Origin of the sequence: Sodalis ligni, from assembly GCF_016865525.2 — a bacterium.
Classification (GTDB): Bacteria; Pseudomonadota; Gammaproteobacteria; order Enterobacterales; family Enterobacteriaceae; genus Acerihabitans; species Acerihabitans ligni.
Genome location: NZ_CP075169.1, coordinates 3,459,570 through 3,574,912 on the forward strand (window position 1 = coordinate 3,459,570; position 115,343 = coordinate 3,574,912).

The following is a 115,343-nucleotide window of genomic DNA, read 5'->3' on the forward strand; positions in this document are numbered from 1 at the left end:
GGGCTGGATATATTCCCGCAGCACGGTGGTCCCGCCACCATAGCCTTGCGCCTTGATTTCCTGGAAAATCACTTGCGCGTTCCAGACATGTTCACTCAGGCGCATATCGATAAAAGCCATGTAAGGTTCAAGTTTGCTCATACGCCGTCGTGAAGACGTCCGGCGAGGACGTTCAGGCTCGGACAGGTGCCGCCTGACCGTGCGTTCTGAGCAGCCAATCTGACGGGCAATGTCGATAATATAAGCGCCATGAATGCGCATTTGTTTTATCATTAGGTGGTCCTCTCTGCTTAACATGGCGCTTCCTCTTTCGGTGTCGGAACCTTAAAGAAAGACCATGTTGGGTGGAGTGGACAACTTTTCCGATGAATTACGACCTTATATCAGCGATGCCGACACAATAGCGTTCATTAATGCGGTTTATGTCCGCGCGCACATTCTTCTGCCATAGCCTGCGCAGCCACTATGAGCCTGTCATGGGCGGCATTCGCTGTTTGCTTAAATCCCCGCGCTCAGCAGATAAGAGACGCTGCGTCGAGGCTGACGAGGTACGCTTCCGACAGCGCAGCGACATGAAATCGTAAGATTTTCTTCAAGTAATGTAACCATATGAAATAAATGAACTAATCCGTAATCATTTAGTACTATTCGCATTGCGTATTACTTCTTGAGATGAATAATCAACATGACTTAATAAGGAGTAAATATGCGACGATTATTGATGATGTTAAGTATCATAATGCTCAGTGTGGCCCTAAGCGGCTGTATTTGGTGGCCAGGGCCGGATGGTGGAGACGGTGGTGGTCCTGGTGGCGGCCAAATGGGTGGGCCTGGTGGTGGAGGCGGTGGCGGACCGGGTGGTGGTGGCCCTGGCGGCCATGGTTAATTCATCACTCCATGCAAATACCAAATCACGTTGGTAAATTACTGTCAGAGCCCATCAGGAAAAGGTAATGGGCTCTTGCAGTGATTAAATGGTCGGCTGTAATGGCAGAATGTCGGTAGAATAATCCCTCTGACTTCCTCTTATATTCGGATGTTCGCTGCGGCGGCCGGGCCTGCTGACAGCGGATGGCCTAACACAGGCTTTTTCAGATGTCGGGGCTGCGAGCGGGACCCAGTTCAGCGCAAACCCACCTTCATTTCACGAAATGAGGAGTCTGGCCGGGCGACTTTATGAGATCGAATATGGGGCGGAATTTGCGCAAAAGTTGCTCGGACATATAAGAACATGTCGATGACACAAAAGTATCTGGAAAACCGTGGTTCGGAGTACGTTTTAATTTAGGCCGAATACAAGTTTGCGGGAATATTTCGGAAGTAACCAAAAAATATCATTATAAATCAACAATAAAAAAAAGACCGAATACTATTCACTTTGATAAAAGTACAATAAATACAATAAGTTAAATAGATTATATCAAAAAGTGTCTACAAAATGGCTACCGTAAATCATGACGGTGGCCGCCTTGCCTACACTCAACGGCAAATCAGCAAATAGGCGGTCAAATATCGCGGTTAACAGTAGAGGAGTGGATGAGCTAATCCGGTGGCACCGCCAATATTTTAGGCTCAGCTGGTTAACACCGCTTAGGCTGAGCTTTGGGTACACGGCGGTCATCCCCTTTATAAGGGCTATGGCAACGTATAATTTAATTATCTTATTGATAAATATAAAATTATTAATGATATGAAATTATGTTCCTGTACCCTACCCCATAGCCGCATTTTCACTTGATAGGCTGTATGCTATCATTGCGATATACGATAAAGGAGGTGCCTATGAAATCAATATCCTATGAAGAATTTCAGCAAAACCTTCCCTACTGGCTGGCCTATTTACGCGATGGCGGAGAATTATCCGTCAAGCAGGCAGCGCAAAAGCTGTTAAACCTTCTGCTAATGATGCTACCTCTGACCGAGGCAAAGACATAGCTATTTCATCTACGTCAGTTGGAGTGATGCATAGTAGAAAATTATCGTTTAAGGATGCGCTTGAGACCACAAGAACCCGGCATGCTAATACCATAAAGATTCTGGGTGATAAATAATGGATTTTGATTTTCTGACGCAAGAACAAGTGATTGAAATCCAATTTTGACGCTGCCGCAATCAGGCCAACCGGATATCAATAAACTTGCCGGGGCGTTAAACCGCGTCGAGACTTTACATTATTATGAAAATTGCGATGACGTATTTAAATTGGCAGCAATGTATCTGATCGGCATTGCTAAAGCGCATGCCTTTAATGATGCTAATTAAAGAACTGCGTTCCAGGCGACATCCGTATTTCTGTTGATGAATGGCATCGAATTAAATGAATCACTTTATCTGGTGAAGTTGACTCTTTTCGCCGCTATGGATCATGCTAATATAGAAAACTACCTTCGCTTTACGTTTGCTGTCTAATTATATGAATGAATTATTGGAAGAGAATATCGAGGAGAATATCGATTACTATGCCGAGTAGTTTTTCTTTGGTGCTATAGTTGATCATATAGTTCAGATAAAAAAGCACTGCGGGTGTAAATTCATTTTGTTAACAAATGACCGAATACTAAACATGATGTTTAAAATCAATAGCTTACAATAGATAGTGCCTAAAAATGGCTACCCTACTTTCTTTCTCACAGTGTTGATATTGTGGGTTGGTCTTTTCAATACATTATTCAGGATACCACGGTGGCTCAAGCCGATGAGATGAACTATTATCAATAATACCTTTTCCCCAAATAAGTTTGCCAAGTCGAGTAACTCCCATAACATGCTCAGTACGTGATGATTCGTAATAGCCTAATGCCAAATGTCTTACATACATGCGGCGAGCTCCTATTATCGCCCATGATTTCCAAAATCATCAGCCCTAACAGCCAGATTTACAGCGCCATATTGCTTTGCACTAGGATATGCAATCGCGGAGTTTTTCCTGTCTTTTCAAAATCGATTTAGCTACGAATGACGAGATCTGATATTGATCATCATCTTTTATCATGCATTCAAATAAAATGCATCTGTGATAAGAAGCGATTGAGCGTCTTCTCGCCTGCAAGAATTCAACATATTATTTATCGCAAACGACAGATCTCCAGTTAATGTTCCTCGACCCGTACGCTGTATTCTGAGAAATTCACCAATAGGCACAATCCTGCACTTAGTGCCCTCTCGAATTTGCAGTTCGGTCAGCAAAACGAAATGACCATCAATATGTATCTCGCCAAATGCTGTATCTTGTCTATCAGCTATATACAACACTGGGAATCCTTCTGGATTTGCCCTACCAGTCCGAGCAACACCTTCCACCCTCCAAAGCAAATCCTGTACCAGTTCAGGGTAGTCTTCTTCATTAATCATCCGTGCCCGCTTAAATACAGAGCCTTTAGAAAAATCTACGCCAATAGTGGGATGAACTCCAATTAAATCAGTAAGTAATTCATATTTTTTCCAAAGATGCAGTTTCAAATCGTTTTATACGAGTAATTAATTCGTCAAGTGGCAATGGTGGGAATTTAGTTGTAATCGTTTGCATAATTTTCCTTATTTTATTTTTAAATATCTGATTTAAATGATGTTTTTAAGACAAATTGTTAACATGAAAGTTAGAATATGGCGACATTACATCGCCATAGTACATCGATGATTAAATCGAGGCATACCTTTCACTACGCATCAGGGATTTCTCCGGTCTCAAGCATTAGGCCGAATTCATCTTCATTAAGGATGATAACGCCCTGCATTCGGGCTGCTGTGACTTTGGTCGGCCCAGCATTATACCCACAACATAAAAATTGCAGATTTTGCGTTACCGAGCTTCTCACCAATAATTTGTTTTCTTCCGCCAATATAATTAGCCGCTCTTTATCACCTTTCTTGAAACCGGTAAAACAAACTTCAAGGAGGGATGGTTTCTTATTTGATGCGCTAACCAAATGATTATAAATCGATTTATCGAGGGTTTCATAACGCGATAACGCATCATCAAGGGAATTGAATTCCTCGATAATGCGATCTTTTCGGAAGGTTTTCAACGTGTTCGATTGACTGCATATTCCCTGAATGTGTAATTCCGAGTCGCTGACCTGCAACAAAGAAAAACATTCACATTCCGCTTAGCATTGATATAAATAAAATTTCTACTGGCCATAAACATCCTTATAAAAGTTGCTTTATGCAACTGGCCACTACCCCTTGCTTTAACCTCATCAACGGAACATTCGAACTCACTATCTTTACCCGAAACGCGTAGGCGATTTCCCCACCTCGAAACACTGTACACATCTAGCGTCCCATCAATATCCAGCAACCATGTCCCATTTGATAGCTCAAAGCTATCAAAACTGATTAACCACGCCCTAATCCCAGAATAAATATAACGTAACGAATCCTGGCTTATGTCTTTAGGTAAAATCGATTATCGACAATGCACTGCCCTTGCGGCTCAAGTTTGCCAGCGACCAATTGCAAACACTCCAACGTTATCGCCCCTGGGACTGAATTCTTTACACCTGCTGGCAGATCTTGCATGGCGCCTGAACCAGTCGAGAGCCATTCCAGGGATACACCGGTATCAAGAGCGCAAGCGATAACCACATCACCGGGGAAAAAATTGCGTCTTACCCAGGTACTGATTGTACCGGATGAAATGTTTAATAAATCGCCAAGCTCTTTTTGAGTATCGAATCCGTAGGCATCGAGAATACGGCGCAGCACGGCTTTGCCGCCAGATGCCAGGATCTTGTCGTAGAGCGGTTTACCTTTTAGCGCCCTACTCGGCTGACTGGAGTTTGCTTTTGCAAGCTCACCCGTTACCAACCACCTTGCGTCCGCACCAGTATCAACAGAGCATTTCAGAATGACATTGCTCGGTACGCTATTACGCTGGACCCAATTGCTGACAGTGTTTGTCGGAATGTCGGTGGCCTCATTAAGCGCCTTTTGAGTGGCGACGCCATAGCTTGACATGTTCCATTCCAATACCAACGAAGCATTCCCGTCAAAATTATTAATATCCAATAAATACACTCCATGAGTATTTAAAACACACACAGAGTAATCTATAGTGACTACACACCACATGTAACACCATAGAACACAAACCACATACGGGAGATATTGCTTTATGGATTCAGAGAATGCAATGCCAAAACAAAGTTCAAGGCAAGTTGAAGCACGAAGAATCACCGCCGAGTTTTCATGAAATCAGAAGCCTTGCATCGCGGCTTTATGCTGCGGAATATGGTATGGAGTTTGCCCAGAAATTACTTGGACATAAGTCAATGAAGATGACCAGTTTGTATTTGGATTCACGCGGAAGGGAGTGGGTGGAGATTTAGGCCGGATATCAGATTTCGGGCCGATTTCGGGCATTTTCGGGCTAACTCTAAAAATATTCTTTAAAATCAATGATTAAAAAGACCGAATACGATTCCTATATTCGGTCCAGGAAATGGCTCTTGGATAGAGCCGTGCGCTAAAAGTTGGCATTAATGTAAGCTGTTTAATCTTACGTAACTGAGTATAGAAGTTTACGGGGTTTTCCATCGACAGCGTCGCATTAAGCGCCTACTTCATTCACAAAATCATAACTTTGTGATATCACGCACGATTATAATTATTAACACTGTCAATTGTTATCATAGTAATCACGTAGGGTATTACTCTTACTTATCGCAGAGCTGCTCAGCGCGGGCAGTGAAGGGGCAATGCTCATCTTCCGGCCGGGTATTGCCGGGTCGTCCAAAGAATGGTTTCGACGGGTACGGCTTTAACCTGACCGGATTGCATTTCGCTGTTGGCTTTTTCATTAAGGGGATACTGCATCAGCGTGCTCATGTTCAGGGCGAATACGGAGCGATCCGCCCGACACAGAAGCTGCAGCTCTTCCTTGTCAAAAGCCCATTGTTTGCCGTATTGAAACTTGCTGATAGTCACTATTTGCGCCGCCCCTGCCGTTTGGGCAATCAGCGCAACTAAAACGAAGAGAGACTGGATTTTCATCATCAAACCTATTCTTGGTTGAAAGCCAAACGCCGGAACGGTTATCTAGGGTTCCAGTGTGGCAAATATACTCACTAAAATCAGTACCGCATTCCCCAGCACCACTTCCGCCAGTGTCAGCATCGTCAGATAATGAATACTCCTCGGATGGTGGCGCGCCATCATGGGTACGATCCGATAGCGGTTGGTCACCGCCAACAGGACCATTATGGCCACCACGGCAATTTTAATCATCAACATGCGCTGATAAAGGACGGAAAGATCCAGGGGCCATTGCCCGACGATCAGGCAGCTATTGGCAATACCGGTCAATATGACCAGCGCTACCGCCCCATGGGCGCTCTGGGAAAAATGGATCAGCGCCCGCATCGCTTCCGGCCGTGTGGCCTGGCGTAGCTGCGGCAGGCACCAAAGCAGAGGCGCCAGACAGCCCAGCCACCAGGCGGCGGAAAACAGATGAATAACCTGATTGGCTCTCTGCAGCAGACCGCGCAGACCCTGGCTCATGGCGGTATGGCCGGTAAGCGCCAGGGTGACCAGCAACGCGCTCGCCGCCGCCAGCAGTAACCGCTGGCGCCAGGGACCTAAACCGGAACGCCCGATAATCAGTACGGTGGCGAGGGTGATGAATAGATGCCAAATCCACACCATGCCGAATTCGGTGTGGATGACCGCCAGCCAGATGCTTGGGCGCAGCGTATCCGGCCACCCCTGCCCCATTTGTCCGCTCTGCAGCGCCAGGATGGCCGCCGCGGTCAGCAGGCAGAGCCACCCCAGCACGTGTACCGTACGGGTGAAAGCGCAGCGCAGGCGCTGCCGAAGTCCCGGCGGCGCAAGATACTCGCTAAACAGGGCGATACCGAACAGTTGCATCACCGCAGCAACGTGAATAAAACGACTGGCCGAAAAACAGGCTTCCAGGATTAGCATTTATTTGACGTTAAAACGCGATCAGCAGCGCGAAGAAAGGCAGGACAATACGTTTCATTGGCATCTACGGCTGTTCCTTATACTGAATATTAGCAATGTCGGATCAACCGACACTGTGCCGTCCAACGCGCCGTTACCGGTTTTCCTTCAGTATGCCAGAAACAAAAAAGCCCCGGCAATGTGACTCCGCTAAGCTGGACGCCAGCAGATAATAACGATTGCAAGGACTTAAGTCGAGCATACTCTAATACTGCCGGCCATCTTCACCTGATAGAATCCCAACCGGCTTTAGCCGGCCGGATCGCCACCGGCGGGGCGATCATTCAGCTTTAGACCGGCGCGCCGGTGCTCTCGCCGCCGTTCATTTTTTCAAATCCTGATCGATAAAGAACAGGCCGCTGCTACTGGTATTCACCAGGGACAATTTGTCCAGGATGGACTTGAACAGTTTTCTTCTTCATGCTGTTCGGCAACATACCATTGCAGGAAGTTGAAGGTGGAATAATCCTGCTGAGTCATGGCGGCATGAGCCAGTTCGTTGATCTTGAGCGTGATCATCTGTTCGTGTTCATAGGTACGCTTGAACAATTCCGCCAGGAGGCAAAATCGGTGGGCGGCGCTTCAATGGCGCCCAGGACCGGCATGGATCCGGTGTCGTTGAGATAATCGAACAACCGCCGCATATGATCCATCTCTTCCAGGGACTGGGTCTTCAAAAAGCGGAAGCGCCTTCGTAACCTTTATCGCTGCACCAGGCGCTCATCTGCAAATAGAGATTGGCGGAAAAGAATTCCAGATTTAATTGTTCATTCAGTTTTTGCCATTTCTTGTTTTAGCATGGGCGAAATTCCTGTGATTCGTTAAAAGAAAATATACTCAATCATTATGCCTACATGGTAACAATTTTAAACCTTTAACTAACCTGTCATAAAAATAATAAAATACCTAATTTTATCAATATATTGAAATTATCCCTTTTGTGAAATGTTCTTTTATGTATAAAATTCTAACTGAGATTGATTAGTATTATGATTAAGAGCAAACTGTATTGAAAAATAACAGCATGCGAATTAAATCTTATTCTCATTATATCAGCTAATACAAACGATTATTATTTGTATTGTGAGGCAGTAAGTCTCCTTGCGTTTTTGCCGAGTACTTTATTTTTAGCAGCGACCCCATAAGCGCTTGCGGAGAAGTGATGGCGTATAATCTGGCTAAACTTGACAGCGAAACGATGGACAAGATCAACGTTGATTTGGCCGCTTCCGGGTGGCCTTTAAAGAGCGTTATAACATGCCGGTGGTAGCCGAGCAGATTGAACGGGAGCAGCCGGAGCATTTGCGTGCTTACTTTCGTGAACGGATGGGGAGTATCGTAAAGCCTCGCTGGGGTTTTCACGCTTGCCTTACGAACCGAAAAATGATGCCGGATCGCTGGTTCCCTCTCGCCTCGGCGGGACGGTGGTACAGGAGCGCCGTATTGTTCGCCAACCCTTGCCACGCGGTGCCTCGTTGAAAAACGGATGTCAGTGAACGACGTTTTTGAAGGTATCAAATAGCACGATTTGACTTGATTATCGAAGCCAACAGGCAGTTAATCATTCCTACATTTCCGATTCTTTTACAGAGAGGTAAATCATGAGTAAGGGAATGGATCGTAAGAAAGACGCAAAAAAGAAACCGCAGAAGTCACCTGAAGAAAAGCGTGCCGAAAAGCGCAACAAAAAGGTCCAGCCGGATATCGTATAAGGCAACCGAAATTAAGCCCGCATCTGATGCGGGTTTTTTGTTTTTGCCGATGGGGTCATAATAGGACTTTGACTCTCGACACAGGAAAGGCCATGACATTTCGTGTCATCGATACAGAAACCTGCGGCCTCGACGGCGGCGTGGTGGAAATCGCCTCGGTGGACGTCATCGACGGAAAACTCGCCAACGCAATGAGCGACCTGGTCAATCCCGGACGGCCGATTGGCTATGAGGCCATGGCTATCCATCATATCACCGAAGATATGATTGAGGATAAGCCCCGGATCGCCAAGGTCATAGGCCGTTATCACGGCAGTCCCTATTACGTCGCCCACAATGCCGCTTTCGATCGCCGTATGCTGCCCGAAATGCACGGGCAGTGGATTTGCACGGTGAAACTGGCGCGCAAGCTCTATCCCGGATTGAAATACAGCAACCAATACCTGCGCTACGCCCTCAATTTGTCGGTTACCGTGCCTGACGGGCTCTATCCCCACCGCGCTTTGTATGACTGTTACGTCACCGCGGCGCTGCTGATGAAAATCATCAATGATTCCGGCTGGAGCGCGGAGCAAATGGCGGCAATGAGCAATGAGGTTACGCTCTTGACCACGCTGAAGTTCGGTAAATACCGGGGGCAGTCCATGGAGCGCATCGCCCGGGAAGATCCGGGCTATCTTGACTGGATGTTGAAAAACCTGAAGGACCTGTCGGCAGATATGCGCTACAGCATTAATCATTTTCTTAGCGCGGCGTCGCAGGACCGGAGCATTTGACGGCAACGGCCCTGTAACGGCAGGGTTTACTCCACCAGGGAAAGAATAAAGGTGTATTCCATCGATACGCCCTCATAGCCCTTAAAGCGACCCGATTTACCGCCATGGCCCGAGTCCATGTCGGTACAGAGCAGCAGCAGATGGTCATCGGTTTTATTGGCCCTGAGCCTGGCGACCCACTTGGCCGGTTCCCAATACTGCACCTGGGAATCATGCAGGCCGGTGGTCACCAGCAAATGCGGGTAAGCCTGGGGCTTGACCTGGTCATAGGGGCTGTATTGCTTCATGTAGTCGTAATAGGCCTTCTCTTCCGGATTGCCCCATTCATCGTATTCGCCGGTCGTGAGGGGGATGGATTCATCCAGCATGGTGGTGATGACATCAACGAACGGCACCTGCGCCACGACGCCTTTGAACAGATCAGGCGCCATGTTGATAACTGCCCCCATCAACAGCCCGCCGGCGCTGCCGCCCATGGCGAAGGCTTGTTTGGTATCGCCGTAGCCTTGCGCAAGCAGCGCGCGGCTGACATCGATAAAGTCATAAAAGGTATTCATTTTGTTGAACAACTTGCCGTCGTCATACCACTGCTGGCCGAGTTCGCCGCCGCCGCGAATGTGCGCCAGGGCAAAGACAAAGCCGCGATCCAGCAGGCTAAGACGACTGGCGCTGAAATCGGGATCCATGCTGCTGCCGTAAGATCCGTAACCATAGACCAGTAAGGGATTATGGCCGGGTTTGAACAGATCCTTGCGATAGACCAGCGATACCGGAACATCAGTACCGTCCCGGGCGGCGATCCACAGCCGTTCGCTGCGATAATTTTCCGCGTCGAAATTCTTGACCTGGGATTGTTTGAGTAATTTTCGCTCGCCGGTATCCATATTCAATTCAAAGAGTGTGGTGGGCGTGGTCATGGAAGAGTAGCCATAACGCAGCCATGACGTTTGCGGGTCGGGATTGTACGCCAGCCAGGTTACGTAGGTGGGATCGTCGAATGCTATGCCCTTTTCCTCGCCGCTTTGCCAATGGATTTGGCGCAGGCTGGTGAGGCCTTGGTGGCGCTCTTCGAGGACCAGCCAGTCGCGAAACAGCGTGAAGCTCTCCAGCACCACGTCGTCCCGGGCCGGGATCAAAGTTTCCCAAAAGGATTCATCCGCGGTTTCGCTGCGATAGAGGGCGAAGTTTTTCCCCTCCCGGTTGGAGCGCAGGTAAAAATGGCCGCCGAAATGATCCAGCGAATATTCATGGTCGTGGCGGCGCGGCAGGAAGAGCTGCGGCCGGGCATGTGGGGAGTCAGCGTCCAGCAACAGGATTTCCCCGGAGGTGGTGCTGCCCAGGGCAATGATAATGTAGCGTTCAGACGTGGTTTTATGGACGCTGACGTAAAAGGAGTCGTCTTTTTCCTCATAGATCAGTTCGTCCTGCTCGGTTGCGGTTCCCACCTTGTGGCGGTAAACCTGGTAGGGCAGCAGCGTTTTTTTGTTTTTACGCACGTAGTAGAGATATTGGGAATCGTTGGTCCATTCAAAGCCTGACGACGCGTTTTCAATGACTTCCGGATACCAGGAATCCCGCGCCAGGTTTTTGAAGCGGATACCGTAAAGCCGCCGCGACAGAAAATCTTCGGCGGCGGCGACAATGGAATTGTCCGGGCTGACATCCAGCGAACCCATGGTGTAAAACTCGCTTTGCGCCGCCCGTTTGTTGCCGTCGAGCAATACCTCCCACTCGTCCTGCTGTTCGTCCAGATCCACGGACTGGCGGGTGTAGATGGCATATTCATTGCCCTCTTCATAACGGCTCTGGTAACGATAGCCGCGCCGGACATAGGGTACGGATCGATCCTGTTGCGGAATACGCTCCACCATTTCGGTAAACAGCTTATGGCGCAATTCTTCATGGCCGGTCATCATGGCCTCGCCATAGGTATTTTCTTTGGCCAGGTAATCGAGCACCGCCGGGTCTTCGCGCTTATCATCTCGCAGCCAGTAATAATCATCCTCGCGGTTATCACCGTGCATGGTGAGGCGGGTCGGTACTTTATTGGCTCTTTGTTGGAAAATCAGACACGCCCCCACTTAAATTCCTCAAGAGAAACAGAGTGGCACGCATATTCCAGGATTCCAAGTCGTTCCGGGCCCCAAGGGATGCGTTGGGGAAAACAATGACCGGGGAGCCTGCGGATGCACCTCAATGAAACAGGCATCCGGCGGTATTCAGTTTATACCCCCATAATTCGAGTTGCAGGCGCGTTAGCGTTCCTGCAACTCGAATTATTTAGGGTATATTGAGACAATTATGGGGAAAAATATTAACTCATTTACTCAAGGTATAGCTGATTACGCCTTTCTGGCAGTCAAGGGTAACCCCGTAGCTGCGATCGGCGGTTTGTCCGCGGATTTTCAACGGCGCCTGCCAACTGTCGCCGGTGCCCGTCACCTCTTCCGGATTGATCCAGGCCACCATGGTGTCTCCTAAAGCCTGTTTATCATCGGCAAAACGTGGGAACCGGTTTTGGGTGTAATCCTGCTGGATTAATTCCGCTACTTGCGTCGCATTCAAATCCGGGCAAGGCGCTACGGCGAAGGTTTGCACCGGCGGATTCTTGGCAGCTGTTTTGGCCTGTTCCGCTGCGGTGGTTTTGGCCGCGTTGGATTTATCGCCGGTAGCCTTTTTCACCGGAGCCGGTTTGGCGGGCGCGGGTTTGGCCGGTGCGGGAGAATTATTGGCCGGCGCCGGCGGTTGGGCGGGTACGGCATTAGCCGGTGCGGAAGGCTGAGCCGGCGCAGTATCGGTCGGGGCCGGCGGCGGTACCGGCGAGGTATTATCGGCCGGCGCTGGAACGGCGTTGGCCGGGGGCGATGGCTGCGCGGGAGCGGCGGTGGACGGCGTCTTGGGTGTCGCGGCCGCAGGGGCGCTGTTTTGCCCCGTCGCCGGCGGCTGGGGGGGGTGTTATCGGTAGCGTTCGGCGTCGCCTGGGATTGGGCGGAGGGTGATTGCGCCGCAGAGCCGGCGTCGGACGATGACTGGGCGGCGGGTTCCGCCGTACCTGACTGAGTCTGATCGGCCGCCGTCGCCAGAGGGGACAAGATCAGTCCCAGCACCAATGCCCCCAACAGACCGGGTCCCGTTTTATGCATAGATCCTCCACATGTACTGTTTATCCGTATTTCAGGGTATTAGATGATAATAGCCTGTTAAAATTCGCTTGAGAAAGGGATTTATAGTTACCGAAGCAAAAGATAACACTTTAACCGTTTGGCTTAACCATTGATACAAAGGGATTTACCGGCATGCTACCTGGTCCTGCTGCATAGGCAAACGATTTCGTTTATACTGCGCGCAATTTTTATCAGATCAGGGGAAAAAAATGGTAACTATCGGAACGGCTTTACGTCCCGGCGCAACCAAAGTCATGCTGTTGGGTTCCGGCGAGCTTGGCAAGGAAGTGGCCATTGAGTGTCAGCGGCTGGGAGTAGAGGTGATTGCCGTCGATCGGTATGCCGATGCGCCTGCGATGCATGTGGCCCATCGTTCCCATGTCATCAATATGCTGGACGGTGACGCGCTTCGCGCGCTCATCGAGCGGGAACAGCCGGATTTTATCGTGCCGGAAATCGAAGCCATCGCCACCGATATGCTGGTAACCCTTGAACAGCTCGGTCATCATGTCGTCCCCTGCGCCCGCGCCACCCGGCTGACCATGAACCGCGAAGGCATACGCCGCCTGGCGGCGGAAACGCTGGCATTGCCCACTTCGCCCTATTGTTTTGCCCAGGATCCCGCGGAGCTTTTACAGGCGGTGGCGACTATCGGCTTTCCGCTTATTATCAAGCCGGTAATGAGCTCATCCGGCAAGGGACAAAGCCTGGTACGGGATGCCGATACCTTGGACGCCGCCTGGAATTATGCCCAGCTCGGCGGTCGGGCCGGCGGAGGCAAGGTGATTGTGGAGGGGCTGGTGCAGTTCGATTTTGAAATTACCGTGCTGACCATCAGCGCCGTGGACGGCATTCACTTTTGCGAACCCATCGGCCACCGTCAAGAGGACGGGGATTATCGGGAATCCTGGCAGCCGCAGGCCATGAGTCCATTGGCCTGGCAGCGGGCGCGGGATATCGCGCAAAAAGTGGTGACGTCCCTCGGCGGCTTTGGCCTGTTCGGCGTTGAGCTGTTTGTGCGCGGCGACGAGGTGATTTTCAGCGAAGTCTCACCCCGACCGCACGATACCGGCATGGTCACCCTGATATCACAGGATTTATCCGAGTTCGCCCTGCATGTACGGGCTTTTCTGGGATTGCCGGTGGGCGGCGTTAGGCAATACGGTCCGGCGGCCTCGGCGGTGATTCTGCCTGAGCTGGAGAGTGATAACCTGACGTTCAGCGGCCTGGAGCAGGCGCTGTCGGCCGGAGTACAAATCAGGCTGTTCGCCAAGCCCGCCATCAGCGGCAAACGCCGTCTGGGCGTGACTCTGGCCATGGCGGATACGGTAGAAGACGCCGTGAGCGCGGCTAAAGCAGCGGCGGCGGCTATTAACGTGCAGGGGTAGTGAAACAAGGCCCCATTGCAGGGGCCTTTGAGCTTGTTGACAAGGTGCCCGGTCGAGACAGGCTAGCAGATCGTAAACACGCCGTGAACCCGTTCCTGGGGGCTCGATCTGCGCCATCCCTGGCGCGGACGGTTTACTCTTCCGGCAGCCTGTCCCTCCTTACTATCGCCGAGTACGTTTGTCAGCAGTCTGAAAGTCTTCCTTGAAGGAGCCTTTGTTATTACGCTTTAGCGCCGGCGACCGCTTCTTTCGCCAGTTCGGTGATGCGCGCGTAGTCGCCCGCTTCCAGCGCGTCGTTGGGCACCAGCCAGGAGCCGCCGATGCACAGCACGCTTTTCAGCGCCAGGTAATCACGGTAGTTCTTGGGTGAAATCCCGCCGGTGGGGCAGAAACGGATCTGGGAGAAGGGTCCGGCGATGGCTTGCAGCGCTTTCACGCCGCCGTTGGCTTCAGCCGGGAAGAACTTGAACTCCCGTAAACCATATTCCATACCCAGCATCAGTTCGGACACGGTGGCGATCCCCGGAATCAGCGGGATGTTGCCTTCAGTGGCGGCTTTCAGCAGCGGCTCGGTTACCCCGGGGCTGATGATAAACTGCGCGCCGGCGGCGGTCACTTCGGCCAATTGCTGAACATTGGTAACGGTGCCGGCGCCGACGATGGCTTCCGGCACTTCTTTGGCAATGGCGCGAATGGCATCGATGGCGCACGGGGTGCGCAGGGTCACTTCCAGCACCCGAACGCCGCCGGCCACCAGCGCTTTCGCCAACGGTACCGCCTGTTCCAGCTTATTGATAACAATAACCGGCACAACCGGACCCGCTGTCAGGATGCTTTCCGCGCTTGTTTTCCAATTCTTCATTACTTGGTGTCTCCAGTCTTGCCTGTTAGGCAAAGGGTATAAGTTAACTTATTCGAATTCATTCCAGGAGCGGCCGTCACGGGTTATCATGGCCACCGAGGCCACCGGCCCCCAAGTGCCCGCCTGATAAGGTTTCGGCGCGTCATTGTCCGACTCCCAGGCTTCCATGATGGAGTCCACCCATGTCCACGCCGCCTCAACCTCATCGCGGCGAACAAACAGCGCCTGGATGCCGCGCATGGTTTCCAGCAGCAGCCGCTCATAGGCGTCCGCCAGATGCTCCTGGTTGAAGGTTTCCGTAAAGCTCAAATCCAGTTTGGTGGTTTGCAGGCGATGCTTGTGATCAAGACCAGGGACTTTATTAAGGATCTGAATATCCATCCCTTCGTCCGGCTGTAGACGGATGGTCAGCTTGTTTTGCGGCAGCTGTTGATAGGAGTCGCGGAACAGATTGAGCGCCGGATTCTTAAAGTAGATCACCACTTCGGAACATTTGGTGGGCAGGCGTTTACCGGTGCGCAGGTAAAAAGGAACCCCCGCCCAGCGCCAGTTGTCGATATCCACTCGGATTGAAACAAAGGTTTCGGTATGGCTGGCCTTGTTGGCGCCCTCTTCTTCCAGGTAACCCGGTACTTTCTTACCCTGGACAAACCCGGCGGTATATTGTCCCCGTACGGTGGTGTCGCGCACATTGGTATGATCAATGGGCCGCAGGGAGCGCAGTACCTTCACTTTTTCGTCGCGGATGCGATCGGTGGTTAAATCCGACGGCGGCGACATGGCAATCATGGTCAGAATCTGCAGCAAATGGCTTTGAATCATGTCGCGCATCTGGCCGGCTTTATCAAAATATCCCCAGCGCCCTTCAATGCCCACTTCTTCGGCCACGGTTATCTGCACATGATCAATGGTGCGATTATCCCAGTTGCTGGCGAACAAGGAGTTGGCGAAACGCAGCGCCAACAGATTCAACACGGTTTCTTTACCGAGATAATGGTCGATGCGATAGACCTGGCACTCTTTGAAATACTTCGCCACCTGATCGTTAATGACCTGAGAAGAGGCTAAATCGGTACCCAGGGGTTTTTCCATGACGACCCGACTCGGCTCTTTGTTCAGCCCGGCTTCTCCCAAACCCTGGCAAATGGCGCCGAATGTATTGGGCGGCATGGCAAAGTAGTTGATGGTAACACGGTTTTCCTGGTCGAGCTTTTCCCCCAGGCGGGTGAAATGTTTGGTTTCGTTTACATCGAGATTACAAAAATCCAGGCGCGCGCTGAGCGTCTTCCAGAGCTTTTCGTCGATAGTCTCTTTCATGAAGGTTTCCAGCGCTTCGCGTACCACCTTGGTATAAGCTTTCACGTCCCAATCGGCACGGCCTACCCCGATGATACGGGTATCGGGGTTTATGGATCCGGCTTTCTCCAACTGATACAACGAAGGCAGCAGTTTTCTCCGGGCCAAATCGCCCTTTGTGCCGAAAATCACCAGATCGCATGCCTGGGCAATGGATGTTAACGCCATGTTCCTCTCCTCGTGCAGGATGTTTGTAATTTTATTACATTTAAAAGGTTTTTGACGCCAACCAGTAAATCACCAGAAAAATCCCCAATAAATCACATTTTTCAGCATGCCACATCTTACTTACCGCAAACAAAATGTAATTTACAAACAATAATGTCAATATATTACACTTTTGAAAGTTAGACACGGGTCATAGTCTGGTAAAAAACTCGTTGTGTTCGCCGGATTAGCTGCCTTTGCCTTCCGGCTCGTAGTATATTTCATCAAATCGGTAATGATTTCTCCTTTGTGTGAAATCGGTTAAAACCATGAGCAATTCACTTATGAACATGCTGGAAAAGATTAATAGCCATATGGAGTTGCTGAGTAAGTCTGAACGTAAAGTGGCGGAAGTCATCCTCGCCACGCCCCAGACCGCTATCCATTCCAGTATCGCCATTCTGGCCCGGATGGCCGAAGTCAGTGAGCCCACAGTCAACCGTTTTTGTCGTCGTTTGGATACTAAGGGTTATCCTGATTTTAAATTACAGCTTGCTCAGAGTTTGGCTAATGGTACACCTTATGTAAACCGTAATGTGGATGAAGACGACAGCGTCGATTCCTATACGCTGAAAATTTTCGAATCCACCATGGCCAGTTTGGAGCAGGTAAAAACCCGGTTGGATATCGCCGCCATCAACCGGGCGGTGGATTTGCTCACCCAGGCCAAAAAAATCTCCTTCTTCGGCTTGGGGGCTTCCGCCGCGGTGGCGCATGATGCGATGAACAAATTTTTCCGCTTCAATATCCCCATTGTCTATTCCGAGGATATTGTTATGCAGCGCATGAGTTGCATGAATTCCAGCGAAGGGGATGTGGTGGTGCTGATATCCCATACCGGCAGAACCAAAATGCTGGTGGACCTGGCGCAGCTGGCGCGCGAGAATGATGCAACCGTTATCGCGGTAACCTCGCCTTATTCGCCGCTGGCTCGTGAAGCTTCTTTGACGCTGGCCCTGGATGTGCCCGAGGATACCGATGTCTTCATGCCCATGATATCGCGTATCGCGCAATTAACGCTGATAGACGTTCTGGCCACCGGCTTTACCTTGCGCCGCGGGGCCAAATTCAGGGATAACCTGAAGCGGGTCAAGGAGGCCCTTAAGGAATCACGCTTTGATAAGGTAGACTCAGCAGCATATAAATTTGATTGATACGGTATTATATGAAAAATAACCTCTCACTGGGGTACGAAAAAGCTACGGAAAGAGCTTTGTATGCCACTAAGACGAGGAATGCTTTAACACAGCCGAATCAGTTTCATCCGCAGTCGAGAACAAACCATGACCGCGATGAAATGATGATACGACGTTTTTGCTACACCAATAATGTCCAAGTCAACGGAGTTATCTATGTCCAGACGGCTCAGAAGAACCAAAATTGTAACCACGCTGGGGCCAGCCACCGATCGTGACAATAATCTTGAAAAAGTTATTGCTGCCGGCGCCAATGTGGTTCGCCTTAATTTTTCCCACGGGACTGCTGAAGATCACCTGATCCGGGCCAATAAGGTACGCGAGATTGCGGCAAAACTGGGACGGCATGTGGCGATCCTGGGTGATTTACAGGGGCCAAAAATCCGCGTATCTACCTTCCGGGAAGGCAAAGTGTTCTTGAGCCTGGGGGACAAGTTCATACTTGACGCCAATCTGGGCAAGGGTGAAGGCGATAGGGAAAGAGTCGGTATCGATTATAAGGGGCTGCCCGCCGATGTGGTGCCCGGCGACGTTCTGCTGCTTGATGACGGGCGGGTACAGCTGAAAGTGCTGGAAGTCATCGGTACGCAGGTGTTTACCGAGGTCACCGTGGGCGGCCCGTTGTCCAATAACAAGGGCATCAATAAGATGGGCGGCGGGTTGTCGGCCCCGGCCCTGACTGAAAAAGACAAACTCGATATTCTTACCGCCGCGAAAATCGGCGTGGATTATCTGGCGGTTTCCTTTCCGCGTACCGGTGAAGACTTGAACTACGCTCGCCGCCTGGCCCGCGATGCCGGCTGTAACGCCAAGATTGTCTCCAAGGTGGAACGCGCCGAAGCGGTGGCCAGCGACGAAGCCATGGACGATATTATCCTGGCTTCCGATGTGGTCATGGTGGCGCGCGGCGATCTGGGGGTGGAAATCGGCGATCCGGAACTGGTAGGTATCCAGAAAAATTGATCCGCCGCGCCCGTAAACTGAATCGCGCGGTGATAACCGCCACTCAGATGATGGAATCGATGATTACCAACCCGATGCCCACGCGCGCTGAGGTGATGGATGTGGCGAACGCGGTGCTGGACGGGACCGATGCGGTGATGTTATCCGCCGAGACCGCCGCCGGCCAGTACCCGGCGGAAACCGTGGCCGCCATGGCCCGGGTATGCCTTGGCGCCGAAAAAATCCCCAGCATCAATGTGTCGAAGCACCGCCTGGACGTACAGTTCGACAACATCGAAGAAGCTATTGCCATGTCCAGCATGTATGCCGCCAATCACCTGAAAGGGGTGAGCGCCATTATTACGCTGACGGAATCCGGCCGCACACCGCTGATGATGTCCCGTATCAGCTCAGGTTTGCCGATCTTCGCTCTGTCCCGTCATGAACATACGCTGAACCTCACGGCGCTGTACCGCGGGGTAACGCCGGTCTATTTCAACAGCGACGGCGAAGGGGTGTTCGCGGCCACCGAGGCGGCTAATTTGCTGCGGGATAAGGGCTTTTTGATGTCGGGGGACTTGGTGATTGTTACCCAAGGGGATGTCATGAGTACCGTTGGCACCACTAATACCAGCCGGATCCTGCGGGTGGAGTAACCCGCCCAGGCGACCGTTGCGTCAATACAGGAAAAGCCGGCCATCAGCCGGCGAGCTTGTTGACAAAGTGCTCGGTCGGGGCAAACTACCAGATCGTAAACACGCCGTAAATACCTCCTTGTAGGCTCGATCCGCGCGATTACGGCTACCCTCCCTGGTAGCCGCCCTTCGGGCCAACGCCTGACGGCATTGTTCCAAAACGCTCCGGGCGTTTTGGTCCATGGCGCGGACGGTTTACTCTTCTGGCAGCCTGCCCCTCCTTATTGACTCCGAGTATGTTTGTCAGCAATCTGAACCGACCATCAGCCGGCTTTATTTTGCCCCATTGCCGCGGCGGCGGGACTAGCGCTTATAGGGATCCGGGTCGCCGGGTTTGCGGGTTTTGAGTAATTTCAGGATCCAGGCGTACTGTTCCGGGTTCGGCCGAACCAGCATTTCAACTTCTTCATTCATGCGGCGGGCGATATCATGATCGCTAGCATCGGCGATATCGTCCATCGGCGGTCGAATGTGGATATGCAGCTCTCCGGTCTTGCTGTTGTATACCGGAAAGAGCGGAATCACCGCCGCCCGGCATATCTTCATCATGCGGCCGATGGCCGGCAGCGTGGCTTTATAGGTGGCGAAAAAATCCACAAATTCGCTGTGTTCGGCGCCATGATCCTGATCGGGCAGATAATAGCCCCAATAGCCATGGCGTATGGAGAAGATGAACGGTTTTATACCGTCGTTACGGGCGTGCATGCGACCGCCGAAACGGCGGCGTACCCGGTTCCACATATAGTCCACCAGTTCGTTGCGCTGATTGTGGAACATCGCCGAGACCTTTTGGCCGGTTGAGGACATGAGAATGGCCGGGACATCCACCGCCCAGCCGTGCGGCACCAGAAAGATGATATTGCGCTGCTGCGCCTGTGCTGCCTCGATGACGTCCCTACCGTGCCAAATGACTTTTTTTTGCAGCCGTTCCGGGCTGCGGCAGGCCAGCTCGGCCAGCAGCACCGTGGATTGCGGCACCAGGGCGAACATGTCGTCGATGATGGTTTCCCGCCGGTCATCGGTAAGTTCCGGCAGGCAGTAGCGCAGGTTAACCCGCGCGCGATGGCGGGCGCCCTTGGAGAACCGCCCTACCAGGCGTCCCATGGCGCCCAACATCGGATCCCGCAAGCGGGCCGGGACAAATGCCGCGCCGGTAATCAAGGCGATGACGCACCAGACGCCCCAGTAACGGGGCAAGAAAAATTCCCTCTTGAACTCGGGGACAAATTCCACCACGTTGGTTTTATTATTCTTTTCCATGCAAATCTCAACTGTCTTTTGTCTACTGTCGATTGCCTGAGGGTGCCAGCCTCTTCTTCCCATTTACGCCGCTCGGTTAATAAACATCATAAGGCAACCAATGACTTGTCGGTTGCCCTAAGATACCATATCAATCGAATTGCAGCTGCGGCATTGCTTCCCTGACCTGCGCCAGATAGTCGAGCCGATCCTTGCCGGTCAACCCTTCGGTGCGGGGCAGCTTGGCCGTTAACGGATTCACAGCCTGCTGGTTTATCCAGATTTCATAGTGCAGGTGAGGACCGGTGGAACGGCCGGTATTGCCGGACAAGGCGATGCGATCGCCGCGTTTCACCTGTTGCCCCGGCTTCACCAACAGTTTTTTCAAATGCATATAGCGGGTCATGTATTGCCGGCCATGGCGGATGGTCACATAGTTGCCCGCCCCGCTGCCGTTTTTACTCTCAACCACTTCGCCGTCGCCCACCGCCAACACCGGCGTGCCCACCGGCATGGCGAAATCCACGCCGCGATGGGGGGCGATATGACCGGTAACCGGATTCAGGCGCCGGGGACTGAAATTGGACGATACCCGGAATTGCTTGACGGTGGGAAAACGCATAAAGCCCTGCGCCAGCCCGGCGCCGACCCGGTTGTAAAACTCTCCGTCGCTGGCGCGGAACGCATAAACATCCTTGTCGCCGGTGCGCAGGCGCACCCCGATCAATTCGCTCTGTTCGCTGCGGCCGTTAAGCATTTCCCTCGATGTCAGCACCGCGAACCGATCGCCCTGCTGTAGCTTACGGAAATCAAGCTGCCACTGCAGCGCTTTGATAACCGAATTGATTTCCGGGCCGGACAGGCCGGCGGCGCGCGCGCTGGTGACGAAGCTGCCGTCCACGGTGCCGGTCAGCATGGCATTGCTCCATTCGCCGGCCTGATTGGCCACGCTCTCCTTGAAACCGCCGTCGAGGCGATCGTAGGTATGGGTTTCCCGGCGCGACATCTCCCAGCTCAGGCGCTGCAGCTCGCCGCCGCCATCCAGCGTCCAGGAGATTTTCTGGCCTATCTTCAGATTGCGCAACTGGGGAAACCGCTGGGCCAGCAGCGAAACATCCGACATATCGATGCCGTATTGGGTCAATATGCTGCCCAAGGTATCGCCGGTGGAAACGACATATTCATGCACCCCGGTTTCGCCGGCGACTTTTTCGTCAAGATCGTCGGCAAGGGGAACATCGTCGTCGTTATCGGCGGGGGACTGATCAATGGGTTCGCTGGCTTCCGGCGCCAGGTCACGCGCGGGCTGTGCTCCCGCCGGCACGGTGCGGCTGGTGGAGGGTCCCATAACGGGAGAGTAGACATAAGGCCGCCATACGGCCACGGCCAGAGTGATGACGGTTAATGACCCCAACATCACGCGATGGGGTCTTGGCAGATTGTTATACGCCAGCGTAATAGAACGAACGAACTGCTGCACCGATTCCTATCCTCATGATTTTTTATTCAGGCAGCTCATATATTGGTTCGCCAATTGAAACAAGAAATGGCTATAACTGTCCTTGCCCAAAGCGATACCGCTTCCCAGGGGATCCAGCGTGCCCATGCGCACATCGGTCCCTCTGGCCACGGCATTGATGACGGCCGGCCTGAATTGTGGCTCAGCAAAAATGCACAAGGCTTTATGCTCAACCAACTGAGTTCGAATGTTATGTAGTGCCTGGGCGCCGGGCTGTATCTCGGGATTGATGGTGAAATAACCCAAGGAGGTTAAACCGTAGTGTTTTTCAAAATAACCATAGGCATCGTGAAACACGAAATACCCCTTCCCGCTCGCTGGCGATAGCATTGTAGCGATTATTTTGTCATTTTTTGTCAAGGATGTGGTGAAAAATAGCAGATTTTCGTCTATTTGGGCTTTCTTATCCGGCCACAGCAGCACTAAACGATCGTGGATGGCAATGGCGATTTGCGCGGCTATTTCCGGCGACAGCCAGATATGCATATTGTATTCGCCATGATGGTTGTCGGCATCATCCGCCGGATCATGGGCGCCGGGGGCATCGTCGTCATGGTCGCCGCCTTTCATCAGCAGCGGTTTAATCGCCGGGATCGCGGACAATGTCAGCGCCTTGGCCGCGGGCAGCGCCGTCACCGGCCTGGCCATAAACGCTTCCAATTCCGGCCCGACCCAGACCACCAGGGAGGCATCCCGGATGCGCCCGATATCGGAGGGACGCAGGGCGTAGTCATGAGGCGATGCGCCGTCCGGCAGCAGCACATCTGTCCCGGTAACGCCTTCACCGATGGCCGAGGCGATAAACCCCAACGGACGAATGGAGACCAGTATATTCGCCCGTGCCTGGCCGCCGATGGCGCACAGGAGTAAAATGCCGGCCAGCCACAGCCGGGACCCTTTTTTATGGCGGGGATTCATAATGATAATTCTCTTCGGCAACTCTTGGGCGTGTGATATTATAACATTCTTGCCGTTTCGCAACCGTAATTAACATGTCAACTCTGGTCACACTCAACCATATATCCGTCAGTTTCGGCGCCAGGCGCGTCCTCAGCGATATCTCGTTTTCCCTGCGTGCCGGACGGATCCTGACGCTGGTGGGGCCCAACGGCGCCGGCAAGTCCACGCTGGTTAGGGTGGTGCTCGGCCTGATACCCGCTGACGCGGGTACGCTGGTGCGGGACCCCAGGCTGCGTATCGGTTATGTTCCGCAAAAAATTTATCTGGACACCACCCTGCCGCTGACGGTAGAGCGTTTCATGCGCCTGCGTCCGGGCGTGGAAAAGCAGGAATTGCCCGAGGCGCTGGCGCGGGTGCATGCGGCCCATTTGCTGGCGCAGCCGATGCAGAAACTGTCCGGCGGCGAAATGCAGCGGGTGCTGCTGGCCCGCGCCCTGCTCAATCGGCCGCAGCTGCTGGTGCTGGATGAACCGACCCAGGGCGTTGATATCGCCGGCCAGGCGGCGCTTTATGAGCTTATCCAGCAAATCCGCCATACCCTGGGCTGCGGCGTACTGATGGTTTCCCATGACCTGCATCTGGTCATGGCCCAAACCGATGAAGTACTGTGCCTTAATCAGCATATCTGCTGCTCGGGCACGCCGGAAGTCGTCTTAGCCCATCCCGATTATATCGCGATGTTCGGTTATCAGGGCGCTGATGCGCTAGCTGTCTACCGTCACCACCACAACCATGGCCACGACCTGAGCGGAGAGACGGTGGCGGAACGGGAGAGCTGCCGGTCATGCTAGCGCTGCTATTGCCGGGCTGGCTGGCCGGCATCCTGCTGGCCATGGCGGCGGGTCCGTTGGGATCTTTCGTGGTCTGGCGCAAGATGTCCTATTTCGGCGATACGCTGGCCCATGCGTCGCTGCTGGGAGTGGCTTTCGGATTGCTGCTGAATGTCAATCCGTTTTACGCGGTGATCGCGGTGACGCTGGTATTGGCGTTGGGCCTGGTGTGGCTGGAACGCTTCCCGCAGCTGGCCATTGACACCGTGCTGGGGATTATGGCGCACAGCGCGCTTTCACTGGGACTGGTGGTGGTAAGCCTGATGTCTAACGTGCGGGTGGATCTGATGGCCTACCTGTTCGGCGATTTGCTGTCGGTGACCCTGGACGATATCGTGCTGATCGCCTGCGGCGTGGCGGTGGTGCTCGCGTTGCTGGCCTGGCAGTGGCGGGCGCTGCTCTCGGTAACCATCAGCCCGGAGCTGGCCCATGTGGACGGTATCCGCCTGCCGCGGGTCAAGCTGCTGCTGATGCTGCTGACCGCGCTCACCATCGGACTGGCGATGAAGTTTGTCGGCGCCCTTATCATCACGTCGCTGCTGATCATTCCGGCCGCCGCCGCCCGCCGGTTTTCACGTACGCCCGAGCAGATGGCGCTGCTGGCGATAGCGGCCGGCATGATTGCCGTCACCGGCGGACTCGCTTTCTCGGCGTTTTACGACACCCCCGCCGGGCCGTCGGTGGTGCTTTGCGCCTCCGTGCTGTTTTTGCTGAGTTTATTCAGCAGGCAACGGGCCTGAACTCAGGGCACGGCTTTACGGTTCGTCGGGGGCGATGATAAGCCCCGCCATGACGCCAATGAGCAGCTACAGCTCGTCCCGCGCGATACCAAAATGCTTATAGGCCTGGGCGGTAGCGATGCGCCCCCGTGATGTGCGCTGCATAAATCCCTGCTGGATAAGAAAGGGCTCCAGCACATCTTCAATGGTTTCTTTCTCTTCGCCGATGGCCGCCGCCAGGTTATCCAATCCCACCGGGCCTCCGACGAATTTATCGATAATGGCCAACAATAGCTTGCGGTCCATAAAGTCGAAGCCCTCGGTATCCACATTCAGCATATCCAGGGCATTCACCGCCACATCGTCGGTAATGACGCCCTGGGCGCGCACTTCTGCGAAGTCCCGCACCCGGCGCAACAGCCGGTTGGCGATACGCGGCGTACCCCGCGCCCGTTTGGCGATTTCATGAGCGCCGGATTCGGTGATGCTTAATTCCAGGCAGTCGGCGCTGCGTTTGACGATATGCTGCAGATCCGCTACCTGATAGAACTCCAGGCGCTGCACGATACCGAACCGATCGCGCAGAGGCGAGGTCAGGGAACCGGCGCGGGTGGTGGCTCCCACCAGGGTAAAGGGCGGCAGTTCGATTTTAATTGACCTGGCCGCCGGGCCGTCGCCGATCATGATATCCAGTTGGTAATCTTCCATCGCCGGGTAGAGAATTTCCTCCACCACCGGGGAAAGGCGGTGGATTTCATCAATAAACAGCACATCGTGGGGTTCAAGATTGGTGAGCATGGCCGCCAGATCGCCTGGTTTTTCCAAAATCGGCCCGGAAGTAGTACGTAAATTCACGCCCATTTCATTGGCGACGATATTGGCCAGGGTGGTTTTACCCAAGCCGGGCGGGCCGAAAATCAGCAGATGGTCCAACGCGTCGCCGCGCAGCTTCGCCGCCTGGATGAAAATCTCCATCTGCTCGCGCACGTGCGGCTGTCCGATGTAATCGTCGAGGGTTTTCGGCCGGATGGCCCGGTCCACCACCTCGTCGGGGATCACCACGGAAGGGGACATTAAACGATCTGCTTCAATCATCCATTACCTCACAGCGCGGCGCGCAGGGCGTCGCGGATTAGCGATTCACAGTCGGCATCAGGCCGCGCCACTTTGTTCACCATCCGGCTGGCCTCCTGAGGTTTATAACCCAATGACACCAAGGCGGCAACCGCTTCAGATTCAGGATCGTCCGCAGACGCAGCGTTAACGGGGATACTGGCGGGAAGATCGCCGCCGCCGAGGGCGAATAATTCACCGTTCATCCCTTTAAAGCGATCTTTCATTTCCACCACCAGCCGCTCGGCGGTTTTGGTGCCGACGCCGGGCAGCTTGATCAAGGCGCTGATTTCCTGGCGCTCAACCGTATTGACAAACTGCTGCGCCGACATGCCGGATAGAATAGCCAGCGCCAGCTTCGGGCCGACGCCGTTGACCTTAATCAGTTCACGAAACAGGGCGCGCTCCTGGCGGTTAGTGAAACCGAACAGCAGCTGCGCATCCTCGCGCACCACAAAGTGGGTATACACAATAGCTTCCTTGCCGGTTTCCGGCAGGACGTAAAAGCAGGTCATGGGCATTTGCACTTCATAGCCGACTCCCTGAACTTCAAGCAACACCTGCGGGGGCTGCTTTTCCAGAATGATGCCTCTTAGGCGTCCAATCACGTTGACCTTCCTTTTGATTGTCGTTGAGTCAGCGACCCATGGCTAACATTTATAACATAATAAAGGCTGGATGAATATCCAGCCGTATAGCCTGACAGGCCCGCGATCATCGGACGTGCAACGACCGCGTTAAAGGGAGACCGTGCCGATGGGGTCGAAGCAGGCGTGGTTTTCCCGCCTGCCCGAGCGCCCCATGGCACGGTAGGCCCGCGATCACCGGACGTGCAACGACCGCGTTAAAGGGAGACCGTGCCGATGGGGTCGAAGCAGGCGTGGTTTTCCCGCCTGCCCGAGCGCCCCATGGCACGGTAGGCCCGCGATCACCGGACGTGCAACGACCGCGTTAAAGGGAGACCGTGCCGATGGGGTCGAAGCAGGCGTGGTTTTCCCGCCTGCCCGAGCGCCCCATGGCACGGTAAGCCCGCGATCACCGGACGTGCAACGACTGTGTTAAAGGGAGACCATGCTGATGGAGCCTCGACGTGCCCGGCCGGCACAGGCCCGCAACCCCGGCTGGCGCCAGCCCCCACCCCTCAGCTTAACCGGCCGCGGGCCAGATTCAGCCGGCTGTTGCCCGCCCGGATAGCGTTCTGGCTGACGTGGCAATGGGTAATGGCGATGGCCAGCGCGTCGGCGGCATCCGCCTGCGGGCTGGCGGGCAGCTTCAGCAGCAGCTTCACCATATGCTGTACCTGGCCTTTGTCCGCCGAACCATTGCCCACCACCGTTTGCTTCACCTGACGGGCGGCATACTCGAACACCGGCAGCGATTGGTTCATGGCCGCCACGATAGCCACCCCGCGCGCCTGACCCAGCTTCAGCGCCGAATCGGCGTTTCTCGCCATAAAAACTTCCTCAATGGCGAAAAAATCCGGCTGAAATTGCGTAATGATCTCGCTGACGCCGGCATAAATAAGCTGCAGCCGGGTAGGCAAATCATCCACTTTGGTGCGGATGCAACCGCTGCCGAGATAGGTAAGCACCCGTCCCTGCTGACGGATGATACCGTAACCGGTGATACGCGAACCGGGGTCGATACCGAGAATAATCGTCATCGCCCGATACCGGCCGCCGGGTTTGGCCGCCAAGCCAGCATGCCGGTCACAGGGTCGCCGCCACCTCATCGGAGATCTCGCCGTTATGATAAACTTCCTGCACATCGTCCGAATCTTCCAGCAGATCTATCAGGCGCAGCAGCTTGGGGGCGGTTTCCTCGTCCAGATCCGCCTTGGTGGACGGAATCAGCGCCACCTCGGACTCCTCGGCGTGCAAACCGGCTGCTTCCAACGCATCTTTCACCGAACCGAACGTCTCCGGCGTCGTGTAGACATCGATGGCGCCGTCGTCATAGGTGACCACATCATCCGCACCGGCTTCCAGCGCTGCGTCCATCACCCGATCCTCGTCCAGGCCGGGCGCAAAGGAGATGACGCCTTTTTTGGTGAACAGGTAGGAAACCGAGCCATCGGTACCGAGGTTGCCGCCGGTTTTGGTAAAGGCGTGCCTGACCTCGGAGACGGTACGGTTGCGGTTGTCGCTCAGGCATTCAACCATCACCGCCGTTCCGCCGGGGCCGTAGCCTTCATAGATAATGGTTTCCATCTGGGTATCGTCATCGCCGCCCACGCCCCGCGCGATGGCGCGATTGAGGGTATCGCGCGTCATATTATTGGCCAGGGCTTTATCCACCGCGGCGCGCAGTCGTGGATTGGCCCCCACGTCGCCGCCGCCAAGCCGTGCGGCGGTCACCAATTCACGAATGATCTTGGTGAAGATTTTGCCGCGTTTACTGTCTTGGGCCGCTTTACGATGCTTGGTATTGGCCCACTTGCTATGACCTGCCATAACTCTCTCCGAAATAAGCCTCTTCAGGCCGGATAAATAACAAATTCTTCAATCGCCTGCCGATTACTCCAGGATTTGGTCAGTAAGGCGGCCTGTGGGGCGCTGAGCCATTGGAAAGCGAGATGCTCGCTTATCTTAGGCTCACGCTCAGAGGGTAACGTCAAACTGAACCAATATTCTGTATTACGCGTCACTCCCGGCGCATATCGGTGGCGCAAATGACTGAAAATTTCAAACTCGACGCAGCGCTTGCAATCCAGCAACGGGAGGCGCTCGGCATCGATATTGATGCCGGTTTCCTCGCACACTTCCCGTTTCGCCGCCTCGGCGGGAGTTTCCTCTCCTTCCAGGCTGCCGGTGACCGATTGCCAGAAATCGGGATCGTCCCGGCGCTGCATCATCAAGACCCGGCCGCTATCCCGGGCGTAAATCACAATCAACACCGAAACCGGTCGCTTCCAGGCCATCTATTGCTGTCCGCGTTCCGCCGCTTCCTTGCCTTTGCCGATGACGGCGATGGACAATTCCGCCAGCGCGTCAGGATTGCCAAAACTCGGCGCGTCGGTCATGGGATCGGCCGCGGCGGTGGTTTTGGGGAAAGCGATAACGTCGCGGATATTATCGGTGCCGGTCAACAGCATCACCAGGCGATCCAGGCCGAAGGCCAGCCCCGCGTGGGGCGGGGTGCCGTATTTCAGCGCATCCAGCAGGAAGCCGAACTTATCCCGCTGCTGCTGTTCCTCGATACCCAGGATGCTGAATACCGTCTGCTGTATTTCGCTGCGATGGATACGCACCGAGCCGCCCCCCACTTCATAACCGTTCAATACCATATCGTAGGCATTGGCCACCACCGACAGCGGATCGGCCGCCAGCGCTTGCGGGTCGACATCCAGCGGCGCGGTGAAGGGGTGATGCATGGCCGCCAGTCCGCCTTCGTCGTCCTGCTCGAACATCGGGAAATCAATGACCCACAGCGGCGCCCAGCGCTGCTCGTCGGTGATATGCAGGTCGCGGCCCAGCTTCAGGCGCAGCGCTCCCAGCGCATCGGTGGTGATTTTGGCACGATCGGCGCCGAAAAAAATCATGTCGCCGTCGCAGGCGTCGGTACGCGTCAGTATCGACTCCAGCACGCCGGCATCGAGGAATTTGGCGACGGGACTTTGCACCCCTTCCAGACCCGCCGAGCGCGAATTAACCTTAATATAGGCCAGACCTTTGGCGCCGTAAATTTCGATAAACTTGGCGTACTCGTCAATTTGCTTGCGGCTTAACTGCGCGCCGCCGGGTACGCGGATCGCCGCCACCCGCCCCTTGGGGTCATTGGCCGGCCCGGAGAACACCTTGAATTCAAGGTTTTTCACCAGATCGCCCACATCAACGATTTCCATCGGGTTGCGCAGATCGGGTTTATCGGAACCAAAGCGGCGCATGGCTTCGGCGTAGGTCATCACCGGAAAGGCGCCCAGGTCGACGCCTTTGATTTCTCGCCACAGTTCGCGAATAAGGCGTTCCATGACTTCCCGCACCTGGGGCGCGGTCATAAAGGAGGTTTCGACGTCGATCTGGGTGAATTCCGGCTGGCGATCGGCTCGCAGGTCCTCGTCGCGAAAGCATTTGACGATTTGATAATACCTGTCGAAACCGGACATCATCAGCAACTGCTTGAAGAGCTGCGGTGACTGCGGCAGAGCGTAGAACTTGCCTTTATGCACCCGGCTCGGCACCAGGTAGTCGCGCGCGCCTTCCGGCGTCGCTTTGGTAAGCATCGGCGTTTCGATATCCAGAAATCCTTCGCCATCCATAAAGCGGCGCACAAAACTGCAGATGCGGGCGCGGGCTTTCAGCCGCGCCGCCATTTCCGGACGGCGCAAATCCAGATAACGGTATTTCAGCCGCTGCTCTTCGGTATTGTTTTGATTGGAATCCAGCGGCAGCGGCTCGGAACGGTTGAAGACCGTGAGCGATGTTGCCAGCACCTCCACTTCGCCGGTGGCCATTTCGCTGTTGATTTGACTGTCGGGCCGCGCCCTTACCGTACCGGTAAGCTGAATACAAAATTCGTTGCGCAGCTCCGAGGCGCGGGCGAACGCCTCCTGGCGATCGGGGTCGAAAAACACCTGCACCAGCCCTTCCCGATCCCGCATGTCGATAAAAATCAGGCCGCCCAGGTCCCGGCGGCGGTTAACCCAGCCGCACAATGTTACTTCCCGGCCAACATGGGACAGATTGAGCTGTCCGCAATATACAGTACGCATCACGATATCCTTAAAATTAAGCCCATGCCGTCCTGCCATTTTTAGCGGGTAAAGAATACCCCTCATCGTTCACATTGCAGCCGGATGGGCCGCAACGTAAAAGCTATTGGGTATAATCATTGGGGCTGACGGCTGTGCATTGGCATATTGCCGACATTCGAAAGGCGGCCATTATAAAGTAATTTCCCGCACAGGATAAGTCCGAAGGCAACTCCCCTTGGTCAGGTCAAATAATTAATCATTAACATATTTATTAACAAAATTTTCCCGCCGGGGCTATTCCCATGTCCATCGACTAACATACCCTTTCCCGGTCACTTTCTGAATAGACTGACACCCGTTGGTCCGGTTTTGTGAATTATAGGAGACGTATTATGCTGGAACTCGATCCCAAAGGTAGCGCGCTGGTATTGATTGATTTGCAACAGGGTATCCTGCCCTTTGCCGGCGGACCGCATAGCGCCCAGCAGGTGGTGACCAAAGCCGGAAAGCTGGCCAGCCGCTTTCGGGAGATCGGCGCGCCGGTATTTCTGGTGCGGGTGGGCTGGTCGCCGGATTTTGGCGAAGCGTTGAAACAGCCGGTGGATGCCGCCATGGGCGGCAACGGATTGCCGGAAAACTGGTGGCAATTCCCCGAAGAGCTAAAGGTACAGGAAAGCGATATTCGCATTATCAAACGTCAATGGGGCGCATTTTACGGCACCGATCTTGAGATGCAGCTGCGTCGCCGCGCCATCGATACTATTGTACTGGCGGGTATCTCCACTAACATCGGCGTGGAATCCACCGCGCGCAACGCCTGGGAAATGGGTTTTAAACTGGTGGTGGTGGAAGATGTCTGCAGTGCCCATGATAAGGAGCAGCATGATAACAGCATGCAGAATATTTTTCCGCGCATCGGCCGGGTACGCAGCAGCGACGAGGTGCTTGCCGCCATGGGGTGAGTTTTGTCCGCAACGGGCCGGCCGGCGAGGGCCCAGGCCATGATGTATATTGGCTTGCCGCAATGGCAGCATAGCGGCTGGGGTAAGCTTGGCATGCGCACCCTGGCGGATTACGCGCGTTATTTCAACTGCGTGGAAGGGAATACCACGCTCTATGCCCTGCCCGCCCTTGATCGAGTCTACGACTGGCGCGCCATGACGACGGAAGATTTCCGGTTTTGCTTTAAATTTCCGGCGACCATCAGCCATCAGGGCGGGCTGCGGGATTTTCAGCAACCCCTGGCGCAGTTTTACCAGACCCTGGAGCCCCTGGCGGACAGGATCGGCCAATACTGGCTGCAGCTGCCGGCGACCTTCGGCCCTGTGGACCTTCCCGCCCTGTGGACCTTTCTCGACGCGCTCTCCCCCGCATTCAGCTATGGCGTGGAAGTCCGCCATGAGCAGTTTTTCGCCAAAGGCGAAGACGAACTGGCGTTAAACCGCGGTCTGCGGGAGCGGGGGGTCAATCGGGTGATTCTCGACAGCCGTCCGGTCCATCTGTCCCGCGCCTCCAGTCCCGCCCTGCTGGCGGCTCAGCGCCAGAAACCCAAAGTGCCGCCCCATGCGCTGCTTACCGCCCACCGTCCGTTGATTCGTTATATCGGCAATGACGACATCAATGACAGCCTGCGGCTGTTTCAACCCTGGCTGGACAAGCTGCCGCAATGGCAAGCGCATCAAACGCCCTTCCTGTTTATTCATACGCCGGACATCGCGCAGGCGCCGCGCCTGGCCCAGCATCTGTGGCCACTGCTTGAAGCGAGAATTCCCGCCATCGGCCCGTTTCCAGGCTGGCCGCAGCAGGATACGCTATTCTGAACGCCGGCCGCCGCGGCGAGACGCATCCAGCCGGAAGAGGGTCGCCGCAGCGGAATGCTTACACCTAGATGCATGCCGCCGCATGCTTTGTGCCGGGGATCTGGTAGAATATGGCCTTTCCATGAATAATCCCCGATATCGCCATGACTAACCCAGATAAGCTTTTCTCGACGCCCATTGCCAATTTGGGCGATTGGACTTTCGATGAACGTGTCGCCGAAGTCTTCCCGGATATGATCCAACGCTCGGTGCCCGGCTACGCCAGCATCATTTCCATGATCGGCATGCTGGCTGGACGATTTGCCCGCCCCGGCTCCCGGATTTACGATCTCGGCTGCTCCCTCGGCGCGGCGACCCTGGCCATGCGCCGCGCCGTTACCGCCGAGGACTGCCGGATTATCGCAGTGGATAACTCCGCCCCGATGGTGGATCGCTGCCGGCGGCATCTCGAGGCATTTCGCGCCGATATCCCGGTAGAAGTGCTGCATGCCGATATTCGCGATGTGCCGATAAGCAACGCCTCGCTGGTGGTGCTGAACTTCACCTTGCAGTTTCTTGAGCCGGAGGATCGCCAGCAGATGCTTAATCGCGTTTTCGCCGGCCTCAATCCCGGCGGTGCCGTGGTATTGTCTGAAAAAATGAGTTTTCAGGACGCGGAAATTGGCGAACTGCTTTTCAATATGCACCATGACTTCAAGCGCGCCAACGGCTACAGCGAGCTTGAGATCAGCCAGAAACGCAGCATGCTTGAAAACGTCATGCTGACGGACTCGGTGGAGACCCACAAGGACCGCCTGCGGCAGGCCGGATTCGGCCACGGGGAAATCTGGTTTCAGTGTTTCAATTTCGGCTCCCTTATCGCTATCAAACCCGCCCATAGGCCGGAGAACGCGGGATGACCGATTTTGGTGATTTTTATCAGCTGATTGCCAAAGGTCCCCTCAGCCCCTGGCTCAATACCCTGCCCGCTCAGTTAAGCGCCTGGCAGCAGGAATCCCTGCACGGCAAATTCAGACAGTGGTTTAACGCTGTGGAAAGATTGCCGGTGATGACGCCGGCGCGGCTCGATTTGCTGCACGGCGTCACCGCCCAGGGCGAGACACCGCTTGCCGCAGGCCAGAAAGAGGGTATTGAAGCCTTGCTGCGGCAATTGATGCCCTGGCGCAAGGGTCCTTTTTCCCTTTACGATATTGAAATAGAGACGGAATGGCGTTCGGATTGGAAATGGGAGCGGGTCTTGCCCCATATCGGCCCCTTGGCCGGACGGCTGATCCTGGACGTGGGCTGCGGCAGCGGTTATCACCTCTGGCGTATGGTGGGCGCCGGCGCGCGGCTGGCGGTGGGAATCGATCCGATGCAGCTGTTTTTATGCCAGTTCGAGGCGGTGCGTAAACTGCTCGGCGGCGATCTGCGGGCGCACCTGTTGCCGTTGGGCATCGAGCAATTACCGGATCTGCGGGCGTTTGATACGGTATTTTCCATGGGCGTGCTTTATCATCGCCGCTCGCCGCTGGATCATTTGTTGCAGTTGCGAAACCAATTGGCGGATGACGGCGAACTGGTGCTGGAAACCCTGGTGATTGAAGGGGATGACCGGCAGGTGCTTGTGCCGGGAGAACGTTATGCCCGGATGCGGAACGTGTATTTCATCCCCTCGGTAAATGCATTGACGGCCTGGCTGGAAAAATGCGGCTTCGGCCAAATCCGGCTGGTGGATATGACGGCAACCTCCACCGAGGAGCAACGCCGCACCCCCTGGATGACCAGCGAATCGCTGGAGGATTTTCTTCACCCGGACGACCCGCGTAAAACGGTGGAGGGTTACCCCGCGCCGCTGCGGGCCATCATGGTTGCGCGCAAAGCCTGATCAAAAAAAAGCCCCAAGAAAAATGTTGGGGCTTGGTACTTGCAAGCATCACGTGGGTTAGTTCGTGTGCGCGGCAAAAACTGTCTTCAGGCCAAACGAGGAGAGAGAGTGGATAACGTCAGCGCATGTTTCATCGCCGCCACCATGTCGCCGTCAACACAGTAATGGCTGAATTCATCCGCTTCGTAGTCAACGCTCATGCTGACCCCCGCTTTCCGGTAACGCATACCGGACGGTATGACCTGCCTTGCCGAACTGTGCAATTCACGTATGCCGCTTTGCTGAAACTTATGCAAATTGGTTAAGCGTACGCCCGCACCGGCCATAATGATTGGACCACGACTACGCCCCGTCAGTTCCCTCAATAATGCCAAACCAGCTTCGGCGCTCTGCTGCTGACCGGATGTCAGGATGCGGGCCACCCCCAGATCGGTTAACTGGATTAATGCCTGATGCGGGTTGAAGCACATATCAAAGGCACGATGAAAGGTCACCGCCATCCCTGAACATTGCTGCATAATCAGCCGCATGCGGGCTAAATCGATGTGCCCTTCGGCATCCAGCACGCCCACCACCACGCCGGGAAAGCCCATATCGCGGATAAAGGCCAGCTCATTAAGCATGATTTCGAACTCAATGTCGCTGTAGCAAAAATCGCCGGCCCGGGGCCGGACAATGGGATGCACGGGTATCGTTACCCTCTCGCGGGCCAGCTTTAACGTCCCGTAGCCTGGTGTCAAACCGCCTTCTTTGGGCGCCGAACACAGCTCGATACGATCCGCGCCCGCTTGCTGCGCCGTCAACGCACACTCGACGCTATAGCAGCAGACTTCCAGTTTAGGCATTGTATACTCCTTCTTGACACGCCAGATTAACAGGCATATGAAAACGTGACCATCCATCTGTTGCGATAAATTCTTATTTATCGCCCAAGGAAATTACTATGGCATTCAACTTTGACGAAAGTATCGACCGACGTCACAGCGACAGTTTTAAGTGGCAAAAGTATTATGAACAGAATGTCATTCCTCTTTGGGTCGCCGATACCGATTTTCGCTCACCGCCCTGCATTATTGAGGCACTGCAGGCACGTATCGCCCATGGCGTCTTTGGTTACGGTTTCCCTTCTCCGGAATTGACGGAACTATTTATCGCACGTATGGCCGAGCGCTATCACTGGCGGGTGCAACCGGAATGGCTGGTCTTTTTGCCCGGTCTGGTGAGCGGTATTAATCTGGCGGTCCGCGCTTTAACCGGGCCGGATGAAGGCATTGTCATCCCTACCCCTATTTATCCGCCGTTTCGCGCCGCGGCGCGCGGCGCCGGCCGACAGCAACGCCTCGCCCCCATGGTGTTGAATGACGGGCGTTGGCTGGCGGATTTGGCCGCGGTTGAAACCGAACTGACCGGCGTTGAAAAACTGCTGATGTTATGCAATCCCCATAATCCCGGCGGCACCGTTTATCGCCGGGAAGAGCTGCAACAGCAGTTGGCGTTTGCCCAACGCCACGATTTATTGGTGTGTTCCGACGAAATTCACTGCGATCTGCTGCTGGAACCCGGGGTGGAGCATATACCGTTCGCCTCGCTGGACAGTGACGCGGAACAGCGCTCGGTGACCCTGATGTCGCCGTCAAAAACCTTTAATATCGCCGGACTGGGTGCGTCGCTGGCGGTGATCCCCAATCCCCGGCTACGGATGCGTTTTATCGCACAACGCAGCGGCATCGTCCCAAGCGTAGATGTGCTGGCTTTTGTGGCCGCCACCGCAGCCTGGCGTGACGGGCAACCATGGCTGGACGAGCAGTTAGCCTATCTGCGTGGGAATCGGGACTGGCTCAGGGCGCGCATCAATGAATTACCGGGTTTGCATATGGCCTCTCCCGAAGGCACTTATCTGGCGTGGATAGATGCGCATGAACTGGCGGCGGAAAATCCTCAGCGCTTTTTTGAACAGGCGGGCGTCGGTCTCTCTCCCGGCGCCGAATTCGGCGACCCGCGATTCGTCAGGCTGAATTTCGGCTGCCCACGGGCATTGCTGGAAGAAGGCATTGAGCGCATGGCCGCTGCCATCAATGCCGGCTGATTCTTGCCCGTCTCAGGAGAAGGATTGAATGCCGGGCCAAAATGATGCCTCAAAATTAATCCCCCTCCCCGGCCACAATGGAGCGCAGGCTATGGGGATGAAACTTGATGGTCACATTGCCATCGGTCACCGCCAGCGTCGGGTTGGGTAAAGATTCATTTTCTCCCTGCGGCGCACTGTGCCTGATCCTGATATCGGGAGACGCCAGCGCCCCGTCGCTCAGCAAGGATAGCGCGCGTTGCGCCAGTAAAGACGCCGGTCCCGGCAGGACTATCTCAATATGTTCCCAGCCTTCGTGGGGATAACGGCGTTTACCGGGCCAGGGCAGCTCCACACAGTCGGTGCGTAACCCGCCGAATTCAATGGGTTCAGGCAAATGGAACAGCGCAATGTCCCTACCGTTAACGGCGCTCTTTTTCAGACAGCGGCCGCATTGCTCCCAACCGTCGAACCATCGCCGGGCGGTGGTATCCTGATGGCAGCGCAGCGCGATATGATCGATATGACAAACGCTGAGATCCAAACCAAGGCGGTGAGACAACGTTGCCAGTTGCATACCGAACTCTATTATATCTTCGGATAAATCCGTTAATTGGTCTATTTTTTGCCATTTCATTTCTTTCACTTTTCTTTCCGGCATATTTTATGTTATGGCTAAAGTACATTTAATATAAAATTAACTATTACAAATATTATAATTAATTTTGATATGATCATATTGCTAATGGTTAAGCTTGTTTGTTATATGGGAATATCGCCCTCATTTGACAAATTGTGCTGTAAAGCCCGTCAGAAGCGGGTTTGCGGCCAAAATGGACTTTGAATGCTCAGTATAATCTTAAAGCTCTGGAGGGGGATTGTATAGACATTGGAAATAAGTTAGTTTCAAGATCAATAGTGATATGAGAATATAATTATGTTGTTACTTATATTGTGTATGGTACTTGTTGTAATTGCTATATTTTCTATTATATTACATCTTCGTACCAGGAATCGTAATCAGCTGGGCGTCTCACGTAAAAGCCGCCGCCGCTAGCAATTTATCTCCTTCCGGGTTAGGGCGCTGCTCGCCGAATCCTTTTGTCCTTTCTTTCACCTGCTCATATCCATTGGTTTGACCGGATCTTACGACGCTGCAACTTTCCGCTAAGCGTAGCCGGCCATACTGACGCGGGCCGCCATTTATGGTATAAGCGGTGTTTCTTTTTACTTAACGGCTTGCGCCGGGGCCTTCAGCCATCGGTCGGCATGGGATCGTTATATCAAACGGCCGGGATGTGGGGCAGTGCCTCGCAGCCACGGCGCGGGTAACAAAGGTAATACGGTGAATATTCAGGCTCTCCTTTCAGATAAAGTCAGTCAGGCGTTATTGTCCGCCGGTGCTCCCGCGGCAAGTGAAGCGCAGGTGCGTCAATCCGCAAAAGTGCAGTTTGGCGATTATCAGGCTAACGGTGTGATGACCGTGGCCAAAAAACTCGGTATGCCGCCGCGACAATTGGCTGAAAAAGCAGTAGCGCTGCTGGAGCTTGAAGGCATTGCGGATAAAATCGAAATCGCCGGACCGGGTTTTATCAATATCTTCCTGAACCGCCGCTGGCTGGCGGCCCAGGTTGAAGCCGCCCTGGCTTCGCCGCGGCTGAATATTTCGCCGGTGGCGCCGCAGACCCTGGTGGTGGACTACTCCGCGCCAAACGTGGCGAAAGAGATGCACGTTGGCCATTTGCGGTCCACCATTATCGGCGATGCCTCGGTGCGGACCCTGGAATTTCTGGGCCATAACGTTATCCGCGCCAACCATGTGGGTGACTGGGGCACGCAGTTCGGCATGCTGATAGCCTACCTGGAAAAGATTCAATCCAGCGGTGAGCCGGATATGCAGTTATCCAGCCTGGAGGAGTTCTACCGGGCCGCCAAGAAAACTTACGATGAGGATGCCGCGTTCGCCGAGCGCGCCCGCGGCTATGTGGTGAAGCTCCAGGGCGGCGACGACTATTGCCGCCGGATGTGGCGTAAGCTGGTGGATATCACCATGGCGCAAAACCAGAAGATTTATGATCGCCTGAACGTCACCCTGACCCGCAAGGATGTGATGGGCGAAAGCCTGTATAACGACATGCTGCCGGGTATTGTGGCCGATCTGAAGGCCAAGGGGCTGGCGGTGGAAAGCGAAGGCGCCACCGTGGTCTACCTTGAGGAGTTCAGGACCAAGGAAGGCGAGCCGATGGGGGTGATTATCCAGAAAAAAGACGGCGCCTACCTTTATACCACTACCGATATCGCCTGCGCAAAATACCGCTACGAGACGCTGAAAGCCGATCGCGTCCTGTATTATATCGATTCGCGGCAGCATCAGCATTTAATGCAGGCCTGGGCCATCGTGCGCAAAGCGGGCTATGTGCCGGAATCCGTTCCGCTGGAACACCATATGTTCGGCATGATGCTCGGCAAGGACGGCAAACCTTTCAAAACCCGCGCCGGCGGCACCATCAAGCTGTCGGATTTGCTGGATGAAGCGCTGGAACGCGCCCGCCGCCTGATAGCGGGCAAAAATCCGGATATGACGGAGGAGGAATTGGAAACTCTGGCGCAGGTGGTGGGGATCGGCGCGGTGAAATATGCCGATTTGTCCAAAAGCCGTACCACCGATTATGTATTTGATTGGGATTATATGCTGGCCTTTGAGGGCAATACCGCGCCCTATATGCAGTATGCCTATACCCGCGTGGCCTCGGTGTTTAAGCGCAGTGGTTTGGATGAAGGTGAATTGACCTTACCGGTAGTGCTGAACGACGATCATGAGGCGCTGTTGGCAACCCGCTTGCTGCAGTTTGAGGAAGCCGTTACCACGGTGGCGCGCGACGGGACGCCTCATGTTATGTGCGCGTATTTATACGATCTGGCGGGGTTGTTTTCGGTGTTTTACGAGCGTTGTCCAATTCTCACCGCGGACAGTCAGGATATTCTGCAAAGCCGTTTGAAGCTGGCGCGGCTGACCGCCCGCACTTTGAAGCAGGGTCTGGATTTGCTGGGTATACAGACGGTGGAACGGATGTAGGGAGGTGGGCCCGGTCGTCCTTTAACACGTGTTCGTTGCATGTTCGACGATCGCGGGCCTACCGCTCCGGCAGGCGGTAAAACCACGCCTGCTTCGACCCCATCGGCACGCTCTCCCTTTAACACATGTTCGTTGCACGATCGGTGATGGCGGGCCTAGCGTGCCGTGGGGCGCTCCGGCAGGCGGTAAAACCACGCCTGCTTCGACCCCATCGGCACGCTCTCCCTTTAACACGTTCGTTGCACGATCGGTGATGGCGAGCCTACCGCGCCATGGGGCGCTCCGGCAGGCGGTAAAACCACGCCTGCTTCGACCCCATCGGCACGCTCTCCCTTTAACACGTTCGTTGCACGTTCGGTGATCGCGGGCCTACCGCGCCATGGGGCGCTCCGGCAGGCGGTAAAACCACGCCTGCTTCGACCCCATCGGCACGCTCTCCCTTTGACACGTTCGTTGCACGATCGGTGATGGCGGGACTAGCCTAGCCCTGCCAGCGTGAGGCGCGAATCACCGTGCAGAAATTGCCTTTTACGAAGTCAGGCTCTTTGTCGGCAATGACGTCGGCTTTGACATTGCCGAAGGTCGTTTGCGGCTTGTCTTTAATGCCCTCATAAAACGCCTGGATGATCTCTTCCTTGAAATTCAGGCTGCGGGGGTGTTCGGCCACAATCTTCCGCCGGATGTCATCTCCATATCCCTCGTAGTTAATACCCAAAACGTCCATCTCAACGCCGGCGGTGACCAGCGCGATAACCGGATCCATGAATTCCGGAATACCGGGCGTGGTATGCAGGGCAATGGCCGTCCAGACCTTATCGATATCCGCCTTGCCGATGCCGTGGCTGTCCAGGAATTCCCGCGCCGTATTGGCGCCGTCTACTTCAAAACGTTTATCGCAGCTGCAGTGTTCATGGGTGAGCCCCATATCGTGGAACATGCAGCCGACGTACAGTAATTCAGGATCGAACGCCAGTTGACGCTGGCGGCCGGCCAGCGCGGCAAAATAATAGACCCGGCTGGAGTGATGAAACAACAGCGGCGACTCGGTGTCACGTACCATTTCAGTGGCGGCGCGGGCCAGCCGGCTATCGGGGATGCGGATGCCGTTAACGGTGAAAGTCATGATTAAATTCCTCCTGTGGGTTGATAACGTCCAGCATAAAGCGCAAAATTAATGTCCTCAATCGTATTAAAGATACGTTTTAGGACATTCCTACCGCTGGGGACATGGGGACCGACGAATGATCAAGAATATGGTTATCCTGGCTTTGCCGGGGGTGCAGCTGCTGGATGTTTCCGGTCCCCTTGATGTGTTCGCCGAGGCGAATGAACAGCGGGGTCGGGAGGTGTATCGCCTTCGGGTGATGGGCTGGCGGCGGGAGGTGATTCATTCCTCTTCCGGCGTAAGGCTTATGCCGGATCTGATGCTGGATGACGAATTGACCGAACCGGTGGATACCTTCCTGGTGGCGGGGGCGCCGGGGATTCGGTCCTTTATCGACGACGCGGCCTTGCTGGAGGGCCTGCGCCGTTGGGCGCTTAACAGCCGCCGGTTCGGGTCGGTTTGCAGCGGTGCGTTAATGCTGGCGGCGGCGGGCCTGCTTGACGGGCGCCATGTGGCCACCCACTGGGCGGTAGCCGGCTATTTGGCCGACAGCTATCCCGAGGTGATGGTGGATACGGATGCCATCACCCTGTCTGACGGTCCGGTGCGCAGCGCGGCGGGCGTGACGTCCGGCCTGGATTTGGCATTAAGCATGGTGGAAGAGGATGTCGGCCGGGAAACCGCCCTGGCGGTGGCCGCGCAGCTGGTAATGTATTTCAAGCGTCCGGGGGGCCAGTCGCAATTCAGCCGCAAGGGGGAGGCCTCATTGAGCGGGCGTTCGGCGCTGCAGGATGTGCAACGCTACGTACAGGCCCATATCAGCGAAAGTCATAATGTGCAGACCATGGCGGCGAGAATGGGACTGAGCCCGCGTCATTTCAACCGGCTCTATCAGCAGCAAATGGGTTTGACGCCGGGAGAGTGGCTGGAGCAGGCAAGGGTCGCCCATGCCCGCCGCCTTTTGGAAAGCGTCGGGTCACCCCTCAAGCAAATTGCCGCCCACTGCGGTTTTTCCAGCACAGACATTTTGCGGCGTGCCTTTGTTCGACAATTGCATATCACACCGGCGCAATACCGTAAGTATTTTGCCAGCAACGGCGGAATCAGCTGACGAAAATGCACGAGACCGTCAGTTGACGGAAATGCACGGGACCGTCAATTGACGGAAATGCTCGGGACCGTCAATTGACGGAAATGCTCGGGACCGTCAATTGACGGAAATGCTCGGGACCGTCAGTTGACGGAAATGCTCGGGACCGTCAGTTGACGGAAATGCTCGGGACCGTCAGTTGACGGAAATGCTCGGGACCGTCAGTTGACGGAACGGGCGAAATCCCGCACCCGGAATCCCATGGCGGCCAGCGCCGCAAAATAGGATGCAGCCCCCACCGCCACCACCAGCGCCAATCTCAGCAGTCGGGCCAGCATATTGCCCTGGGCCCAATCGGGCATCACCCAGAGCATGCCCAACAACACCGCCGACATCACCAGTACCGCGATCACCAGACGAATTAGGAATGAGGCCCAGCCCGGCTGCGGCAGGAACATATTCTTTTGCGTAGTTGCCAATACAGCAGCCCGGCGTTCAGACAGGCGGCCAGCCCGATGGAGAGGGACAATCCGGCGTGCTTCAGCGGACCGATAAACGCCAGGTTCATCACCTGCGTCATGATCAGGGTGAAAATCGCCACTTTTACCGGCGTCTTGATATCCTGCCGCGAGTAAAAGCCCGGCGCCAGTACCTTGACCATAATCAGCCCGATAAGCCCCACCGAATAGGCCATCAACGCCCGCTGGGTCATTGAGGCGTCAAAAGCGGTAAAACGTCCGTACTGAAACAGCGCGACGGTAAGTGATTTCGCCAGGATGCCGAGGGCGACGGCGCTGGGCAGCGCCAGAACGAAACAAAGCCGCAGCCCCCAATCCATCAGGCGGGAGTATTCATCGTGATTGCCGCTGGAAAAGCTTTTCGCCAGGGAAGGCAATAAAATCGTCCCCAGAGCCACACCCAGCACCCCGGAAGGAAACTCCATCAAACGATCGGCATAGTACATCCAGGAAACCGAGCCGGACACCAGGAACGAGGCGAAGATGGTATTGATAATCAGCGATATCTGGCTCACCGAAACCCCCAGGATTGCAGGGCCCATTTGCCGCAGTACCCGCCAGACGCCGGCATCCTTGAACTGTAGGCGCGGCATCACCAGCATGCCGATTTTTTTCAGATGGGGTAGTTGATAACCCAGCTGCAATACGCCGCCCACCACCACCGCCCAGGCCAGCGCCAGAACCGGCGGGTGGAAATGGGGAGCGGCGAACAGGGCAAAAAGGATCATGCTGACGTTAAGCAAGGTCGGGGCGAACGCCGGCACCGAGAAACGATTCCAGGTATTGAGGATCGCTCCCGCCAAGGATGCCAGGGAGATCAGCATGATATAGGGAAAGGTAATACGCAGCAGCGATGAGGTTAGGACAAACTTGTCCGGCGAATCCACGAAGCCGGGGGCGGTAACCATGATAACCCAGGGCGCGGCCAGCATGCCGGCCACGGTCACCAGCGCCAGCGCCAGCGTCAGGAGGCCTGCGATATAGGCGACAAACGTGCGGCTGGCCTCATCTCCCCGCTGGCTTTTGTATTCCGCTAAAATGGGGACAAAAGCCTGGGAAAAGGCGCCTTCGGCAAAGATCCTGCGTAGCAGGTTCGGCAGCTTGAAAGCGACAAAAAACGCATCCGTCGCCATACCGGCGCCGAAAATACGGGCAACGATAGCATCGCGGGCAAAACCCAGCACCCGCGAAAAAAGGGTCATGGAACTGACGGCGGCCAGTGACTTCAATAAGTTCATAGAATGATTTCTACTACGCCCGGATGCCGGGGGTAAGCAAACGCAACCGGCCCCCGCCGACATCCTTATCTTTTATGGTGCGCCTAGTCTACCCTCTGTTTCAGAAATCGCTACCATCAGTTGTAACCTGCGGTAAAGACCAGGGCTACAATTTCAGCACCAGCAGATGGCTGCCGCCATCCAATAGGGTGTGTACCCGGCCTTCGGTCAAGTCCAGCGGATGATTGTCCAACAGCGCCTCGGTAATGCCGCGGGAGCGCAGCCCGCTGTTGGTGACCTCAATACTGAAGCGGGTATTCATGACGTTCACTTCGGCATCGAAGCCCGGCCAGCTGGACGGGATGCAAGGATCGACCACCAGCCTATCCCCTTCCCGGCGGATGCCCAGGATGCCTTCCACCCCGGCGCGGTACATCCAGCCCGCCGAACCGGTATACCAGGTCCAGCCGCCGCGGCCGACATGGGGCGCCACTGAGTAGACATCGGCGGCGATTACATAGGGCTCCACCTTATAGCGCGCCACGTCGTCCGGCGTGCGGGCGTGATTGATGGGATTGAGCAGCGAGAACAAATCATGGGCTTTATCCCCTTGATTGAGCCCGACGAACGCCAGGATGGCCCACATGGCGGCATGGGTATACTGACCGCCGTTTTCCCGCAGTCCGGGCGGATAGCCCTTGATGTAACCCGGATCGTGCTCGGTTTTATCGAAGGGCGGCGTAAACAGCAGCGCCAGCATATCCTCGCGACGGATTAACAGCTTGTCCAGCGATGTCATGGCCTGGGCGGCCCGCTTGGGATCGGCCGCGCCGGATAATACCGACCAGGATTGCGCAATGGAATCAATGCGGCATTCGTCGTTATCCTTGCTGCCCAGCCAGGTGCCGTCATCGAAGGTCGCGCGGCGGTACCATTCTCCGTCCCAGGCTTCCCGCTCGATGGCGGCGCGCAGGGCTTCAGCACGAATCCGCCATTGGGCTGCCCGTTCCGGTTCCCGTTGCTCAACCCAGGGGGTAAACAGCGCCAGGGTTTTTAACAGCAGCCAGCCGAGCCAGACGCTTTCCCCTTTACCGCCCTCTCCCACCCGGTTCATGCCGTCATTCCAGTCGCCGGTTCCCATCAGCGGCAGTCCATGCTCGCCAAAGAGCGTCAGGGTCTGCTCCAGGCCCTGCACACAGTGCTGGTAAACGGTGGCGCTTTCGGCGGCGGCCATCGGCTGGAAGAAAGCATCATGCTCTTCCGGCGCCAGATGCGGCCCGTCCAGATAGTACAGCACTTCATCCAGCACCGTTTCGTCGCGGCTGCAGTTGATATAGGTGGCAACGGCATAGGACAGCCAGACCCGGTCGTCGGAAATGCGGGTGCGGACGCCCTGGCCGGAATGCGGCAACCACCAATGCTGTACGTCTCCATCGATAAACTGGCGTCCCGCCGCCCTTAGCAGATGGCCGCGGGTCAGCTGGGGCTGGGCAAAGGTCAGCGCCATGCCGTCCTGCAGCTGATCGCGAAAGCCATAAGCGCCGCTGGCCTGATAAAAGCCGGACCGGGCCTGGATTCGGCAAGCCTGGGTCTGATAGAGCAGCCAGCCGTTAAGCATGATGTCCATGGCAGGATCCGGCGTGGTGACCTGTATCGCCCCCAACCGCTGCTGCCAATGCTGGGTGACCTGATTCAGCACCGCGTTCAGATCGGCGGCGCGGTAGGTTTCAATCAGCTGCCGCGCGCCCTGCGCCGAGTCGCTTTGACCAATAAACCACACGACTTCCTGGCTTTGATTGGCCCCCAGCTCAATATGGGTTTGCAACACCGTGCAAGGGTCGAAACCGGCACCGCACGCGCCGCTGAGACGGCTGCCGTTCACCAGGGCGGCCGGGGAATTCATGCTGCCGTTGCGGCCGAGGAATTCGGTACGATCGGCGGTAAAGCCATCCTGCCGCCCGTCGAGATCGGCGAACGCGACGCGGCCCTGGAAGGCCGTGGACCACGAATTGCGCACCAGCAACGCGCCGGGGCTTTCATCGCGCTCGGTAATAATGAAGGGTCCCGACGCGCCGCGGGAGGTGCCCAGCACCCATTCCGTATAGGCGGAGATGGATAAGCGCAGCGGCTGATCGCCAAGGTTATGTATGGTAAGCCGGGAAATTTTAATGGAATCTTCCAGCGGAACGTACTGCAGCAGTTCGACGGCGGTGTGCTGGGTATGGTGTTCAAAACGGGAATAACCAAAACCATGGCGGGCCAGATAACGGCCGCCATCGTCGATGGGGTGCAGTGTGGGGCTCCATAACTCGCCGGTGGCTTCATCACGGATATAAATGGCTTCGCCGCCATTGTCCGCCACCGCATCGTTCAGCCAAGGAGTGAGCTGATTTTCGCGGCTGTTTTGCGACCAGCTGTAACCGCTACCCCGGGCCGATACCAGAAACCCGAAGTCCGGATTGGCGATAACGTTGATCCAGGGCGCGGGCGGCCTCGTCTGGGCATCCATGACCGTGACATATTCGCGACCGTGGCGGGCAAAGCCGCCGGTGCCGTTGAAGAACGCCAGATCCGCCGGCAATGGGATCTGCGCCGCCACCGGCAGTTTCAACCTGCGCTGCGGCAGCATCGTCACCGGCGGCAGTTCCAGCTCCGCCAATTGGGTGGAGATGCGGCCCCGTCTGGCCAACAGCGAGACCCGCGCCACGGATTGCAACAGCATCCGCGCCTCATGGCTTATCAAATCAGCGCGCAGCGTATAGACGCTGCCCCTGGAAGATTCACCGGCGTAACGCGGGCGCGACTGGCTGCTGCGCACCGCGGTATCGATGGCCACCTGCAAATCCTGCATATAAGAGGAAGAGTGCTCATTGATGATCACCACATCAACGCTCAACAGCTTCATGTGCCAATATTCCTGGGCGCGCAGCAGCTGTTTCACCTGGGCGATGTCCTGGATATCGTCGATACGCAGTAATACGATGGGCAAATCGCCGGAGATGGACAAAGGCCAAAGATCGGATTGTTTGCCCGCCCCACGGATAATGGTATCGGAAGGCGGACGAAAACGGGCGTCGGTATACAGCAGCGGCGCGGCCAGGCGCTGGAAATCCGCCGCCTCTTCGGTGTTAATCCCCAGATGGCGCAGTTGCACCTGTGCTTGGGTCCAGGCCAGGGTCTTCGCGCGCTTATAGGCGCTGCGGTCATGATGTTTATCAATCAGGGCCAGTAATTCCGCTTCGCTGCCGGCCACCAGCGTCCAGAAGGTGACACGCACCGAACTGCCGGCGGGAATACGCACCTGGCGGCGCAGGGAGAAGATGGGGTCAAGCACCGTGCCGACGGTATTGGACAGCGGCTGCCGGCCCTGGATCGCCTCGCTGTGAAGAGGTGAAATGCCGGTGCCGATAAAACGCGCCCGATCGGTTTCATATTGCGGGTCAGCGATGCTTTCCCCTTCGACAATGGCCAAATGGGCCGCCCATACCCGCGGTTCCTGCGGCGTGCGGGGGCGGCGGGTGGCGATAAGCGCAGTGAACTCCGGCAAATAGCGGGTCTGTACGAACATTTTAGCGAACGCCGGATGGGCGGCATCGGTATTGGCGGAGGCCAGCACAAGCTCCGCATAGGAGGTCAGCTCCACTTCCCGCACGCGGCGGCCGCTGTTGGTGAGCATGACGCGCCTGACTTCACCGTCATCCTCGCCGGACACCAGGACATTCAAGGTGGTGGTAAGGGTACGGTCATGGTGAATGAAGGTCGCGTCGTCTTCGCTGAAAATCACCTGGTTGAAGGACTTGCCTTGCAAGGCGCGAATCCGTCGTTCGCTCATGGCGGTCATGCCCTGGGTTTGCAAACCCGCCGCCCAGATTTTTCCGCTGCGCAGATCGCGAAAACGGATAAACGAGCGGGCGTCGTCACGGGTGACGTCTTCCCGCCAGCGGGTGATGGCGATATCGCCCCAGCGACTGTAGCCGCCGCCGGCGACGGTAAGCATCACCGCATAATGTCCGTTGGAGACCATATGGACCACCGGCGCGCCGGGGGGTATGGCGGAGAACCGACGCTGACTCATCAGGTTGAGGCCTGATTTATCCACCGCCCGTTTCACTTCCTCGGCATGGGGTTTGGCCATGGCCACTTCGCGCGGCATTCTTTCCTGCAACAGCAGTTCGCACGACTGGATCATCGGTTCCCGATGGAAACGTTCACGCATGATGCCCTGCTGCAGGGTATTATTCAGCGCCACCAGCGTCATGCCCTGGTGATGCGCCATATAGCTGCGCACCACCGCCACTTTTTGTTTTTCAGGCAGTCTGGCGGCGGTAAAATCCAGGGCCTCGTAAAAACCGAATGTACCCTTCGCGCCCAATTGCGCCAACCGGCGGTAGTTTTCCACCGCGCCCAGGCTGTCCACCATGGAGGCCAGACCGGTGGCGTAGGGGGCGATTACGCTGTTTTGCGCCAATCCGCGCTGCAGTCCAAGACCCGGCACGCCGAAATTGGAGTATTGATAGGTAAAGTCCAGATCGCGGGCATTGTAAGCCGACTCAGAAATCCCCCAGGGGATATGCAGGGAGTGGCCGTAGGCCTGCTGATGCGCCACCACCACCCGGTTGGTTTGCTCCAGCAGGGTGCCGGCCGCCGCGCGCATCACCAGCGACGGCATCAGGTATTCAAACATGGAACCCGACCAGGAAATCAGCGCGGCGCCTTTGCCGGAGCGGATAGCGGCGCGGCTCAGCCGGAACCAGTGCTTGGTGGGTATATCCCCCTTGGCGATGGCAAACAGGCTGGCCAGGCGGGCTTCGGACGCCAACAGGTCATAACAGCTGCTGTCGAGCTGGTTATCGGTGAAGGAGTAGCCGATGGACAGCAGTTTGCGTTCGTCATCCACCAGGAAACGGAAATCCATGTCCAGAGCCAGCGCGCGGGCGGTGTCCGCCAGCGATTGCAGACGAACGTTCAGGGTCGCCGCCGGCGCCAGGGCAGTTTGCAGATCCTCGTAATGGGCGTTTAGACCGGTTTTCAAAGCCTCCAGCCAGAACAGCAAGGTGGATTCGGGGGTCTCCTCCATCAGGGCCAGCATATCAATGACCAGCCCATGCGCCTCTTCCGCCAGTACCTGGAGCTTTTGCAGCAGGATTTCCTCCGGCTGGCCTTCCGCCAGTTGGCGATCGATTTCATCCAGGGCCACCGTCAGCGGCAGATTGTCCAGTTCCGGCGTTATTTTCAGCGCCTGGCGGATCAGCAGCAAATGATCGCGGGTGCCGGCGCGCCAGGTGGGAGCGATGGGGTGATTCAGCCACTCTTCGCAGGCATTGGCCAATGCGATGAGGTGGCCGGCCAGATTGCCGCTGTCTACCGACGAGACATAGGCCGGCGTCAATGCCTCAAGCGTCCGGGTTTCGTACCAATTGAAAAAGTGCCCGCGGTAGCGCTGCAGCTTGAGCAGGGACTCAAAGGTCGCTTCAAGCCGTTCCAATGTCGCGCCGGTTCCGGTCCAGCCAAAATCCCGCGCCGTGACCGAAGACAGCAAATACAGGCCGATATTGGTGGGCGAGGTACGGTGGGCGATAACCGGCCGCGGATCTTCCTGGAAGTTATCCGGCGGCAGCATATTATCCACCGGCGTCACAAAGGTTTCGAAAAACCGCCAGGTACGGCGGGCAATCAACCGCATTTCCTGGGTTTCATCGGCATCAAGCTTAGACTTCGGCTTGATGACCGGCGCCCGGCTAGCCCAGTACGCCATCACCGGCGCCAAGAGCCACAGCAGGACAAATACCCCCGCCAGCGGCCAATTCCAGGGTGCGAAAACCAGTACCGCCGCCACCATGACCAGCGCCAACAGGAGACTGAACGACATGTGCCGGCAATAATTCCATAACGTCGGACGCGGGCTGCCGCCGGTCTGTGCCGAGGTGGTCCACTCCAGCAGTTTGCGATGGCTAAAACCGATGCGGTAAATCGAGCGGGCAATGGCGTCGCACATCTGCCAGCCATGATCGGCCATAAAAACCACTTGCATCAGGATCCGCAGCAGGGCATAGCGAAAATCGCTGGCGACATTGATCAGATGCTTGCTCAGGGGGATCCGACGGCGGCTCGGCAGAAGATCGCAGAAAATGGGGATTAGCGAAGGAATGGCGATAGCCGCCAGGATAAACCCGGTGGCAGTCAGCGCCAGAGGCGCGGGCAGCAGCCAGCTCCAGCCCAGGGCCAGCAGGCAGCAGGGCGCCATCAGCGAACGGCGCAGGTTATCGATCATTTTCCAGCGGCCCACGGCGGGAACCGGGCTTAATCCACCGTGTCCGTTGAGGATCCAGGGCAATAATTGCCAGTCTCCCCGGGTCCAGCGATGCTGCCTTTTGAGCACCACATCGTAACGTGCCGGAGAATCTTCCACCAGTTCCACATCGGATGCCAGCCCTGCCCGGGCATAGATACCTTCGAACAGATCGTGGCTGAGCAGCGTGTTGGCGGGGATGCGATTGTTAAGGGCCGCTTCAAAAGCGTCCACATCATAGATGCCTTTACCGGTGTAGGAGCCTTCGCCGAATAAATCCTGATAGACATCCGACACCGCCGAGGCATAAGGATCCAGGCCGCCCGGGCCGGAGAAGACCCGTTGGTAGACGGAACCGTCGGTACCCAGCGGCAAGGAAGGGGTTACACGGGGCTGCAGGATGCCGTAGCCGGCGATGATGCGTTTACCCAGGCGGTCAAATTTCGGCCGGTTAAGGGGATGGGCCATTTTACCCACCAATTGCAGCGCGGTATCACGCGGCAGGCGGGTATCGGCATCCAGTGTTATCACATAGCGCACGTTTTCAGGCACCCGGCTGCCGTCAATAAAACTGGTGTCGGCGGCGCCGCGCAAAAAACGGTTCAGTTCATGTAGTTTTCCCCGTTTACGCTCCCACCCCATCCAGCAGCCTTCCTGTTCATTGAACACGCGGCGGCGGTGCAGCAACAGAAAACGTTCCCCCGCCGGGCCGGGACCGTGGCGCTGATTCAGCCGGTCGATCCCCTCCCTGGCGCAGGCGATTAACGCCTCGTCCCCAGGCAGGTTTTCCAGCGGGGCATCCAAACTGTCGGAGAGCAGCGCAAAGGTTAAATCCCCTTCGCCGCTCGCCAGAAAATGCACTTCCAGGCGTTCAATCTGTTCATTGATATCATTTTCATCGCCGAGCAGTACCGGTACCACAACCATGGTGCGAAGCCGGGTCGGCACGCCCTCGTTCAGGGCCAGTCCCGCCAGGGGCGAGGCGCCGAGCCGCCAGTTCACCAGGCGGTTGACCAAGGCGCAGGCGGCCTCGCTGGCCACGGGCAGCACCAGGATGACGAATCCGATAAGCCAGCCGATCCCGGCGGCGTGACGGAACAGAGCCGCCGTTTCCACCGCCGCCAGCAATCCCAGCAGGACGATTGCGCCGGCATAGCCGGTAATGCCGGGTTGGATAACATAGCGGCTGATACGCAGGCGCCAGGGCGCCTTGAAGCCGAGATCCAGCTCCAATGCCTGCCGTCCGCCGGCAATGAGATGATAACCCGGATCGCCCACGCGGGCGGCTTCGTCAGGGTCGGTTTGATCGGCGGCGGCGTCATGGGCCAGGGATAATACCCGTCCGGCAATGTCCAGTTCGCTGTAAGACGAACCGCGCGCCAACAGTTCGATGGCGCTGCGGTAAAGATTTCGGGTGGTGAAATTCATCTCGTCAAAGGTGCTGTGCTGACCGAGCCGTTCATCCACCATGCTGACGCTTTCAAACAGCGTCGCCCAATCAATATCCGAAATTAAGCGCATGCTGGTAATGATGTTGCGCACCGTGACGTTGGATGCCCCCAGACGCTGCTGGGCATTCTGCACGATGGCTTCAATGGAGCTGTCCTGCTGGGCTAATCGTTTTTCCAGCCAGCTCAATGCCGGCGTGGTGCGGGGATCCTGATTACGCAAGCGTTTAGCCAGCTGCGCGGCGAAATGTTCGTTCAGCGGCGAGGCGTAACTGTCCAGATGCGCCGCAGCCATGGCCGCCAGCGCGTCGCCTTTGGTCAACAGGCGGTTGGCAAGATTTTCCGCCCGCTGGCGGGCCTCGCGCCCTTCGTCTATTTGATCCGCCAGCCGCCGCAAATTCTCAATCAATACAATGCGCAGGGTAATGGCCACCGCCCAAAGTTCACCGATGGTCAGGGGCTGGACCCGCTGGTAGGCATTGATAAAGCGTTTGAGGTTTTCCGGATCGAAATGGCTGTCGGTATGGGCGATAAACGCCCAGGCCAGACCGAATACCCGGGGATAGCCGGCAAAAGGCCCTTGAGACAGTTTTGGCAGCAGACGATAAAAACTGGGCGGCAAATCCTCGCGGATTTCACGTATTTGCGCTTCGACCAAATGATAGTTATCCAGCAGCCACTCGGCGGCGGGAACCACGGTATTGCCCTTCTCCAGCTCCATGGCGCTGGAGCGATAGGCGGCCAGCAATACCGTCGCATTGTCATTCAGACGCTCATGCAGCGACAACACCTTCGGCGGCCGGTCCGTGACCTTCTGGGCCGCTGCCAGGCTCTCGGCATGCTGCTCAAGGCGCTCGGCGCCGAATAATTCTTTCCTGACGGGAGCGCTGTCATTCCAGGGGGTCGTGGTTTTAAGCAAATGCAGAAAATCAGCGAGCATCTTTTTCATAGGAGCCTTAAACCTGCGGCATCATGTCACAGGGGGATGAATAAAATGAATAAAAAACGAAATACCGTTCAGGCGGATGATATATTCCGCCATGTCATGGCCGGTTTCTTAGCCCTGGGGAAAGCAGCACTTTACGGCAGTGCCGGGATGAGATATGCCTTTTGAGGCATAAATGACATGTGATAATAAATATGAAGGCAACCGGATTGCCAGACCCGCCCGGCCTGTGTGTTTACGCAGTGAAACCTTGAGGCAGTGAGCGGGTCCTCTGAATATGGACCATAAACCCCATTTGCGCCAATTCACCGATAAAAAATTGCATCCGCTATCGCAAACAGCATAAAAAATAGGCGGTTTGCGGCACGACATCACGCCGCCCCGCCGCGTTGACAAGGAGTGGATACCGGACCGGAGACCAGGTCTACACCGGCAACCGTTCTATCCAGGACTGGGCGAGTATGGCCTGCTCGCCGCTCACCGAAGGGGAGGTCTGATTGCTCACCGCCTCGATAAAATGCCGCACCGCGCCGGTAAAGCCGCGCTGGGTTAAAATGGTCTGCCAGGGGGGGACCGGTAATTCACTGATAATCCCCCGGCTTTCGCTGCGCCACAGCCGCATCTCTTCAATATGATACAGCGCGCCCGAGGTCACCGCGTCCACCGTTTCGCGCTGGCTGCCGGCCTGGCGGTGCATGCTGGTGGTAACGCTGCACTCTCCCTGCTGGAAATGGTGCTCCGCGTAGAGCATCTGGCCGGCTTCGTTGGCCCGCACCGTACCGCTGAGCAGTGTCGCCGCTCCGCCCGCCAGCCACAGCACGGTATCCACCACGTGAAGGTAATCGTCAAGCAGCGTGAATCGCAGATCCCGGGGACCGATACTGTCCTCGCGGTGTTTATCCATCCGGATGGAGGCCGGCTGGCGCAAGGTTTGTTTCAACTGCAGATAAAGCGGCGCGAAACGGCGGTTGAACCCCACCATGAGCGCGCATTTGTGGCGCGCGGCCAGGGCCACCAGCTGTTCCGCCCGTTCCAGGCTGTCCGCCAGGGGTTTATCCACATAGACGTGAATACCGCGGGTGAGCAGAGACGCCACCACGTCGAAATGGGTGGCGGTGCTGGTATGCACGAATACCGCATCGCACCGTTGCGCCAAGGCGTCCAGGCTACCGAAACAATCAATGCGGTAACCCGCGCAAAGGGCCTGCGCCTTGGCCTGGTTGGGAGAGAACGCGCCCATTAGCCGCCAGTCCTGCTCCTGGCACAACAGCGGCAAATAGACTTTTTGCGCAATGCCGCCCAATCCGACAATGCCGATGCGTAGGGTCATATATTCTCCAGAGAATGTCAGCGTCCCGGCGTCCAGCCGGTATAGGTCAGCGCGGTCAACACATGGTCCCGCCATTTGCCGTCGATCATCAAATAATCCTTGGCATATCCTTCCCGTTCAAACCCGAGCCGCGCCAGCAGATTGCCGCTGCGCTTATTGTGCGGCATATAGTTGGCCATAATGCGGTGCATCTGCTGCTGCCGCTGCATATAGCGGATGGCGGATTGCAGGGCTTCGTACATCAGCCCCTGCCCTTGCCATTTTTCCCCCAGCGAGTAACCGAGAAAACAGGCATGGAAAGAGCCGCGCAGCACATTGCTGAAATTGGCCACGCCATAAATTTCATTTTCTTCCGGATCGAGCAAAATGAAATAGTAGGCGGTTCCCTGCCGGTGCATCTCGGTTATCAGCCCCAGCCGCGCCTGCCAGCCCGACGGGAAACAGTGGCTTTCATCACGAATGGGTTCCCAGGGCTTCAGGAAGGCCCGATTGCCGGCATAATAATCGGCCAGGCGATACGCGTCGCGTTCGTGGACCAAACGTACCACCATTCTGGCGGTAACCAGTCGCACCTTCGGCGACGCTGAGCGATAGCCAAACATCTTTCCTCCGCTATCAGGGCTATTTAACAACCATCATGGGGCACCCCGATCATGGGCCATCATCACCCTTACGGCAAGAGCCTCGTCGCGCGCTGTAATAACTATAGCCTTTTCATTTCGCCATAATAAAAGCCGGCGGGAACTTTTTTTTCATCCCAGGGGGACAGAAAAGAGATCGTCCTCATAAATTATCGTTTTACTATTATTTTCGATGAAAAATATCCTGTCGGCAGGGGTTTCGTTATGGCGTCATAACGGTCAGAATGAAGATCCTTTGCAAAGATTTAACCTTTGGTGAAGTATGTCATCGGTTTCGCAAGCTAGGAGCTTGGGTAAATATTTCCTCCTCGTGGATAATATGTTGGTGGTGCTGGGTTTTTTTGTGGTGTTTCCGCTCATTTCCATCCGATTTGTCGACCAGTTGGGCTGGGCGGCGATGATGGTGGGCATTGGCCTCGGATTACGCCAATTTGTCCAACAGGGGCTGGGCATCTTTGGCGGCGCCATTGCCGATCGCCTGGGGGCCAAACCGATGATCATCGCCGGCATGCTGCTGCGCGCCGTGGCATTCGCCCTGATGGCCATTGCCGACGAACCCTGGCTGTTATGGCTGTCATGCGTCCTTTCCGGCCTCGGCGGGACGCTGTTCGACCCGCCCCGTACCGCAATGGTGGTTAAGCTTATCCGTCCTAATGAACGGGGCCGCTTTTTCTCGCTATTGATGATGCAAGACAGCGCCGGATCGGTGATAGGGGCGCTTATCGGCAGTTGGCTGCTGAAATATGACTTCCACCTGGTATGCTGGGCGGGCGCCCTGCTGTTTATACTGGCGGCGATATTTAACGCCTGGATGCTGCCGGCCTACCGTATTTCCACTACCCGCGCGCCGATCCTTGAAGGCATGCGCAGGGTGCTGCGGGATCACCGCTTTGTCACCTTCGTCCTGACCCTCACCGGCTATTATATGCTGGCGGTGGCGGGGTTGGTGGTGCTGGCCCTCAAAGTGAATGAGGTGGCCGGCCAGCCCTCGGCGGTGAAATGGATGTATGCCATCGAAGCCATGCTGTCCCTGCTGTTCCTGTATCCCGTCGCCCGCTGGAGCGAGAAGCGCTTCAGCCTGGAGATGCGCTTGATGGCGGGTCTGTTTATCATGTCCTTAAGCATGTTCCCCATCGGGCTGGTGGATAGCCTGCAGACCCTGTTCGGCCTAATCGGCCTGTTTTATATCGGGTCAATCATCGCCGAACCGGCGCGGGAAACCCTAGGGGCCTCGCTGGCGGACAGCCGCGCCCGCGGAAGCTATCTGGGTTTTAGCCGTCTGGGCCTGGCCCTGGGAGGCGCCATCGGCTACAGCGGCGGCGGCTGGTTATACGATGCCGGGCACCGGCTGGACCTGCCGGAGCTGCCCTGGTGCATGCTCGGCGTTATCGGGCTGGCGACGCTCTTTGGTTTATACCGGCAATTCCGCCAGCGGCGCATCGAACCGGCCATGTTAAGCGGCCACTGATTCCCTTCGGTCGGCCGCGCGGCAATCATTGCAGGTGATATTGCGGGCTGTTTCGCTCTTATCCCGCCGCGGCCCGTGATATGCTTCGGCAGGTCAAATCATGTGACGAGCTAAAACGGAAAAGGAATGAAAAAAAGAACTTTTGCGGCGCTGGCCGTGATATTGAGCCTGGCATTGACCGGCTGTAATAAGCTAACCGAATACCGGCTCAGCGAGCAGGACGTTAACGGCTATCTGCAAAAACATAATAATTTCCAGAAGGCCATCGGCGTGCCTGGCTTGCTGAATGCCAATATCGTACTCACCGATCTCAGCAGCCAGATTGGCCGGACCGAGCCGGATAAAGTCCGCCTGTCCGGCAATGCCCATCTGGATATCCAGTCATTGTGGGGTTCTCAGCGGGCGGATTTGAAACTCACCCTGCAGGCGCAGCCTTATTACGATAGAGATCAGGGAGCTATTTATCTGAAAGATATGCAGTTGGTGGATTATCAGGTGCAGCCGGAAAAACTCCAGCCGACGTTCAAGGTATTGGCGCCTTATCTTAATAATTCTCTGAAGTCTTATTTCGATAGTACGCCGGCCTACGTGCTGGAAGCCGACCGCAGTAAAACCGAGGCGCTGGCCAAAAAGCTGGCCAAGGGACTGGAAGTAAAACCCGGCGAACTGATTTTTCCTTTCACCGGCGGCTAAACGGCGTGATGCCGGTTAGCGGAGCCGGCTTCGCACCTATTCGGACTCCTCCGCCAGCTCTTCTCGCATCGCCTGCAAGGCTTCCCGGCTGATAGCCGCCAGGACCCGATAAAAATCGGTACCGGCATGGGCTTCCACCTTGCCTAAAAAGAGGTCGCTCCAGGGCAGCAGGAACTCATCGAACAGCCGGGACTGGGCGATAATCTCATCCTGCTGTGCATGATCTTCCAACCAGGAAGCCGCCAGCAGCAGCGCTCCGAAATGGTCGGTGGCGGATTCCGACACCGGCATGCCTACTTCTCCCAAAAAAGCGCGGACGTCGCTTTCCGGCGCGTCGAGCCAGGAAGAGCGAAAAGGCGGCACCTTGGCTGTTTCTCCGGCGAACAGGGCGGAAAAGTCGTCCCCTAACGCCTGCGGCACGCAGCTCTTGCCAAGGCGAGCCAATAACGCATCCTGCTCCAGGGGCCAATGTTCGGTGAGCTTGCCTTCCGTGATAAGCACCATCAGCGGCGCCAGTACCGCATCCTGCGGCGACCGGTAAAACAGGGTTCCCAATACCCGGCAAACCATCGAAAAATCATTCATTGCAATACCCGCATTATTAAACGGTTGCAGACCTTGTCATAATTTGATGAATTCCGCAATGGGCGGCTTGTTTTTTTGCTCGTGTAAATTCAATATCCTTCGTCGCGATCCACCAAGCCAACGGGAGGTTCGCCGGCCTCAATGCGCCGTATGTTTTCGGCTATGCTATCCATCGCTAAAGAGGATACGGTGACAGCGGCGATATGCGGCGTGAGGGTAATCCGTGGCGTATGCCAAAACGGGTGGTCGGGCGGCAGGGGCTCTTGACGGCAAACATCGAGCGTAGCGGCGGCGATTTGCCCCTGAGCCAACGCCGCCAGCAGATCGGCCTCAACCAAATGGGCACCGCGGGCGACGTTAATCACAAATGCTCCCCGGTTCAGGAGGGCGAATAGTTCCGCGTCAAGTATGCCTTCGGTCCGGGGCGTGTTGGGTAAGAGGTTCACCAATACCTGTAGTCCGGCTAAAAAGCCAGGCAATTGCCCGTCGCCGGCAAAGCTGTCGACGTCAGGTATGCTCTTGCGGGTCAGGCTCCAGCACCGTACCGGGAAGCCGCAACCGGCCAGGGATTTCGCCACCTTCTGTCCCAGGACCCCGGCCCCCGCCACCCCAATGATAAAGCGGCGCTTATCGTACAACGGCAGCTCCCGCCATGTCCCTCGGGATTGGCACAACAGGTATTCGTCCAGCCGGCGATAATATCGCAGCACTGCGGCCAGAACATACTCAACCATTTGTTCCGCCATGCCGGCATCCTCCAGGCGCATAAGAGGAATGCTCTCGGGCAGCATCCGCGGATGAAGCCGCAGGGTCTGCATTAACGCATCTACCCCGGCCCCCAGAATAAACACGCCCTTCAAGGCGGTACGTCCGGTCAACATGCCCGCCGGCGGATGCCAAACCAGAGCATAATCCGCCGGCAGCCTGTCTCCAGGCAGCCATGCCCGCAGATGTGCGCCGGATAAACGCGCCTCCATGCCAGCTATCCACGGTGCCACAGGCTCGGAAGGATGATAAAAGATAATGTCCACGGCGCGGGTCCTTTTGACGGATTCGGGGCTTTCATCTATCTGAACATACCGTCTGACGCGGCGATGAACAATCCCTGCGCACGATCGACCTAAAAGAGCTGCACGCATTGGCAAGAATCATGAATACGACACCACATGACGTTTTACGAAAAAATGAGGAAATCAGGATTTGATTTAACATTTAATGCTCTTTTTGGGATTTTTGCCATCCCATTGCCAGGATTTGTCCATAAAACCGGAAGGACGCGATAAAAAGCGTTGGTCCTTTAAGAAAAGACTTAGGTTTATGAAAAATAATTATGAAGAAAAATAATTTGTATGATGACATTAAATTTATAAGCATGCCAATCGTTAGCGTTTTTACCATAACTGGATCGCATTAATTATGGACCGCCGTGAATAATTATTCATTTAGATGAATTTAAAATAGCTTTTAAAAAACAACTTTCTCCATGAATTTTAAGATCTTATTTTTCATATAGTTATATCATCTTTATCGCAAGCGTTTTCTCTTCCTCCTTTTGAGACAGATTTTTCTTACTTTTTTAATCATCATACCTAAAGACCATTGCTAAAATTTAAGTCAATATAAAATTCAGTTTATAGATGAAATCTAATAAAATTTCAATGAAATTTATTTCATATCCACATAAAACCAGGTCAAAAAATTTCATAACTGCAAGTTTCACTCACTGACGTCAGATAAATTTCAGATTTATTACCCTCCCATAGCCTGACGGCCTCAGCTATCGTTATATGCGTTCTATTGAATAATGTCCATATCAAGCATCACGCCAACAGGAGGGTCAATGACATACCAATAAAAGATGAAAAAATAAAATGACCTTATTTGGTAAGATTAGAGGTTCTTGAAAACTTTTTTTACATGTAACGCTTTCAACAGCAATGCCATAAAAAAATCTAAAAGTGAGGTATTTTGAGATGAAACCTACACCGACTATCATCATCGATCATCTCGATGTAAGAATTGCACCTGATATGCATAATCGACTACGCTGGAAAGAGTATCAAATTTTGAGTTTATTGGTGCAAAACTCGCCCGAAGTTGTCACACGAGAACAGCTGGTAAACCATATTTGGAAAGGCACCTATTGCTCAGACTCGACGATTAATCAAACCATCAAATCCGTGCGTCAGAAACTGGGCGATCATGAACATAGGATCATTAAAACCATACCGCGTATTGGTTACATTATTGAAGAAAACAAATGGTTAATATAAGCTTCGATAAAATATCAACCGAAGGTCCGCCGGCACTCGAATTGCCGAAACAGGCCATAGCGTCAGAGGTTAAACCGGCCCGGTCTGTTGAAGAGGAGAGATATTCAGAGCCTGTGTGGGATTTCCCGACCCACGCCCGGCTGTCCAGAACCGTCTCCAGGCCGACGGTTTTCCGTTTGGATGCATTTAAAAGATTTTTATATTTATGCAGAGAAATTTTATCAATATAAAAGTAGATTAATTCTTATTTTTTAACGTCGGTTATCTTAATGATAATTCTGGTTTATTCCTATACCATCATCAAAATCTCGCTAGCCTCTTATAATCTGGAATGGATGAACTATAATAACAAGATTTCATCGGTGCAGCTTACGTGTCCTTTAGGTTTTAAATATGAGCCAGATGGCTCATGAGCATATGCCTATAATAGTCAATGCTCATTTTAATTTTCACACTGCTAATTATAGCAATTGAGTCGAGATAAGACGCTATTCATTGGCCTTATCCACAAAGTAACCCTCTGCCCGCATTGCTGTGCATGCGGGCATTTTTGATCCGGTAAAAAACAACATGCTAAAATGAGAATTCATTATTTTTAGGTGAATTTCACTCCATTTTATGTTGAGTGAAATTTCACTTAATATCGATTAAATCCGTTTTAGGTTTTTCACTTGTACAAAACCCCATCATCCGCTATTTATTAACCATTCGATAAAGTTATATCTAAGAAAATATAACAATGCGTATAGACGACTGTCTGACGCTATCGTGACCACCTTTAAAGGTTTTAAATGAGCTATTTATTTAAAAGATAATCTTCTGTCAAATGGCGAACGTGAGAAACAAGGGGATTATGAAGGAAATCATTTTAACTCTTTATGGGTTATCTTGGAGAAATCATGCTTCGCGCTGGCCGGCATCATTTCCGTCATGTATGTCGCCCGTTATCTTGGGCCAGAAAATTACGGCACATTGAGTTATTTACTTTCTATCATGGCGCTGGTAACACCCTTTATTCAGCTAGGCAGCGATAACGTTTTATTTAACCGCATCGCCAAAAGCCTGCCAGTGGGGTATTGCTGATGGCTGCCTCATTACGATTGAAGTTGGTTCTCTTTATAATATTCAGCCTGGGGTTATTGCTTTGGGCAAAACATGCGTTGCCGATTGCCCAGCAAAAGTGATGATAGTATTGATCGTGGCGAACTTCTTCACGCTACGTGATATCTATAAGCTTTATTATGACGCCACCCTGGCGTCAAAACCAACCTCATCATAAACAATGTCTCCCTGGTGATTTACGTCTGTCTCAATCTGGCCTGGGTGCATTATCAATTTAGCCTGATCTGGTTTACCTTTTCAATGATCGTGCGCAGCTTGGTACCCTATTTATGGCGTCGGATATTATTCAATCGCACCCAGCAAAAGCCCGGACAGTGTTAAAAAGCCCTTAAAGGTTAAATATTTTGATTTTTATAATATATATCTATTGAAAGTCGGCATGCCTTTGCTGATTTCCAGCCTGTCTATCGTAATTTATACCCGCATTGATCAGATTTTACTGGGCAAATTTTAGGCTTCCAAGCGGTGGGAATTTATAACGCCGCGTTGACGTTAAGCCAGGGCTGGGCCATCGTACCGATGGCTTTCATTACCTCCTTTATGACCATTATCGCCGCAGAGCGGGACAGCCGCCGAAGCAGCGAGAGGATTCGCTCGCTTTACTTGATTATATTGGTTTTATCGCTGCCGGTGATACTGACATTTTCAATATTTAGCAATAAAATCATATTGTTGATTTACGGCACTCGTTTTGTTGACGCTGCGGACATTCTCTGGATGTGTGCCCTAACGTCGCTTTGCAGCGTATTGGGCACGCTGTCATATCGCGTCATCCTTTTGCACTCCGGCTATCATTTTGTCTCCGTGAAAATGGCCGTGATTGCTGTGCTTAATATCGGTCTTAATTATTTTTATACCTCTGTATGGGATTAAAGGCGCGGCGCTGTCCGCCTTAACCGCCGAAATGGTTTCATTAATATGTCTCAATGCGTTGTTCAAAATGGGCTCGTTACCTATCCGCTGTTTTGTGCCTACAAAAGCGTCCCCTATTAATAAACGAGGTTCGAAGCTATGTTAAATCCGCTCGCTAAACAGGCCAGTAAATTGTTACCAGACGTATTATATCATCAGATAAAATATGCTCGAGTATTCAAAAATGGCCTAATGTCATCAAGCCCACAACCTTTAGTGAAAAATAATCGTACGCAATTTTAAGCCTAAATCCATTTATACCGAACTGGCGGATAAGCTTAAAGTCCGAGATTATATCGCTAGCACTATCGGTGAGAAATATCTTATTAAATTACATGCTTCATTTCCTGAACTCACTCACTCAATTTTTGAAGAATTGCCTGATTCGTTTGTTATCAAGGCTAATCACGGTTGTGGCTTTAATATGATTATCTACGATAAGTTAAAACTAACTTTGATGAATTATACTCAATAACCCGGCAATGGACTGGAAGCAATTATTACAAAATTTTTAGAGAAAAGCATTACAAGACTATAACACCACGTATTTTAGTGGAGCAATTATTGCTTCATAAGGGCAAAGTACCTAACGATATAAAATTTCATTGTTTTAACCGTTTGGGGAAATGCATATTTTTATCCAGGTGGACTACGATCGGTTTGGCGTGCATCGCCGGGATATATTTGATACCCAATGGAACAGGACCAATATACGGATGGGACTGCCGAACAATCCCGAGCCCATGCCCGCTCCCGACAATCTGGAAGAAATGCTAACCTTGTCCACGCGTATCGCTGAGCAATTTTCCTATTTGCGAATTGATTTTTATGAGGCTGACGGCAAAATCTATTTTGGCGAATTGACATTCACTCCCGGCGGCGGACTTTGCAAAATGTATCCGCAGGAAACGCAGCGGCAATGGGGTGATTTTTTCACCGATTGATTAATAATGCTTATATTTACCGACCTGATTGTGTAGTGGCGCTGGTTGTAATGATGTTTATAGGCTTGCCGCTTTTGTGCCTGAAGGCCGGGGGAAAACCATGCCGCTGTATGAAGGAAATATTACAGCCGGGTTCCCCCGTTTTACTATTGCTAGCGAAAGCCCCCTCCCCTGCCCCGGAGGAGACGCGCAGCGTTTGTGAAAAAAATCCCTGATTGCGCTGAGTTTGGTAAAATCGCCAGCTTGGACAGTTTTTAAACCATGGGAAACGGCCGGCGGAAAGACAGGCAACGATCGCTGTAACGGCCTGGTATTTCTTTTAGGCCGCCGGACGTTAGAAATTCGCCTCCTACGCTCAAACCCTGAGCAAACAGGCGGTGAGCGAGAAATTATACTTGACCGGAATGGACCGAATCCCTATAGTACCGCCCCGTTACCCCTGCGGTAACGGCGTGGTGAGGTGTCCGAGTGGCTGAAGGAGCACGCCTGGAAAGTGTGTATACGCGAAAGCGTATCGAGGGTTCGAACCCCTCTCTCACCGCCAGAATAAAAAAGGCCCGGCTTTTATGCCGGGCTTTTTATTACCTGAACGCGGGGAACTGTTTCCCCGGCCTTTATCGGTAAGCATTCAGGGTGCGCTGGCACAGTGCCGAACGAACGCAGTCCTGTTTACCAAAACGCACGACGGCAATCATGTCATCTTCTTCGGTAAAACGCTCCAGGGCATCCTCCAGACCCGATTTAACGCCGCGGGGTAAATCGCACTGGGTGATATCGCCATTCACAATAACCGTGACATTTTCCCCAAGGCGCGTTAAAAACATTTTCATTTGATTGACGGTGACATTTTGCGCTTCATCCAATATGACCACCGCGTTTTCAAAAGTCCGGCCCCGCATATAGGCAAAAGGCGCTATCTCCACTTTGCCGATTTCCGGTCGCAGGCAATATTGCATAAAAGACGACCCCAGCCGGCGCAGCAATATATCGTAGACCGGACGGAAATAAGGAGCGAATTTTTCAGCAATATCCCCAGGCAGAAAACCCAGATCTTCATCGGCCTGCAATACCGGCCGGGTAACAATGATGCGCTCGACCTCTTTATGTATTAACGCATCAGCCGCCTTGGCGGCACTCAGAAAGGTTTTACCACAACCCGCCTCGCCGGTTGCGAATATCAACTGTTTGGTTTCTATGGCAGTTAAGTAATATTCCTGAACTTCATTACGTGCCTCAATTAACTTAGTGTCGCGGGAATCCCGCGCCATGCCAATCGATTCAATTCCGCTCATATGAACAAGAGAAGTGACCGAGTCCTCTTCACGCATTTTATGGTTGCGTGACTCGCGCCGGATAACGCGTTTAGCTTCGCGACGAGCTTTGATCACTACTTTTTGTCTTCCCATAAGTGGCACCTTACAGTTTGTTTCACCATTCACCAGGGAGTAAACCCAGGTGATTACGCTTCACATTCAGAGGAGGTTGTGGCTTCCTTTAAAGCCATAGCGAGCCGTTTGACGGGATGAAATAAACCTCTAGCATATGCCTGAAAAATGCACGATAGGTTTTTTTTCATCGGGAGGAAAATAGGAATATCGGGAATTGCGGGGGGCAGAAGCTGTGCCGTAAATCGGGAATAGTGTGTTGAGGTGGTAATCGCCGAGCGCTTCGGTGGCGATTGAAAAACATCCGGTGGTATAGTCAGCCCATAAAGGACACTGTCATTAGCGATCCCCATAGTGAGGTTTATATTTCGCGTCGCCACTACTGCTGAAACTGACGCGCTTGCTAACTGGCGCTTCCTAACTTGATTATAATGACATTGCTACAGATTGCTGCCACATTGCAACAATTTTTTTTGCAAGCGACCAATAAATAGTCAGGCCACCGCTAAACGGGTATTTACCGCCTCGCTGTACGATGAAATCATTTATTACAAATAAAATGGTTATTGTATGAATAATATTATATTTATATAAAAATCTCAGCCGGACAATTCCCATTTTACACCGAAGAGGGACAGGCTGTTAACCATAAGTTAAACATTTATTAACTGAGTTGCACTTAGTTGCAACTTTAGCGATAGTGTTGCATCTATTGTTCAGCAGGGTGGCAGCATGGCAAGCACGACGATGGGGGTTAAACTGGATGAGGCGGCCAGGGAACGGATAAAATTGGCGGCCCAACGCATTGATCGCACTCCGCACTGGTTAATAAAGCAGGCCATATTCCGCTACCTGGAGGAGCTGGAGCACGGTGGCGCCATAGCGGATAATGACGCCGATCGCGCCGCCGGTGAGACTGCCGATCGCGAAAATATCGTCGTTCTTGGCTTAGAAGCGGCGACTCGGCCTTTCCTGGATTTTGCTCAGGAGATTCTGCCCCAGTCCGTAGTACGCGCCGCAGTCACCGCGGCGTGGCGGCGGCCCGAAGCCGACATGGTCCCGCTGCTGCTTGAACAGGCCCGCCAGCCGGCTTCCCAGGCGCAGGCCGTCAATCGGCTGGCCGAGCGATTGGCCGAAACGCTGCGTAAGCAAAAGGCCGGTACCGGCCGGGCCGGGATGGTACAACATTTATTGCAGCAATTTTCCCTGTCGTCACAGGAAGGGGTCGCCCTGATGTGCCTGGCGGAGGCGTTGCTGCGCATCCCCGACAAAGCGACCCGCGATGCGCTGATCCGCGACAAAATCAGCCAGGGAAACTGGCAGGCCCATGTCGGCCGCAGCCAGTCGATGTTCGTCAATGCCGCGACCTGGGGCCTGCTGTTTACCGGCCGTTTGGTCTCCACCCATAACGAAGCCAGCCTGACCCGATCATTGAACCGCATCATCGGTAAAAGCGGCGAGCCGCTGATACGCAAGGGGGTGGATATGGCGATGCGGCTGATGGGGGAGCAGTTCGTCACCGGCGAAAATATCGGCGAGGCGCTGGCCAATGCCCGCCGGCTGGAGCAAAAAGGCTTTCGCTATTCGTATGATATGCTGGGGGAAGCCGCTCTGACCGACGCCGATGCGCAGACCTATATGGCCTCATATCAGCAGGCCATTGACGCCATCGGCAAGGCGTCAAACGGCCGGGGGATCTATGAGGGGCCGGGCATCTCCATCAAACTGTCGGCGCTGCATCCCCGCTACAGCCGCGCTCAGTACGGGCGGGTCATGGAGGAGCTTTACCCGCGCCTGCTGGCGCTGACCCTGCTGGCAAGGCATTATGACGTCGGCATTAATATCGATGCCGAAGAAGCCGATCGGCTGGAGCTTTCCCTCGATTTGCTCGCCAAACTCTGTTTTGAGCCGGCGCTGGCGGGTTGGAACGGTGTGGGTTTTGTGATCCAGGCCTACCAGAAGCGCTGCCCCTGGGTTATCGATGAATTGGTGGATCTGGCCAAAAGAAGCCGCCGTCGACTGATGATCCGGCTGGTCAAGGGCGCCTATTGGGACAGTGAAATCAAACGCGCCCAGCTTGACGGGCTGGAGGGCTACCCGGTATTCACCCGCAAGGCTTACACCGATATTTCCTATCTGGCCTGCGCGCGCCGTTTGCTGGCGGTGCCGCAATATATTTATCCGCAGTTCGCCACCCATAACGCGCAAACCCTGGCGGCGATATATTACGCCGCCGGACAGAATTATTACCCCGGCCAGTATGAGTTCCAGTGCCTGCACGGCATGGGCGAACCCTTGTACGATCTGGTGGTGGGCAACGCCACCGAAGACAAGCTTAACCGTCCCTGCCGCATCTATGCGCCGGTGGGCACCCATGAAACCCTGCTGGCCTATCTGGTGCGCCGATTGCTGGAAAACGGCGCCAACAGTTCTTTTGTCAATCGTATCGCCGATTCCGCCATTCCCCTGGACCAACTGATTGCCGACCCGGTGGAAGACGTGGTCCGGCTGGGAGAGCAGGAGGGCTGTATCGGCCTGCCGCACCCGGCCATTCCCCTGCCCCGCCATCTCTACGGCGCGGACCGGCTCAATGCCGCCGGTCTCGACCTGGCCAATGAACACCGTCTGGCGTCCCTTTCCAGCGGCCTGCTTAACAGCGGTCAGCATCTGTGGCTGGCCGAACCGGTCATCGCTGGCGGCGTGCCCAATGGCCCGGCGGCGAACCAGCCTGCTTCTCCCCCGGTTCACGACGATCCCGCTGCCCCGCCAATCGTCCCGGCGGAGGATGTGCCGAGGGGCGAATCCCGTCCGATCGTGAATCCCGCCGACGGCCGCGACCGGGTAGGCGTTTGCCGCGACGCCACCGGGAGCGAGGTGCGCCGCGCCATCGCCGCTGCACTGCATTATGCCCCCATGTGGGCGTCCACGCCGGCCAATGAGCGGGGGGCGATCCTGGAGCGGGCGGCGGCGCTGATGGAGACGCGAATACAGACGCTGATGGGTTTACTGGTTCGCGAGGCCGGTAAAAACCTGGCTAATGCAGTGGGCGAAGTGCGGGAAGCAGTGGATTTTCTCCGTTATTACGCCGGCCAGATTAAATGCATCGACGACGGCGATCTGAGGCCATTGGGCCCGGTGGCCTGTATCAGTCCGTGGAATTTTCCCCTGTCGATTTTATCGGCCAGGTATCGGCGGCGCTGGCGGCCGGGAATACCGTACTGGCCAAACCGGCGGAACAGACCCCGCTGATTGCCGCCCAGGCCGTGGCGCTGCTGCTGGAAGCAGGGTCCCCCGGCGCGTTGCAGCTGTTGCCCGGCGACGGAGAAACCGTCGGTGCGGCCCTGGTGGCGGACTCAAGAATTCGCGGCGTCTTGTTTACCGGGTCCACCGCCGTGGCGGCCGCCATCAATAAAACCCTGGCAACCCGCTTGAATCCACAGGGACGCACGGTGCCGCTGATTGCCGAGACCGGCGGGCTGAACGCCCTGAGAGTGGAACCCTCAGTCCCCACCGCGCAGGTGGTGACCGATATTATCGCCTCGGCCTTTGACAGCGCCGGCCAGCGCTGTTCGGCGCTGCGGCTGCTGTGCGTACAGGAAGAGGTGGCCGAACGCACCCTCACCATGCTGCGGGGCGCCATGGCGGAGTGCGTGCTGGGGGATCCCCGCCGCCTCTCCACCGATATCGGGCCGGTCAATGACCTGGCGGCCAAACGGTTGATCGAAGATCATATTGCCGCCATGAGCGAAGCCGGGCATCTCGTATGGCAGGCCCCCCAAGGCGCTGCCGATACGCGGCCGGACTCTTTGCCAGCAAATCTTGAAGCCGGTACCTTTGTGCCGCCGACGTTGATTGAACTGGAGCATGTCGGCGAACTGGATAAAGAAGTTTTCGGTCCGGTGCTGCACGTGGTGCGCTACCGGCGCAGCGATCTGGCCCGGTTAATCGGCCAAATCAATGACAGCGGCTATGGTCTTACCCTGGGGTTGCATACCCGCATTGATGAGACCATCGAGCAGGTGGTGGCGCTGGCGCGGGTGGGCAATGCTTATATCAACCGCAATATGGTGGGCGCCGTGGTGGGGGTACAACCCTTCGGCGGCGAAGGGCTTTCGGGCACCGGTCCCAAGGCCGGCGGTCCTCTTTATCTTTACCGCCTGCTGTCCCACCGTCCGATAGATTGCCCACCGGCATCCTTGCGGCTGCTGGATAAAAGCCCGGCGGCGCAGCCAACGGAAGAACTCGCGCCGGCGCTCCGGGCGCTGGCGGCATGGACTGAGGAAAAATATGGCGCCGGACAGGCCGCGCTGTTCCGTCGTTTCGGCGCGCTGTCCCAGGCCGGGACAACGCGGCTGTTAACCGGCCCTACCGGCGAGCAGAATACCTATCGCCTGCTGCCCAGGGAGCGGGTGCTCTGTCTGGCGGAGGACGATACGGATCTGTTAACCCAGCTGGCCGCCGTGTTCGCTACGGGCGCCACCGCACTGTGGGCCGATACGCCGGCGGCGCGTTTATTGTTCAATGCCCTGCCGCTGCCGGTCCGGCAAAAAATCCTGTACAATGCGGACTGGCCCGCCGCCGCCGAGCCCCTTCATGCGGTGCTGTTTCACGGCGATTCGGATAAACTGCTCGCCCTGTGCGGCGCTGTCGCCCGGCGCCCCGGCCCTATTATTCAGGTACACGGCTACGCACGGGGCGATGCGGCCATTTTGCTGGAGCCGTTGCTGATTGAGCGTTCGGTGAGCGTAAACACGGCCGCTGCCGGCGGCAATACCAGCCTGATGACGTTGGAGGAAGGCTTTTAAGCGGCATCGGCGCGGTCTCCCTTTAACAGGTTGGTTGCACGTTCGGTGCTGGCGGGCTTACCGTGCCATGTGGCGCTCGGTCGGGCGGGAGAACCACGCCCGATTCGACCACATTGGCGCGGTCTCCCTTTAACCGGTTCGTTGCACGATCGGAGGTAGCGGGCCTACCGTGCCATGTGGCGCTCGGTCGGGCGGAAAACCACGCCCGATTCGACCACATCGGCGCGGTCTCCCTTTAACACGCTCGGTTTACGCCTCGGAGCTATTCGACTCAGTGACTATTTTGCATCGGGTCCGGAAGGGAAGGATTATTTTCCCTACATATCAGAAACTACGCTGCCAATCCAGATATTGGTTATATTTTCGCAGCGCTATGCGATAATTGCTTTGCCCGGCATCGGGCACTTCGTCGATAAGATTTTGCGGTCCGCTCGGGCGCTCAAATTTATCGTGGGGATAATTTCTGGCCGCCAGTATTTCATCCAGGCGCCGCAGGCGAACCACATATTCACGAATAGTGCTGTGGCTCATTGCCGTCTGTTCAAATAGATATTGCTTGAAGGCTTTGATGTCGAAATAATTCGGTTCGGCGTGGCAGGATATTACGCTGCAAAACCGGCATAATGCCATGAGTTCTTTATTCAGATTGTGCCAGACCTGATCGTCGATCAGTTGATCCATGCCGGCGATGGCTTCTTTATTGATGATCTGTCCGCGAAATACCAGAGTCATGCGGTCCAGAGGCTTGCCGCATTGGCAGCAGTGCGTTTGGCTGTGCTTGAAATCTTTTAAATAGCGGCTCAATGGCCGCTTTTTTTCCACTTTGGCTAACATAGTGTTTTCCCTAGTGCTGATGAATAGTGCTGGTGAATAGTGCTGATAATGGTGCTAATAAATAGCGCTGTTAAAGCGTGTTGGTAAAAGTGCATAAAATAAAACCGCCCAGTGAGAATAGGGTCAGATATCGCTGTCAAGCCGCGACCGTAAACGTTTAATTGCCTGACTGTGCAATTGGCTTACCCGCGATTCGCCGACCTCCAAAACCGCACCGATCTCTTTCAGGTTCAGTTCTTCCTGGTAATAAAGCACCAATACCATTTTTTCTCTTTCAGGTAAGGCATCTATGGCTTCTATTACACGTTCACGTAACTTGCCTTCCATTAATACATTGAGCGGATTGGCTTCCTCGTGCCCCGGCAGTAAATTATCGACGCTGTCGCCATGATCTTCACACCATTCATCATAGGAGAAGAGCTGGCTGTTATTGGTATCCAATAATATCTGCCGATATTCCTGCAGCGAAATATTCAAGGTCTGAGCCACTTCCTGTTCCGATGCGGCCCGGCCCAACTGCTGCTCGGCCTGATGGATGGCCTGGGCGACTTCCCGTGCATGGCGCCGTACGCTGCGCGGCACCCAGTCCCGGCTGCGCAGTTCATCAAGCATCGCGCCGCGGATGCGTTGTACCGCATAGGTGGTAAAGGCCGTTCCCTGCAGGGAATCGTACCGTTCCACCGCGCTCAACAGGCCGATTCCCCGGCCTGCAGCAAATCGTCCAACTCTACGCTGGCGGGAAGCCTGACCTGTAACCGCAGGGCCTCATGACGGACCAGAGGGATATAGCGCTGCCAAAGGGTCTGCTTATCGATTACGCCCGCGGCAGTATACAAATCGCTCACCATGCCTCACCCTACATTGATCCTGTTATCGATGTTATTATCCCTAGGTAAGACAAGATCAATCGCTGGAATAGTCACCCAAATACCCCTCTGTTTGCGCCTTGCCGCTCCTTGCATATGTATGAAAAATGTTATTGATAATTAACGGCAGGTTATCGAAATATCACACTGTCTCACCTGCATCCCGCTGTCGTTTGTGATAAAAAACCCCGCCGAAAAGCGGGGTTGAACCTGGATAAAACAGGCGCTATGGCTTATTTCAGCAGAGACAGAACGGTCTGCGGAACCTGGTTGGCTTGGGCCAGTACGGAAGTACCGGCCTGTTGCAGGATCTGCGCCTTGCTCATATTGGAGACTTCCGTCGCGTAGTCGGCATCCTGGATACGGGATTGCGCTTCGCTCAGGTTGGTGGTGGTGCTGCTCAGGTTGTCGATGGTGGAATCCAGACGGTTCTGGATGGCACCCAGATTGGAACGCATGGTATCCACGTCCGACAAGGCTTTATCCAACGTTGCCAAAGCGTCGTTGGTAGCCGGGCCGGCAATGGCTTTGCTGGAATCCACGGAAACCGTCGCTGCGCCATCATCACCCACGGTAACCGTGGCGGCATAGGACATACACTTGGAGTCCTGGACAAAATAATTGCCCTTGGAATCCTGCACCAGGCTATCACCGGACATATCCTTGCCGCTGGCATCGGTAATGGAGATCGACGTTACGGCAGTATTATTGATCTTGGTGGCTGCCGTATCAGCTATGAAATCATTTTTGTCGGCATCGCCTGGATTCACAGCGAAAGTACCCTTGGTTTCATTGCCTACGGTAACGGTGGTAGTAGTTCCGTCACTGCTGATTGACGCCGCGCTGTATAAGGCATCGGCAGTCTTGACGTAATAATTACCGCTATCATCTGTCACAAGAGAACCGGTGACTGATTTGCCGGAGGCATCTTTAAAGGCCATAGTTGCCGTGGTGGTGGCGCTGCTTTGATTACTGGTGGTGGTGGTGCCGTTGGTGACACTTTCACCCAGGCTCACCACGACGCCTGTGCCTACCGCTGCCAGGGCGCTGACAGTAGGAGCAGCGGGAGTTGCGACAGTAGCGGTAAAATCGGTGCCATCAGTTGTTGTACCGGCGGTTGCACTGTCAGGATCGACGGTGACTTGCCCGGCAGCATTAACAGATACGGCTTTATACAGCGTAACATTGCTGCCGGTACCCGGTACGGAAAGATAGGTATTGCCGCCTTCGGTTACCAGAGAACCACTAAGGGTATTCGTGCCATCGGTAAAAGTAAGATCGGCAACATCATCGGCAGTGGTAGTGCCGGTAACGCCAGCCAATGTGCCCGCAACACTCGGATCATCTGTTCCGTTGACTAGCTTTATGCCATCGGTAAAGTCGGCAATCGCCGGTGTCGTCGGTGCTCCTGCTGCAGGCGTAGTATCCGTCTTGACAGTCGTAGTCTGACCTTGCGCGCCATTTACATTAAACGTACCCAATCCCAGGGTTTTGGCATCAACTTGCTGCAAATTGATGGAGATGGTCTGGCCGTCATCGGCGCCAACCTGAACCGACAGGCTCTTGTCAGCACTCAGTACCTTCACGCCGTTGAAGTCGGTTTGTTGGGAGATACGGTCCACTTCAGCCAAGCGCTGGGTCACTTCATCCTGGATGGACTGCAGGTCGCTGGCGGAGTTGGTGCCGGTTTGCGCCTGTACGGTCAGGGTACGGATAGCCTGAAGGTTATCGTTGACTTCGTCCAGCGCGCCTTCGGTGGTCTGCGCCAGGGAGATACCGTCGTTGGCGTTGCGGGACGCCTGGGTCAACCCGTTGATATTGGAGGTGAAGCGGTTGGCGATGGCTTCGCCGGCGGCGTCATCCTTGGCGCTGTTAATGCGCAGGCCCGATGACAGGCGTTCAATAGCGGTTCCCAGAGCGGACTGGGATTTGTTCAGGTTGTTCTGGGCCAGCAGCGAAATGCTGTTGGTATTGATAACTTGTGCCATGGTAATATTCCTTTTAAACGAGCATCAGGACTGAGTTAGCTGAGTTAATAAAGTCGGGCAGTAAAACCGGTCAGCGTTATTGCCCGTCCCACCATGTATCGGCGATGCCCCGGCAACCTTTAGCTGAAAATGCAAATTTTGATTGCGGCGGCAAAAAACCAATAGCCGGAATTACCCCCGGTTAAGCACCTCTTTATCCGCCATAAGAAGAAAAAAAATAGAGTAAACTTCCTGCCGTCTGTGCCGATAACCGCTGTGCTTACCGTGCATGAATGGAGAAAGGAACGAGTATGACAGCAGCCATCAGTTCATTAGGCGTGGGTTCAAATCTGGATTTAAGCAGCTTGTTGGATTCATTACAGACGGATGAAGAAAAGCGCTTAGACCCGATCACCGCCAAGCAAACCAGCTATAACGCCAAGCTGACCGCCTACGGCACGCTGCAAAGCGCGCTGGAAGCCTTCAGCACCGCCTCGAAGGCTTTGACCGATCCGACCCTTTATACCCAGAAGGTCGCCAGCACCAGCGATAACTTTACCACCGATGTCGGTTCCACCGCCGTCAGCGGCAGCTATAGCATCAGCATACAGCAACTGGCCTCGGCGCAGTCGCTGGTGACGCAAAACGTCGCCGCCGATACCAGCACCGCCCTCGGCGGCACCGCCGACAGCAGCGGGCGGTCCCTGAGCATCCAGGTGGGCAGCGGCGCGGCGGTCAATATCAGCCTCACCGATGCACAAACCAGCCTGTCCGGCCTGCGGGACGCCATTAACGGCGCCAATGCCGGCGTTACCGCCAGCATCATGCAGTCGGGGGACAGCGGCTATCAACTGGTGGTGACATCCAATGCCACCGGCGAAAATTCCGGTATCACCATGAGCGTCAGCGGCGATAGCACGCTGAACGGCATTCTGGGTTACAGCGCCGGTAACGTCGATCCCAGCACCGCAAGCGTGCCCGCGACCGGCATGAAGGAAACCACTCAGGGTAAGGATGCGCTGCTGACGGTAAACGGCGTTTCGGTTGACCGCAGCAGCAATACCATTAGCGACGTGCCGCAGGGCGTGACCCTGACGCTTAATTCGGTTACCACATCCACGCAAAACCTGGTGCTGCGCCAAAGCGTCACCGGGTCCGATAAAGCCATTGATGACTGGATGACCGCTTATAACACCCTGCTCACCACCTTTAATTCCCTGGATCAATATACCGCGGTGGCCGCGGGCGACGATCAGTCCACCACCAACGGCGTGTTGCTCGGGGACAGCGTACTCAATTCGGTGAAAGAACAAATATCCGACGTGCTCAGCACCGCCCAGAGCAGTTCCACCTTCAAGGTGCTCAGCCAGTTGGGCATTACGGTAAAAGATGACTACGGCAACGCGGACAACGGCACCCTGAGCGCCGACGAAACCACGCTGATTAAAAACCTGTCGGACAATCCCACCGCGGTTTCGGCGTTTTTTGTCGGCGACGGCAAGACCACCGGCCTGGCGACCCAGATGGTGAATATCGCCAATACCTTTACCGCCAGCGATGGGGTTATTGACGGCGCCACCGACAGTATCAACTCGATCCTGACCGGCCTCGGCAAGCAATACACCCAGGTGCAAACCAGTATTGATGCTGATATTGCCCGTTATAAAACGCAGTTTACCCAGCTAGACGTGCTGATGTCCTCGCTGAATCAAACCAGTACTTTTTTGACGCAGCAATTTAACGCCATGTCCGGGGTCTCCAACAGCAGCAGTAGCAGCAGCAGCTAATGGCCGATAGCGTTGACAGGATAACAAGGAATTTTTATGTACGGTTCACAAGCATATGCCGCGGTGGGGCTGGAGAGCAGCGTAATGAGCGCCAGCCCGCACAAATTGATTACGTTACTCTTTGACGGGGCGCTCAGCGCCCTGGCAAAAGCGGATATTTATATGGAACAGGGCAATACCGTCGCCAAAGGCAATGCCTTGTCCAACGCCATTAATATTATCAGCAACGGGTTAAAGGTCGGACTGGATATGGAAAAGGCGGTGAACTCAGCCGTAATCTGGCTGAGCTCTATGATTATTTTGCCGTAGATTAATCCAGGTGAATCTGCACAATGACCGCGATCTGCTGAAACAAATCCGGCAAATGCTCGCCGACATTGCCGACGCATGGAAACATATCTCCCGGATACCGCCCAACCATGATAATGGTGATAACGTGAAGAGTCTCATGTTTAATTTCTGATAATGGTTATCCCGACACGTCAAGGTGTGTGATAAAAGCAGCTAGAAAATGAGCGGGATTAACCCACTGTATATGTCAATATCTTTTAGGATAGCCATGATGGATGCTTGCCCTTCCCTTTTAGCCCATTATCAACAAATTCTTGTTTTAAGTGAAAATATGCTGCTAATGGCTCGTCAGTCAGAATGGGATACCTTGGTCTATATTGAAGAAAAATATGTTCATGCCGTGGCGAAGATCTCAGAGCTGAATGCCAGTCAGGAAAATAGTCTGCCTGGCGTCATCCAGGATAAAATTGCCCTGCTGCTGCGCCAGTTGCTAAAGAACGAAACGGAAGTTAACGAACTGCTGCAGGCACGCTTAAATCAGCTAAGGGACCTTATCGGGCAATCGAACCGTCAGCAAACGGTTAATTCGACGTACCACAAGTTTTCAGATCGCGCATCTATGCTGCCGGGCGAAATAAAAAATAACCGCATGAAAAACGGGTTAATTACACCTGCCTCCCGTCAAGACACAAGATATATGCAAGATACTGTATCAAACGCGATGCCCGGATATCCCGCCGGCATGCTGCTAAGGACGATTACCGGTGGAATATGCCGGTAACACCATTATAACGGAATCGTCCTTTGCTCCCGGCAAACAGGTCTTTGCCCGCTCTGAGGGAATATGGAATGCTCTTAAAAATCCGCACCGGTTCGTCTCTTTGACATAATAGTGAAATATTCGCCTATATTTAGAAGGGTTCCATCTAAAGAGGGAAAGTCACTATGTTCGATAAAGCCAAAAATAAAGTGGAAGAAACGGCGGGTAAAGGCCAGGAAGCACTGGGCAAGGCCACCGGCGACAGCGCTATGACGCTGGAAGGAAAAGTGCGTAAACAGACGGCGCAGGCTTGCTACAGCGTTAATGATTGCATTGATTCCATTAAAGCAAAAACCTCCGAGGATCCGATACCGGCGCTGTTGATTGCCGGCGGCGTGGGTTTCTTGCTGGCAAAAATTTTCCGGACTCGCCATCACTAAAAATGTCAGCCCCAGCAATCGCCGGACTGATACGCTGCTATCGGCCATAAAGCTGCTGTCGGCCGGATCAGATTGACAGCAGGCCGATGGCTAGGCCGATAAAAAAACGCCTGGCCTCGTCGGACTCTTTTTCCTGTTCGCCGGTCAGGTAAGCCAGCAGATTGCCCAGTTGAATGTCGACCCCTTGCCGGTGCAGCTCCATTATCGCCTGACCGATGATCTGGCTTAAGGTCTCATGGGTATGCTGCAGTGCTTGTCCGGGTATGCCCATTATCGCCTCCGACTCAATCCCTCTTAGCTTACCGTGCCTTTATGACAGAAAAATGAAGACGCACTTGGCTCAATGCGCTAGGGGCGAGTATTCATCTACTAACGCGACAATAGGGGCAACCCTTAGAATTTTCATAAGGTTATGCATAGCTTAAATAATACCTAACCGCACCGAAGCGATTATTTATCTGTAAGCGAAACGGCCAAAAACATGCCATATAAAAGTAAAGTTACCGCTTCGCTATTTAGCTACTGCAGGATAAACCATCCAATATAATGGTCTGAATTGAAATGCAAATTTTTAATATTGACATAATTGCCGTTAATATTAATTAACATTCAAGGCTAAGATTAATCTTAAACGGCTACTTTTTTTTGCGTGACTCCGCAACCTCTTCTAATATTTAAAAGGTGAAAAGCATTACTCTGTTTTATGTTTTATCACATAAATAGCTTTATATTTCCATCTAGGTATCTTAAATGATGCCATTTATAATTATCAATTATCTCAATAGCATCAGCAACTAGAGCAGGAGTTTATCATGACAGAACATCGCGGTGGTTCAGATAACTTTGCCGAAGATAAAGAGAAAGCATCAAGCGCGGGCCAAAAAGGCGGCCAGCACAGCGGCGGCAATTTTAAAAACGATCCTGAACGCGCTGCCGAAGCCGGTAAGAAAGGCGGGCAGCATAGCGGGGGCAACTTCAAGAATGACCCTGAAAAAGCGTCGGAAGCCGGTAAAAAGGGCGGTGAACACAGCCATGGCGGCGGCCGCAGCTCTTGATTAACCTTTTGATATAAAGCCGCCGGCTGTAATAGCCGGCGGCTTTATATTTTCTCTTCTTCCCGCCGGTATGCCTAAAAGGGTAGCCGATATGCTTAAAAGGGTAAATGTAATTTTAAATCCCTAGGACTTATGGCATAAATCCACATTGATATTCGCTTCCGAAAGACATTGATTTAATGCCTTAAGTGAATCATCCTTGCTATTATGAACGATACGGATAGATTGCCTCGGAATGCCGTCATCGCTTTCATTTAAATTACCGCTAAATAAAACCCAATCATTTTTTAGGTGGAATTTATTCACCGTAATAACGCCGGCTTTTTCATCGGCCTTGTCGTAATCCACTCCGCTATCGATAAGCTTTTGATTTGTTTTATCGAAAAATTATTGATATCGATATCTCTCTTGGTAGCGATATTTTCTCCTTCGCCACGTAAATTTCCCATTTACTTTTATTGCATTACCCCAAATGCTCTTTTTGGTTCGGGGCATAATATACATTAGATAACTGCCTGAACATCGTTGATTGATCGACAGGTATTTCATTTCTATTCAGCAATACCTCAATAGAATCAGCCCCGGTCCTGGAGGCGATTTCGGCGATGGCGATCGATGTCGCCGCCCACTCCATCCTGTTCCCGCCGGTAACGCCGGCCTCAATTTTCACCAGCCGGTGATTATCCTTGAAGGCATTATTGAGCATAATATGTTCAATGACGAAAGGCAGGGATTTGGCGGGTTTTGGGAGGCTTGACTTGCAAGAAGATGAAGCGCAATTAGCCGTATTCAAGAATTTATTTACCGTGGCCTTTGCCGGCTCCCCCTGGGCCGGGGGGTAAACAGCGGCCACTAAGGGGGCTGTTTTCCCCCCCCCGCCGCTATTGAGGTAGGCCACCACGCCAAAAAAAATCACTGCAACCAAAGTGACTATGGGTTTCAATTCATTCATCTTCATAACACAAAGTCCGTATTCAACACTGCGTCACATCCTAGCACTGACGGATCGCAAAGGGATGCAATTGATCACTGATTTTTATCAAGATACCTGCATGCTCAAAGCAGCATAAGGTCAATTTTGATTCAACATAAGGAGATTGTTATGAAGTTGGAAAATGAAGCTGCTTACGAGCTGGCAAAATCGTATGTTTTAACACAGAATTTGTCGACTCATCATGTGTTCTTCCGTACTTTTATGGAGGTGTATGAGGATTACGACAAATGGCTAAGCGCGGAAGATCCTAAAGCGGCGGAATTGAAAGATAAGCCCGGATCTCAAGTCATCAAAACACATCCGCTGAACTTAATGGGGCGTTAAGAGAACATCTGGCGAGCATTAAGCGGTTGCTCGCCAAATTATCCCCCGGTATCTCCGCCCCCATCCGACGTGCTTTTAGCAGGCGCAATTCATCATCCAACGTTATCGTTTTTTGCCCTACCTGCGAAATAGGCGATAAATTAACGCATTCATATCATAGTGTTACCGCTATTACATTGACATATTCATGATATCTTGATAAGCGGCAACCATCTTATTGCGCACCTGTACGCCAGTTTGCAGGGCGATGGAGGATTTTTGCATATCCACCATGACGTCGTTCAGCCCCAGCGGCGAGTTGCCGGTGGCGTAGGCTTGCGATTCCATGGTGGCCTTGTTTTGCGAGTCGCTGATATTATCCAGCGCCGCGCTGAGCTTTTCGGCGAAGCTGCCGCCGGTCACCGGCGCGTCACTACCGTTGCCCGCCGCCTGGGAGGCAGCGCGATGCAATTGCTGTACCGCTGATTCAATACCCTGAATGGCCATAGGAATACCCTCTTTTTTTTATGAGGCAGTTACCTTAACAGAAGCCAACGCCGGCTAAGGCGCTAAATAACGCTAAAACTTACGGTTATTTCAGCCATCGATTTCATCGCCAAAGGCAAATAATGGCGTCCACATTTATAAGATGACCGCCGGCAACGCCCGATAAGCACAAGCAGGAGAGTGTTTTGTTATCAGCCATTCAGCAGCTCTGTTCAACTTTTGGCAGGACAATGCCATGAGTACGGTTAAAAACGGTTCTAGCGGACAAGGCAAGAATCCGTTCATGCCGATGCTAGAGCGACTTCGCAGCCATCCAAAAATTTCCGCGGCCATCGCCGCCGCAGCGGCCATCGCCGTGGTGGTGGTGTTGGCTTTATGGGCGAAAAGCCCCGATTATCGGGTTTTATACAGCAATCTCAGCGATCGCGACGGCGGCGATATCGTCACGCAGCTGACCCAAATGAATATCCCCTATCGTTTCGCCGACCAGGGCAGCGCGGTGCTGGTACCGGCGGAGTCGGTGCATGAAGTGCGGCTGAAGCTGGCCGGGCTGGGTCTGCCTAAAGGCGGCGCGGTGGGATTCGAGTTGTTGGATCAGGAAAAATTCGGCATCAGCCAGTTCAGCGAGCAGATAAACTATCAGCGGGCGCTGGAGGGCGAGCTGGCACGAACCATTGAAACCCTGGGACCGGTTCAGTCGGCGCGGGTTCATCTGGCGTTGCCTAAGCCTTCGCTGTTCGTACGGGAACAGAAAAATCCTTCCGCCTCGGTCACTCTGACTCTGCAGCCGGGGCGCGCGCTGGACGACGGTCAGGTCAATGCTATCGTTTATATGATTTCCAGCAGCGTGGCGGGTTTGCCGCCGGCCAGCGTCACGGTGCTGGATCAACAGGGCCATCTGCTGACCCAGGCCGATTCCAACGGACGGACACTTAACGCCACCCAGCTCAAATTCAACAATGAGCTGGAGGCCCGCTATCAGCGGCGTATCGAAAACATCCTGGCGCCGATGGTGGGCAATGCCAACGTACATGCCCAGGTGACGGCGCAGATAGACTACGACAGCCAGGAGCAAACTGACGAACATTACCAGCCCAACGGCGGTGATGATAATTCCGCCATTCGTTCCAAACAGGTAGCGCAGAGCGAACAGCTGGGCGCCATCCCGCCGGGGGGCGTGCCGGGCGCATTATCCAATCAGCCGGCGCCGGCCGCCACGGCGCCCATTGACCGGTTGACGCAGAACGGACAGCCCAACGCCGCAGGGGGCCGTCCGGGACAGAATCCCCCTAACGCCGCCAACGCTCAAAACCGCGGCGCCCCGGCTACTCCTTCCAATACCCGTCATGATGAGACCATCAATTATGAGCTGGATCATAAGATAGTTCACGTCACGCGCAGCGAGGGCAACCTGCAGCGTCTTTCGGTGGCGGTGGTGGTCAACTATCTGCCGGGGGAAACCGGCAAGCCGGCCACGCCGTTAACCCCGGAACAGCTGAAACAGGTTGAGGATCTCACCCGCGAGGCAATGGGCTTCTCCGCCGATCGGGGCGACTCCCTTAACGTGGTCAATACGCCTTTCGTAAACAGCGCGGACCAGGAAGGCGCCCTGCCGTTCTGGAAGTCAGGAGAATTCTTCGACGGTGTGTTGACCGCCGGCCGCTGGCTGCTGGTGCTGTTGGTGGGCTGGATCCTATGGCGCAAGGTGGTCAGGCCGCTGGTGCAGGCAAAAATGGCCGAACCCGCGGCGCCGGAATCCCCCGCCCCTCGCGCGGCGGAAGATGTGGTGGTCAAGCTCAGCCGCGATCAGCAAGACGAGCAGAAACGGGCGCAGCAGCGTGAAAATACCGAGGCCCGCAGTCAGCGCATCCGGGATATGGCGGATGGGGATCCACGAATTGTGGCGTTAGTGATTCGCCAATGGATGAGCAACGAGCAATGACGATGAATGGAACCGAAAAAAGCGCCATCCTGCTGATGACGCTGGGCGAGGACCGGGCAGCGGAGGTTTTCAAGCATTTATCGGCGCGGGAAGTGCAGCAGCTCAGCAGCGCCATGGCCAACATGCAGCAAACTTCCCAGCAGCAGTTGCTGGAGGTGTTGAAAGAGTTTGAGGCGGAATCGGAACAGTATGCCGCGCTGAGTATCAATGCCGGGGATTTCTTACGCTCGGTGTTGATCAAAGCCCTTGGCGAGCGCGCTTCCATCCTGCTGGAGGATATTCTCGAAACCCGGGAAACCACCACCGGCATGGAGACCCTCAACTTTATGGAGCCGCAAAGCGCGGCGGACCTTATCCGAGAAGAGCATCCGCAAATTATCGCCACCATTCTGGTGCATCTGCGCCGCGGCCAGGCCGCCGATATTCTGGCCTTGTTTGATGAAAAACTGCGCCACGACGTAATGCTGCGTATCGCCACCTTCGGCGGCGTACAGCCTTCCGCTCTGGCGGAACTGACCGAGGTGCTTAACGGCCTGCTCGACGGCCAGAACATGAAACGCAGTAAAATGGGCGGCGTGCGTACCGCGGCCGAGATAATCAACCTGATGAAAACCCAGCAGGAAGAGGCGGTTATCAGCGCCGTGCGGGACTTCGACGGCGAATTGGCGCAAAAAATCATCGACGAGATGTTCCTGTTCGAAAATCTGGTGGAAGTGGACGATCGCAGCATCCAGCGTTTGCTGCAGGAAGTGGAATCGGAATCCCTGCTTATCGCGCTGAAAAATGCCGCCCCGCCGCTGCGGGAAAAATTCCTGCGCAATATGCCGCAGCGTTCCGCGGAGATTCTGCGCGACGATTTAGCCACCCGCGGACCGGTGCGTATGTCTCAGGTGGAGAACGAACAAAAGGCCATTCTGCTGATTGTCCGCCGTTTGGCGGAAAGCGGCGAGATGGCTATTGGCGGTGGGGAGGATACGTATGTCTGATGCATTCAATCATTTACCCTGGCGGCCTTGGGCATTAGACGATCTGGCCCAGCCGGTATTGCCGCCGGTAATGCCCTCGCCGCTGGATGAACCGGCGACGGAGGAATCCGCCCAGCAGGCGGCGCTTAATGAGATGCGCAAAAAAATCCAGGCGGATGCGCAGCGCAACGGATTTGATGAGGGCTTTAAGCAAGGCCGGCAGGACGGATATCAGGCCGGGCTGCGGGCCGGCCAGGAGGAAGGCCGCCAGCAGATATTCCAGGAGCAGCAGCCCGCCGTGGCGCAGCTGCAGCTGCTGGTGAGCGAATTTCAGCATACGCTGGATGCGCTGGACAGCGTGATGGCGGAACGCCTGGCGCAGTTGGCGCTGACCGCCGCCAGAAAGGTTTTGGGCCAGGCCCCGGTGGGAGAAGGCACCGCCATGCTGCGGCAGATTCAGCAATTAATGCAGCAAGAACCGATGCTCAGCGGGAAACCGCAACTGCACGTGCATCCGTCGCTGGTGCCTCTGGTGGAAAAACAATTGGGGGCGACGCTTGATCTGCACGGCTGGCGGCTCATTCCCGATACCGATGTGCATCCCGGCGGCTGTAAGGTAACAGCGCAGGAAGGGGACCTTGACGCCAGCCTGGCTACCCGCTGGCATGAGCTGTGCAGATTGGCCGCTCCGGGAGAATTATAATGACCGCGCGCCTCGGGCGTTGGCTGAAGTCGCTGGATTCCCTCGAACAGCGCCTTGAAGGGACGCCGATGGTGCGTCATTACGGTCGTTTGACCCGCGCCACCGGCCTTATCATGGAGGCCACCGGCTTGCAATTGCCCCTCGGCGCGCCCTGTCTTATCGAACGCCTGCGCCAGGATGTTATTGACGAAATTGATTGTGAAGTGGTGGGTTTCAACGGCGATAAGCTGTTTTTGATGCCGCTGGAAGAGGTGGAGGGTATTGTGCCCGGCGCCCGGGTCTATGCCCGCGTACGTGAAGACGGTCAGTCCGGGAAACAGTTGCCCCTGGGCGTCGAGCTGCTGGGCCGGGTGCTGGACGGCAGCGGAAAGCCGCTGGACGGTTTGCCCGCGGCGGATACCGGTTATAGCGCGTCGCTGAACACCGCGCCGGTGAATCCGCTGCAGCGCACCCCCATCACCGATGTGCTGGATGTAGGAGTGCGCACCATCAATGCGCTGCTGACCGTGGGTCGCGGACAGCGTATGGGGCTGTTTGCCGGTTCCGGCGTGGGCAAAAGCGTTTTGCTGGGCATGATGGCGCGCTACACACGGGCGGATGTGATCGTGGTGGGCCTGATTGGCGAACGCGGCCGCGAGGTGAAGGATTTTATCGATAATATCCTTGGCGCCGAGGGCTTGAAACGGTCGGTGGTGATAGCCGCCCCGGCGGATGTCTCGCCGCTGCTGCGAATGCAGGGCGCGTCATATGCCACCCGTATCGCCGAGGATTTTCGCGATCGCGGTTATCACGTTTTGCTGATTATGGATTCCCTGACCCGCTATGCCATGGCGCAGCGGGAAATCGCCCTGGCGGTGGGGGAACCGCCGGCCACCAAAGGATATCCTCCTTCGGTCTTTGCCCGGCTACCCGCCCTGGTGGAGCGCGCCGGCAACGGGGTCAGCGGCGGCGGCTCCGTTACGGCGTTCTATACCGTGCTCACCGAGGGCGACGACCAGCAGGACCCCATCGCCGACGCGGCGCGGGCCATTCTGGACGGCCATATCGTCCTGTCGCGCCAGCTGGCGGAATCAGGCCATTATCCGGCCATCGATATTGAAGCGTCCATCAGCCGCGCCATGACCGCCATCGTTCCTCCGGAACAGGAACAATTGGTGAGGCAATTCAAACAGCTCTTGTCCCGGTATCAGCGCAACCGGGATTTAATCAGCGTCGGCGCCTATGCCGCCGGCAGCGACCCACTACTGGACCGGGCCATCGCGCTCTATCCGGCCATAGAGGCTTTTTTGCAGCAGAATATGCATCAGCGCAGCGATTATCCGCAGGCTTGCGAGCAGCTGCAGGGATTATTTGGCATTGTCGGTTAACGAGGTGTGATGAAAAATAACAACACGCTGGACATCTTATGCGAACGGGCAAAAGAGGAGCTTGATCAGGCAGCCATCCGTCTGGGGCAGGTCCGCAAATCTCACCAGACCGCCAAAAAGCAGTTAGAGCAGTTGCAGGCCTATGAAAAGGAATACCGGCAAAAATTGCAAAGCGGTATGGCCAAGGGCATGGCCTCCGCCAGTTGGTATAACTATCAGCAATTTATCATCACGCTGGAAACCGCTATAGAACAGCATCGCATCCTGCTGACGCAGTGGAACCAGCATTTGCAGCAGGCGATTTCGCAATGGCAGGACAAACAGCAGCGTCTGAACGCCCTGGACACGCTGCTCAAGCGCAATTCCCTGGCCAGGCAGGTGTATGAAAATCGCCAGGATCAGAAACGGATGGATGAATTCGCTCAACAAACCCTTTTGAGGAAAACGTGATGGTAACGCTGGCCAGTGTGTTAAACCCGACGCCGGGCAATGCCGTCACGGCGGTAAGCGGCCTGAAAAAAGCCGATAGCGACGGGGGCGAGCAGACCTTCGGCGCCCTGCTGAGCAGCAAGATCAACGATCGGCAGCAAGCGCGTACGGCAACGGCCGCCTCCGCCAAAACCTCTGCTGAGGATAAAGATACCGCCGATGCGGCGGCGAATGCTCAAACGGCGGCGGCGGGACGGTCAGATCGAGCCGATCGCCGGGAGGAGAGGCGCAAAGAGGCATTGGCCGATGGCGACGAGGGCAGCAGCGCCGACAATAATAGCGCCGATACCACCCTGCCCGCGTCGCCGGCCGGCGGCACCCAGGCGCATAAACCCTAACCGACGCCCAGGTGCCGGCCCCTCGCCAGCCGTTGCCGATCCGGTGCTGGACGGCAGCGCCGCGCAGGCGCTGATGGCCCTGTTGGCGCAAACCGCACTCCCGCCGCAGAGCAGCGGTGATACGGACTCCGCGAACGCGGCAGAGGCGCTGCCGCCGCCGGCGCGGCGGCGGGCAATGTCGCCGATTCAAGCCTGTACGTGGCCGACGACGCCGCCAGCGCGGCCGGCACAGCCGGCGTCACGGACGCAGCGGATTCCGCGCCCCGCAAGGATGCCGCCGCCGATGCGGGTCTGAACGCAGCGACCACCGGCGACAGCGCCGTGCCGGCCATTCCCGCGCCCCTTTACGTACCCACCGGCGCCAAATCCGCCGCCAAGTCCGCTACGCCCGGCGGCAACGTCCCGACGCCTGATCTGAAAGGCGTGGCGGAGATTGTGCATGGGGACCGCCAGGACAAAGCCTCCGCGGCCCCTGCCACAATGGGCAGACAAACACGGGATGACGACAGCGGAGCGCCGGCGGCCAGCGTCGCCGTACCGCAAAATAGCGATGGGGCGCAGGATGTTCCCCTCGGTTCGGCGAACTCGACGTTAACCTTCAGGAAAGCCGCCGCCCCGGCCGCAGACAGTTTGCCGTCCCAGGCCGGCGCCCAGGCCGCCGCCTTTACCCTGAGCGCCGCCGGTTCCGACACCACCGCCGCGCCGGTCCCGGCCTCCGCCCTGATCAGCGCACAGCTGGGCAGCGATGAGTGGCAGCAGGCCATCGGCCAGCAGGTGGTGATGTACAGCCGCAACGGCCAGCAAAACGCCGAACTGCGCCTGCATCCGGAAAATCTCGGTACGTTGCAAATCAGTATGCGGGTAGACACCAATAACCAGATGCAAATCCATCTGGTGTCGGCGCACAGCCAGGTACGCTCCGCCCTGGAAGATGCCTTGCCGCACCTGCGCGCGGCCCTGGCGCAAAGCGCCACCAGCCTCGGCCAAAGCAGCGCCGGCAGCGACGCCACCCCCACCGGGGGCGGCACCGGCCAGCAATCGTCGGCGGGCGGTCGGGGAACGGCGGCATTCTCCCTGAATGCCGTCGCCGACCCGGCCGATAATACCGCGATAGCGACGCCGCCCGCCGCCACCGGCCGCACCGCCGGCGTCGATACCTTTGTCTGACGGGCAAACGGTTAAGTTAACGCAAATTATCCCGCCTATTCGTCCTATTGAATTATGCGGGAGACGGGATAATTGCCTTCAACAACCGGCATATTGCGGCTATCGCAAAGGAAAAATGCCGTCACGCTTATAGGAATACCTAAACGTTATGTCTCAAAATGTGCTTCCTTCGGCTCGTAAACAAACAAAATGGAAAGTGATTCTGGCGGTTATTACCCTGGTTGCCTGCGGTGTAGCGGGTTATTACGGCTGGCAGGGCCGTTTACCCGGCGAAGCAGCAAAAATCACCAGCGCCCCGCCGGTGCCGCCGACCCCCATCTTTTTGCCGCTGGACACCTTTACGGTAAACCTGGTTAATCCGACCAACGATCCCGACCGGGTGCTTTATATCGGTTTGACATTGCGCTTGCCGGACGAAGCAACGCGCAAGGAATTTAACGACTTTTTACCCGCAGTACGCAGTCGACTGTTATTACTGCTTTCCCGCCAGGACGCGGACACCTTGGCCAACGACCAGGGTAAGCAACGGTTGGTGGATCAAATCAAACAGGTGCTGAGCGAACCCTTGGTGAACGGTCAACCGCGACCGGTCGTCAACGATGTTCTTTTTACCGCCTTTATATTGCGCTGAATACCATGGGCGATAGCATTCTCTCTCAAGCTGAAATCGATGCGCTGCTGAACGGCGACGACAATGAGCAACTGCCGGTGAGCAGCGGCAGCGACAATGATGTTAAACCCTACGATCCCAATACTCAGCGCAGGGTGGTGCGCGAACGGCTGCAAGCGCTGGAAATCATTAATGAACGCTTTGCGCGATCTTTTCGCATGGGTTTGTTCAACCTGTTGCGCCGCAGTCCGGATATTACCGTCGGCGCCATCAAGATCCAGCCTTATCATGATTTCGCCCGTAATTTGCCGGTGCCCACCAACCTGAATCTGATCCACCTCAAGCCGCTGCGGGGCACCGCGTTATTCGTCTTCTCACCGAGCCTGGTGTTTATTGCCGTGGATAATCTGTTCGGCGGCGACGGCCGGTTCCCCATCAAGGTGGAAGGCCGTGAGTTCACCCATACCGAACAACGGGTCATCCGCCGGATGCTGAAGCTGGCGCTGGACGGCTATGAAGACGCCTGGAATGCCATCTACAAGCTGAACGTGGAATACGTTCGCGCCGAAATGCAGGTTAAATTCACCAATATCACGACTTCTCCCAACGATATCGTGGTCACCACCCCCTTCCATGTGGAAATCGGTTCGATGGTGGGTGAGTTTTATATCTGTATACCCTTCTCCATGATCGAACCGTTGCGGGAATTGCTGACCAATCCGCCGCTGGAAAACTCCCGGATGGAAGACCAGGGCTGGCGCGAAAACCTGGTGAAGCAAGTGCAGCATTCGGAACTGGAGCTGGTGGCCAACTTCGCCGAAGTCACCCTGCGGCTGTCGGAAATTCTCAAACTGACGCCCGGTGATGTACTGCCCATAGATAAACCCGATTATTTGATTGCCCATGTGGACGGCGTGCCGGTGCTGACCAGTAACTACGGCACCCTGAACGGTCAGTACGCACTGAGCGTAAAACAACTGATTAATCCCGTATTGAACTCCCTTGATGAGGAACTGCCCGATGAGTGACCCAAAGAAACCGTCCGGTGAAGATAAGCCATCCGCCGACGATCTGTGGGCAGAGGCGTTTGACGAACAGCAGGCCGTGAGCAAAGAACGGCCGGCGTCCACTGACGGCATATTTCATCAACTGACCGCGGAAGACAGCGCCGGACCGTTGCAGGATATCGATATGATTATGGATATCCCGGTGAAGCTGACCGTCGAGCTGGGGCGCACCAAAATGACCATCAAGGAATTGCTGCGGCTGTCGCAGGGTTCGGTGGTGGCGCTGGACGGCCTGGCGGGAGAACCGCTGGACATTCTCATCAACGGCTATCTGATAGCCCAGGGAGAAGTAGTGGTGGTGGCGGATAAATACGGTGTGCGGATTACCGATATTATCACTCCCTCCGAACGTATGCGCCGGTTAAGCCGCTAAATGAGCGACGCGCAGCCCCAATCCGCCGTCCAAATCGCCGTACCCGTTGCCCGTGGATTTGACGCCGCCGGCGCCTTGACCCAGGTGGGCAGCGCGCTGGGCGGCATACTACTGGTGATCATCATCGTGGCCTGGCTGGTGCGCAAGCTCGGCCTGGCGCCGGCGGCCAAACAGTCGCAGCGGCTGACGCTGCAGGCCAGCTGTTCCCTGGGACCGCGGGAGCGGGTGGTGGTGGTGGAAGTGGAAGGCACCTGGCTGGTGCTTGGGGTGACGGCGCAGAACATCACCCCGCTGCACAGCCTGCCCGCGCCGGCTGCCGATGCGGATGCGAATGCCCGCTCCGCCGCCCTGGCGGGGGATTTTCGCCAGCGTTTGCGCCAGGTCATGCGCCGGACAGGAAAGGATCAATGAGCAACAGACGGCTTCGGCTATTTTTACCGTCCCGCGGCGTCGCGCTTGCGGCCCTGGCCGTGGGATTACTGAGCCTGTCCCCCGCCGGTTGGGCGCAATTGCCGGGCATCGCCATCCATCCCTTGGCCGGCGGCGGTCAAAGCTGGTCGCTACCGGTGCAAACGCTGGTTTTTCTCACCTCGCTGACGTTCCTGCCCGCCGTACTGCTGCTGATGACCTGCTTCACCCGCATCATTATCGTGCTGAGCCTGTTGCGCAGCGCCATCGGCACGCCGTCCTCCCCGCCGAATCAGGTGATGCTGGGACTGGCGCTGTTCCTGACGTTCTTTGTCATGGCGCCGGTGTTCAACACTATCTATGACGATGCCTACCTGCCGCTGAGCGAAAATAAAATCAGCATGCAGGCGGCGCTGGACAAAGGCGTCCAGCCCCTCAAGGCCTTTATGCTGCGCCAGACCCGCGAAGCGGATCTGGCTCTGTTCGCCCGTCTGGCCAAATCGCCGCCGCTGGACGGACCTGAGGCGGTCCCGCTGCGCATTCTGTTGCCCGCCTACGTCACCAGCGAATTAAAAACCGCCTTTCAAATCGGATTTACCATTTTTATTCCGTTTTTGATTATCGACCTGGTGGTGGCCAGCGTGCTGATGGCGCTGGGAATGATGATGGTACCGCCGGCCACCATCTCCCTGCCGTTCAAGCTGATGCTGTTTGTACTGGTGGACGGCTGGCAGCTGCTGCTCAGTTCCCTGGCGCAGAGTTTTTATACTTGACCTTCACCCCACAGGCAAAAACATGACACCGGAATCAGTGATGACGCTCGGCCACCAGGCCATAATGGTGGCATTGGCATTGGCGGCGCCGCTCTTGATGGCGGCCCTGCTCAGCGGTCTGATTGTCAGCCTGCTGCAGGCCGCCACGCAAATCAATGAAATGACCCTGTCGTTTATTCCCAAGATTCTGGCGGTGGTGGCCACCGTTATCATCGCCGGGCCCTGGATGCTCAATCTGATCCTGGATTACATGCACCAGTTGTTCACCAGTCTGCCCGCTCTCGCCGGCTGATTATGCTGGAGCTGGATACCACCCATCTCGCCCTGTGGCTCAGCCAGATTTTCTGGCCGCTGATGCGGGTGCTGGCATTAATCGGCACCGCCCCGCTGTTTAGCGAAAAAAGCATCCCGGCACGGATAAAAGTGGGGCTCGGCATTCTGATTACCCTGCTGCTGGCGCCGGACCTGCCGCCGGTGGATACGCCGCTGTTCTCCGTGGCCGGGCTGTGGATGGGGCTTGAACAGATTCTTATCGGCACGGCCCTGGGCTTGACCATGCAGTTCGCTTTCGCCGCCATAAACCTGGCCGGCGAGATCATCGGCCTGCAGATGGGACTGTCGTTCGCCACCTTTCTGGACCCGGCCAGCGGCCTGAATATGCCGATTCTCGCCCAGTTCCTGAATATGCTCACCCTGTTGGTGTTTACCAGCCTTAACGGCCATCTGTGGCTTATCTCCATATTGGCGGACAGCTTTCATACCGTGCCGGTATCCGGCCTGCCGATGAATGCCAATGCGTTTATGTCCCTGTGTCGCGCCGGCGGCATGATTTTTCTCGACGGACTGATGCTGGCGCTGCCGATGATTACCCTGCTGTTAACCATGAACATCGCCTTGGGCCTGCTTAACCGCGTTTCGCCACAGCTGACGGTGTTTGTGATTGGTTTCCCCATCACCCTGACCATCGGCATCCTGACCTTTAGTCTGCTGTTGCCTCTGCTGGCGCCTTTTTGCGAAAAGCTGGTGGGGGAGACCTTCGATCTGCTGGCGAGCGTTCTGCGGGAAATGCCGAAAGGCTAAAAAAAAGGTATGCCGACGGGGCAAACCGTACGACATACCAAGGGGCGCGGGCTCAAAGAACCCGCCCAAATAACCCGCCAGAGCCACCGAGCGGGTTTGGTGCCTGGTGTTTAACTGTTCATCTGGAACAGCGACAATTGTTTCATTGCGTTAAATGTACTGTAAGACGCCTGCAGCGCCGCCTGCTGCATACTGTAATCAGAAATCGCCTGATACCAGTCCACGCCCGTCAGGTTGCCGATCTGGGTTTGATAGATGGTGGAGCGATCGGTGGCGACGCTGTCCAGCGTGTCCAGTTCGTTTAACTTGGTGCCCACCGACGACTGGACGGTCGCCACGTTGTTCAGCGAGTTTGCCATGCCGCGGCTGGCCTTGGCCAGGGTGGCGCTGTAGGCGGCGGTAGTGGCGGCGTCGGCGTCTTCCTGCGGCGTTTTCAGCGCGGTAAGCACCGAATCGATGGTATTGAACACATTGGCTTCGCTGGGAGGAACGGTTCCGTCACTGTCGGCCGGTTCGGGAGTATAACCCGCTGAAAGGCTGTCAAGCACCGACCCGCCGGTATCGCCGATGGTCATAGTGCGGCTGGAATCCACCTGCTGGCTTAACGCCTCGCTACCGCCGACATAGGTGACGGCGCCGCTGTCCGGGTCTTCCACAAACGGCTGGCTGCCGGTGCTGTAACCGGCAAACAGATAGTTGCCGTTGCTGTCCTTGGTATTGCCCAGGGTCAGCAACTGATCTTTATAGGATTGCAGCGTCGTGGCCAAGGACTGGCGATCGGAGTCGCTCAGGGTGCCGTCCCCCGCCTGTACGATAAGGGTCTGGGTCTTCTGGATAACGTCGGTCATCTGATCCAGCACCGAGCTTTCCAGGAAAGGCTGGCGTTGGCGGTGGTACGCGCCGCGCTGTACTGATCGCCAAGGGCCTGAACCTGGTTCAGGCCTACCGCCTGCGACGCGGCGATGGGATCATCGGACGGCTTATTCACCCGATTTCCGGTGGAGAGCTGCACCCCGGTAGCCTGCCATTTGCTATAACCGTTGGTGATACCGTCCAGATTCTGCTGATAAATAGTACTGGTACTCAGACGCATGGCGTATATCCTTTGCGTTAATGCTTAATGAGCCGTGTGCGGCCGGTTAACCGGCAACCGCCGTTAACAATGAATTAAACAGGGTGCTGGCGGTGGACAGCACCTGGGCGTTGGCCTGGTAATACTCCTGATAGCGAGACAGGTCGATATACTCTTCGTCCAGATTGACGCCGGAGGCCGATTGCTGCTGGGTTGTCAGCTGAGTGACGATATTGGCCTGAGCGGTGCTGGTGACATCGGCATTGCTGGTTTCGGTGCCGATTTTGCTTACCAGGGTGGCGTAAGCGGTGCTCAGGGTGCTTCCCCCCGTCACCTGGCTTACGCCGTTCACCACCTGGGCCGTTCCTCCCACCACTTTGGCGGTTTGCAGCGCCAGCAAGGCTTCCGCGTTGCGGTTATCGCTTTCGCCGCTATCGGCGTCATCCAGCCCGGCGGCGATTTTCGACGGATCGGTAATGGCCACGGACAGGCTGTTGATTACATTGGACACGGTATTGAGGGTGTATTTATCGTTCTCCGCCGGCGTGCCGGAAACGGACACGCTGAGTCCGTCGAAGTTCAGGGTGGGATTACCATCATCATCAGTGCCCGCCGTGGCGGTTACCGTGGCGCCGTCGCTGACGCGGGTGACCTGCCAGGCGCCGCCAGCATATTTTAACGAATAGTCACTGGCCTTGACCTGGCTGGTATCGCTGTAGGTCGCGGTCAGCGACGCACCGCCGGTGCTGTTTTTGCTGTTGGGCGTTACCGTCGGCTCGCTGTAATCAAAAAATTTCTCTCCGGCGTCGCCGTTCAGGTCCACACCCTGTTCATGCTGGGCATTAAAACTGCCGGCCATCCCCAAGGCCAATTGTCCCAAGGCATTGCGCGCATCGGCCAGCGCGCCGGAACGAAACGACAGCAAACCGCCGACGCTGCCGGTGGTGAGGGTTTTAGGATCGATTTCCACCGGGGTGCCGGTACCGCGATCGTAAGCCAGGGTGGTTTGGGACGGATCGGCGCTGGAAGGCACAGACTGCACTTTGTACGCGCTGCTGCCTTGCACCAGGGTCAGGCCGTTGGCGAACGTCAGATTGACCGAGTTATTGTCCTGAACGGTGGCGGTCACCCCGACGATGCCGTTGAGTTCGCTAACCAATTCATCCCGCTGGTCCAGCATGGCGTTGGAGGCGTCGCCCCCGCCCGAACGGACTATCTGGCTGTTCAGATTGGCTATTTGCTGAGCGTAGTTGTTGATTTCATCGGCGCTGGACGACAGAGACTGATTGACGGCGTTATCCATATCCTGCAGATAGCTGTCGGCGCTCTTGAATTGATTGACCATGCTGTTGGCGCTGTCGATCACCGTCTGACGCGCCGCGCTGTCCGAGGCATTACTGCTCAGGGACTGGATGCTGCTAAAAAATTTGCTCATCATGGATGAGATATCGGTGTCGCTGCTGGCCAGCATATCGTCGATTTGCGAGATCTGCCCATAATAGGCGCTGGAGGCGGCGGCGCTGGTGGAAGCGGAGCGCAGTTGGGTCACGATCAGCGAATCGTAGACACGGCTGACGCCGGTGACCGAAACGCCGTTGCCGGAGACGCCGCCGCTGAGCATTTCCGCCAGTTGGGTGGTCTCGCGATTGTAGCCGGTCACGGCCGAATTGCTGATATTGTTCCCTACCGTGTTCAAGGCCACTTGCGCAGCCTGAAGTCCGCTCGCTGCAATATTGGTTAAAGAACTGGACATCTTTTTTCCTTATGCCGGGTTGGTATGGCGCCTTGGTGGTCAGCGGCGCCATCGAACTCCACTCTTGATTATTTATCGTCAGTGCCGGGCTAAACTTGAGCGTATCCGGAAAAAACCTTGAAGCTTGCCCCCGCCTCACGCCGCCGGACATCGACAGAGCCTGTGGGGGCGAGGCCGGCTGCCCATTGCCAGTCCCCTCGCGCTGGTTTAGAACAGTCCGCCAAGATCCCGGGTATAGGCGCTGACCGCATGGCCGGCGGCATTTTTCAACTGGCCGATAATCTGCACCAGCTTGGCGCCGTAGGCAGGGTCGGTGGCATAACCCGCCCGCTGCAGGGCATAGGCGGCGGCTTCCGGCTGTCCGGCGTTCACTACGTCGCGGTAGCGGGGATTGTCGGTCAGCACATGGATATAATCGCCGATGGCGTCCAGGTAAGAGTCATATACCCTAAAACGCTGGCGGACCTTAACCGGCTGCCCGTTTTGATATTCGGTGGTGATGACATTGGTGGTTTTCCCCTGCCAATCGCCGCCGGCCTTGATGCCGAACAGATTGTAGCTGGGGCTGCCATCGGCGGTGGGAATCTCCTTGCGGCCCCAATCCGATTCCAGCGCCGCCTGCGCCAGGATAAGATGATGGGAGATACCGCTTTGCCGGCTGGCGACCATCGCCGGCACCTGCAGCTTATCGGTGAAGCTTTTGCCGGCGGACTCGTTGTCGCCGGCTTCCGGCGCGGCATGACGGCTGTCGCGGCGCAAAAACTCACCCATAAGCTGCGGCGTCATATAAGGCGTCATCATCGCATCCGGAGCCCGCTGAGCCGGCAAATCCGCCGGGACCTGTCCGGCGATATCCTTGTCCTTGGCGGCCGCCACGTCGTCCGGGCCGCCGCCGCGGCCCAACTGCTTCACCATCATCTCCGCCAGCCCCAGTCCTTTCTTGGCGGTCAGTTGCGGCGCTATCTGCTGATCGTAGAGGCTGGTATAGAGATCGCTCTGGTTACTGTCGAACAATCCGCCTTTGGGTACCGCGGCGCGCATGCTTTTCAGCATCATCTGCACAAATACCCCCTCCACCTGCCTCGCCACGTTTTTCAGCGCCTGCGGCGAAGACTGCGCCGCCTGGGCACGCAATTTTTGCAGCGAATTGGCATCATAGGCGGCGGAAGTCGCATCGGCGGCATCGTTGAGCTGCATCAGATGATCTCCAGGGCTGCCTGCAGGCAGCCCGCGCTGTGCATCGCCTGCAAAATGGACATCAGATCGTTCGGCGTGGCGCCCAGCGCGTTCAGGGCGCGTATCACGCTGCTGAGATTGGCGCTGGCGGAAACACGCTGCAGCGACCCCCCGCTCTGGTTGACCGAAATCTGCGTTTGCTGGGTGACCACCGTCTGTCCGCCGGCGAAAGGCGTATCCGGCTGGCTGACGTTTTGCGAATTATTCACCACTACCGACAGGGTACCCTGCGCTACCGCGCAGTTATCCAGCATCACATTGCGGTTCATCACCACCGATCCGGTGCGGGAATTGATAATCACCTTGGCGTCGATTTCGCCGATATTGATGTTGATATCCTGTATTTCCGCCAGGAAACGCACCTGACTGGTGTTATTGGCCGGCAACTGTAGCTCGATGGTGCGGGAATCCACGGCGCGGGCGATACCCATGCTGTTTTGCGCGTTGATGGCGTCGCTGACGCGCTGCGCCAGGCTGAAGTTTTCCTGCTTTAACTGCAGGGTAATAGTGCGGCTGGAGCCGAAGGTACTGGGCAATTCCCTCTCAATCACCGCGCCATTGTTGATGCGTCCGCCGGCCAGTTGATTTACCTGCACCCGGCTGCCGCCGGATGAGGCGCCCGCGCCCCCCACCAGCAGGTTGCCCTGCGCCAGGGCATAGACCTGGTTATCCGCGCCTTTCAGCGGCGTCATCAGCAACGTGCCGCCGCGCAGGCTCTTGGCCGATCCCATGGATGACACCACCACGTCGATATTCTGCCCGGCCCGGGCAAACGCAGGAAAATTGGCGGTCACCATCACGGCGGCGACGTTTTTCAACTGCATATTGGTGCCGGTGGGCACCGTGATGCCAAGTTGCGACAGCATATTCACCAGGCTCTGGGTGGTAAACGGCGTCTGGGTGGTCTGATCGCCGGTGCCGTCCAGTCCCACCACCAGGCCGTATCCTATCAGCGGATTGTCCCTGACTCCCTGGATATCCACCAAATCCCTGAGCCGCTCCGCTCCCGCCGGCGCGGCCAGCAGCGTCAACGCCAGAATGGCGGCACCGCAGCGCCGGAGAAATATCAAGGCCGAAATCCACATGCTTGATGTCGCCTGTTTAAAAGGGTGAAATATTAAGAAAAAGCGCTGTAGCCAGCCCATTTCCTGCGCTTCATTGATATAGCCTTTACCGACGTACTCGATACGGGCATCCGCCACCTGAGTGGAAATAACGGCGTTATTGCCGTTGATGGTGCGCGGATTCACAATGCCGGAGAAACGGATATATTCCGCTCCCTGGTTAATGGCGATCTGTTTTTCCCCCACCACTTTCAGGTTGCCGTTGGCCAGTACCTGCTCAACGGTAACCGTGATGGTGCCGGTAAAGGTATTCTGGGCGGTAGCGCCGCCTTTGCCGGTAAAGTCATTGGTACCGCTGGTATCCACATCCGCTTTACCATTGCCGATCAGGCCGTTAAGGGCGGTGGGCGCGGTGGCGACTTTAAGCGTGCCGCTGCCCGCGCGGGCGGCGTTGGCGGTTGAGCTCTTACTGGCGCTGACGTTTTCCTGCAGGGTAATGGTAAGAATATCGCCGACATTGCGCGGCCGCCTGTCTTCAAACAGCGGCTGATAGCCATAATTCATCGGCTGAACCGCCTGAAAGATAGACCCGTTGGCGATAGGCACCGACGCCGGCGCCGGCTGGGCGGTGGTTTGCCCCGGCACCAGATCTTCATGATGGGAACAACCGCTCCCCGCCAGCGTTAATATCAGCAGCGCCGTATAGCCTCCCAAACGCGGCAGGCCGGTAAATCCGCCTGTGGTTTGGGGTAATGAATAGCTCTTCACGTTAAATTCCATAAGACCCGCTGCGCCATCATCGGCAAAATCCCGTTGGGACGCGCATTCGTTACAATGTCACGTTAATTCCGCCAGGGATGCGAAAAATACGTTACGGCATCACTTTTTGGCGGTCATAAACCAGACTGTTAGTTACAACGTCACCTTCCCGGGCTTTCACCCGATGGCGCTGGAATCGGCATCATTACATTTGCGTCAGCTTTTGCAGCATATCGTCGGAGGTGGTAATGGCTTTACTATTGATCTCATAGGCGCGCTGCACCTGGATCATATCCACCAGCTCTTCCGCCACATTGACGTTGGAGGTTTCCACATAGCCCTGGTACAGCAGCCCGGCGCCGTTCTGGCCCGGATTGGATTCCGTCGGCGCGCCGGAACTGTCGGTTTCCTGATAAAGATTCTCGCCGAGGCTTTCCAGGCCGGACTCATTGATAAAGTTGCTCAGCGTCAGCTGCCCCACCTGCTGGGCGGCGGTTTGCCCCTGGATGGTCACGCTGACCGCCCCGTCACGGGACACTGTCAGGGTGCCGGCATTAGCCGGTATATTTATCGCCGGTTGTATCGGGTAACCGCTGGAGGTCACCAACTGGCCGTTCTGATCGACCTGAAACGACCCGGCACGGGTATAGGCGGTGGGGCCGTCCGGCAACAATACCTGGAAAAAACCCTTGCCGTTGATGGCCAGATCTTTGGTTTCGGTGGTTTGTTCCAAATTTCCCTGGGTAAACAGGCGCTCGGTGGAAACCGGCCTCACCCCGGTGCCCAGCTGCAGGCCGGAAGGCAGATTGGTCTGATCCGACGACTGCGCGCCGGGCTGACGGACCGTTTGATACAATAAATCCTCAAACACCGCCCGCTGGCGCTTAAAGCCGTTGGTGCTGACGTTCGCCAGGTTATTGGAAATAACGTCCATATTGGTCTGCTGGGCATCCAGCCCGGTTTTGGCAATCCATAATGACCGGATCATCCGTTAATACTCCCGAGTAATTTAGCTGAGGGAAAGCAATTCATTGGCATGTTCCGCGTTTTGATCCACATCGGTAATCATTTTCATCTGCATCTCAAAGCGCCGGGCAGTGCCTATCATATCCACCAGGGTTTCGGCGGTATTGACATTGCTGCCTTCCAACACCCCGGGCATCACCTTGACGGTATCATCATTGGGCAACGCGTTGCCCGTCTGCGCCGCGGCAGCGGCGGACAGATGAAACAGGCCGTCATCGCCACGTTCCAACTGTCCGGCATCCGCCCTGACCCGCTTGAGCTGTCCCACTTCCTCAACGGTATTGGGCGCATCCGCGTCGCCGAGGGCCGAAACAGTGCCGTCGGCCGCCACGGTAATAGACGACTGGGTGGGCACCACCAGCGGACCGTTTTGTCCCACCACGGGATAACCCTGGATCAGCAATTGGCCGGTGTTGTCCATTTGCATATTACCGTCGCGGGTATAGGCCTCCTGGCCGTTGGGCAGTTGCACCGCCAGCCAGCCCTGATCCTGCACCGCCACGTCCAGCGGGCGCGCGGTGCTGTTCAGCGGTCCCTGCGTCATCAGCGAACCGGGGGTTGAGGCCACCGCCAGGGTCCGGGTGGGTAAGGTTTCCCCTTCAATGGGTACCGCCCGCATCGCCGACAGCTGCGCCCGGAATCCCGGCGTTGACGCGTTCGCCAGGTTATTACTGATGATCGCCTGCTGATCCAGGGACTGGCTGGCGGCTCCCATCGCGGTATATATTGCGTGATCCATAAGTTTATTCCGCCAGGGTTATCAACTCATGCTGACCAGGGTTTGCATGATGGTGTCCTGCGCCTTGATGGTCTGCGCATTGGACTGATAATCGCGCTGGGCGACGATCAGGTTCACCAGCTCATTGCTCATATTCACGTTGGAGCCTTCCAGCGCGCCGCTGGTGAGTGTGCCGAAGGTGCCGTTGCCTGCGGTGCCGACAATGGCCTGCCCCGATGCCGCAGTGGCGCTCCAGGTATTGTCGCCGTCGGATTTCAGGCCCTGGGGATTGGCGAAGTTGGCCAACACGATTTGTCCCAGCAATAGCGTATCGCCGTTGGAATAGGTGCCGGTAATGGTGCCGTCGTCATTGATCTCGTATTTGGTCAAATCCCCGGCGTAATTACCGTCCTGGTTCTGTCCGGTGACGCTGCTGGCGGAGGCGTACTGCTGCTGGGAACCGGCGAAGCTGATATTGAAAGTATCGGCAGCGGCGCCGTTGATGCCCGCCATGGTAATGTTGAAATCATCGGGACCGCCACCGTTGAGAGCGTCGGTATTCAGCGTACCGTTCGAGTTGAAATTCAGCGTCCCGAGATTGGACGTCGTGGCAGGCGTGGTGCTGGCGTCGACGCTTTTCACGTTCCAGGTATTATCGGCGGTCTTGGTAAAGTACAGGCTCATGTTGTGCGGATTGCCCAGGCTGTCATAGGTGGTCATCGGCTGTGAGTAGCTGTAGGTGGTCGAGTCATTCGGATCAAATGTAGTGGTCGCGGGCACGATGGTCGCGCTGGAGGTCAGGTTCAACTGCATGGTGGCGATTTGGGTGGGTGTGGCCGCAACACCGGTGGTGGGAATGCTGAGGTTTATCGGATTGGTCCCCTGCTGGATGGTGGGCGGCGTGCCGGTGGCGGCATAACCGGTAACATTCATGCCGGTAGTGGTCATCAGGTTGCGATTGTCATCCAGCGTGAAGTCGCCGTCACGGGTATAATGCACCGTACCGCTACCGTCCACCACCCGGAAAAAACCGTTATTGGAAATCGCCACGTTCAGGCCGTTGTCGGTGGTATTCACCGCGCCGTCGTTGAAATTTTGCGTCACCGCCGCCACTTTAACCCCCAGCCCCACTTCGGAGCTGGCGAAGACGTCGGCAAAGGACACCGACGCCGATTTGAAGCCGCTGGTTTCGGAGTTTGCGATGTTATTGCCGATGACGTCCAGGTTATTGGAGGCGGCATTCAGCCCGCTGATCGCTTGTGAAAAACCCATATATTTCTCCTATGGTGATAACCGCTGGCATGCCGCCGGCCGGCAGCCATACCCGTTAAAGAATTTGGCGTACCTTGTCGAGCGTAATATTGCCCGCCAGGCCGAGATTAAGTTCGGATGTACCGTCGCTGTTGGTATTGACGCCGTACACCGCCGCATATTGCAGCGGCGTGGACACCACGCTGGCGCCGCCGGAATCGGTGGATGCCACGGAGAAGGAATAGGTTCCTTCGGGCACCGCGGTCCCGGAATCATCGGTGCCGTCCCAGGTAAAGCTGTGCACCCCGGCGCTTTCCGCACCCAACTGCACCGTTCGCACCACGGTGCCGCTGGAATCTTTGATGGTCACGGTGGTATTGGCGGCGGCGGCGTCCAGCTCCAGCCCGAACGGCGTGGTGGAACTGTCGCTGCCCACCATGATGGCGGTACCGTCCACCATCACGCCGTGGCCCACCAGGGTTGACGCTTGGAGGGATTGCGTGGTATTCAGCTGGCCGGAAATGGAGCCCAGCGTGGTATTGAGGTTTTCAATCCCGTTCAGCTCGCTTATCTGCGCCAGCTGCGTGGTCAATTGGGAATTGTCCATCGGGTTGGTGGGATCCTGGTTTTGCAATTGCGCCACCAGCAGGTTGAGGAACTGGTTTTGCAAATCCGCGCTGGTGTTGCCGGTGGAGCTGGCGGTCGGCACTTTGGTATTGTCCACCGGGTCGTTAACGCTTACTGAGACGCCCATTTCATCCTCCGGTTATTGACCCAAGGTCAGGGTTTTCTGCATAAGGGTTTTAGCGGTATTCAGCACTTCCACGTTGGCCTGGTAACTGCGGGAGGCCGACATGCTGTTCACCATTTCATCCACCACGTTCACATTCGGCATCCGTACATAGCCGTTGTTGTCCGCCAGCGGATTGCCCGGCTGGTAAACCAGCTTTTCCGCCGCCGGGGATTCCACGACGCCGCTCACCTGCACGCCGCCGATTTCCTGGCCGGCGGGGGCCGCCACCTGGAATACCACTTCTTTGGCATGGTAGGGCTGGCCGTCCGGCCCGGTGACGCTGTCGGCGTTGGCCAGGTTGCTGGCGGCCACGTTCATGCGCTGCGACTGCGCGGTGAGCGCCGAACCGGAAATATCGAAAATCGAGGTCATTCCCATGGCATGTTATTCCTGTAGCACCGAGTTCATGTTTTTGATCTGCCCGCCCAGCACCGTCAGATTGGCCTGATACTGCAGGCTGTTCTCGGCAAATGCCGTTCTCTCGCGGTCCATATCCACCGTATTGCCATCAAGGGCCGGCTGATCCGGTACGCGGTACATCAGCTGGCTGACCGGAGAGACAGACGTGGTGGCCTCGATATGACGGGGAGAGGTGGTGGTAAGGGACAAGGCATTGCCGCTGGCTCGCCCCTGGGTAAGGGCTTTGTTCAATTCGCTGGCGAAATCCATATCCCGAGCCTGGTAACCGGGGGTATCGGCATTGGCGATATTGGCGGCAAGGATCTCCTGACGCTGCGCGCGCAGATTCAGGGCCTCCTGCTGGAATTGCAGGGCAGCATCAAGTTTATCAAGCATTTTTTTCGCGGACCCGTGAGAATGATTGGATGCCAGCTTAGACGCAACCCACCCTTGCCTATCGTTGGAATAAGCATTAATTGCAGCGCTAATTTACCCATTGGCGGGAAACAGAATCGGTAAACTGTAGCGACACCACGGCCAAACGGGCCGTTTCGGCGGCCATGGCGACTTTACAGCGGAAAAAGGGTTAGGCGTGAACGCATTTCAACTATCCGGACCGGTTTGCGGCGACAGATGTCCGGCAGCAGGCCGGCATTCAGGCCGTCCGGGTGCCGGCGGCAACGCGGCAATGGCGCCGGCCGCCCGCCCGTGGCGGAGCGCCCTGCTGGCGGCATGTCTGTTGGTGGCGCCCTTGGCCAGCGCGGACGATGCTTTAACCGGGCAGTTAACCGCCTTTATGCAGCAGCAATATACGCCGCCGCCGGCGGCGCTGGAGGTAGTGATAAGAACGCCCTCCTCACAGCGGCTGTCCTGCGAGCGACCGCAATTTTCGCTGCCGTCCCGCAGCCGTAACTGGGGCAATCTCAGCATCGCCGTGGTGTGCGGTTCGCAAAAACGTTATATTCAGGCTGAAGTGCGGGTTACGGACCGCTATCTGATTGCCGCCAGCCCTATCGCCGTGGGGCAGACGGTAACCAGCGGGGATATCGCCTGGCGAACCGGACGGCTGGATCAGCTCTCTTCGTTGCCGCTCAGGAATATGCCCGACGCCGTCGGTACGGTCAGCGAAAGGGCTATCGGCAGCGGACAGCCGCTCACCGCCGCGATGCTGCGGCGTCCGTGGCTGGTGAAAAACGGTCAGCAGGTACAGGTCTCGGCGCTGGGCGAAGGGTTTACCGTTCAAAGCAGCGGTAAGGCAATGAACAACGCAGCGGCAAACGATCCCGTGCGAATACGTATGGACTCAGGGCAAATCGTTAACGGCCGGTTGATGCCCGACGGCAGCGTGCATGTTGTGTTATAAATAAACGGGACATGTCATAAAAAATTAAAGCTTTTATGCCTGTGACCGATAAACAAAGTAATTATTCTGCTCTACAAAATATGACGACAAGCGAGGCTGTATGAGTATTGATAGCACCCGTCCGATTACCCCGCTGAACCCGATACAAGGTTCGGAAATCGGTACTGTCCAGCCGCAAAAAAACAAGGGAACCGGCAAATCCGGCGCCACGGGTGAAGAAACCCAGGTCAATCTGAGCGACGCCCAGGCGCGTTTGCGACAGGACGGCAGCCAGGATATCGATAGCGCAAAAGTGGAAAGCATCAAGGAATCCATCCGCAACGGTAATCTGAAAGTGGATACCGGTAAAATTGCCGATGCGCTTATTGCTCAAACGCGCTCAATGCTCAATGATGCGGAATAATTAAACAACCGCCATGAATGAACTGGAACAGCTATGCGGCAGAATGCTGAGCATCCTGCAACAGCTTGAACTCATTTTAGTGGAAGAACAGCGCCTGCTGAGCGCCGGCCAGGTAAACGCAGCTTTATTGCATCGGGTAACGGAAAATAAAAACGAGCAGCTCACCACCCTGCAGTATGTGGATAACCTGCGGCAAAAAGCGGCGCTATTGAACGATGCGGGCACCCCGCCCTATGAATCCTATTCCGAGCTGCATCATCTTTGGTTGTCCATTATGGAACTGACGGCGAAGCTCAGCCGCAACAATTACCGTAACGGCCTGCTGTTGGCTCAGCATTTGAAACATAACCAGCAAATACTGGCGGTGCTGGAAGAGCATCAGACTCAACGGCGCCTCTACGGCCCCGACGGTCAATCCCTTAACGGGCATATTCTCGGCCGCAAATTCAGCGTATAGCCCCGGAAAGCGTTCGGCATCTGTTTCAAAATAAAGCCTAGCGCGATGCCCCGGTCCGGTAATTGATTTGCAATTGATAGTACTTCACCACTGCCGGCGGCGTAATAGCGCCGCGTCCCGCCATGCTCAACGTCAACACCAGCGGATTGTCCGCCGGCTGGCCCGCCAGGCCGTCGCTGCGTCCTGACTGTCCCTGCAGCGGCAGGCATTTGCCCGGCATGCAGGCGGCCAGTGAAACGTCCGTCGGCAACGGTTGCCCGCTGACGATGCGCCAGTAGACCGAGGTAATCACCGCGCCGGCGGGAATGTGGATATAAGGGCGCATGGGAGCGCTGCTTTTCGGTATGCCTCGCTGGCTGAGGATCAGCATATGCCCTTCCGCCACCCAGCCGCCGTCTGCGCTGCTCTCCACCGACATGACCCCTTTGGCCAGCGGCACCGGGCGTTTTTTCAGCGCTAAGGCGGCCGGCGGCCTGACCGGCGTTTTAGCCTCTCCCACCGCCGGGCCTTGGTCTGACAATGCTTTGATGCCCGGCGGCAGTTGACCCTTCTCCTGCGCCGTCGCGTATAACGGCGCCGCCGCATAATACAAGCAGAACAGCAATAATCCGCTTCTGATCGTTTGGTTGCGTATCATGATTTTCCTTACCGCATGGGTTCGCGAACAGACGCCGCCTCGGGATAGATATCCGCGAACGCCTAATTGCCGCCTCCCAGCATGGAGGTCATACGGATTTGGCGCTGGTCGCTCACTTCCAGATTGGACAGCACCGCCAGCTGCGGCAGCGTGCGGCGCAGGAAACGGGCCAGTAGCGGACGCAGGCTGTGATTAACCAATAATACCGGCGGCGCGTTGAGGCTTTCCTGTTTCTGCAGCGCCTCCCTGGCCTGGGCCAATACCCGATCCGCCATGCCGGGCTCCAGACCGCCGCCGTTTTGCAGCGCCTGCAGCAGCACCCGCTCCAACGCCAAATCCAGCCCGATGACCTGAATTTCGCTCTCCCCTGGGAACCAGCGCTGGGTTATGGCCCGGCCGAGAGCCACCCGCACCACCACCGTCAATTCCGCCGGATCTTTTTGAATCGGCGCATGTTCCACCAGGGTTTCGATAATGGTGCGCATATCGCGGATGGGCACGCTTTCCGCCAGCAGATTTTGCAAGACTTTATGGAAAATGGTCAGCGACAGGGCGCCGGGGATGAATTCTTCCGTCAGCTTGGGCATTTCCTGCGTTACCCGGTCCAGCAGTTGCTGGGTTTCCTGGCGGCCCAGCAGTTCGCTGGCGTGAATGCCGATGAGGTGGTTCAGGTGGGTCGCCACCACGGTGCTGGCTTCCACCACGGTATAACCCTGGGTCTGCGCCTGCTCTTTCAAGGCGCTATCAATCCAGACCGCCGGCAGGCCGAACGCCGGATCGCGGGTAACATCCCCCTTCAGCTCGCCGACGGCGCTGCCGGGATTGATGGCCATCCAGCGTCCGGGATAGGCCTCGCCGTGCCCCATCTCGACGCCTTTAAGCAATATCCGGTAGCTGGCGGGCTGCAGCTCCAGATTATCGCGAATATGCACCACCGGCGGCAGATAGCCGGTTTCCTGAGCGAATTTTTTACGAATACTGCGAATACGCCCCAGCAGTTCGCCGTTTTGCTGGAAATCCACCATGGGAATCAGCCGGTAGCCCACTTCCATGCCCAGGGGATCTTCCAATTGTACATCACTCCAGCTGGCTTCCTTGGCCTGGGCATTGTCCTGCTTGACTTGCGCTTTGGCCGTTGCCGCCGCGGGCTCGGGTTTTCCCTGCAGCCACCAGGCCAGACCCAGCAACAGGGCGGTAAACAGCAAAAACACCAGGTTGGGCATGCCCGGCACCAGCCCCAGCAGCCCCAGCACCCCGGCGCTCAGGACCATGACCTTGGGATTATTGAACAGCTGGCCGACCATTTGCTGGCCGACGTCTTCATTGGTGCCGACCCGGGTGACAATCACCCCGGCGGCGGTGGAGATCACCAGCGCGGGAATTTGCGCCACCAGGCCGTCGCCGATGGTTAACAGCGTATAACTCTCTGCGGCGTCGGCCAGCGCCATACCGTGCTGAATCATGCCCACCAGCAGGCCGCCGATAACGTTGATAACCATGATCAGCAGGCCGGCGATGGCATCGCCGCGGACAAACTTGCTCGCGCCGTCCATGGATCCGTAAAAGTCCGCCTCCTGGGTCACCTCGCTGCGCCGGGTCTTGGCTTCGCCCTCGCCGATAAGACCGGCGTTAAGATCGGCATCGATGGCCATCTGTTTACCGGGCATGCCGTCGAGCACAAACCGAGCGCCCACTTCTGCGATACGCCCCGCCCCTTTGGTAATCACCATAAAGTTGATCACCACCAGGATAATGAATACCACGATACCGATGGCGAAATTGCCCCCCACCAAAAAGTGGCCGAACGCCTCGATAACCCGCCCGGCCGCCGCCGCGCCGGTATGGCCACGCAGCAGGATAATGCGGGTGGAAGCGATGTTCAGCGATAAGCGCAGCAGGGTGGAAAACAGCAGGATGGTGGGAAATGCGGCGAATTCCAGGGTACGCTTGGTGAACATCGCCACCAGCAGCACCATAATGGACAAGGCAATATTAAAGGTAAACAGCAGGTCCAGGATAAAGGGCGGCAGAGGCAGCACCATCATCGACAGAATCATCAGGATCAGTACCGGGCCGGCGAGGATCTGCCATTGCGCGGCTTTGATGTTGACGGGCAAACGTAATAACGCTACCAGATAAGCCATATCACTCTTTCTCGTGAACAAAATCCAGTGCCGTCGGCACCGGTAAATGGGTGGGGGTTTTCGGGATCAAACCGCCCTCGCGGCGCCAGCGCTTCAACTGATAAACCCATGCCAACACCTCGGCCACCGCCGCATACAATGCGGCGGGAATCGACTGGCCGATGTCGCAGTGCCGATACAGCGCACGGGCCAGCGGAGGGGCTTCCAGCAAGGGAATGCGATGACTCTCGCCCAGTTCCCGGATACGCAGGGCAATCTCCCCCGCGCCTTTGGCGATGACTTTTGGCGCGCTCATCTTGCTGTCTTCATAGCGCAGCGCCACGGCATAATGGGTAGGATTGGTAATAATGACATCGGCTTTCGGCACGTCGTTCATCATGCGGCGTTTGGACAGGGCGCGCTGCTGCTGGCGGATACGGTTTTTAACATGGGGATCCCCTTCCTGATCCTTGAATTCATCACGGATTTCCTGCCGGGTCATGCGCAGTTTTTTGCTGTGGCTCCACAATTGCCAAAATACGTCGAATGCCACTATGGGGATCATGGACATGATAATCAGCAGCATACAGGTGGCAATCAGATCCAGGGCGTCCCCCAGCGCCGTCACCGGCGATTCCAAGACCAGATGCACCATGAGCGGCCAGTTATGCCACAGGAACCAGCCGGTCACCCACCCCACCAGCAGGGCTTTTAGAATCGCTTTAAACAGCTCTGATAAGGACTGGGAGGAGACCACCCGCTTGAGGCCCGGCAGCGGATTGAGTTTTTTTAAATCGAATTTTATCGACCCGGGATTGAACATCACGCCGCCCAGCAGCAGCGGCGCCGCCAATGCCGTCATCACCAGGCCGGCAAAAACCGGCAGCAAGGCCCAAACCGTTTGTTTGACCAGCGCCTCAATCTGAAACAATATTTGCCGATCGTCACTGATAATACCGTGGTCAAAACGCATTCCCTGCGCGATCATCGCCGCCAGCTGGCGGGCCAATGATTCGCCGCCCATCCACAGTATGGCCAGCCCGGCCAGCAGCATCAGCACCGAGGTCAATTCACGGGATCGGGGAATCTGCCCCTCTTCGCGGGCCTTCTCCAATCGGTGGGCGGTGGGCGCCTCGCTTTTTTCCAGATCGCTGTCGTCCGCCATCAATTGTCCCGGTCAGCCCTTGGCATGCAAATTCACTGTATATATCCGTTATACTTCAAGTTGCAGGTACGTTGGCAATACTCGACCCATCCCTGGGCCTCGCCCCTGACGGGGCCGCGACAAGTCGCGTTCAAATCTGCTCATGCAGATTTGTCCTCGCTCACCCCAGTCACTTACCTAAGTAAGCTCCTGAGGATTCGCTGTGTCGCCGCCTTCCTGCAACTCGAATTATTTAGGATATAGCATGACAAAAACGCCCCGATCTTATGGCGTGAACAACGGGCTAAAGGGGGGGCTATTTAACGGATAGCGGCGCCACATGGCACGGTAGACCCGCTATCACCGATCGCGCAACGAATGTGTGTTAAAGGGAGACCGTGCCGATGGGGTCGAAGCAGGCGTGGTTTTACCGCCTGCCCGAGTGCCCCACGGCGCGGTAAGCCCGCTATCACCTAACGTGCAGCAAACGTGTTAAAGGGAGACCGTGCCGATGGGGTCGAAGCAGGCGTGGTTTTACCGCCTGCCCGAGTGCCCCACGGCGCGGTAAGCCCGCTATCACCTAACGTGCGGCAAACCTGTTAAAGGGAAATCGTGCTGATGGGGTCGAAGCAGGCGTGGTTTTACCGCCTGCCCGAGTGCCCCACGGCGCGGTAAGCCCGCTATCACCTAACGTGCGGCAAACCTGTTAAAGGGAAATCGTGCTGATGGGGTCGAATCGGGCGTGGTTTTCCCGCCCGACCGAGACGCCCGCCCGAACCTGTCAGAAACCGAGGCTGTCAAGCAGGTCGTCCACCTGATCCTGATTGGCCACCACTCCGTCGACACTGTGATCGAGCTGCGGCCCGTTAAGCAAACCGTCGCTGGCGCGTTTGGCCTGAACCGGCTCAGGCATATTCTCCAACAGCACCATCAGCAGCTGCTTTTCGATTTCCTGGATCACATCCATCATGCGCTTGATCACTTGGCCGGTGAGATCCTGGAAATCCTGCGCCATCATGATTTCCAGCAATTGCTTATGGGTAAAAGCGGTATGGTCAGGCACTTCTTTCAGATAACGGCGGGTATCGGCACCAGTTCACGGGGCTCCGCCCGGTCCATAAGATTTTTAAAACACCCCTCCCCCCCCCCGGTCAGGGGGCTGGCGGCCCTTTTCCATTTCAGTCTGCCGGGGCTGGGCCGCCTCGACGCTGTTAAGCGCCCGTTCAGCCGCCTGAGCGGTCATCTGCACTACATAATCCAGCCGGTCACGGGCATCGGGAATGGCTTCAGCAGCCTGGGCAATAGCCTGATCCAGACCTAATTCCTTCAGACTATCCCGCAACATGCGGGTCAATTGCCCGATGCGGGCAATAAGATCCGTGGCGCTGGCGTTCGGCATGGCTGGTGTATTATTCATACTCTCTCCTGATTACATCCCCAACTTTTCGAATATTTTATTCAGCTTCTCTTCAAGCGTGGCCGCGGTAAAAGGCTTCACCACATAACCGCTGGCCCCCGCCTGGGCGGCGGCGATGATATTCTCTTTTTTGGCTTCCGCGGTGACCATGAGCACCGGCAGCGAAGCCAGGGCTCCGTCCTGGCGGATACTTTTCAGCAATGTCAGACCGTCCATATTCGGCATATTCCAGTCGGAAATGACAAAATCGATGTTGCCGGCGCGCAGCTTGGTGAGGGCATCAATGCCATCCTCAGCTTCGTCCACGTTAATGAAGCCCAGTTCTTTCAGCAGGTTACGAACGATGCGACGCATTGTCGAAAAGTCGTCCACCACCAGAAACCTGAGTTCTTTATCAGCCATATCTACTCCTGTTATCAATATTGCCCGCTATCGGGTCGCTAAATACGTAATGCCTGGCCGGCGCTTATCTGGGTCATCATCCGTTGGCTCATTTGATGTAACGGCACGACTTCGTTACTGCCCCCCATGGCGATAGCCTCCCGGGGCATGCCGAATACCACGCAGCTGGCTTCATCCTGCGCCAGGGTATAGGCGCCGGCATTGCGCATGGCCAGCAGCCCGGCCGCGCCGTCGTTGCCCATGCCGGTCAGGATGACGCCGACGGCATTACGACCGGCGTATTGCGCCACCGACTTGAACAGCACATCCACCGACGGGCGATGCCGGTTTACCGGCGGGCCGTCGTGCAGTCGGATCTGGTAATTGGCGCCGCTGCGCGCCAGCTCCATATGCCGCGCGCCGGGGGCGATATAGGCATGTCCCGGTAATATACGTTCCCCGTCTTCCGCTTCTTTTACCGTGATTTGGCACAGCTTATTCAAGCGTTCGGCGAAGGACCGGGTAAATCCGGGGGGCATATGCTGGGTGATGAGCAGCGCCGGACTGGTGGCGGGCAGCGGTTCAAGCACATGCCTGATGGCCTCCGTACCGCCGGTGGACGCGCCGATGGCGATCAATTTTTCACTGCTCAGCAGCAGAACGTTCAGCACCGCCGGCGCGCTGCCGCCCTGCCGTTTGGGCAAACGGGCGCGGGCGGCGGTGCGGATTTTTTCGGCAATGGATTCGCTGTAGGCCAACATACCGTCACGCAGGCCGCTTTGCGGTTTGGTGACAAAATCTATCGCGCCCAGCTCCAGCGCCCGCAGGGTAATTTCCGATCCGCGGCCGGTGAGGGATGACACCATCACCACCGGCATCGGCCGCAGGCGCATCAGCTTTTCCAAAAAATCCAACCCGTCCATGCGCGGCATTTCCACATCCAGCGTTAATACCGCCGGATTGAGTTTTTTAATCAGTTCCCGCGCCACCAGGGGATCAGGGGCGGTTGCCACTACTTCCACATCGGGAAAACCATTAATGATTTCAGTCATTAATTGACGCATCAATGCGGAATCATCAACACACAGCACCCTGATTTTATTCATCTTCTTTCCTTAGTCAGCTGATAGACCGTCTGTCCGCGCAGCTTGAAGTCATCACTGATCTGGCTGAAATTTTCCGAATGGCCGGCAAACAGCAGGCCACCGGGTTTCAGCAGCGGCGCAAAACGGCGCAGGATCCGCTCCTGGGTCACTTTATCGAAGTAGATCATTACATTACGACAAAAAATAGCGTCAAAAGGACCCGGCAGAGCCCAGTCCGAGGCCAGGAGATTCAGGTACTGAAAACGCACCAGCGCGCTCACTTCCGGACGAACCCGCGCCAGACCGTCATGGGGACCGGTACCACGCAGGAAAAACCGCTGCCGGTGCGCGGTACTGAGCCCCCGCAGCTCCTCATGGCGATAAACCCCGGCCCGGGCCTTCTCCAATACCTGGGTATTGATATCGCTGCCGATGACCTGCACCTGGCTCAGGGAACCCGGCAGCGTTTCCAACAGCGTCATGGCAATGGAGTAAGGCTCCTCGCCGGTGGAGGCCGCGGTACTCCAGACGCTGTAGGCCCCCGGCCGCTCCTTGGCGTGGCGCGCCAGGATCGGGAAATGGTGCAGCTCGCGAAAAAAAGCGGTCAGGTTGGTGGTCAAGGCGTTAATGAACACCTCCCACTCTTCACCGTTGGCGTCAGCTTCCAGACGCGCCAAATAGGTACCGAAATCGGACATCCCAAGGGTGCGCAACCGCCGCACCAGGCGGTTGTAAACCATCTCCCGCTTGTGGCTGGCCAGGACAAGGCCGGCCCTCTGATATATCAACTGGCAGATGCGCTGGAAATGCGCATCGGATAAGGGCACAGGAAGTGCCAAATTTGACCATGGTGCGGCATTTTCAGCCTGATTAGGCATACGCTTTCTCATTGAGCCACGCTTGCGCCGGGCTTAGGTTGATTGCCCGATGGGACGGGAAATGAGATCCACTGCCTGCTGCTCGCCGGCGTCTTCCTGCTGGCCATGATGCTGCAGTCTGAAAACGCGTACCGCCTGCATCAGGGATTCCGCCTGCGACTCCAGAGCCCCGGCGGCGGCGGCGGATTGTTCCACCAGCGACGCGTTTTGCTGGGTAGCGGCGTCCATCTGATTCACGGCGGCTGCCACCTGGTCGATACCGCGGCTCTGCTCATCCGAGGCCGAGGCGATTTCAGCCATAATATCGGTGACGCGGCTTACCGAGCGGACAATCTCGTCCATGGTATTGCCGGCGGAGGCCACCAGTTCGGACCCCTGCTGCACCCGTGACGCGGATTCGTCAATCAATCCCTTGATTTCCTTGGCCGCCTGGGCGCTGCGCTGCGCCAGACTGCGTACTTCTCCCGCCACTACCGCGAATCCCCGGCCCTGCTCGCCGGCCCGCGCCGCTTCCACCGCCGCGTTCAGCGCCAGGATATTGGTTTGGAAGGCAATACCGTCGATAACGCTGGTAATATCGCTGATTTTACGTGAGCTGGTGGCTATGTCCGCCATGCGCTGCACCACGTTGCCGGTAAGCTCGCCCCCCTTATGGGCGGTGGCGGAAGCATCCCGGGCCAATTGCGTGGCCTGACGGGCGTTTTCGGCGTTTTGTTTCACGGTGGAAGTCAGCTCCTCCATGCTGGTGGCCGTCTCTTCCAGCGATGCCGCCTGCTGTTCGGTACGAGACGATAAGTCGTTATTACCGCTGGCTATCTCCTGAATACCGCTCAGCATGGAATCGGTTCCCTCGCGTACGGCGTATACCGTTTTCGCCAGTTCGTCGCGCATGGCTTCCAACTGGTGAAACAGCCGGCTGATTTCATTACGTCCGCTCGCGACGATGGGATTGCCCAGATCGCCGCCGGCAATGGCGTTAAAATGCCCGCTCATCACCGCCAGCGGGCGCAGCAGCATATTTTTCAGCCATACCAGGGACAGCAGGATAAGGACAAGGGTAACCCCGGTAACCCCGCCAAGTATCCAGCCGGACAGCCGGTAGGCATGGAGATTGTCGTCACCGGAATCGGCAATGACGCCGGAGAGATAATTCATGTTGGCAGTATACTGCTGCTCAAAAGCGTCCTGGAATTGTTGGGTCGGCTGCGCCATAAAGGCCTGGACGTTACCGTTATCCAGCATGCCCACCGCATCATTCAGCGCGCCGATCAATTCATTGAAACGTTTGGCGGTCTGGGCGCGCAGCGCTCGTTCCGTATCGTTGCTTACCGGTGAATCGTTAAATTCCTTATACACCGATTGTGAATGGGCAAGGGTCCGTTTGGCCTCGTCCATAATCGGCGTAATCTGCTCCAACGGCGTATAGGACGCAAAGCGGGTGGCGGCCCGGTTGAGGGAATTACGGGTCTGCAATATTTCCGTCCAGCTCAGACTCAGGGAATTCCGTTTCAGGTTGTCCGTCTCAACGTGAGTGAAATTTTCGTTGCTGTGTCTGAATGCTTCAAAGGAGAGTCCGCTGCTTAACAATTGCATTAAACCAAAGATCAAGACAATCATGATCAGGCTGGTGGAAATCCGAATACGCGTTAACATCATTAACCTCTTGCTGGTTTTTCAACTAATACAATGCGTAATTAAAAGGTTTCCCAATTTTCCTGAGACGTTGCTTCAAGCGTTTTTATCGGCGTCCGGGCCGGGGTTTTGGCCGGACCGGCGGGGGGAACGGGGCGAGGGGCGTCTGCTTGCGCGTTCCCTTCCGCCGGCGCCGTGTTATCAGCCAGGCTGAAGACGGAAACCGCCTGGGTCAATAGCCCGGCCTGGGTTTCCAGTACCGCGGCGGCGTCGGCGGACTGCTGCACCAGGGCAGCGTTTTGCTGGGTGGCGCGATCCATTTCGGCCACCGCTTCCCCCACCTGATCGATGCCACGGCTCTGCTCATCTGAAGCAGAAGCAATTTCCCCCATGATGTCGGTTACGCGGGTCACCGAGTTAACGATTTCCGACATGGTTTCACCCGCGCTTTCCACCAATGTCGACCCCACATCCACCCGATTCACCGAGTCGTCGATAAGCCCCTTGATTTCCTTCGCGGCCTGGGCGCTGCGCTGCGCCAGACTGCGGACTTCACCGGCCACCACCGCAAATCCCCGGCCCTGTTCACCGGCCCGTGCCGCTTCCACCGCTGCATTGAGCGCCAGGATATTGGTCTGGAAGGCAATACCGTCGATCACGCCGGTGATATCGGCGATTTTCTGCGAGCTGCCGGCAATTTCATGCATGGTCTTCACCACGTTATCCACCACCTTGCCGCCCTTTTGCGCGGTTTCGGAAGCGTTTAACGCCAGCTGTTTGGCCTGGCGCGCATTCTCGGCGTTCTGTTTTACCGTAGCGGTAAGCTGTTCCATGCTTGCGGCGGTTTGCTCGAGTGCGGAAGCCTGCTGTTCGGTACGGGAGGAAAGGGAGTTATTGCCGGCGACAATGCCGGTGGCGCCGCTGTAAATGGTGTTGGCGCTCAGGCGCACGGATTGTACCGTGCCGGCCAGCGATTGCTGCATATCCCGCAGGCTTTCCGCCAGTTTTCCCATCTCGTTACGGCTTTGCACTTCCAGCTCATGGGTTAAATCCCCATCGGCGATACCGCGGATATGCTTAATGAGATAATTCAGCGGATGCAGCAGAAGGCGGCGGATACCCAACCAAACCAGCAGGGAGATCAAAACCACCAAAACCAATACTCCCGCCAAAACGCTGATGGACTGGGTATAAGCCTGGTTGCTGCTGTCCACCGCATCGTTGTACAGCTGGATATTACCCGCCAGAAACCGGCTATAATAATCCTCGAATTTATTTTGCAGATCCTGCGTACTCTGGGCATTAAATGCATTGATATCGCCGCCGCTCAGGCTGGTATTCAGCGCAGCCAGCGCGGTATGCAGCAGGTCATATTGCTGCTTAAGCGACTTGAGCGTGCCTTCATCCTGCCCGGCAACCGGGGGCATAGCCGCAAAAGCGGCGAAGGTCTGTTCAGAGCGGGTCAGGGTTCCCTGGGCTTCCGTCAAGAGTTCGGTCACCGTCGGGCCGCTGCCCATCTTGTTGGCATCCAGCAGAAAACGTATGCCCGCGCGGTTCAAGGTATTGCGGGTTTGTATCAGCGCCACCCAGCTTGCGCTGAGAGAGGTTTGCTGCTTACGGATATTCTGATAGATATCAAAATACTGTTGATCTTTATTTAGCGAGCGATAAAACACGCCTCCCGATGAGATTTGCAATAAACCAAAAATGATCAATATAAGAACTAAGCCGGTAACAACTTTTATTCGGTTAAACATGCCTGAAGTCCCACTACACCTGGTGTTATTTTTATCGGCAGGGGGCAGGCAAACTTTATCGCTAATTGCATATACCCGTCATCTTTCACGCTGCAGCTGTGTTGGCTGCGCCCGCGCACCCCAGTCACTTAGTTATCTAAGCTCTTGGGGTGAGCGAGTTTGCCGCCTTGCTGCAGCGTGAAAGCTATAGGGTATATAAGCGCGCATGGGCGGATTCAGCCGATTCCGCCGGCGGGCAAACACTCAATGAGCGGCGGCGGTATCCACCAGCGCCATTTCCTCGCTGTTCAATAAACGTTCAATATCCACCAGAATCAGCATCCGTTCCCCCAGCGAGCCGAGACCGGTGAGATACTCGGTGGCCAGAGTAACGGCAAATTCCGGCGCCGGACGAATCTGATCGGCAGTGAGGGAGAGCACGTCCGAGACGCCGTCCACGACGATTCCCACTACCCGTTGGTTCAGGTTCAGTACAATAACTACCGTGTTGTCGTTATACAAAACGTCTGTTTGCGCGAATTTAATCCGCAAATCGAGAATCGGCACGATAACGCCGCGCAGATTGGTCACGCCTTTGATAAAGGCCGGCGTATTGGCGATACGCGTAACCTGATCGTAACCCCGGATCTCCTGGACCTTAAGTATATCTATGCCATATTCTTCATCGCCCAGGGTAAAGATCAGGAATTCCTGCCCTACGGTTTCCCCCGTCAGCGCGGTGACGTTTGCGAGTCCTGCCATGGTTTTCACCTTTTAATCAGTCGGCTATTCCCGTCATGCTTCAAGTTGCAGGTACGTTGGCTTTTCTCGCTCACCCCAGTCACTTACTTGAGTAAGCTCCCGGGGATTCGCTGCGTCGCCGCCTTCCTGCAACTCGAATTATTTAGGGTATAAATTTAAAAAATTAAGCAGCACCGGCCATCCGTTTATTACGGTTCAGGGCCTGTAATGCGGATACATCAATGATCAACGCCACGCTGCCGTCCCCCAGAATAGTGGCGGCAGAAATACCCGGTACCTTGCGGTAATTGCTTTCCAGGTTTTTCACCACCACCTGGTGCTGGCCGATTAACTGATCCACCAGCAGTGCGTAGCGACGACCCGCACTTTGCAAAATCACCACAATACCCTCGGTGGGGTCGGTTTTGGCGTCGGAAACATCAAACAAACGGTGCAGTTCAACCAAGGGCAGGTATTCCCCCCTGACCTGCAACACCTGCTCGCCGCCGGCCAGGGGATGCAAATCCTCCGCCTGCGGCTGCAGGGACTCCATCACCGTATTCAGCGGCAGGATAAAGACATCCTGATTGACCCGGACCGACATCCCGTCGAGGATGGCCAGGGTGAGCGGCAGCAGAATACGGATAGTGGTGCCCTTGCCCGCCTGGGACAAGATATCCACATGGCCGCCCATCGCTTGGATATTACGCTTCACCACGTCCATGCCGACGCCGCGCCCGGAAACGTCAGTGACCTGTTCAGCGGTGGAGAACCCCGGCGCGAAGATCAGCATGCCCACCTCCTCGTCGGTCATGCTGTCGCTCACCGCCATGCCCTGAGACAGCGCCTTGGCCAGAATTTTTTCCCGGTTCAGTCCGGCGCCGTCATCAATGACTTCGATGCAGATATTTCCCCCTTGATTCTCGGCGCGCAGCAACAGATTGCCGACGGGATTTTTACCCAGCCCGCTGCGGATATCGGGGGATTCAATACCGTGATCCAGGCTATTGCGCACCAGGTGGGTCAGGGGATCGATGATCCACTCAATCAGGCTCTTATCCAGCTCCGTGGAGCTGCCCTCAAGAGTTAGCAGTACCTGCTTATCCAGCTTGGCGGCCAGGTCGCGCACCAGCCGGGGGAACCGGCTGAAGACATATTCCATCGGCATCATACGGATGGACATTACCGATTCCTGCAAATCGCGGGCGTTGCGCTCCAGTTGGCCCATGCTGTTGAGCAAATCACTGTGGCGGGCCGGATCCAGATTGCCGGATCGCTGGGCGATCATCGACTGGGTTATAACCAGTTCCCCCACCAGATTGATGAGCTGATCCACCTTCTCCACCGCTACCCGAATACTGGTATCAGCCGGCTTTATGCGCGGCGCGGCAACGGCGGTGTCCGCCTGCCGGCCCGATTGCTGGGCCGCGGCATGGATTGGCGTCACGTTATCCCGGCTGCCGTCGCCTTCGCCGGCGGCAATGTTCGTTGGCGGATCCAGCGGCATAATAGTATCGGCCACCGTGTCGCCGGCAGCATCATTCATCACGGCGCCGCCGTGCTCGGGCAAGGATTCCGCCGTGTCGTTTTCAAGCCCGCCCGCGACGCTTACGGGTAAGTCCCCATCGTCCTCGGACGCAGTATTGCCGCCCTTCTCCGGCGTATCATCCGCGATAACGGCTTCATCGAAATGGATTTGTTCCGCATCCAGTACAAAGCAGAGCACCGCGCAGATATCGTCTTCGCTTACGGTGGTCTGCAGCGTGGCGCTCAGGCTGTCACCGGTTTGACCGTGCTCGAGCACGGTGCCCAGATTGCCCAGTTCATCGAGCATCAGGGGGATCTCGGTTTCCTTCAAGGCGCTCAAGCGAATATGCAGCACCGCGTCCGACGATATCAGCGCGCCAGGTTCCGCACCGCTTTTCGACCCGTCGTCAGCCGCCACGCCTTTGGCCTCCAAAGCCAGCTGGCGCAGCGCGGCGCAAATGTATTCAAAGCTCGCCGCATCCGGTTCCTGAGCCGTCTTGTAGGCATCTAGTTGATCCTGCATGATATCTTTGGTTTCCAAAAAGAGGTTAACGATTGCCGTGCTGAGGGCCATTTCACCCCGACGCGCCTCATCCAGCAGGTTTTCCAGTAAATGGGTCGTCTCCTGCAATACCGTAAAGCCGAACGTCCCCGCCCCGCCCTTGATGGAATGCGCCGCGCGGAATATCGCATTCAGCTGCTCGCTATCCGGATTTTCCGGATCCAGTA

General features: G+C 55.9%; 96 protein-coding genes, 1 tRNA gene and 14 pseudogenes (2 of these 111 cut by a window edge). 52 read left to right on the plus strand and 59 right to left on the minus strand.

Translation table 11 applies throughout. The features are described 5' to 3' along the window. A protein-coding gene (gene istA / locus GTU79_RS16090; RefSeq protein ID WP_203524015.1) for an IS21 family transposase crosses the window boundary here: on the minus strand, positions 1–297 show its beginning. The gene continues 882 nt to the left of window position 1, outside the view; 297 of the gene's 1,179 nt are visible here — the first part of the coding sequence; its start codon is at positions 295–297; its stop codon lies off the left edge, out of view. A 488-nt stretch (positions 298–785) separates the two neighbouring features. On the opposite strand from istA, the gene GTU79_RS16095 reads away from it, so the two are divergent. From GTU79_RS16095 to GTU79_RS31140, 3 genes are all read left to right on the plus strand, one after another. Continuing rightward, the gene (locus GTU79_RS16095; RefSeq protein ID WP_203521213.1) at positions 786–923 is read left to right on the plus strand and encodes a hypothetical protein; all 138 of its coding nucleotides are present in this window, start codon (positions 786–788) and stop codon (positions 921–923) included. Positions 924–1,782: 859 nt separating this feature from the next. After that, the gene (locus tag GTU79_RS16100; RefSeq protein WP_214513134.1) at positions 1,783–1,935 is read left to right on the plus strand and encodes a hypothetical protein; all 153 of its coding nucleotides are present in this window, start codon (positions 1,783–1,785) and stop codon (positions 1,933–1,935) included. A gap of 162 nt (positions 1,936–2,097) precedes the next feature. Then, the gene (locus GTU79_RS31140) at positions 2,098–2,262 is read left to right on the plus strand and encodes a Fic family protein (protein WP_338091408.1); all 165 of its coding nucleotides are present in this window, start codon (positions 2,098–2,100) and stop codon (positions 2,260–2,262) included. 726 nt (positions 2,263–2,988) lie between these two features. On the opposite strand, the gene GTU79_RS16110 is transcribed toward GTU79_RS31140, so the two are convergent. From GTU79_RS16110 to GTU79_RS16120, 3 genes and pseudogenes are all read right to left on the minus strand, one after another. Continuing rightward, entirely contained in the window at positions 2,989–3,459 is a 471-nt protein-coding gene (locus tag GTU79_RS16110) for an RES family NAD+ phosphorylase (RefSeq protein WP_214513135.1), read from the minus strand. A gap of 200 nt (positions 3,460–3,659) precedes the next feature. After that, the gene (locus GTU79_RS16115; protein WP_253073714.1) at positions 3,660–4,085 is read right to left on the minus strand and encodes a BRCT domain-containing protein; all 426 of its coding nucleotides are present in this window, start codon (positions 4,083–4,085) and stop codon (positions 3,660–3,662) included. 95 nt (positions 4,086–4,180) lie between these two features. Beyond that, positions 4,181–4,959: pseudogene (locus GTU79_RS16120) on the minus strand (helix-turn-helix domain-containing protein); the annotation flags it as partial. Between the two features lie 200 nt (positions 4,960–5,159). Here GTU79_RS16120 and GTU79_RS16125 point away from each other — a divergent pair. Further along, a pseudogene (locus tag GTU79_RS16125) lies at positions 5,160–5,330 on the plus strand (tyrosine-type recombinase/integrase); the annotation flags it as partial. Positions 5,331–5,703: 373 nt separating this feature from the next. Here the strand turns inward: GTU79_RS16125 and GTU79_RS16130 are convergent. The 3 genes and pseudogenes from GTU79_RS16130 to ftnA all read right to left on the minus strand — a co-directional run bounded on the left by GTU79_RS16130 (position 5,704) and on the right by ftnA (position 7,763). Next, complete coding sequence (locus GTU79_RS16130; protein WP_253073311.1) at positions 5,704–5,997, minus strand: DUF2511 domain-containing protein; 294 nt, start codon at positions 5,995–5,997, stop codon at positions 5,704–5,706. 42 nt (positions 5,998–6,039) lie between these two features. Continuing rightward, the gene (gene copD / locus GTU79_RS16135; RefSeq protein ID WP_203521209.1) at positions 6,040–6,924 is read right to left on the minus strand and encodes a copper homeostasis membrane protein CopD; all 885 of its coding nucleotides are present in this window, start codon (positions 6,922–6,924) and stop codon (positions 6,040–6,042) included. Between the two features lie 361 nt (positions 6,925–7,285). Continuing rightward, a pseudogene (gene ftnA / locus GTU79_RS16140) lies at positions 7,286–7,763 on the minus strand (non-heme ferritin). Positions 7,764–8,125: 362 nt separating this feature from the next. On the opposite strand from ftnA, the pseudogene GTU79_RS16145 reads away from it, so the two are divergent. Next, positions 8,126–8,345 (plus strand): annotated as a pseudogene (locus tag GTU79_RS16145) (DNA polymerase III subunit theta); the annotation flags it as partial. A 422-nt stretch (positions 8,346–8,767) separates the two neighbouring features. After that, positions 8,768–9,451: an exodeoxyribonuclease X gene (gene exoX, locus GTU79_RS16150; protein ID WP_132921290.1), complete on the plus strand. Its 684-nt coding sequence runs from the start codon at positions 8,768–8,770 to the stop codon at positions 9,449–9,451. Between the two features lie 26 nt (positions 9,452–9,477). On the opposite strand, the gene GTU79_RS16155 is transcribed toward exoX, so the two are convergent. Together GTU79_RS16155 and GTU79_RS16160 are read right to left on the minus strand one after the other, a co-directional pair. Beyond that, on the minus strand, positions 9,478–11,475 hold the full coding sequence (locus GTU79_RS16155; protein ID WP_420854186.1) for a S9 family peptidase: 1,998 nt from the start codon (positions 11,473–11,475) through the stop codon (positions 9,478–9,480). Positions 11,476–11,770: 295 nt separating this feature from the next. Next, positions 11,771–12,133, minus strand: coding sequence for a YebF family protein (locus GTU79_RS16160; RefSeq protein WP_214513136.1), 363 nt, complete (start codon positions 12,131–12,133; stop codon positions 11,771–11,773). 243 nt (positions 12,134–12,376) lie between these two features. Between GTU79_RS16160 and GTU79_RS31010 the strand changes: the two genes are divergently transcribed. Beyond that, positions 12,377–12,511 (plus strand): hypothetical protein, encoded by a 135-nt coding sequence (locus GTU79_RS31010; protein ID WP_275956898.1) that lies wholly within the window; start codon positions 12,377–12,379, stop codon positions 12,509–12,511. A gap of 313 nt (positions 12,512–12,824) precedes the next feature. Continuing rightward, entirely contained in the window at positions 12,825–14,003 is a 1,179-nt protein-coding gene (purT, locus tag GTU79_RS16165) for a formate-dependent phosphoribosylglycinamide formyltransferase (protein WP_203521204.1), read from the plus strand. A gap of 220 nt (positions 14,004–14,223) precedes the next feature. On the opposite strand, the gene GTU79_RS16170 is transcribed toward purT, so the two are convergent. Further along, positions 14,224–14,865, minus strand: a complete 642-nt coding sequence (locus GTU79_RS16170; protein ID WP_132921285.1) for a bifunctional 4-hydroxy-2-oxoglutarate aldolase/2-dehydro-3-deoxy-phosphogluconate aldolase — start codon at positions 14,863–14,865, stop codon at positions 14,224–14,226. Between the two features lie 48 nt (positions 14,866–14,913). Beyond that, entirely contained in the window at positions 14,914–16,389 is a 1,476-nt protein-coding gene (gene zwf / locus GTU79_RS16175) for a glucose-6-phosphate dehydrogenase (RefSeq protein ID WP_132921284.1), read from the minus strand. 323 nt (positions 16,390–16,712) lie between these two features. Between zwf and GTU79_RS16180 the strand changes: the two genes are divergently transcribed. After that, positions 16,713–17,582 carry a MurR/RpiR family transcriptional regulator gene (locus tag GTU79_RS16180; protein ID WP_132927720.1) on the plus strand — a complete coding sequence of 290 codons (870 nt, stop codon included), beginning with the start codon at positions 16,713–16,715 and terminating at the stop codon, positions 17,580–17,582. A 198-nt stretch (positions 17,583–17,780) separates the two neighbouring features. Continuing rightward, positions 17,781–19,222, plus strand: a pseudogene (pyk, locus tag GTU79_RS16185) (pyruvate kinase). A gap of 342 nt (positions 19,223–19,564) precedes the next feature. On the opposite strand, the gene lpxM reads toward pyk, so the two are convergent. The 3 genes from lpxM to znuA form a co-directional block, all read right to left on the minus strand. After that, the gene (lpxM, locus tag GTU79_RS16190; RefSeq protein WP_203521203.1) at positions 19,565–20,521 is read right to left on the minus strand and encodes a lauroyl-Kdo(2)-lipid IV(A) myristoyltransferase; all 957 of its coding nucleotides are present in this window, start codon (positions 20,519–20,521) and stop codon (positions 19,565–19,567) included. A gap of 130 nt (positions 20,522–20,651) precedes the next feature. Next, complete coding sequence (gene mepM / locus GTU79_RS16195; RefSeq protein WP_203521202.1) at positions 20,652–21,980, minus strand: murein DD-endopeptidase MepM; 1,329 nt, start codon at positions 21,978–21,980, stop codon at positions 20,652–20,654. Positions 21,981–21,992: 12 nt separating this feature from the next. Beyond that, positions 21,993–22,937: a zinc ABC transporter substrate-binding protein ZnuA gene (gene znuA, locus GTU79_RS16200; RefSeq protein ID WP_203521201.1), complete on the minus strand. Its 945-nt coding sequence runs from the start codon at positions 22,935–22,937 to the stop codon at positions 21,993–21,995. Positions 22,938–23,011: 74 nt separating this feature from the next. On the opposite strand from znuA, the gene znuC reads away from it, so the two are divergent. Next, the gene (gene znuC / locus GTU79_RS16205) at positions 23,012–23,770 is read left to right on the plus strand and encodes a zinc ABC transporter ATP-binding protein ZnuC (RefSeq protein ID WP_203521200.1); all 759 of its coding nucleotides are present in this window, start codon (positions 23,012–23,014) and stop codon (positions 23,768–23,770) included. Beyond that, positions 23,764–24,549 carry a zinc ABC transporter permease subunit ZnuB gene (gene znuB / locus GTU79_RS16210; protein WP_203521199.1) on the plus strand — a complete coding sequence of 262 codons (786 nt, stop codon included), beginning with the start codon at positions 23,764–23,766 and terminating at the stop codon, positions 24,547–24,549. Before znuC ends, znuB begins: the two co-directional genes overlap by 7 nt. Positions 24,550–24,615: 66 nt before the next feature. Here znuB and ruvB read toward each other — a convergent pair whose 3' ends face one another. The 6 genes from ruvB to aspS form a co-directional block, all read right to left on the minus strand. Continuing rightward, positions 24,616–25,623 carry a Holliday junction branch migration DNA helicase RuvB gene (ruvB, locus tag GTU79_RS16215; RefSeq protein WP_203521198.1) on the minus strand — a complete coding sequence of 336 codons (1,008 nt, stop codon included), beginning with the start codon at positions 25,621–25,623 and terminating at the stop codon, positions 24,616–24,618. Positions 25,624–25,631: 8 nt separating this feature from the next. Beyond that, positions 25,632–26,249, minus strand: coding sequence for a Holliday junction branch migration protein RuvA (ruvA, locus tag GTU79_RS16220; RefSeq protein ID WP_132921276.1), 618 nt, complete (start codon positions 26,247–26,249; stop codon positions 25,632–25,634). 533 nt (positions 26,250–26,782) lie between these two features. Then, a complete protein-coding gene (gene ruvC / locus GTU79_RS16225) occupies positions 26,783–27,304 on the minus strand; it encodes a crossover junction endodeoxyribonuclease RuvC (RefSeq protein WP_203523047.1) in 522 nt (173 codons plus the stop codon). Positions 27,305–27,350: 46 nt separating this feature from the next. Then, positions 27,351–28,094: a YebC/PmpR family DNA-binding transcriptional regulator gene (locus GTU79_RS16230; RefSeq protein WP_132921274.1), complete on the minus strand. Its 744-nt coding sequence runs from the start codon at positions 28,092–28,094 to the stop codon at positions 27,351–27,353. A gap of 23 nt (positions 28,095–28,117) precedes the next feature. Further along, positions 28,118–28,561, minus strand: coding sequence for a dihydroneopterin triphosphate diphosphatase (nudB, locus tag GTU79_RS16235; protein ID WP_132921273.1), 444 nt, complete (start codon positions 28,559–28,561; stop codon positions 28,118–28,120). Further along, a complete protein-coding gene (aspS, locus tag GTU79_RS16240) occupies positions 28,562–30,352 on the minus strand; it encodes an aspartate--tRNA ligase (protein WP_203521197.1) in 1,791 nt (596 codons plus the stop codon). A gap of 374 nt (positions 30,353–30,726) precedes the next feature. On the opposite strand from aspS, the gene GTU79_RS16245 reads away from it, so the two are divergent. From GTU79_RS16245 to cmoB, 4 genes are all read left to right on the plus strand, one after another. Further along, positions 30,727–31,296 (plus strand): hydrolase, encoded by a 570-nt coding sequence (locus GTU79_RS16245; RefSeq protein ID WP_203521196.1) that lies wholly within the window; start codon positions 30,727–30,729, stop codon positions 31,294–31,296. A gap of 42 nt (positions 31,297–31,338) precedes the next feature. Beyond that, positions 31,339–32,154: a DUF72 domain-containing protein gene (locus tag GTU79_RS16250; RefSeq protein ID WP_420854187.1), complete on the plus strand. Its 816-nt coding sequence runs from the start codon at positions 31,339–31,341 to the stop codon at positions 32,152–32,154. A gap of 143 nt (positions 32,155–32,297) precedes the next feature. Beyond that, the gene (gene cmoA, locus GTU79_RS16255; RefSeq protein WP_132921270.1) at positions 32,298–33,053 is read left to right on the plus strand and encodes a carboxy-S-adenosyl-L-methionine synthase CmoA; all 756 of its coding nucleotides are present in this window, start codon (positions 32,298–32,300) and stop codon (positions 33,051–33,053) included. Further along, positions 33,050–34,021, plus strand: a complete 972-nt coding sequence (gene cmoB, locus GTU79_RS16260; protein WP_132921269.1) for a tRNA 5-methoxyuridine(34)/uridine 5-oxyacetic acid(34) synthase CmoB — start codon at positions 33,050–33,052, stop codon at positions 34,019–34,021. Before cmoA ends, cmoB begins: the two co-directional genes overlap by 4 nt. 86 nt (positions 34,022–34,107) lie before the next feature. Here the strand turns inward: cmoB and cutC are convergent, their stop codons facing one another. Beyond that, on the minus strand, positions 34,108–34,866 hold the full coding sequence (gene cutC / locus GTU79_RS16265; RefSeq protein WP_132921268.1) for a copper homeostasis protein CutC: 759 nt from the start codon (positions 34,864–34,866) through the stop codon (positions 34,108–34,110). 98 nt (positions 34,867–34,964) lie between these two features. Here cutC and GTU79_RS16270 point away from each other — a divergent pair, with 98 nt between their 5' ends. Next, positions 34,965–36,107 carry a MalY/PatB family protein gene (locus GTU79_RS16270; protein ID WP_203521194.1) on the plus strand — a complete coding sequence of 381 codons (1,143 nt, stop codon included), beginning with the start codon at positions 34,965–34,967 and terminating at the stop codon, positions 36,105–36,107. 55 nt (positions 36,108–36,162) lie between these two features. On the opposite strand, the gene GTU79_RS16275 is transcribed toward GTU79_RS16270, so the two are convergent. Continuing rightward, on the minus strand, positions 36,163–36,723 hold the full coding sequence (locus tag GTU79_RS16275) for a VOC family protein (protein ID WP_203523046.1): 561 nt from the start codon (positions 36,721–36,723) through the stop codon (positions 36,163–36,165). A 708-nt stretch (positions 36,724–37,431) separates the two neighbouring features. On the opposite strand from GTU79_RS16275, the gene argS reads away from it, so the two are divergent. Beyond that, on the plus strand, positions 37,432–39,162 hold the full coding sequence (argS, locus tag GTU79_RS16280; RefSeq protein WP_203521193.1) for an arginine--tRNA ligase: 1,731 nt from the start codon (positions 37,432–37,434) through the stop codon (positions 39,160–39,162). Between the two features lie 481 nt (positions 39,163–39,643). Here argS and GTU79_RS16285 read toward each other — a convergent pair whose 3' ends face one another. After that, positions 39,644–40,285 (minus strand): HD domain-containing protein, encoded by a 642-nt coding sequence (locus GTU79_RS16285; protein WP_203521192.1) that lies wholly within the window; start codon positions 40,283–40,285, stop codon positions 39,644–39,646. 118 nt (positions 40,286–40,403) lie between these two features. Between GTU79_RS16285 and GTU79_RS16290 the strand changes: the two genes are divergently transcribed. Continuing rightward, positions 40,404–41,378, plus strand: coding sequence for a GlxA family transcriptional regulator (locus GTU79_RS16290; RefSeq protein WP_203521191.1), 975 nt, complete (start codon positions 40,404–40,406; stop codon positions 41,376–41,378). Between the two features lie 200 nt (positions 41,379–41,578). On the opposite strand, the pseudogene murJ reads toward GTU79_RS16290, so the two are convergent. The 4 genes and pseudogenes from murJ to rimJ form a co-directional block, all read right to left on the minus strand. Beyond that, positions 41,579–43,113 (minus strand): annotated as a pseudogene (murJ, locus tag GTU79_RS16295) (murein biosynthesis integral membrane protein MurJ). A gap of 145 nt (positions 43,114–43,258) precedes the next feature. Next, positions 43,259–51,778 (minus strand): GH36-type glycosyl hydrolase domain-containing protein, encoded by an 8,520-nt coding sequence (locus GTU79_RS16300; RefSeq protein ID WP_214513137.1) that lies wholly within the window; start codon positions 51,776–51,778, stop codon positions 43,259–43,261. Positions 51,779–52,199: 421 nt separating this feature from the next. Continuing rightward, a complete protein-coding gene (locus GTU79_RS16305; protein WP_203521188.1) occupies positions 52,200–53,105 on the minus strand; it encodes a Gfo/Idh/MocA family protein in 906 nt (301 codons plus the stop codon). A gap of 17 nt (positions 53,106–53,122) precedes the next feature. After that, complete coding sequence (rimJ, locus tag GTU79_RS16310) at positions 53,123–53,707, minus strand: ribosomal protein S5-alanine N-acetyltransferase (protein ID WP_132921261.1); 585 nt, start codon at positions 53,705–53,707, stop codon at positions 53,123–53,125. A 301-nt stretch (positions 53,708–54,008) separates the two neighbouring features. Here rimJ and mdtH point away from each other — a divergent pair, with 301 nt between their 5' ends. Further along, the gene (mdtH, locus tag GTU79_RS16315; protein ID WP_214513138.1) at positions 54,009–55,214 is read left to right on the plus strand and encodes a multidrug efflux MFS transporter MdtH; all 1,206 of its coding nucleotides are present in this window, start codon (positions 54,009–54,011) and stop codon (positions 55,212–55,214) included. Positions 55,215–55,340: 126 nt separating this feature from the next. Beyond that, positions 55,341–55,907: a lipoprotein gene (locus GTU79_RS16320; RefSeq protein ID WP_132921259.1), complete on the plus strand. Its 567-nt coding sequence runs from the start codon at positions 55,341–55,343 to the stop codon at positions 55,905–55,907. Positions 55,908–55,943: 36 nt separating this feature from the next. Here the strand turns inward: GTU79_RS16320 and GTU79_RS16325 are convergent, their stop codons facing one another. Together GTU79_RS16325 and GTU79_RS16330 are read right to left on the minus strand one after the other, a co-directional pair. Continuing rightward, positions 55,944–56,492: a TorD/DmsD family molecular chaperone gene (locus tag GTU79_RS16325; RefSeq protein WP_203521186.1), complete on the minus strand. Its 549-nt coding sequence runs from the start codon at positions 56,490–56,492 to the stop codon at positions 55,944–55,946. An 89-nt stretch (positions 56,493–56,581) separates the two neighbouring features. Continuing rightward, complete coding sequence (locus GTU79_RS16330; protein ID WP_203521185.1) at positions 56,582–57,523, minus strand: 2-hydroxyacid dehydrogenase; 942 nt, start codon at positions 57,521–57,523, stop codon at positions 56,582–56,584. Between the two features lie 942 nt (positions 57,524–58,465). On the opposite strand from GTU79_RS16330, the gene GTU79_RS16335 reads away from it, so the two are divergent. The 6 genes from GTU79_RS16335 to GTU79_RS16355 all read left to right on the plus strand — a co-directional run bounded on the left by GTU79_RS16335 (position 58,466) and on the right by GTU79_RS16355 (position 62,287). Beyond that, positions 58,466–58,765, plus strand: coding sequence for a winged helix-turn-helix domain-containing protein (locus GTU79_RS16335; protein ID WP_214513139.1), 300 nt, complete (start codon positions 58,466–58,468; stop codon positions 58,763–58,765). An 819-nt stretch (positions 58,766–59,584) separates the two neighbouring features. Continuing rightward, positions 59,585–59,848 (plus strand): lipopolysaccharide biosynthesis protein, encoded by a 264-nt coding sequence (locus tag GTU79_RS31450; RefSeq protein WP_420854188.1) that lies wholly within the window; start codon positions 59,585–59,587, stop codon positions 59,846–59,848. A 504-nt stretch (positions 59,849–60,352) separates the two neighbouring features. Beyond that, a complete protein-coding gene (locus GTU79_RS16345) occupies positions 60,353–60,760 on the plus strand; it encodes an MATE family efflux transporter (RefSeq protein ID WP_214513141.1) in 408 nt (135 codons plus the stop codon). A 346-nt stretch (positions 60,761–61,106) separates the two neighbouring features. Continuing rightward, positions 61,107–61,274, plus strand: coding sequence for a hypothetical protein (locus GTU79_RS30460; RefSeq protein ID WP_253073666.1), 168 nt, complete (start codon positions 61,107–61,109; stop codon positions 61,272–61,274). A gap of 151 nt (positions 61,275–61,425) precedes the next feature. Beyond that, on the plus strand, positions 61,426–61,743 hold the full coding sequence (locus GTU79_RS30465) for an ATP-grasp fold amidoligase family protein (protein ID WP_253073312.1): 318 nt from the start codon (positions 61,426–61,428) through the stop codon (positions 61,741–61,743). Positions 61,744–62,197: 454 nt separating this feature from the next. After that, positions 62,198–62,287 (plus strand) — tRNA-Ser (locus GTU79_RS16355). Between the two features lie 70 nt (positions 62,288–62,357). Here GTU79_RS16355 and phoH read toward each other — a convergent pair. Beyond that, positions 62,358–63,149, minus strand: a complete 792-nt coding sequence (gene phoH, locus GTU79_RS16360) for a phosphate starvation-inducible protein PhoH (protein WP_203521181.1) — start codon at positions 63,147–63,149, stop codon at positions 62,358–62,360. Positions 63,150–63,860: 711 nt separating this feature from the next. Here phoH and putA point away from each other — a divergent pair. Then, positions 63,861–67,933 (plus strand): annotated as a pseudogene (gene putA / locus GTU79_RS16365) (trifunctional transcriptional regulator/proline dehydrogenase/L-glutamate gamma-semialdehyde dehydrogenase). Between the two features lie 324 nt (positions 67,934–68,257). Here putA and fliZ read toward each other — a convergent pair. From fliZ to GTU79_RS16380, 3 genes and pseudogenes are all read right to left on the minus strand, one after another. Continuing rightward, positions 68,258–68,767, minus strand: coding sequence for a flagella biosynthesis regulatory protein FliZ (gene fliZ, locus GTU79_RS16370; RefSeq protein ID WP_132921252.1), 510 nt, complete (start codon positions 68,765–68,767; stop codon positions 68,258–68,260). Between the two features lie 123 nt (positions 68,768–68,890). After that, positions 68,891–69,612 (minus strand): annotated as a pseudogene (locus GTU79_RS16375) (RNA polymerase sigma factor FliA). A gap of 254 nt (positions 69,613–69,866) precedes the next feature. Next, a complete protein-coding gene (locus GTU79_RS16380; RefSeq protein WP_214513142.1) occupies positions 69,867–71,621 on the minus strand; it encodes a flagellin N-terminal helical domain-containing protein in 1,755 nt (584 codons plus the stop codon). A gap of 290 nt (positions 71,622–71,911) precedes the next feature. Between GTU79_RS16380 and fliD the strand changes: the two genes are divergently transcribed. The 4 genes and pseudogenes from fliD (at position 71,912) to GTU79_RS16400 (ending at position 74,878) form a co-directional block, all read left to right on the plus strand. Then, a complete protein-coding gene (fliD, locus tag GTU79_RS16385; protein WP_253073313.1) occupies positions 71,912–73,387 on the plus strand; it encodes a flagellar filament capping protein FliD in 1,476 nt (491 codons plus the stop codon). A 36-nt stretch (positions 73,388–73,423) separates the two neighbouring features. Next, positions 73,424–73,850: pseudogene (gene fliS / locus GTU79_RS16390) on the plus strand (flagellar export chaperone FliS). Between the two features lie 48 nt (positions 73,851–73,898). Continuing rightward, positions 73,899–74,459 (plus strand): flagellar protein FliT, encoded by a 561-nt coding sequence (gene fliT / locus GTU79_RS16395; RefSeq protein WP_253073314.1) that lies wholly within the window; start codon positions 73,899–73,901, stop codon positions 74,457–74,459. 164 nt (positions 74,460–74,623) lie between these two features. Beyond that, positions 74,624–74,878 carry a CsbD family protein gene (locus tag GTU79_RS16400; protein WP_203521176.1) on the plus strand — a complete coding sequence of 85 codons (255 nt, stop codon included), beginning with the start codon at positions 74,624–74,626 and terminating at the stop codon, positions 74,876–74,878. 67 nt (positions 74,879–74,945) lie between these two features. On the opposite strand, the gene GTU79_RS16405 is transcribed toward GTU79_RS16400, so the two are convergent. Then, positions 74,946–75,149, minus strand: coding sequence for a hypothetical protein (locus GTU79_RS16405; RefSeq protein ID WP_203521175.1), 204 nt, complete (start codon positions 75,147–75,149; stop codon positions 74,946–74,948). Positions 75,150–75,690: 541 nt separating this feature from the next. Here GTU79_RS16405 and GTU79_RS16410 point away from each other — a divergent pair. Beyond that, a pseudogene (locus GTU79_RS16410) lies at positions 75,691–75,852 on the plus strand (con-10 family general stress protein); the annotation flags it as partial. Between the two features lie 24 nt (positions 75,853–75,876). After that, a pseudogene (locus tag GTU79_RS30470) lies at positions 75,877–75,933 on the plus strand (con-10 family general stress protein); the annotation flags it as partial. Between the two features lie 123 nt (positions 75,934–76,056). Here the strand turns inward: GTU79_RS30470 and GTU79_RS16415 are convergent. Both GTU79_RS16415 and GTU79_RS16420 read right to left on the minus strand, forming a co-directional pair. Continuing rightward, positions 76,057–76,281, minus strand: coding sequence for a hypothetical protein (locus GTU79_RS16415; RefSeq protein WP_214513143.1), 225 nt, complete (start codon positions 76,279–76,281; stop codon positions 76,057–76,059). 115 nt (positions 76,282–76,396) lie between these two features. Beyond that, on the minus strand, positions 76,397–76,891 hold the full coding sequence (locus tag GTU79_RS16420; protein ID WP_214513144.1) for a hypothetical protein: 495 nt from the start codon (positions 76,889–76,891) through the stop codon (positions 76,397–76,399). A 144-nt stretch (positions 76,892–77,035) separates the two neighbouring features. Between GTU79_RS16420 and GTU79_RS16425 the strand changes: the two genes are divergently transcribed. Then, a complete protein-coding gene (locus tag GTU79_RS16425; protein ID WP_132921244.1) occupies positions 77,036–77,251 on the plus strand; it encodes a hypothetical protein in 216 nt (71 codons plus the stop codon). 171 nt (positions 77,252–77,422) lie between these two features. On the opposite strand, the gene fliE is transcribed toward GTU79_RS16425, so the two are convergent. Then, positions 77,423–77,737: a flagellar hook-basal body complex protein FliE gene (gene fliE / locus GTU79_RS16430; RefSeq protein WP_203521172.1), complete on the minus strand. Its 315-nt coding sequence runs from the start codon at positions 77,735–77,737 to the stop codon at positions 77,423–77,425. A 235-nt stretch (positions 77,738–77,972) separates the two neighbouring features. On the opposite strand from fliE, the gene fliF reads away from it, so the two are divergent. The 14 genes from fliF (at position 77,973) to fliR (ending at position 89,019) form a co-directional block, all read left to right on the plus strand. Continuing rightward, a complete protein-coding gene (fliF, locus tag GTU79_RS16435) occupies positions 77,973–79,679 on the plus strand; it encodes a flagellar basal-body MS-ring/collar protein FliF (protein WP_214513145.1) in 1,707 nt (568 codons plus the stop codon). After that, on the plus strand, positions 79,676–80,665 hold the full coding sequence (gene fliG, locus GTU79_RS16440; RefSeq protein ID WP_214513146.1) for a flagellar motor switch protein FliG: 990 nt from the start codon (positions 79,676–79,678) through the stop codon (positions 80,663–80,665). The genes fliF and fliG overlap by 4 nt, the downstream gene beginning before the upstream one ends. After that, positions 80,658–81,347, plus strand: a complete 690-nt coding sequence (fliH, locus tag GTU79_RS16445; protein WP_203521170.1) for a flagellar assembly protein FliH — start codon at positions 80,658–80,660, stop codon at positions 81,345–81,347. The genes fliG and fliH overlap by 8 nt, the downstream gene beginning before the upstream one ends. After that, positions 81,347–82,714, plus strand: coding sequence for a flagellar protein export ATPase FliI (gene fliI, locus GTU79_RS16450; RefSeq protein WP_203521169.1), 1,368 nt, complete (start codon positions 81,347–81,349; stop codon positions 82,712–82,714). Before fliH ends, fliI begins: the two co-directional genes overlap by 1 nt. A gap of 9 nt (positions 82,715–82,723) precedes the next feature. Next, positions 82,724–83,164 carry a flagellar export protein FliJ gene (gene fliJ, locus GTU79_RS16455; RefSeq protein ID WP_203521168.1) on the plus strand — a complete coding sequence of 147 codons (441 nt, stop codon included), beginning with the start codon at positions 82,724–82,726 and terminating at the stop codon, positions 83,162–83,164. Beyond that, on the plus strand, positions 83,164–83,541 hold the full coding sequence (locus GTU79_RS16460; RefSeq protein ID WP_214513147.1) for a hypothetical protein: 378 nt from the start codon (positions 83,164–83,166) through the stop codon (positions 83,539–83,541). The genes fliJ and GTU79_RS16460 overlap by 1 nt, the downstream gene beginning before the upstream one ends. A gap of 198 nt (positions 83,542–83,739) precedes the next feature. After that, positions 83,740–84,708, plus strand: a complete 969-nt coding sequence (locus GTU79_RS16465) for a flagellar hook-length control protein FliK (protein WP_253073315.1) — start codon at positions 83,740–83,742, stop codon at positions 84,706–84,708. Positions 84,709–84,856: 148 nt separating this feature from the next. Beyond that, on the plus strand, positions 84,857–85,339 hold the full coding sequence (fliL, locus tag GTU79_RS16470; protein WP_203521167.1) for a flagellar basal body-associated protein FliL: 483 nt from the start codon (positions 84,857–84,859) through the stop codon (positions 85,337–85,339). A 5-nt stretch (positions 85,340–85,344) separates the two neighbouring features. Continuing rightward, complete coding sequence (gene fliM, locus GTU79_RS16475) at positions 85,345–86,346, plus strand: flagellar motor switch protein FliM (protein WP_132921236.1); 1,002 nt, start codon at positions 85,345–85,347, stop codon at positions 86,344–86,346. Then, positions 86,339–86,758: a flagellar motor switch protein FliN gene (fliN, locus tag GTU79_RS16480; protein WP_132921235.1), complete on the plus strand. Its 420-nt coding sequence runs from the start codon at positions 86,339–86,341 to the stop codon at positions 86,756–86,758. Before fliM ends, fliN begins: the two co-directional genes overlap by 8 nt. Continuing rightward, positions 86,759–87,169, plus strand: coding sequence for a flagellar biosynthetic protein FliO (gene fliO, locus GTU79_RS16485; protein ID WP_132921234.1), 411 nt, complete (start codon positions 86,759–86,761; stop codon positions 87,167–87,169). After that, positions 87,166–87,939, plus strand: coding sequence for a flagellar type III secretion system pore protein FliP (gene fliP, locus GTU79_RS16490; RefSeq protein WP_132921233.1), 774 nt, complete (start codon positions 87,166–87,168; stop codon positions 87,937–87,939). Before fliO ends, fliP begins: the two co-directional genes overlap by 4 nt. Before the next feature lie 22 nt (positions 87,940–87,961). After that, positions 87,962–88,231 (plus strand): flagellar biosynthesis protein FliQ, encoded by a 270-nt coding sequence (fliQ, locus tag GTU79_RS16495; RefSeq protein WP_132921232.1) that lies wholly within the window; start codon positions 87,962–87,964, stop codon positions 88,229–88,231. 2 nt (positions 88,232–88,233) lie between these two features. Next, positions 88,234–89,019 carry a flagellar biosynthetic protein FliR gene (gene fliR, locus GTU79_RS16500; protein ID WP_203521166.1) on the plus strand — a complete coding sequence of 262 codons (786 nt, stop codon included), beginning with the start codon at positions 88,234–88,236 and terminating at the stop codon, positions 89,017–89,019. A gap of 110 nt (positions 89,020–89,129) precedes the next feature. Here the strand turns inward: fliR and flgL are convergent. The 11 genes and pseudogenes from flgL to flgB all read right to left on the minus strand — a co-directional run bounded on the left by flgL (position 89,130) and on the right by flgB (position 99,486). Continuing rightward, a pseudogene (gene flgL / locus GTU79_RS16505) lies at positions 89,130–90,112 on the minus strand (flagellar hook-associated protein FlgL). A 46-nt stretch (positions 90,113–90,158) separates the two neighbouring features. Then, positions 90,159–91,844 (minus strand): flagellar hook-associated protein FlgK, encoded by a 1,686-nt coding sequence (flgK, locus tag GTU79_RS16510; RefSeq protein ID WP_203521164.1) that lies wholly within the window; start codon positions 91,842–91,844, stop codon positions 90,159–90,161. Between the two features lie 207 nt (positions 91,845–92,051). Further along, positions 92,052–93,041: a flagellar assembly peptidoglycan hydrolase FlgJ gene (flgJ, locus tag GTU79_RS16515; RefSeq protein WP_214513148.1), complete on the minus strand. Its 990-nt coding sequence runs from the start codon at positions 93,039–93,041 to the stop codon at positions 92,052–92,054. Beyond that, complete coding sequence (locus GTU79_RS30475; RefSeq protein WP_203521162.1) at positions 93,041–94,165, minus strand: flagellar basal body P-ring protein FlgI; 1,125 nt, start codon at positions 94,163–94,165, stop codon at positions 93,041–93,043. Before GTU79_RS30475 ends, flgJ begins: the two co-directional genes overlap by 1 nt. An 81-nt stretch (positions 94,166–94,246) precedes the next feature. Beyond that, positions 94,247–94,924, minus strand: a pseudogene (locus tag GTU79_RS30480) (flagellar basal body L-ring protein FlgH); the annotation flags it as partial. A 184-nt stretch (positions 94,925–95,108) separates the two neighbouring features. Then, positions 95,109–95,891 (minus strand): flagellar basal-body rod protein FlgG, encoded by a 783-nt coding sequence (gene flgG / locus GTU79_RS16525; protein ID WP_214513150.1) that lies wholly within the window; start codon positions 95,889–95,891, stop codon positions 95,109–95,111. A 21-nt stretch (positions 95,892–95,912) separates the two neighbouring features. Further along, positions 95,913–96,668 carry a flagellar basal body rod protein FlgF gene (locus GTU79_RS16530; protein WP_132921224.1) on the minus strand — a complete coding sequence of 252 codons (756 nt, stop codon included), beginning with the start codon at positions 96,666–96,668 and terminating at the stop codon, positions 95,913–95,915. Between the two features lie 21 nt (positions 96,669–96,689). Further along, positions 96,690–97,919: a flagellar hook protein FlgE gene (gene flgE / locus GTU79_RS16535; RefSeq protein WP_203521160.1), complete on the minus strand. Its 1,230-nt coding sequence runs from the start codon at positions 97,917–97,919 to the stop codon at positions 96,690–96,692. Positions 97,920–97,974: 55 nt separating this feature from the next. Continuing rightward, positions 97,975–98,652 (minus strand): flagellar hook assembly protein FlgD, encoded by a 678-nt coding sequence (gene flgD, locus GTU79_RS16540; protein ID WP_203521159.1) that lies wholly within the window; start codon positions 98,650–98,652, stop codon positions 97,975–97,977. Positions 98,653–98,664: 12 nt separating this feature from the next. Further along, positions 98,665–99,069 (minus strand): flagellar basal body rod protein FlgC, encoded by a 405-nt coding sequence (gene flgC / locus GTU79_RS16545; protein WP_132921221.1) that lies wholly within the window; start codon positions 99,067–99,069, stop codon positions 98,665–98,667. 6 nt (positions 99,070–99,075) lie between these two features. Beyond that, on the minus strand, positions 99,076–99,486 hold the full coding sequence (gene flgB, locus GTU79_RS16550; RefSeq protein ID WP_132921220.1) for a flagellar basal body rod protein FlgB: 411 nt from the start codon (positions 99,484–99,486) through the stop codon (positions 99,076–99,078). A gap of 196 nt (positions 99,487–99,682) precedes the next feature. Between flgB and flgA the strand changes: the two genes are divergently transcribed. The 3 genes from flgA to GTU79_RS16565 all read left to right on the plus strand — a co-directional run bounded on the left by flgA (position 99,683) and on the right by GTU79_RS16565 (position 101,313). Further along, the gene (gene flgA / locus GTU79_RS16555) at positions 99,683–100,453 is read left to right on the plus strand and encodes a flagellar basal body P-ring formation chaperone FlgA (protein ID WP_203521158.1); all 771 of its coding nucleotides are present in this window, start codon (positions 99,683–99,685) and stop codon (positions 100,451–100,453) included. A 100-nt stretch (positions 100,454–100,553) separates the two neighbouring features. After that, positions 100,554–100,856, plus strand: a complete 303-nt coding sequence (gene flgM, locus GTU79_RS16560) for a flagellar biosynthesis anti-sigma factor FlgM (RefSeq protein ID WP_132921219.1) — start codon at positions 100,554–100,556, stop codon at positions 100,854–100,856. Between the two features lie 13 nt (positions 100,857–100,869). Beyond that, positions 100,870–101,313, plus strand: a complete 444-nt coding sequence (locus tag GTU79_RS16565) for a flagella synthesis protein FlgN (protein WP_132921218.1) — start codon at positions 100,870–100,872, stop codon at positions 101,311–101,313. 37 nt (positions 101,314–101,350) lie between these two features. On the opposite strand, the gene GTU79_RS16570 is transcribed toward GTU79_RS16565, so the two are convergent. The 11 genes and pseudogenes from GTU79_RS16570 to cheA all read right to left on the minus strand — a co-directional run. Then, complete coding sequence (locus GTU79_RS16570) at positions 101,351–101,950, minus strand: flagellar protein FlhE (RefSeq protein ID WP_203521157.1); 600 nt, start codon at positions 101,948–101,950, stop codon at positions 101,351–101,353. A gap of 62 nt (positions 101,951–102,012) precedes the next feature. Then, positions 102,013–104,094: a flagellar biosynthesis protein FlhA gene (gene flhA / locus GTU79_RS16575; protein ID WP_203521156.1), complete on the minus strand. Its 2,082-nt coding sequence runs from the start codon at positions 104,092–104,094 to the stop codon at positions 102,013–102,015. A gap of 1 nt (position 104,095) precedes the next feature. Then, positions 104,096–105,238, minus strand: coding sequence for a flagellar biosynthesis protein FlhB (flhB, locus tag GTU79_RS16580; RefSeq protein ID WP_132921215.1), 1,143 nt, complete (start codon positions 105,236–105,238; stop codon positions 104,096–104,098). A gap of 760 nt (positions 105,239–105,998) precedes the next feature. After that, positions 105,999–106,634, minus strand: a pseudogene (cheZ, locus tag GTU79_RS16585) (protein phosphatase CheZ). Positions 106,635–106,646: 12 nt separating this feature from the next. Then, the gene (gene cheY / locus GTU79_RS16590) at positions 106,647–107,036 is read right to left on the minus strand and encodes a chemotaxis response regulator CheY (protein WP_203521154.1); all 390 of its coding nucleotides are present in this window, start codon (positions 107,034–107,036) and stop codon (positions 106,647–106,649) included. A gap of 38 nt (positions 107,037–107,074) precedes the next feature. Continuing rightward, the gene (locus GTU79_RS16595; protein ID WP_214513151.1) at positions 107,075–108,121 is read right to left on the minus strand and encodes a protein-glutamate methylesterase/protein-glutamine glutaminase; all 1,047 of its coding nucleotides are present in this window, start codon (positions 108,119–108,121) and stop codon (positions 107,075–107,077) included. Next, the gene (gene cheR / locus GTU79_RS16600; protein WP_203521152.1) at positions 108,118–108,978 is read right to left on the minus strand and encodes a protein-glutamate O-methyltransferase CheR; all 861 of its coding nucleotides are present in this window, start codon (positions 108,976–108,978) and stop codon (positions 108,118–108,120) included. Before cheR ends, GTU79_RS16595 begins: the two co-directional genes overlap by 4 nt. A 33-nt stretch (positions 108,979–109,011) precedes the next feature. Beyond that, the gene (locus GTU79_RS16605) at positions 109,012–110,631 is read right to left on the minus strand and encodes a methyl-accepting chemotaxis protein (RefSeq protein WP_203521151.1); all 1,620 of its coding nucleotides are present in this window, start codon (positions 110,629–110,631) and stop codon (positions 109,012–109,014) included. Between the two features lie 41 nt (positions 110,632–110,672). After that, positions 110,673–112,367, minus strand: coding sequence for a methyl-accepting chemotaxis protein (locus GTU79_RS16610; RefSeq protein WP_214513152.1), 1,695 nt, complete (start codon positions 112,365–112,367; stop codon positions 110,673–110,675). A 243-nt stretch (positions 112,368–112,610) separates the two neighbouring features. Further along, complete coding sequence (gene cheW / locus GTU79_RS16615; RefSeq protein ID WP_132921207.1) at positions 112,611–113,108, minus strand: chemotaxis protein CheW; 498 nt, start codon at positions 113,106–113,108, stop codon at positions 112,611–112,613. A 163-nt stretch (positions 113,109–113,271) separates the two neighbouring features. After that, positions 113,272–115,343, minus strand: the 3' portion of a protein-coding gene (gene cheA / locus GTU79_RS16620; RefSeq protein ID WP_214513153.1) for a chemotaxis protein CheA. 85 nt of this gene lie beyond the right edge of the window; 2,072 of the gene's 2,157 nt are visible here — the last part of the coding sequence; its start codon lies off the right edge, out of view; the stop codon is at positions 113,272–113,274.

Excerpts from the sequence above, each read along its gene's own strand:
- flgG (WP_214513150.1), bottom strand. The coding sequence starts at position 95,891 with ATGATCCGGTCATTATGGATTGCCAAAACCGGGCTGGATGCCCAGCAG.
- fliI (WP_203521169.1), top strand. The coding sequence starts at position 81,347 with ATGACCGCGCGCCTCGGGCGTTGGCTGAAGTCGCTGGATTCCCTCGAA.
- GTU79_RS16285 (WP_203521192.1), bottom strand. The coding sequence starts at position 40,285 with ATGACTTTCACCGTTAACGGCATCCGCATCCCCGATAGCCGGCTGGCC.
- flgB (WP_132921220.1), bottom strand. The coding sequence starts at position 99,486 with ATGCTTGATAAACTTGATGCTGCCCTGCAATTCCAGCAGGAGGCCCTG.
- GTU79_RS16100 (WP_214513134.1), top strand. The coding sequence starts at position 1,783 with ATGAAATCAATATCCTATGAAGAATTTCAGCAAAACCTTCCCTACTGG.
- cmoA (WP_132921270.1), top strand. The coding sequence starts at position 32,298 with ATGACTAACCCAGATAAGCTTTTCTCGACGCCCATTGCCAATTTGGGC.
- copD (WP_203521209.1), bottom strand. The coding sequence starts at position 6,924 with ATGCTAATCCTGGAAGCCTGTTTTTCGGCCAGTCGTTTTATTCACGTT.
- GTU79_RS16275 (WP_203523046.1), bottom strand. The coding sequence starts at position 36,723 with ATGAAATGGCAAAAAATAGACCAATTAACGGATTTATCCGAAGATATA.
- ruvB (WP_203521198.1), bottom strand. The coding sequence starts at position 25,623 with ATGATTGAAGCAGATCGTTTAATGTCCCCTTCCGTGGTGATCCCCGAC.
- GTU79_RS16405 (WP_203521175.1), bottom strand. The coding sequence starts at position 75,149 with ATGGGCATACCCGGACAAGCACTGCAGCATACCCATGAGACCTTAAGC.
- ruvC (WP_203523047.1), bottom strand. The coding sequence starts at position 27,304 with ATGACGATTATTCTCGGTATCGACCCCGGTTCGCGTATCACCGGTTAC.
- GTU79_RS16425 (WP_132921244.1), top strand. The coding sequence starts at position 77,036 with ATGAAGTTGGAAAATGAAGCTGCTTACGAGCTGGCAAAATCGTATGTT.
- GTU79_RS16250 (WP_420854187.1), top strand. The coding sequence starts at position 31,339 with ATGTATATTGGCTTGCCGCAATGGCAGCATAGCGGCTGGGGTAAGCTT.
- nudB (WP_132921273.1), bottom strand. The coding sequence starts at position 28,561 with ATGGCCTGGAAGCGACCGGTTTCGGTGTTGATTGTGATTTACGCCCGG.
- aspS (WP_203521197.1), bottom strand. The coding sequence starts at position 30,352 with ATGCGTACTGTATATTGCGGACAGCTCAATCTGTCCCATGTTGGCCGG.
- GTU79_RS16180 (WP_132927720.1), top strand. The coding sequence starts at position 16,713 with ATGAACATGCTGGAAAAGATTAATAGCCATATGGAGTTGCTGAGTAAG.
- fliG (WP_214513146.1), top strand. The coding sequence starts at position 79,676 with ATGACGATGAATGGAACCGAAAAAAGCGCCATCCTGCTGATGACGCTG.
- fliM (WP_132921236.1), top strand. The coding sequence starts at position 85,345 with ATGGGCGATAGCATTCTCTCTCAAGCTGAAATCGATGCGCTGCTGAAC.
- flgK (WP_203521164.1), bottom strand. The coding sequence starts at position 91,844 with ATGTCCAGTTCTTTAACCAATATTGCAGCGAGCGGACTTCAGGCTGCG.
- flgC (WP_132921221.1), bottom strand. The coding sequence starts at position 99,069 with ATGGGAATGACCTCGATTTTCGATATTTCCGGTTCGGCGCTCACCGCG.
- znuC (WP_203521200.1), top strand. The coding sequence starts at position 23,012 with ATGTCAACTCTGGTCACACTCAACCATATATCCGTCAGTTTCGGCGCC.
- znuA (WP_203521201.1), bottom strand. The coding sequence starts at position 22,937 with ATGAATCCCCGCCATAAAAAAGGGTCCCGGCTGTGGCTGGCCGGCATT.
- GTU79_RS16300 (WP_214513137.1), bottom strand. The coding sequence starts at position 51,778 with ATGAAAAAGATGCTCGCTGATTTTCTGCATTTGCTTAAAACCACGACC.
- flgD (WP_203521159.1), bottom strand. The coding sequence starts at position 98,652 with ATGGGCGTCTCAGTAAGCGTTAACGACCCGGTGGACAATACCAAAGTG.
- fliQ (WP_132921232.1), top strand. The coding sequence starts at position 87,962 with ATGACACCGGAATCAGTGATGACGCTCGGCCACCAGGCCATAATGGTG.
- GTU79_RS16320 (WP_132921259.1), top strand. The coding sequence starts at position 55,341 with ATGAAAAAAAGAACTTTTGCGGCGCTGGCCGTGATATTGAGCCTGGCA.
- GTU79_RS16565 (WP_132921218.1), top strand. The coding sequence starts at position 100,870 with ATGAATGAACTGGAACAGCTATGCGGCAGAATGCTGAGCATCCTGCAA.
- cheW (WP_132921207.1), bottom strand. The coding sequence starts at position 113,108 with ATGGCAGGACTCGCAAACGTCACCGCGCTGACGGGGGAAACCGTAGGG.
- fliT (WP_253073314.1), top strand. The coding sequence starts at position 73,899 with ATGAGCGGGATTAACCCACTGTATATGTCAATATCTTTTAGGATAGCC.
- flhA (WP_203521156.1), bottom strand. The coding sequence starts at position 104,094 with ATGGCTTATCTGGTAGCGTTATTACGTTTGCCCGTCAACATCAAAGCC.
- fliP (WP_132921233.1), top strand. The coding sequence starts at position 87,166 with ATGAGCAACAGACGGCTTCGGCTATTTTTACCGTCCCGCGGCGTCGCG.
- GTU79_RS16130 (WP_253073311.1), bottom strand. The coding sequence starts at position 5,997 with ATGATGAAAATCCAGTCTCTCTTCGTTTTAGTTGCGCTGATTGCCCAA.
- fliH (WP_203521170.1), top strand. The coding sequence starts at position 80,658 with ATGTCTGATGCATTCAATCATTTACCCTGGCGGCCTTGGGCATTAGAC.
- GTU79_RS16380 (WP_214513142.1), bottom strand. The coding sequence starts at position 71,621 with ATGGCACAAGTTATCAATACCAACAGCATTTCGCTGCTGGCCCAGAAC.
- GTU79_RS16610 (WP_214513152.1), bottom strand. The coding sequence starts at position 112,367 with ATGTTTAACCGAATAAAAGTTGTTACCGGCTTAGTTCTTATATTGATC.
- GTU79_RS16230 (WP_132921274.1), bottom strand. The coding sequence starts at position 28,094 with ATGGCAGGTCATAGCAAGTGGGCCAATACCAAGCATCGTAAAGCGGCC.
- fliN (WP_132921235.1), top strand. The coding sequence starts at position 86,339 with ATGAGTGACCCAAAGAAACCGTCCGGTGAAGATAAGCCATCCGCCGAC.
- fliL (WP_203521167.1), top strand. The coding sequence starts at position 84,857 with ATGTCTCAAAATGTGCTTCCTTCGGCTCGTAAACAAACAAAATGGAAA.
- rimJ (WP_132921261.1), bottom strand. The coding sequence starts at position 53,707 with ATGTTTGGCTATCGCTCAGCGTCGCCGAAGGTGCGACTGGTTACCGCC.
- GTU79_RS16325 (WP_203521186.1), bottom strand. The coding sequence starts at position 56,492 with ATGAATGATTTTTCGATGGTTTGCCGGGTATTGGGAACCCTGTTTTAC.
- fliE (WP_203521172.1), bottom strand. The coding sequence starts at position 77,737 with ATGGCCATTCAGGGTATTGAATCAGCGGTACAGCAATTGCATCGCGCT.
- fliR (WP_203521166.1), top strand. The coding sequence starts at position 88,234 with ATGCTGGAGCTGGATACCACCCATCTCGCCCTGTGGCTCAGCCAGATT.
- GTU79_RS16335 (WP_214513139.1), top strand. The coding sequence starts at position 58,466 with ATGAAACCTACACCGACTATCATCATCGATCATCTCGATGTAAGAATT.
- GTU79_RS16460 (WP_214513147.1), top strand. The coding sequence starts at position 83,164 with ATGGTAACGCTGGCCAGTGTGTTAAACCCGACGCCGGGCAATGCCGTC.
- cheR (WP_203521152.1), bottom strand. The coding sequence starts at position 108,978 with ATGCCTAATCAGGCTGAAAATGCCGCACCATGGTCAAATTTGGCACTT.
- cmoB (WP_132921269.1), top strand. The coding sequence starts at position 33,050 with ATGACCGATTTTGGTGATTTTTATCAGCTGATTGCCAAAGGTCCCCTC.
- flgM (WP_132921219.1), top strand. The coding sequence starts at position 100,554 with ATGAGTATTGATAGCACCCGTCCGATTACCCCGCTGAACCCGATACAA.
- GTU79_RS16270 (WP_203521194.1), top strand. The coding sequence starts at position 34,965 with ATGGCATTCAACTTTGACGAAAGTATCGACCGACGTCACAGCGACAGT.
- GTU79_RS16170 (WP_132921285.1), bottom strand. The coding sequence starts at position 14,865 with ATGAAGAATTGGAAAACAAGCGCGGAAAGCATCCTGACAGCGGGTCCG.
- GTU79_RS16305 (WP_203521188.1), bottom strand. The coding sequence starts at position 53,105 with ATGACCCTACGCATCGGCATTGTCGGATTGGGCGGCATTGCGCAAAAA.
- purT (WP_203521204.1), top strand. The coding sequence starts at position 12,825 with ATGGTAACTATCGGAACGGCTTTACGTCCCGGCGCAACCAAAGTCATG.
- flgE (WP_203521160.1), bottom strand. The coding sequence starts at position 97,919 with ATGGGTTTTTCACAAGCGATCAGCGGGCTGAATGCCGCCTCCAATAAC.
- GTU79_RS16605 (WP_203521151.1), bottom strand. The coding sequence starts at position 110,631 with ATGTTAACGCGTATTCGGATTTCCACCAGCCTGATCATGATTGTCTTG.
- GTU79_RS16400 (WP_203521176.1), top strand. The coding sequence starts at position 74,624 with ATGTTCGATAAAGCCAAAAATAAAGTGGAAGAAACGGCGGGTAAAGGC.
- GTU79_RS16420 (WP_214513144.1), bottom strand. The coding sequence starts at position 76,891 with ATGAAGATGAATGAATTGAAACCCATAGTCACTTTGGTTGCAGTGATT.
- fliD (WP_253073313.1), top strand. The coding sequence starts at position 71,912 with ATGACAGCAGCCATCAGTTCATTAGGCGTGGGTTCAAATCTGGATTTA.
- GTU79_RS16095 (WP_203521213.1), top strand. The coding sequence starts at position 786 with ATGGTGGAGACGGTGGTGGTCCTGGTGGCGGCCAAATGGGTGGGCCTG.
- mdtH (WP_214513138.1), top strand. The coding sequence starts at position 54,009 with ATGTCATCGGTTTCGCAAGCTAGGAGCTTGGGTAAATATTTCCTCCTC.
- GTU79_RS16595 (WP_214513151.1), bottom strand. The coding sequence starts at position 108,121 with ATGAATAAAATCAGGGTGCTGTGTGTTGATGATTCCGCATTGATGCGT.
- fliZ (WP_132921252.1), bottom strand. The coding sequence starts at position 68,767 with ATGTTAGCCAAAGTGGAAAAAAAGCGGCCATTGAGCCGCTATTTAAAA.
- flgJ (WP_214513148.1), bottom strand. The coding sequence starts at position 93,041 with ATGCAGCTCAACGATGCCGCCGATGCGACTTCCGCCGCCTATGATGCC.
- GTU79_RS16155 (WP_420854186.1), bottom strand. The coding sequence starts at position 11,475 with ATGCACGGTGATAACCGCGAGGATGATTATTACTGGCTGCGAGATGAT.
- fliF (WP_214513145.1), top strand. The coding sequence starts at position 77,973 with ATGAGTACGGTTAAAAACGGTTCTAGCGGACAAGGCAAGAATCCGTTC.
- GTU79_RS16245 (WP_203521196.1), top strand. The coding sequence starts at position 30,727 with ATGCTGGAACTCGATCCCAAAGGTAGCGCGCTGGTATTGATTGATTTG.
- lpxM (WP_203521203.1), bottom strand. The coding sequence starts at position 20,521 with ATGGAAAAGAATAATAAAACCAACGTGGTGGAATTTGTCCCCGAGTTC.
- GTU79_RS30475 (WP_203521162.1), bottom strand. The coding sequence starts at position 94,165 with ATGTGGATTTCGGCCTTGATATTTCTCCGGCGCTGCGGTGCCGCCATT.
- zwf (WP_132921284.1), bottom strand. The coding sequence starts at position 16,389 with ATGGCGTTAACATCCATTGCCCAGGCATGCGATCTGGTGATTTTCGGC.
- znuB (WP_203521199.1), top strand. The coding sequence starts at position 23,764 with ATGCTAGCGCTGCTATTGCCGGGCTGGCTGGCCGGCATCCTGCTGGCC.
- flhB (WP_132921215.1), bottom strand. The coding sequence starts at position 105,238 with ATGGCGGACGACAGCGATCTGGAAAAAAGCGAGGCGCCCACCGCCCAC.
- GTU79_RS16570 (WP_203521157.1), bottom strand. The coding sequence starts at position 101,950 with ATGATACGCAACCAAACGATCAGAAGCGGATTATTGCTGTTCTGCTTG.
- GTU79_RS16290 (WP_203521191.1), top strand. The coding sequence starts at position 40,404 with ATGATCAAGAATATGGTTATCCTGGCTTTGCCGGGGGTGCAGCTGCTG.
- cutC (WP_132921268.1), bottom strand. The coding sequence starts at position 34,866 with ATGCCTAAACTGGAAGTCTGCTGCTATAGCGTCGAGTGTGCGTTGACG.
- fliO (WP_132921234.1), top strand. The coding sequence starts at position 86,759 with ATGAGCGACGCGCAGCCCCAATCCGCCGTCCAAATCGCCGTACCCGTT.
- fliJ (WP_203521168.1), top strand. The coding sequence starts at position 82,724 with ATGAAAAATAACAACACGCTGGACATCTTATGCGAACGGGCAAAAGAG.
- phoH (WP_203521181.1), bottom strand. The coding sequence starts at position 63,149 with ATGGGAAGACAAAAAGTAGTGATCAAAGCTCGTCGCGAAGCTAAACGC.
- GTU79_RS16530 (WP_132921224.1), bottom strand. The coding sequence starts at position 96,668 with ATGGATCACGCAATATATACCGCGATGGGAGCCGCCAGCCAGTCCCTG.
- exoX (WP_132921290.1), top strand. The coding sequence starts at position 8,768 with ATGACATTTCGTGTCATCGATACAGAAACCTGCGGCCTCGACGGCGGC.
- GTU79_RS30465 (WP_253073312.1), top strand. The coding sequence starts at position 61,426 with ATGCATATTTTTATCCAGGTGGACTACGATCGGTTTGGCGTGCATCGC.
- cheY (WP_203521154.1), bottom strand. The coding sequence starts at position 107,036 with ATGGCTGATAAAGAACTCAGGTTTCTGGTGGTGGACGACTTTTCGACA.